Annotated in this window: 75 protein-coding genes and 1 pseudogene (2 of these 76 running past the window's edge); 11 read left to right on the top strand and 65 right to left on the bottom strand. The window is 55.4% G+C overall.

Features of this window, described 5'->3' with window-relative positions; all coding sequences use genetic code 11:
• From ppsA to ACP26L_RS10880, 17 genes are all read right to left on the bottom strand, one after another.
• Positions 1-1,569, bottom strand: the 5' portion of a protein-coding gene (gene ppsA / locus ACP26L_RS10960) for a phosphoenolpyruvate synthase (RefSeq protein WP_426452556.1). It extends 1,053 nt beyond the left edge of the window; only the first 1,569 of its 2,622 coding nucleotides appear in the window; the start codon lies at positions 1,567-1,569; its stop codon lies beyond the left edge, outside the window.
• Positions 1,570-1,806: 237 nt separating this feature from the next.
• On the bottom strand, positions 1,807-2,019 hold the full coding sequence (locus ACP26L_RS10955; protein ID WP_426452555.1) for a hypothetical protein: 213 nt from the start codon (positions 2,017-2,019) through the stop codon (positions 1,807-1,809).
• A 104-nt stretch (positions 2,020-2,123) separates the two neighbouring features.
• Entirely contained in the window at positions 2,124-2,552 is a 429-nt protein-coding gene (locus tag ACP26L_RS10950; protein ID WP_426452554.1) for an SRPBCC family protein, read from the bottom strand.
• A gap of 311 nt (positions 2,553-2,863) precedes the next feature.
• A complete protein-coding gene (locus tag ACP26L_RS10945) occupies positions 2,864-3,568 on the bottom strand; it encodes an ECF transporter S component (protein WP_426452553.1) in 705 nt (234 codons plus the stop codon).
• A gap of 1 nt (position 3,569) precedes the next feature.
• Positions 3,570-5,222, bottom strand: coding sequence for an ABC transporter ATP-binding protein (locus ACP26L_RS10940; protein ID WP_426452552.1), 1,653 nt, complete (start codon positions 5,220-5,222; stop codon positions 3,570-3,572).
• Positions 5,189-6,076 (bottom strand): energy-coupling factor transporter transmembrane component T, encoded by an 888-nt coding sequence (locus ACP26L_RS10935; RefSeq protein WP_426452551.1) that lies wholly within the window; start codon positions 6,074-6,076, stop codon positions 5,189-5,191. Before ACP26L_RS10935 ends, ACP26L_RS10940 begins: the two co-directional genes overlap by 34 nt.
• Positions 6,073-6,927 carry a DUF4430 domain-containing protein gene (locus tag ACP26L_RS10930; protein WP_426452550.1) on the bottom strand — a complete coding sequence of 285 codons (855 nt, stop codon included), beginning with the start codon at positions 6,925-6,927 and terminating at the stop codon, positions 6,073-6,075. Before ACP26L_RS10930 ends, ACP26L_RS10935 begins: the two co-directional genes overlap by 4 nt.
• An 80-nt stretch (positions 6,928-7,007) precedes the next feature.
• On the bottom strand, positions 7,008-11,570 hold the full coding sequence (locus ACP26L_RS10925) for an S-layer homology domain-containing protein (RefSeq protein WP_426452549.1): 4,563 nt from the start codon (positions 11,568-11,570) through the stop codon (positions 7,008-7,010).
• 217 nt (positions 11,571-11,787) lie between these two features.
• On the bottom strand, positions 11,788-12,270 hold the full coding sequence (locus ACP26L_RS10920) for a DUF6933 domain-containing protein (RefSeq protein WP_426452548.1): 483 nt from the start codon (positions 12,268-12,270) through the stop codon (positions 11,788-11,790).
• A gap of 271 nt (positions 12,271-12,541) precedes the next feature.
• Entirely contained in the window at positions 12,542-12,679 is a 138-nt protein-coding gene (locus tag ACP26L_RS10915; RefSeq protein WP_426455253.1) for a hypothetical protein, read from the bottom strand.
• Between the two features lie 9 nt (positions 12,680-12,688).
• Complete coding sequence (locus tag ACP26L_RS10910; protein WP_426452547.1) at positions 12,689-15,937, bottom strand: glycosyl hydrolase; 3,249 nt, start codon at positions 15,935-15,937, stop codon at positions 12,689-12,691.
• Positions 15,938-16,031: 94 nt separating this feature from the next.
• Positions 16,032-21,344 carry a glycosyl hydrolase 53 family protein gene (locus ACP26L_RS10905; protein WP_426452546.1) on the bottom strand — a complete coding sequence of 1,771 codons (5,313 nt, stop codon included), beginning with the start codon at positions 21,342-21,344 and terminating at the stop codon, positions 16,032-16,034.
• Positions 21,345-21,590: 246 nt separating this feature from the next.
• On the bottom strand, positions 21,591-23,684 hold the full coding sequence (locus ACP26L_RS10900) for a glycosyl hydrolase 115 family protein (RefSeq protein ID WP_426452545.1): 2,094 nt from the start codon (positions 23,682-23,684) through the stop codon (positions 21,591-21,593).
• A 26-nt stretch (positions 23,685-23,710) separates the two neighbouring features.
• On the bottom strand, positions 23,711-25,948 hold the full coding sequence (locus tag ACP26L_RS10895) for a helix-turn-helix domain-containing protein (RefSeq protein ID WP_426452544.1): 2,238 nt from the start codon (positions 25,946-25,948) through the stop codon (positions 23,711-23,713).
• A 67-nt stretch (positions 25,949-26,015) separates the two neighbouring features.
• Complete coding sequence (locus ACP26L_RS10890; RefSeq protein ID WP_426452543.1) at positions 26,016-27,593, bottom strand: extracellular solute-binding protein; 1,578 nt, start codon at positions 27,591-27,593, stop codon at positions 26,016-26,018.
• Positions 27,594-27,622: 29 nt separating this feature from the next.
• Complete coding sequence (locus ACP26L_RS10885) at positions 27,623-28,516, bottom strand: carbohydrate ABC transporter permease (RefSeq protein WP_426452542.1); 894 nt, start codon at positions 28,514-28,516, stop codon at positions 27,623-27,625.
• 11 nt (positions 28,517-28,527) lie between these two features.
• Positions 28,528-29,481 carry an ABC transporter permease gene (locus ACP26L_RS10880; protein ID WP_426452541.1) on the bottom strand — a complete coding sequence of 318 codons (954 nt, stop codon included), beginning with the start codon at positions 29,479-29,481 and terminating at the stop codon, positions 28,528-28,530.
• A 436-nt stretch (positions 29,482-29,917) separates the two neighbouring features.
• On the opposite strand from ACP26L_RS10880, the gene ACP26L_RS10875 reads away from it, so the two are divergent.
• Positions 29,918-30,778, top strand: coding sequence for a helix-turn-helix domain-containing protein (locus ACP26L_RS10875; protein WP_426452540.1), 861 nt, complete (start codon positions 29,918-29,920; stop codon positions 30,776-30,778).
• A gap of 76 nt (positions 30,779-30,854) precedes the next feature.
• On the opposite strand, the gene ACP26L_RS10870 is transcribed toward ACP26L_RS10875, so the two are convergent.
• The 13 genes from ACP26L_RS10870 to ACP26L_RS10810 all read right to left on the bottom strand — a co-directional run bounded on the left by ACP26L_RS10870 (position 30,855) and on the right by ACP26L_RS10810 (position 46,358).
• Positions 30,855-32,417, bottom strand: coding sequence for a glycosyl hydrolase family 28 protein (locus ACP26L_RS10870; protein ID WP_426452539.1), 1,563 nt, complete (start codon positions 32,415-32,417; stop codon positions 30,855-30,857).
• 172 nt (positions 32,418-32,589) lie between these two features.
• Positions 32,590-34,818 (bottom strand): helix-turn-helix domain-containing protein, encoded by a 2,229-nt coding sequence (locus ACP26L_RS10865; RefSeq protein ID WP_426452538.1) that lies wholly within the window; start codon positions 34,816-34,818, stop codon positions 32,590-32,592.
• 233 nt (positions 34,819-35,051) lie between these two features.
• Positions 35,052-36,563, bottom strand: coding sequence for an extracellular solute-binding protein (locus ACP26L_RS10860; protein WP_426452537.1), 1,512 nt, complete (start codon positions 36,561-36,563; stop codon positions 35,052-35,054).
• A 38-nt stretch (positions 36,564-36,601) separates the two neighbouring features.
• Positions 36,602-37,483: a carbohydrate ABC transporter permease gene (locus tag ACP26L_RS10855; protein WP_426452536.1), complete on the bottom strand. Its 882-nt coding sequence runs from the start codon at positions 37,481-37,483 to the stop codon at positions 36,602-36,604.
• 18 nt (positions 37,484-37,501) lie between these two features.
• Positions 37,502-38,437, bottom strand: a complete 936-nt coding sequence (locus tag ACP26L_RS10850) for an ABC transporter permease (protein WP_426454897.1) — start codon at positions 38,435-38,437, stop codon at positions 37,502-37,504.
• Positions 38,438-38,733: 296 nt separating this feature from the next.
• Positions 38,734-39,012: a hypothetical protein gene (locus ACP26L_RS10845; RefSeq protein ID WP_426452535.1), complete on the bottom strand. Its 279-nt coding sequence runs from the start codon at positions 39,010-39,012 to the stop codon at positions 38,734-38,736.
• Between the two features lie 96 nt (positions 39,013-39,108).
• A complete protein-coding gene (locus ACP26L_RS10840) occupies positions 39,109-43,185 on the bottom strand; it encodes a discoidin domain-containing protein (RefSeq protein WP_426452534.1) in 4,077 nt (1,358 codons plus the stop codon).
• Between the two features lie 390 nt (positions 43,186-43,575).
• Positions 43,576-43,914, bottom strand: a complete 339-nt coding sequence (locus tag ACP26L_RS10835) for an EamA family transporter (RefSeq protein ID WP_426452533.1) — start codon at positions 43,912-43,914, stop codon at positions 43,576-43,578.
• Positions 43,914-44,249, bottom strand: a complete 336-nt coding sequence (locus tag ACP26L_RS10830) for a DUF2304 domain-containing protein (RefSeq protein WP_426452532.1) — start codon at positions 44,247-44,249, stop codon at positions 43,914-43,916. The genes ACP26L_RS10835 and ACP26L_RS10830 overlap by 1 nt, the downstream gene beginning before the upstream one ends.
• Positions 44,246-44,476 carry a hypothetical protein gene (locus ACP26L_RS10825; protein WP_426452531.1) on the bottom strand — a complete coding sequence of 77 codons (231 nt, stop codon included), beginning with the start codon at positions 44,474-44,476 and terminating at the stop codon, positions 44,246-44,248. The genes ACP26L_RS10830 and ACP26L_RS10825 overlap by 4 nt, the downstream gene beginning before the upstream one ends.
• A gap of 93 nt (positions 44,477-44,569) precedes the next feature.
• Entirely contained in the window at positions 44,570-44,896 is a 327-nt protein-coding gene (locus tag ACP26L_RS10820) for a glycosyltransferase family 2 protein (protein ID WP_426452530.1), read from the bottom strand.
• Between the two features lie 49 nt (positions 44,897-44,945).
• Positions 44,946-45,971, bottom strand: coding sequence for a glycosyltransferase family 39 protein (locus ACP26L_RS10815; RefSeq protein WP_426454895.1), 1,026 nt, complete (start codon positions 45,969-45,971; stop codon positions 44,946-44,948).
• Positions 45,972-45,980: 9 nt separating this feature from the next.
• Complete coding sequence (locus tag ACP26L_RS10810) at positions 45,981-46,358, bottom strand: hypothetical protein (protein WP_426452529.1); 378 nt, start codon at positions 46,356-46,358, stop codon at positions 45,981-45,983.
• A gap of 204 nt (positions 46,359-46,562) precedes the next feature.
• Between ACP26L_RS10810 and ACP26L_RS10805 the strand changes: the two genes are divergently transcribed.
• Positions 46,563-47,339 carry a helix-turn-helix domain-containing protein gene (locus ACP26L_RS10805; protein ID WP_426452528.1) on the top strand — a complete coding sequence of 259 codons (777 nt, stop codon included), beginning with the start codon at positions 46,563-46,565 and terminating at the stop codon, positions 47,337-47,339.
• Positions 47,340-47,676: 337 nt separating this feature from the next.
• On the opposite strand, the gene ACP26L_RS10800 is transcribed toward ACP26L_RS10805, so the two are convergent.
• The 7 genes from ACP26L_RS10800 to ACP26L_RS10770 all read right to left on the bottom strand — a co-directional run bounded on the left by ACP26L_RS10800 (position 47,677) and on the right by ACP26L_RS10770 (position 62,904).
• The gene (locus tag ACP26L_RS10800) at positions 47,677-49,188 is read right to left on the bottom strand and encodes an extracellular solute-binding protein (RefSeq protein ID WP_426452527.1); all 1,512 of its coding nucleotides are present in this window, start codon (positions 49,186-49,188) and stop codon (positions 47,677-47,679) included.
• A 35-nt stretch (positions 49,189-49,223) separates the two neighbouring features.
• A complete protein-coding gene (locus ACP26L_RS10795; protein ID WP_426452526.1) occupies positions 49,224-50,096 on the bottom strand; it encodes a carbohydrate ABC transporter permease in 873 nt (290 codons plus the stop codon).
• A 3-nt stretch (positions 50,097-50,099) separates the two neighbouring features.
• Complete coding sequence (locus tag ACP26L_RS10790; RefSeq protein WP_426454893.1) at positions 50,100-50,993, bottom strand: ABC transporter permease; 894 nt, start codon at positions 50,991-50,993, stop codon at positions 50,100-50,102.
• 224 nt (positions 50,994-51,217) lie between these two features.
• Positions 51,218-53,554: a helix-turn-helix transcriptional regulator gene (locus ACP26L_RS10785; RefSeq protein ID WP_426452525.1), complete on the bottom strand. Its 2,337-nt coding sequence runs from the start codon at positions 53,552-53,554 to the stop codon at positions 51,218-51,220.
• Positions 53,555-53,741: 187 nt separating this feature from the next.
• The gene (locus ACP26L_RS10780; RefSeq protein ID WP_426454892.1) at positions 53,742-59,405 is read right to left on the bottom strand and encodes a pectinesterase family protein; all 5,664 of its coding nucleotides are present in this window, start codon (positions 59,403-59,405) and stop codon (positions 53,742-53,744) included.
• Between the two features lie 329 nt (positions 59,406-59,734).
• Entirely contained in the window at positions 59,735-61,129 is a 1,395-nt protein-coding gene (locus ACP26L_RS10775; RefSeq protein WP_426452524.1) for a family 43 glycosylhydrolase, read from the bottom strand.
• Positions 61,126-62,904: a histidine kinase gene (locus ACP26L_RS10770; RefSeq protein WP_426452523.1), complete on the bottom strand. Its 1,779-nt coding sequence runs from the start codon at positions 62,902-62,904 to the stop codon at positions 61,126-61,128. Before ACP26L_RS10770 ends, ACP26L_RS10775 begins: the two co-directional genes overlap by 4 nt.
• Before the next feature lie 201 nt (positions 62,905-63,105).
• On the opposite strand from ACP26L_RS10770, the gene ACP26L_RS10765 reads away from it, so the two are divergent.
• Complete coding sequence (locus ACP26L_RS10765; RefSeq protein WP_426452522.1) at positions 63,106-63,576, top strand: DinB family protein; 471 nt, start codon at positions 63,106-63,108, stop codon at positions 63,574-63,576.
• 129 nt (positions 63,577-63,705) lie between these two features.
• Here ACP26L_RS10765 and ACP26L_RS10760 read toward each other — a convergent pair whose 3' ends face one another.
• Positions 63,706-64,620 carry a DMT family transporter gene (locus tag ACP26L_RS10760; protein WP_426452521.1) on the bottom strand — a complete coding sequence of 305 codons (915 nt, stop codon included), beginning with the start codon at positions 64,618-64,620 and terminating at the stop codon, positions 63,706-63,708.
• 219 nt (positions 64,621-64,839) lie between these two features.
• Between ACP26L_RS10760 and ACP26L_RS10755 the strand changes: the two genes are divergently transcribed.
• Positions 64,840-65,592: a DeoR/GlpR family DNA-binding transcription regulator gene (locus tag ACP26L_RS10755; RefSeq protein WP_426452520.1), complete on the top strand. Its 753-nt coding sequence runs from the start codon at positions 64,840-64,842 to the stop codon at positions 65,590-65,592.
• A 140-nt stretch (positions 65,593-65,732) separates the two neighbouring features.
• Here the strand turns inward: ACP26L_RS10755 and iolB are convergent, their stop codons facing one another.
• From iolB to ACP26L_RS10715, 8 genes are all read right to left on the bottom strand, one after another.
• Positions 65,733-66,551, bottom strand: coding sequence for a 5-deoxy-glucuronate isomerase (gene iolB, locus ACP26L_RS10750; protein WP_426452519.1), 819 nt, complete (start codon positions 66,549-66,551; stop codon positions 65,733-65,735).
• A 203-nt stretch (positions 66,552-66,754) separates the two neighbouring features.
• On the bottom strand, positions 66,755-68,425 hold the full coding sequence (locus ACP26L_RS10745; protein ID WP_426452518.1) for an ABC transporter substrate-binding protein: 1,671 nt from the start codon (positions 68,423-68,425) through the stop codon (positions 66,755-66,757).
• 31 nt (positions 68,426-68,456) lie between these two features.
• Positions 68,457-69,356 carry a carbohydrate ABC transporter permease gene (locus ACP26L_RS10740; protein WP_426452517.1) on the bottom strand — a complete coding sequence of 300 codons (900 nt, stop codon included), beginning with the start codon at positions 69,354-69,356 and terminating at the stop codon, positions 68,457-68,459.
• A gap of 42 nt (positions 69,357-69,398) precedes the next feature.
• Complete coding sequence (locus ACP26L_RS10735; RefSeq protein ID WP_426452516.1) at positions 69,399-70,358, bottom strand: ABC transporter permease; 960 nt, start codon at positions 70,356-70,358, stop codon at positions 69,399-69,401.
• Positions 70,359-70,476: 118 nt separating this feature from the next.
• Positions 70,477-72,027 carry a response regulator transcription factor gene (locus ACP26L_RS10730; protein ID WP_426452515.1) on the bottom strand — a complete coding sequence of 517 codons (1,551 nt, stop codon included), beginning with the start codon at positions 72,025-72,027 and terminating at the stop codon, positions 70,477-70,479.
• Positions 72,020-73,798: a sensor histidine kinase gene (locus ACP26L_RS10725; protein ID WP_426452514.1), complete on the bottom strand. Its 1,779-nt coding sequence runs from the start codon at positions 73,796-73,798 to the stop codon at positions 72,020-72,022. Before ACP26L_RS10725 ends, ACP26L_RS10730 begins: the two co-directional genes overlap by 8 nt.
• Positions 73,799-74,706: 908 nt before the next feature.
• Entirely contained in the window at positions 74,707-75,654 is a 948-nt protein-coding gene (locus tag ACP26L_RS10720; RefSeq protein ID WP_426452513.1) for a glycoside hydrolase family 113, read from the bottom strand.
• A gap of 62 nt (positions 75,655-75,716) precedes the next feature.
• Positions 75,717-77,873, bottom strand: coding sequence for an alpha-galactosidase (locus ACP26L_RS10715; protein ID WP_426452512.1), 2,157 nt, complete (start codon positions 77,871-77,873; stop codon positions 75,717-75,719).
• A 127-nt stretch (positions 77,874-78,000) separates the two neighbouring features.
• Between ACP26L_RS10715 and ACP26L_RS10710 the strand changes: the two genes are divergently transcribed.
• Positions 78,001-78,846 carry an AraC family transcriptional regulator gene (locus ACP26L_RS10710; RefSeq protein WP_426452511.1) on the top strand — a complete coding sequence of 282 codons (846 nt, stop codon included), beginning with the start codon at positions 78,001-78,003 and terminating at the stop codon, positions 78,844-78,846.
• Here the strand turns inward: ACP26L_RS10710 and ACP26L_RS10705 are convergent.
• Positions 78,815-80,830 (bottom strand): glycosyl hydrolase, encoded by a 2,016-nt coding sequence (locus ACP26L_RS10705; RefSeq protein ID WP_426452510.1) that lies wholly within the window; start codon positions 80,828-80,830, stop codon positions 78,815-78,817. The two genes, ACP26L_RS10710 and ACP26L_RS10705, sit on opposite strands and share 32 nt — an antisense overlap.
• 641 nt (positions 80,831-81,471) lie before the next feature.
• Between ACP26L_RS10705 and ACP26L_RS10700 the strand changes: the two genes are divergently transcribed.
• From ACP26L_RS10700 to ACP26L_RS10680, 5 genes are all read left to right on the top strand, one after another.
• Positions 81,472-82,464, top strand: coding sequence for an ABC transporter substrate-binding protein (locus ACP26L_RS10700; RefSeq protein WP_426452509.1), 993 nt, complete (start codon positions 81,472-81,474; stop codon positions 82,462-82,464).
• A gap of 27 nt (positions 82,465-82,491) precedes the next feature.
• On the top strand, positions 82,492-83,493 hold the full coding sequence (locus ACP26L_RS10695; RefSeq protein WP_426452508.1) for a FecCD family ABC transporter permease: 1,002 nt from the start codon (positions 82,492-82,494) through the stop codon (positions 83,491-83,493).
• Entirely contained in the window at positions 83,490-84,533 is a 1,044-nt protein-coding gene (locus ACP26L_RS10690) for a FecCD family ABC transporter permease (RefSeq protein WP_426452507.1), read from the top strand. Before ACP26L_RS10695 ends, ACP26L_RS10690 begins: the two co-directional genes overlap by 4 nt.
• Positions 84,534-84,546: 13 nt before the next feature.
• Entirely contained in the window at positions 84,547-85,122 is a 576-nt protein-coding gene (locus tag ACP26L_RS10685) for a nitroreductase family protein (RefSeq protein WP_426452506.1), read from the top strand.
• A gap of 243 nt (positions 85,123-85,365) precedes the next feature.
• Positions 85,366-86,832, top strand: a complete 1,467-nt coding sequence (locus ACP26L_RS10680) for a helix-turn-helix domain-containing protein (RefSeq protein WP_426452505.1) — start codon at positions 85,366-85,368, stop codon at positions 86,830-86,832.
• Between the two features lie 141 nt (positions 86,833-86,973).
• On the opposite strand, the gene ACP26L_RS10675 is transcribed toward ACP26L_RS10680, so the two are convergent.
• From ACP26L_RS10675 to ACP26L_RS10600, 16 genes and pseudogenes are all read right to left on the bottom strand, one after another.
• Positions 86,974-89,229, bottom strand: a complete 2,256-nt coding sequence (locus ACP26L_RS10675; protein ID WP_426452504.1) for an ATP-binding cassette domain-containing protein — start codon at positions 89,227-89,229, stop codon at positions 86,974-86,976.
• Positions 89,230-89,424: 195 nt separating this feature from the next.
• A complete protein-coding gene (locus ACP26L_RS10670; protein WP_426452503.1) occupies positions 89,425-90,219 on the bottom strand; it encodes an SDR family NAD(P)-dependent oxidoreductase in 795 nt (264 codons plus the stop codon).
• Between the two features lie 58 nt (positions 90,220-90,277).
• Positions 90,278-91,309: an AraC family transcriptional regulator ligand-binding domain-containing protein gene (locus ACP26L_RS10665; protein ID WP_426452502.1), complete on the bottom strand. Its 1,032-nt coding sequence runs from the start codon at positions 91,307-91,309 to the stop codon at positions 90,278-90,280.
• 251 nt (positions 91,310-91,560) lie between these two features.
• Positions 91,561-91,659 (bottom strand): annotated as a pseudogene (locus ACP26L_RS10660) (SDR family oxidoreductase); the annotation flags it as partial.
• A 923-nt stretch (positions 91,660-92,582) separates the two neighbouring features.
• Positions 92,583-94,019 (bottom strand): aspartate ammonia-lyase, encoded by a 1,437-nt coding sequence (aspA, locus tag ACP26L_RS10655; protein ID WP_426452501.1) that lies wholly within the window; start codon positions 94,017-94,019, stop codon positions 92,583-92,585.
• Between the two features lie 32 nt (positions 94,020-94,051).
• Positions 94,052-95,317, bottom strand: a complete 1,266-nt coding sequence (locus ACP26L_RS10650; protein ID WP_426452500.1) for a cation:dicarboxylate symporter family transporter — start codon at positions 95,315-95,317, stop codon at positions 94,052-94,054.
• Positions 95,318-95,689: 372 nt separating this feature from the next.
• Entirely contained in the window at positions 95,690-96,847 is a 1,158-nt protein-coding gene (locus tag ACP26L_RS10645) for an asparaginase (protein ID WP_426452499.1), read from the bottom strand.
• A gap of 301 nt (positions 96,848-97,148) precedes the next feature.
• Positions 97,149-99,845, bottom strand: a complete 2,697-nt coding sequence (locus ACP26L_RS10640) for a GH32 C-terminal domain-containing protein (protein ID WP_426452498.1) — start codon at positions 99,843-99,845, stop codon at positions 97,149-97,151.
• Positions 99,846-100,013: 168 nt separating this feature from the next.
• Positions 100,014-101,549: a glycoside hydrolase family 32 protein gene (locus ACP26L_RS10635; protein ID WP_426452497.1), complete on the bottom strand. Its 1,536-nt coding sequence runs from the start codon at positions 101,547-101,549 to the stop codon at positions 100,014-100,016.
• 41 nt (positions 101,550-101,590) lie between these two features.
• A complete protein-coding gene (locus ACP26L_RS10630; RefSeq protein WP_426452496.1) occupies positions 101,591-102,430 on the bottom strand; it encodes a carbohydrate ABC transporter permease in 840 nt (279 codons plus the stop codon).
• Positions 102,431-102,444: 14 nt separating this feature from the next.
• Complete coding sequence (locus tag ACP26L_RS10625) at positions 102,445-103,362, bottom strand: carbohydrate ABC transporter permease (RefSeq protein ID WP_426452495.1); 918 nt, start codon at positions 103,360-103,362, stop codon at positions 102,445-102,447.
• 18 nt (positions 103,363-103,380) lie between these two features.
• Complete coding sequence (locus tag ACP26L_RS10620; RefSeq protein ID WP_426452494.1) at positions 103,381-105,288, bottom strand: GH32 C-terminal domain-containing protein; 1,908 nt, start codon at positions 105,286-105,288, stop codon at positions 103,381-103,383.
• A 190-nt stretch (positions 105,289-105,478) separates the two neighbouring features.
• On the bottom strand, positions 105,479-107,098 hold the full coding sequence (locus tag ACP26L_RS10615) for a response regulator transcription factor (protein ID WP_426452493.1): 1,620 nt from the start codon (positions 107,096-107,098) through the stop codon (positions 105,479-105,481).
• Positions 107,091-108,884 carry a sensor histidine kinase gene (locus ACP26L_RS10610; protein WP_426452492.1) on the bottom strand — a complete coding sequence of 598 codons (1,794 nt, stop codon included), beginning with the start codon at positions 108,882-108,884 and terminating at the stop codon, positions 107,091-107,093. The genes ACP26L_RS10615 and ACP26L_RS10610 overlap by 8 nt, the downstream gene beginning before the upstream one ends.
• Before the next feature lie 117 nt (positions 108,885-109,001).
• Complete coding sequence (locus ACP26L_RS10605; RefSeq protein WP_426452491.1) at positions 109,002-110,330, bottom strand: ABC transporter substrate-binding protein; 1,329 nt, start codon at positions 110,328-110,330, stop codon at positions 109,002-109,004.
• 794 nt (positions 110,331-111,124) lie between these two features.
• Complete coding sequence (locus ACP26L_RS10600) at positions 111,125-111,961, bottom strand: AraC family transcriptional regulator (RefSeq protein WP_426452490.1); 837 nt, start codon at positions 111,959-111,961, stop codon at positions 111,125-111,127.
• Positions 111,962-112,095: 134 nt separating this feature from the next.
• Between ACP26L_RS10600 and ACP26L_RS10595 the strand changes: the two genes are divergently transcribed.
• Complete coding sequence (locus ACP26L_RS10595; protein ID WP_426452489.1) at positions 112,096-113,205, top strand: glycoside hydrolase family 88/105 protein; 1,110 nt, start codon at positions 112,096-112,098, stop codon at positions 113,203-113,205.
• A gap of 133 nt (positions 113,206-113,338) precedes the next feature.
• On the opposite strand, the gene ACP26L_RS10590 is transcribed toward ACP26L_RS10595, so the two are convergent.
• Together ACP26L_RS10590 and ACP26L_RS10585 are read right to left on the bottom strand one after the other, a co-directional pair.
• The gene (locus tag ACP26L_RS10590) at positions 113,339-114,376 is read right to left on the bottom strand and encodes a glycoside hydrolase family 88/105 protein (RefSeq protein ID WP_426452488.1); all 1,038 of its coding nucleotides are present in this window, start codon (positions 114,374-114,376) and stop codon (positions 113,339-113,341) included.
• Between the two features lie 497 nt (positions 114,377-114,873).
• Positions 114,874-115,343, bottom strand: partial view of a DinB family protein gene (locus ACP26L_RS10585; RefSeq protein WP_426452487.1) — the 3' portion only. It continues 28 nt past the right edge of the window; only the last 470 of its 498 coding nucleotides appear in the window; the start codon falls outside the window, past its right edge — the gene reads right to left on this strand; it ends in the stop codon at positions 114,874-114,876.

Here is a 115,343-nt window from a genome sequence, read left to right as displayed (position 1 = left end):
CACCGATTGAGAAAGCGTATCTGCTGCGTTTTTTTCACCCAGCCACTCCATCATCTTTTCATTGATCCATGATGAAGCATCCATAGCAGCCATAAACACCGCCGTACTTTGCGGGTCAAATAAGATCTTCTTTAACTGCTGGATATCTTCCAGGATAAAATCAAACAAATCCGATCCTGATTTCGTTCGGATGGTTTGCTTCAACTCTTCGATCGAGGTTTGATTACGCTGAATCAAATCTGAAACGATAGACGGATCGTTTTCGAATGGCGGCTGGGCGCCCGCAGGCGGCATCCCTTTACTACCTTTACTTGGACCGGACTCTTTTTTGTCATTTGGCAACGATTTTATAAAATCTCCTCGTTCTATGATGGTCATCAGTGCGTCTTTCATGAGCGGATCGTGTTGTTCCATGGCATTTAATAAATTTCCTCTGCGGTCAGGTGAAGCCAGCATAGGGGTAACATCAACAAACAACCTTCCGCCCGCTTTACGCATGGGTGCCGGAGTGATTAACAGGTAAAAAGACAATCCCAATGGTTTGATGGGGTCGGTCATCATTTGTTGATGACCCACAGATATATAGACGTGATTTTCTCCATCCTTCGCTTCAGGGATCGGGTATAGCGTAGTGATCGGCCGACTCTGGACAATATAAAAGGTATCGTGAGCCAAACACCATTCGATATCCTGCGGGCAGCCAAAATGGGCTTCGATCTGTCTGCCGATGCGTGCCAGCTGTAAAATTTGTTGATCAGTAAGGGTCTGGGCCTTTTGCTGATCGGGATCGATCTGACGGGTCTCTGTTCCGCCTTCTTTTCGTCCATAGACAGCCAATGTTTTGGCGGCTATCCTCTTCTCGACGATTTCCTCCTCCCGTACTTTATAACAATCGGGAGTGACCAAGCCGGAGACCAGCGCTTCTCCAAGTCCATAACCGGCATCAATCGACAGCAGCTTCCGGTTAGAAGTGATCGGATCAGCAGTAAATAAAATCCCTGAAGCCTGGGGAAAAACCATTCTCTGCACGACAACGGATAATGAAACTTGACTGTGGTCAAATCCATTTTGCATACGGTAAATGACCGCGCGGTCCGTAAATAAGGAAGCCCAACATTGGCTGATATGCTGCAGGATGGCTTCTGTGCCGATGATATTTAAATAGGTGTCCTGCTGACCGGCAAAAGAAGCATGGGGTAAATCTTCAGCCGTCGCACTGGAACGCACGGCATAAGCATGGTCATTGCCATACCGGGAGAGATAGTGAGTAACGGCTTCTACAACATCGGAAGGAATTTCTGCTTCCGTAATGATTTGCCGTATCTTCCCGCTGATGTCACCAATTTGATCTCGATCTGCTGCATGGAGCCCAGAGAGTCGATCCAACAAAGCATGATACGTTTCGTTTTGTGCGATGGCTTGCTGATATCCCAAGGTGGTTACACAAAATCCTTCGGGTACTTGAATGCCTTCCAGTTTTGCCAATTCCCCTAATTTCAACCCTTTTCCGCCAACGAGTAAAAGCTGCGTTTTTTCCATTTCCTCAAAACCAAGAACCAAAGAACTCATTCCATATCTCCCCTAACCATGAAATTGAGAAAAAACATTTGACAAGAGTTCACCGGCGTGGTACATTTAAATTGTAAGATACGATAATTACATCCATGTGAGTTTTTCAAAGTCGTGATCTGATTATAACATCGCGTCTTTTTATATGCAATAAAAAAGAACCTGATATGCGCAGGTTCTTTTTTCATTTGCCCTTATCCTTTGCAAACACACGCAGCCCCCCGTCCAATAGCTCAATTAGAAACATGGACGATTGATATCTGGTACATACCCACAAAATTCAACAGCCCGATCTTGAAGCATTTGAGCTTGTTTGGATTTGCCTACAAAAATCCACTCCAACCAATCGGGGAATACAACAATCCTCCCATCAGCAAAAAAAACATAGCTAATGTGATAAAGATGTGCTTTAGGATACTCATCACCATCCCAACTGACTTCCCTTTTCATTGTGCCGTGCCCCTTCGGAATCTTTTCCAAGCTATCCTGCCGTTAACGTAAAAAAGCTGCCGATCGTGCAGGCAGCCTCCAGGGTTATTTGCGAAGCATACGATTTAATTAGACTCTTCCACATATGTTTTGAAATGATCTAGAATTGCCTGCCATCCGGCTTGCTGCATCTCGACGGCGTTGGTTGGTTCCGCCTCAAAGGATTCTATTATTTTCGTGTCGTTTCCTTGGGGAATAAAAGCGATTTTTACTTTTCTGCCATCAGCGATCGTATAAGAAATGCTCTCGTGAAGACTTACCTCGTCGTATACTCCGCTGAAATCAAATCCAAAGCTGCCGTCCTTGGCTTCCATTCTTGAGACAAACTTCCCCCCGGCCTTCAGATCATTCTCTGCGTATGGCGTGTGCCAGTCATCCGAAGCCTTATTCCACTGCATGATATGCTTCGGTTCCGTCCAATAGGCCCACACGGTTGCTACATCAGAATGAACGATCGTTTCTACTGTAATCGTTACCGGATTACTCGTTTCCATCACATAACCTCCCGGAATATTCACTATATTGGGTAAGAAACACTTGCTCGATCATCCCCGGCTGCTTTCGACCCGACCTGTCATGGTGAATTAAACTATCGATAACGCGGTAAGCTCCTGGTTCATCCTCTATGATAACAGAGAATGAGCGGCAATATTTCTTTTTATTTGCTTTTTAGCCCTTCTCCCAGAGATGCTCTATCGTTCTCCGAAAGCGTGCTACTTGATTAGAGTTCGCTAATAAAAATGAGCAGTCGTCGTCATGACGAACTGCTCATATGCCCGCGCGAGCCGGAAGCATAGAATCTTAATTAAAGCTGTTTGTCGGAAGAGAGCTCCAGCAGCCCGTACTTTCGCTTGTACCGCTCCAGAATCTTCATCCACCCGGGACCCAGCAGCGCGAGGAACAATACATTGCAAAGCGCATGGGCGAGGTCAAAATAAAAGCTGGCGGCATACGCTGCGAGGACCGACGGCCAGGTCAGATCCTGGCCCATGTTGGCGAGAAACCAGATGTTCATAATCCATCCGAACAGGAATCCCCATACAAATCCGAAGGCGAGCAGCAGCAGGCGGTTCTTCAGCCAGCCCCATTGATACAACGTTCCCGCCGTCCAGCCGATCAGGCCCCAGCTGAACATTTGCCAGGGGGTCCAGGGGCCCTGCCCGAGGAACATATTGGACACCAGGGCGGCCACCGCCCCGACCATAAATCCGGTCTCCGACCCGAACACAAGAGCGGAGACGACAATGATGAACGAGGTCGGCTGCACACTCGGCAGCGCGGCAAAGGGAACGCGGCCGACCGCGGCCAGAGCGGACAGAACGGCCAGCAGCACGAGTTCCCTCGCCTGGATCGACCGTCTTTCGAAGCGGAGAAAGAACGGCGCGATCGAGGCGCACACCAGGAATAGCGCCAGGGGCAGATACTGGTCGTCGGCCGCCCAGGTCGTAAAGGCCAGCCCCCCGAAGAACAGAAGAATGACAACGAAAAAAGCGATGCGGGACCGCCTCATCTCAATTCCACCTCAGCAGCTGGCTCATCGCCGTCGTATAGTACAAGTTATCGCTGAAGAACAACGGGGGCGGCCCGTCGCCCGCGAGCATCCCGTCGAACATGATCGCGCAGCGGGTGGCATAGTCCGCAGCAAATTCCACATCATGCGTGACCATCACAATGGTTTGGCCCGCCTGCTGCAGCTCCCCGAGCCGCTCCCCCCACCGGCGTCTGGCCGCAGGGTCGAGCCCCTTGGTCGGCTCGTCGAGCAGCAGAAGACCAGGGCCTGCGAGCAGCACGGCAGCCAACGCCGCAAGCTGGCGCTCCCCTCCGCTGAGATCATAGGGGTGCCGTGCTAGCACATCGCCGAGACCCAGGCGCTTGACCATGGCATCGGTGCGCACCGCCACCGCCTCCGTGTCCAAGCCCTGTCCTTGCGCCGCCCTTGCGGCAGCGGCATGAAGCTCCGCCTCCACCGTTTCTTCGATGAAAAAGGTCAGCGGATTTTGATCGAGATACCCTACCCTCGCCGCTCTTTCGCGGGCTTTCCACTTGCCCAGGTCCTTCCCCTGAAGCAGAACCCTGCCCTTCTGGGGCTTCAGGATACCGGCCATCGCCTTGAGCAGCGTCGTTTTGCCTGATCCGTTGGCGCCCAGGATGGCTAATACTTCCCCCTCCCGCACTTGGAGCGAGGCATTCTTCAATACAGGTGCGGGGTCCTTCGGGCCATACTGCCAATACAGCTCCCGGCACTCCAGCAGAAGGGAGCCCAGCTCCTTCTTCGCCGTCTCCGGCGTATTCATGACGGCCGGACGGCTCACACCCCCGCTGTTCCTCCCCCGCTGCAGCAGCACTCGTCCTTCCTTAACTGTAAGAGGCAGAGGATCGTCCAGCTGCCGGTTCCCCTGCAGAAACCATCCCGGAATCGGCGGAACAAAGTCGCGCCACACCTCCGCCGGATCGGACCAGAGGGCCTGAACGGCTTCCCGCGGTGTGCCGGTATGGCGGATCGAGCCGCTGTCCATGGCAATCACCCGGTCCACGACGGGCAGCAGCTCTTCATACCGGTGCTCCGCTACAAGGATGGTCAGCCCGAGGTCGTGATTAATCCGCTGCAGCAGCTGGATCAGCTCGCGGGCGGCAAGCGGGTCGAGCTGCGCCGTCGGCTCGTCGAGCAGCAGCAGCCGGGGCTGCAGAGCCAGCACGGACGCGAGCTGCAGGAGCTGCTTCTGCCCGCCGGACAGCTCATGCACATACTTGCCGAGCAGCCCGTCGAGGCCAAAATAGTGGGACAGCTCCGCCGCCCTCCGCCGCATGAGACCGGACTCAAAGCCCAGGTTTTCCATAGGGAATACGAGCTCGGACAGCACCCGGTCCGTTACCGTCTGGTTCTCCGGGCTCTGCTGAACCATCCCGATATGCCCGGAGAGCACCCTTTCGTCATAGGAGGACAGGGGGCGTCCTTCGAATAGAATGTCCCCGCTCCTGACGCCGACAGGCGCAAGCTCCCTCTTGATATGGCGGAGCAGCGAGGTTTTGCCGCAGCCCGTGGGCCCGCAGAGAAGCACGAATTCGCCGGCTTGTACGGTCAAGTTTACCCCGTCCAGCACCGCCTGCTCCCCGTCCGGATAACGAAAGCTTACATCCTGGATCTCCAGTATCGCCACAGCCACATCTCCCTCCCTTCTATGATGACCGGCACAGCTGCGAACAGCGCAAAGCACCCGTACGAAAGCAGTTCCCAGCCCTGCAGAGTAACGGCCCCCAGCCCCGGGAAGATCTGGTAGGTTCCATAGCCCAGCAGCCGGAATCCGATGCAGGCGGCAAACAGTCCGAGCAGCGCCGTCAGCAGCGCCCAATCCCGGGGCCGCATGAGGAATTCCTCATACCGGCCCCGCGGGCCCGAGCCGTATCCTTTGGCCTTCATGGCGTCCGCCGTCTCCAGCGCCTCCTCGAGACAGAGGGTCAGCAAAATTTGCAGAAGCTTCATTCCATCCGTCACCCGCTTGCGCAGGCTTCCCTCACCTACATCGATCCCCTTGGTTTGCTGGACCGCAGCGATCTCCCCCAGCCTGCGTTTCAGCAGCGGAACAAAGCGCATGGACATCACAATGAGCAGCCCGAGCTTCGGGAACACCGAGCCGAACAGATACAGGAACCGGGCAGGTGTGATCACCGCGTTAAAAGAGATGAACAAAACCAGGATCAACATCAGGTTCACCGTCGCAAAGAGACCATAGGCAAGCGACTCGAGCGTCACCGGCTGGTCCCAGAAATAAAACAAAATATGCCGCCCCCGATGAGAGAACAGCGGGTTGATCAGCGCATACAGCAGGGATACCGGAAGAAAGAACTTCAGCATGCCGCGCAAGGCCGGCATTTCTCCGTTCAAAGCCACAAGCAAGATAAGCAGGAACAGAAGCGTCAAGATATAGACCGGATGGGTTATGATAATGCCTAGACTCAGAGCCCCCATATAAAAGAAAAAGCAGGGAAACGGATGAAACGACCGGAGTCCGCTGCTCATTTCATCTTCGCCCCTACGTCTTCGCCAAGGTCCAGCGTATAGAACCATTCGATCCGATCGCCCGCCTGCAGCTTATAGGCGCCGGCTCCCTCACTCGGCGCTTGTCCATTGACCTTATATACCCATCCGCTCTTGGGCCCTTGGTCGAACTCGTATAAGTTATCGATGCCCTGCACATAGGCGTAAGCGCCCTTGCCCTGGAATTCCATCTGAAGCTTGTTCGCTTTGGCTGCCTGCTTGAGAACATCCAGTACGGTCGCCCCATCCTGGAAGGACACGGAGGTTTCTTGCAGAATCTCACGCGCCCCGTCCCCGGTAATGCGGATGGTCAGCTCCGCAGGCACGGGCGCCGGTGCCTCGGCCGAAGCAGGCTGCGCCGGCACAGCCGGTTCCGCCGCTGTCGGCTGTGCGGCAGCGGACGACGCGGCTCCAGCCGGAGCCGGTACAGCCGCCGCCTCGCCCGCGGGCAGGGCTGCCGGCGGAGCCGCTGCACCGCCCGCGGCCGGGCCATCCGCCGCGTCGCCGGGCTGAGCCGCCTGGGCAGGCGCAGCGCCAGGCAACGCCTGCCCGGCTGAGGCGGCCCCGGGCTGTGCGCCCGCACCTGGCACCGGCGGCTTGTCCGCCCCCTGCGCCGTCGGCTCCGCGCCCTCAGCGGATGCGGCTTCAGCCGGCTGGGCCGCATCTGCCGGAGGCGCTTCGGCCCCTGCATTCGTCTCGCTGGCAGCCGCAGCGGCCGGAGCTTTCTCCGGTGCAGGAGCCTGCACCGTTCCGGCGGCCGGCTGCCCCTCGCTGCCGCAGCCGGACAGCATAAGCGCTGCGGCGAGCCCCAGCAGGAATATGCATTGTTTCATCTATGGTCCTCCCGTATAGGTCAGTCTGGAAAAAGGAAAGGAAGAGCCCCTGCGAGCAGGACTCTTCTCATCGTTAACGATTATGGATGTTTTGTCAATTCATAGGCTCTGACCGCTACAATGGCGGCCATCTCCCGCGTTGCCGGGTCCTGAGGCCAGAACCAGCCGGACTCGTCCCCTTCCATCAGGCCGTTCTTCTGAACAGCCCCGATGAAGGAGGCCGCTCCCGGATAGGCTTCGCCCAGGTCGGTAAATGCGGCCGAACCGGCATCATGGGGCGGAAGCTTCAGCGCTCTGGCCAGCATGATCGCCATCTCCTGCCGCGAGATGGACGCATCCGGAGCAAACCGCTCCTCGCTTATGCCTTCCGCTATCCCTTTGGATACAGCTTGAGCCACATAGCCTGCATACCAGGAGTCGGACGCGACATCCGCAAAGCGGGCGGCGCCCTCCGTGGATGGAGCTTCTCCCAGCAGTCTCAGAAGCATCGCCACAAACTGCGCACGGGTCACCTGCTTTTTCGGCTCAAAGGCCGGGACCGTACCGCCTGTTCCCTCCATGATCCCATACTCCGCCGCTTTCTTCACATAGGACAGGGCCCATGGGGAGATCTCCTCCATGTCAGAATAGCCCGGTGCGACTTCAGGCGCTTGCTGGCCCACAGACTTCGAGAAGGCTGCCTGGTAAGCCCCCAGCGCCATGACTGCCTGCTCTGTGGCCATCCCTTCCGCTTCCCCGCCGCTTACATGCGGGAAGGCTCCGCCATCCAGCTGCAGTCCAAGCAGGTAGTTCACCATATGGCTGTCCCCTGACTGGAAAGAAGCGCTGTGTACCGGATCGATGCCGCTGACCGACAGGCCCCAGAGCACCTGTGCCGTGCTTTCGGCATTCACCACGCCATCCAGCGCGAAGCCGCCGTTCTCCGCCTGCTGGGTGCCGAGCCACTGTACCGCTTTGCTCACGGCCGCCTTCACTTCCGCCTGCGTCTCGTAATAGCTTAAAGCCGCCAGGGCCGAACCGGTTAGATCCGTGCTGCCCGTCTCGCCCTTGACCAGCGGCCAGCTTCCATCCGCATTCTGCGCATCCAGAATCCACTGCAGCAGCCGTTCCTTCGTCCAAGCCGCATCTGCGGGTATCTCAGTATCTCCGGCGTTCAGAGCCAGCAGCGCGTAGATCGGGCCGTTGGTTCCCTGTGTTTCCATCCGTTCATTATTGTAGATCCGCTCAATCAGGTCGAAGCCGCCGATAGACTGCGGATCGCCGCCTGCCGCCCGTACGCTCAGCGCCAGGCGCTCATAGTCGGTCACGTTCCGGAACGTCCCGTTCTTCTCCCTCAGCAGGGCTTCCGCCTCCGCCAGGTAACCGGACGGTACGCTCACACCTGCTCTGCTCAGCGCGTAGGCCGACCAGTCGCTCAGCTCCGCTCCGTTCTTCAGCCAAGCCGCCGCCCGGGTAATGGCGGGCCCGACCTCGACTGCCGCAGGAGCTTCGACAGCCCCGGCTGTCTCTACTGCAGACTTATCGATCACCGCGAATTTCGTAAAATGGTTCACGAGTCCCGTCATCTTCCCGGTCTCCGCATCGAGGACCGCAGGAATCGGAATCCACTCGCCCGTCTGCTCATTGAGCCAAGCCAAGGACAGGGCGTCCAGATTCACGGATGCGACCGGTGTCTTGACCGTGATCTGCACCGGCTGCTCGAAGGTCTGGCCGGCCGGGCCGAATTCATACATCGGGGATACGAGCCCGCTTCGTCCGCCCGCAGGGAGTTCCTTCACCGTAAGGGTCGCCGTCTCTTTCAGCGCGCCTGCGGGAATGTGCAGCTGAATTTCCGCCTTGTCGTCGGTCAAGATCGCTGCGCTATCCGGAGCCGCCGATTTCTGTACATTGACCGTATTCGCTACAAGAACCTCTTGCAGTACGGCAGCGGCGGTTGCCGTCATTTTCTTGTCTGCGTTGAGCACGATAGCCGGCTTCGCCACCTCATGAACAGGCTTCCGGTTATCGTAAGCGAGGCCCAGCTCCTCCGAAACGGTCTTCAGTGCGTTAGCCTGTGCGCCCGCCGCACCCGTAACTGCCGGACCGGCCGAGCTGCCCCCGGCATTGAGGTCCTTGCCGCCGTCCAGCGTATACCGCCAGGCCACCGTATCACCTGACTTCAGCGTTACGGAATCCGCTCCACTGCTCAGGTAGGTGCCGTTCACCGCATACATCCAGCCGCTGAGAGGACCCCGGTCAAACTCGTACAGACCGTCGATCCCCTGCACATAAGCCGTGGAACCCGATCCGGAGGATTTCACACGGTCCGCCCCCAGCTGGCGGATCAGAACCGAATAAGGCGTATCGCCGCTCTGAAGGGATACCTGAGTGGACGATACAATGGTTCCCTTGCCCTCATCCCCGGCAACGGATAAATACACGTAAGGACTGCCGGACGAACCCGTTCCTCCGCCGCCCCCTCCAGCTCCGGTCCTTGGGAGAACCGTTACCGTTTGCGTCGTGTGCACGATACGAGGCGCCGCTCCCGTGACATAGCCGGAGATATCGAGTGTATATGTCCCTGCCGCCAGCCCGGCGAACGTCGCCGTGCCTTCGCTGTTCGTCGTGGCTGTGAGGCTTCCGATCTTCAGCTGGATTCCTGCAGCCGGCGCAGGCGTGTCATAGCCGAGCGTTTTGTTCACCGTCACCGTGAAGGACTGGTTCGCTCTAGGCTGTGCTGGATTCAGCTTCACCGATTCCACCAGGTACGTCGTCGGATTCCAGCTTGCATCATATCCGCCGTAATAGATCACCGCACGGTCGCCCGGCTGGAGCGTATAATCAGCCATCCCCACCTGCGGAATATTCCATTTGCCCTGCCGGTAGACGGCATAGTTCCAGGCATCGGCATCCGAGCCGACCGACTTCACGTATCTGCCGAACGAAGAGCTTTCTATGCGGAACGGAACCCCTTTGTCCGTCAACAGCGCCTGAATGCTGTCCAGCAGATTCGGAGAAGCGGCCGTCCCTGCCGCATAGGTGCCCGTGGAGCCTTCGATCTGTACGTCCGCCGATCCGACCTCCAGCATCTTCGAATCCGTTACAATTCGGGGAGCCGTGCCTTCCCGGTACCCTGTGACTACAGCCTTGTACGTGCCGCCAGGCAGCCCGGACGCAAACCGGGCGATCCCCTGGCTGTCCGCCTGCACCTGGAGGCCACCAAGCTCCACGTATACGGCGGAAGCTACGCTGACATTTTCGGTGCCCGCATTCCAATCCCACGCCGTCTGCTCCACCTTCACCTGGAGCGCTTGTCCGGTCACCGGCAGCGCAGGCTCAACGGTTATCGACTTGACGAGCGTAGTGTCCATCCCGCCGTAATACAGGTAGACCTCATCGCCGTTGCGAAGGGAATAGTCAGCCAGGCCGAGGCTGGACGTGCCGGCAAAATCCCAGGCTCCCTGCCGCTTCACATTGTACAGCCAATACGTATAAGCGTTGTTATCATTTGCTGTGGATCCTACGGAAGTAATAAAATGTCCTGCGCCCTCCTGCCACGGAATGCCCGACGACTGCAGCAGCTGAGCAGCCGCCTCGTAGGCGGTAGCCGCAGATGCCGGACCCTCCGCCAGGATGCCGGCCGGACCAGCCACGTGCACCGTCACATCCGCCGCCTGAGGCGCTGTACTACCGGTGGTCAGCACCGCATCGTACGTGCCGCTGTTCCCTCCGGTAAAGGCATGATATGCGGCCAGAGCCATGATCGCCTGTCCGGTCGCTCCCGCGTTGGACGGGCCGCCGGCTACGTGAGCGAATCCGCCGTCGCTCTGCCGGTAGCCGAACAAATAGCTCAGCGGATTTCCTTCCGCCTTCGTAAAGCTTCCGCCGCGCGCATCCACGCCGGCTGCGGACAGCGCCAGGATGACCTGCGCCGTGCTTTCCGCATTCTCGCCGTACTCCGTAAATCCGCCGTTCGCCAGCTGCCTGCCGGACAGCCACTGCACTCCCTTGTCAATCGCCGGCTGTACGCCGGTAAGCGACTTATAAGGAGACAAGGCAAAGATCGCCGAAGCGGTTATATCGATGTTCCCGGCGCCCCCTGCCGCGAGCGGCCAGCCGCCATCGCCATTCTGCTGCGTCAGCAGCCATGCCGCGATCTTGTCGGGGTTCCACTGCGCGGTTAACGGAATATCGTAAGTCCCGCTGCTCAAAGCGAGCAGGGAATAGATCGCCCCGTTGGTTCCCTGCGCCGTCATCCGCTCGCTGTTATAAATGCTCTGGATGAGGTTATACGAAACGGAGCCGGCGGTGACCGCCTCGGGGCTGCCCCCGGCCGCCTTCACGCCCAGCGCTATGCGGGCATAGTCCGTTACATTGCTGTACACCCCGCCGCTCTTCTGAAGCTCCGCACTGACGGACTCTAGATAGGAGGCCGGTACCGGCTTCCCCGCCTTAGCGAGCGCATACGCATCCCAATCCGTCGGCGCGCCGCCGTTCAAGGCCATGATATAGCCCGCAGCCTCGTCAACTGCCGCTGGAAGCGCAACCTGCCCCCTTGCTGCAGCATCCGCATACACAGGCAGCAGTCCGCCCAGCATCGATACCATCAAGCACCAGCTGAGCAGCAGCATGCCTATTCTTTTCAACCCTCTTTGATCCTTCATTCTTACTCCCATACCCCTCTCCGCCGACATTAAAAAGCATCCCTACGAGAAGGGATGCCGATTGCACACTAGACCCGCAGGCGAAAGATGTTCCCTGACAAACAGCCGTTTCCCGTTCCCGGACAACCTATCATTCGACAGCTTTCGAGAATGTCTTTCAATGTTTTACATAGAATACCACTTTCCCGGCACTGCGTCCATTGATAGTTGCGGGATGCTAGCGAGAGGTAAGAGCCTTCTTGAAAACCTCTATAGGTTCACGATAATCAAGAGGTTTATGAATAAGTCTATTAAGCCATTGCAAACGGCTGAGATTGTCCTCAAAGTCATCCTCTGTGAAAAAGGTGGCCTCTTTCATGGTTCCTAACACGCTTCGGCTGTTCGTTTTGGCTATCGCGATTTCCGAACCTTCCCTCAAGTAAGCATCTATCCTAGCTTCGCCTATTCCTTCACTGACCATATAGGTTCTGAGGGTCGACAAGAATTTCTCCTTTAACGGAGTGACTTGACCGCTCCGGATCCCGTCTATGATGATACACAACCGTGATAGGTCATTGATGAAAACAATGTGCTTCCGACGGTTTAGATGGTAGATATTCACGTGCCAATGAAAGAGGGATAGCTCTCCGCTGTCATCGCATTCCTCGGGTATGGCCTTCATGTCTTTCAACAAGGCTTGGGTAAACTTTAGTACGATCAAATCTATCTTCCTTTCCAACTCGGCTGAAGCAGGTGTTAGTCTTCATGATCCAATTCTATCATTTCCATGATGTCTTTGTAATGTATACGTGCAGGTTGACGTCCTAAATCAATCACTTCTCTCCACGGCCAAAAAAACAAATAAGCTCATGCTTAGACTCCCGTCCAGCGGGAATAAACCTCTCCCCTTTGAACAGTGGCCCTTACATGAGCTGATCGCTCCTATCTTAGACTATATCCGAACCGTATCACGCTTCAGCACCCTGATGCCGTTAACCGGCAAACTTAACGTCTCTCCTGCCATCTTCCTCCAGCACCTTCGGATCATGCAGCCATTGGTCGGGGTTATAATCCGCCCCATGCATTAGAACGGGCAGCTTGCCGCTGACCGGGGAATGTTTCGCTGTCATGTTAATATCTCAGCCCTCCGCTTCATTTTGCGTCTCAATAGGGACAACCCGATGTTCCCCATAATCGAAATATTTGCCTTCCAACAGCCCGATCAAGGTCGTAGTCACCCGCACCGTCAGTTCGTTGTCACCGGCTCGCAGAAGGGCCGCAGGACCTTCCCAGACATAAGGCGACCAAGGCCGCACACCCAGCTTCTCCCCGTTCACCCATACCTCTGCCGTATCGTGCACATCCCAGTCAGGGAAACGGAGAGCAAACCGGCCGGAACCGGGCCCATCCGGAAGAGCCAGTGTCCTGCTGTATTCCAGCACCCCCGCGTAATAGGGGTATCCCTGCACATAATCCCGGACAGCGAGCGTCTGGGCCGAGGACGGGGGCACGGTCAGCACCGGAACCCCATCCTCCGCCGGACACACCCCGAAGCTGCCGAGCAAGTGGATGGCATCCGTCACTCCGTCCCAGTCATGGGCCACCTGCACCCGGATGTTCAGGACATTGTCCCCCTTCCGCAAATCGGCCGTTACATCACATACGATATTGGCGTTATCATAGACGTTCCGTGCCTGAAAATCGGATTGCGTGTACCGCCTGCCGTTCAGCGTCAGCTCCCAAGCCCCCGAGATGGACGATTGGTCCATGAGGATCGAGACGGACTCAGGTACTTGCTCCACCCGGAACGACGCCCTGTACCGGCAGTCCAGCGGGTAGGAAAGCCGCAGCTTCTTTGGGGTTCCGAACAGTTGATCGAAGACCACCGGGAGGCTCTGCCGCTTCGCAAGATCCGCACATTGATCGATGAAGGTTTTGGCGGAAACGAGGGCTTCCTCCTCTCCCGACACGGACAGAAGGAAGTTCTCCAGGCGCAGCGCGTTCGGCCGGAGTGCCTTCAACCGCCATAACCCTTCAGCCTCAACCTTCCACTCCCAGGCAGGCTGTTCGGCCGCGATTGCAGGGGCTGCCTCCTTCCCCCTCGTAAACCGGTACATTCGGGAGGCATAAGGTGCAAAGTCAGCCTCAACCGATACGCCGCCCCCCTCTGTCACCGCACGGATCGGTACGATCTCCCCGGTTTCCAAATCCAGCCGTTCCGCTAGGACATGCTGCGCATCCCCTTCCGCTTGAGCCGGCCAGATCCTCACAGGATCGATACGGATCGTGGTGTTCCACTGCCCCGCTTCCTGGTTGCTCACGAACACTACATATTCGTCCGGCGAGATATAACGCGATTGAAGCAGGAAGGAGCGAATCTCCTCCGCCGCTTCCACGGTTACAGGCTGCGGTTCCACCCGGTCCAGCAGGACCTGCAGCTTCTCCAGCATGGACTCCAGCCCCTCCGGCCCCTCCCCGGACGCTCTTGGGATGAAATAGGCGCCCGGATGGCCTTGGCAGACTCCCTGGTCTTCGTTTCGAGGACTCCAGCCGAACCACGCTGCCGCTTCCTTCGGGACCCTGCTGTCCGGCTCAATGCATTCGCTGGGCAGCTCTCCCAGGGCGATGACCCGGCCTCCATCCGACAGGAACCGCTTCATGGTCTCCCAGGCTTTCTGTTCCAGGTTCGTCATAGGAGGCAGCAGCAGCACGCCATACGATGCCTTGCCGATCACGAGCCTGCCGTTCTCCACGGCGGCTTCGGCCAGCAGCTCCGCATCGAGATGGTCATAGTCCCGCCGGGACTGCAGCAGGCGGACGCTTAGACTCCGCCACTCTTCCTTCAGAAGCTCCAGCCTCTCCCTTTCCTTGGCGTCCGTCCCCCCGTATTCGAAGTGGTGGAGCGGATTCGCCAGATGGGTCCAATAGGAGGTGGTCGGATCCAGAACGGCGATCCGGATATCCGCCGTCCCTTCGGTCATGATGCAGCTGATCCGGCCGGCGTAATCGCCGAGGTGCCGGAAGTGTTCCCAGTACGGATTCTGAACAAATTGGGAAGGCGGCGCATCGTGCTGGGTCATGCCATCGAGCGTGTAGAAGAACGCATGGAAGGTGTATAGATTGGTCCCCATAGCCGCCATCCGGTCGATCATCCACTTCGCATCCTGCAGGTTCATGGACCAGCCGACGCTGTGGAAGCACTCATCCAGATTCCGCTGCCTGCCGAGCTGTCTAGCGATGGAGCTCATCATCTTCGGGTTGTCGCGGAAGCTCGCTCCATAACGCCGGATAATCCATTCCAGCGGTCGGCCCAGCTTCTCATGGCAGCTGTCCCCGCCCGGAATATGGCTGTAGCGCTGGGTGGTCATACGGACAGAGGGGACTTCCGCCACATACTGCAAGCCGTGCTTCTCGCACCAGTCAAAGACCTGCTTATGGTAAGAGTCAGTCAGCAGCTCATGCAGAGTCTGATAGTAGTCATACCGGATCCGCGGGGCATCGGGATAAGCCGCATGGGACAGAGCGGGCAGATGCCCGGCGATGGAATACCCATTGCGCTCCTGGAAGTAGTCCGGCAGCCTGGGGGTCCAGGGCAGCCGGCCGAGCAGGCCGATCTCATCCGTGAACATACCCCGGACGGTTCTGCCGAATTCCTCTCCGATATAGCGGGCATAGCGTTCATGGGTAAGCCGAATGAAGCTGGCCATCGCCTCTTTATGGCAGGGATCGACGAAGGTTCCGTAATATTTGAAGTCCTCGATTTCCTGCTCTTGATAGACGAGCACATCCCACTCCGCGGCATGGACGGGCGCCTCCCATTCCAGCCGGTATACCGTGTGGTAGGTGAAGAACCGCTTCTGGTTATAGGCGGTCAAGCCCGTCTTCTGGAACACCGGGTCCGCCTGGATATTCCCGATATGCTCCCGGATGTCCACCGCGAATTCCCAGAGGCGCTCGCCCGACGCCGCCAGCGGCACAGCCTTGGCATAGACGATCTTCGCCCAGGGCAGCTCCAGCGCCGCCCTGCCGCCTCCCTGGATGCGGGACTCCGTCACTTCCAACGTCCGGTGCTTCGCATCGGGGTGAAGGAGGGTGACTTCCCCCCCGGCCATGCCGCTGGGATAAGGATACTCGTCATACAGCCAGACATGCATGCTTCTCACCTTGGCCGCCTGGACCGCCGCCTTCACCAGCCGGAACCACCCTTCGGACAGATAAGGTATTTTCAATCCCTGTCTCGGGCAGATGAAGAAGCCTCCGACACCCTTGTCGTACATCTCCTGGATCTGACGGATCATCTCCGCTTCGTCCATCTCGCCGTTCCAGAACCAGAACGGCTGGATCCGGTAATGCGCATCCGGATTTCTGAATTGGTCCCTATCCAGCATGGTCTCTCCTCCACTCTTCTCCATTCTTCTCCAAAGCGAAATTCCCTACGGGGAGGACCCACATAGGGAATTCACCGCTGCATATAAGAATGTCTTACGGGTTGCGCGGTACCGTGACGAAAGCTTTGCCGGTCGTCTGATTGCCTGCCTGATCTGCTGCCGCATACGTTATGGTGTAGGTTCGGCCAGGTCCGCGATCCGAGCATTCCGCCCGAAGGGCAAAAGAGGTGTCCAGGGTGCCCAGCTTGGCATCCTGAATATCACCGGGAAGATCCCCGTTCCCAAGTCCGCTGTCCGGCTCGCTGCTCGTTATCGATTGAAGCACGATAGAAGCAGCCTGCGAACCGGTATCTTTAGCTGTAAGTGTGACCTTGACGGGAACCAGCTTATGGTTGGCAGGCCACAAGGAGGTTTTATCCAGCGCAATCTTGAGGGTTGGCGCCGTCTTATCGATCTTAACGATCCCCGTATGCGCCGATTCGGTATTGCCGGCGGCATCCACGCTCCAGTACGTGAAGGAATGGGTGCCCTCGGCGGTAATCCCGAACCGGTTCCCGGATTGCGGAGCGCTCCCGTCAAGTGTGTAATAGGTTGCAGCAATGACGGATCCGCTGTCAGCCGCAGTTAAGCTGACGGTAACGTCTTGATTCGTCCACCCCTTCGGAGCATTGTCGGTCGTGACCGGCGGTGTTGTATCCAGCGGGGGAGCCTCATCCGTCTTAGCCGACGCCGCAGCGGACAGGGTGGACTCCCCTGCCGGGTTCACTGCCGTCACTTTGTAGAAGTACGTCGTGGAGGCGGCAAGTCCAGTATCCGTGAAGGCCGTTCCGGGCAGTATGACCTCATTGCGCTTGTCATACGATCCATCCGCAGCAGCCGAACGGTAGACATGGTAACCAACCGCTCCATTCACCGCGCTCCAAGTCAGTTCTATGGCGTTCGCGCTCTTCGCTGAAGCACTTAGATTCCCTGGTGCCGCCGGGACAGCGGTGACATGGACATCAATCGTTGACACAAATTCATTCCCGCCCGGAAGATCCTTGTATGAGTCCACCGTAAGCGTAATTTTGGCCGTGCCTTCCCCGAGTGCGCTGACTTCGCCGGTCACTGCATCTACTGCCGCCACCACCGGATCGCCCGAAGACCACACGATCGACTTGTAATCCGCATTGCCCTGGAAAATACTTGCCTGAAGCTGCGCCTTTTGGCCCGGGGTCAGATCCAACCGGTCACCAGGGGGCTGCGTCCCGTTAAAGAGGATGCTGATCCCTTCCACGATAATCGGAACCTTGACCCCGATGGTCTGGCCCGCCGTTACGCCGGACTTGGCCGCGACGGTAATGACCGAGCTGTCTACGGTCTCCCCTTGGGCGCCCGACAGCATGGCGGCTGTCGCCCTGCCCGTCTGGTCGACGGTGACTGCGTTCGGATTGGAGCTGGACCAGCTGAGCCGCGGATCCGCATTGGCCGGCGTGATAACGGCTGACAGGACAGCGGAATCGCCGATGATCAGCCTGGAGGGCGGATACTGAAGCGTAATGGATTGTACGGGTGCTGCGAAGGTGCCGTACACTTTAAAGTCATAAATACCGGTATACTGCTGAACGGTTCCTACTTTTTGAACGGTATTCACCGTTAATCTGACATAGCGCCCATAGACATGAGCCGGGAACAGATCCGTTGTAGAAACTTTATACGCCTTCGACGTATCGTAGGCGCTGACAATATCGTTGTGGGTAACGACAGGGGTATACGTGCTTCCATCCTCGGACACGCTGACTGCAAAATCACTAGCCGCCCAGGAATAGACCCGCGTCGAGTCGATGAGGGCCGTCTGCCCCAAATCCACCGTCAGCGTCGCACCCGGATGATACCCGCCTGTTGACCATGCTGTCGTATCGCTGCTATCCACCGCATTCGATGCGGAATAGGAGGAGCCGGTTCTGCTGGCCGTCACGCTCTTGCCGGCGGACAGCAGGTTGGTTGACGTAATCGTGGAAGACGATGTGTACCCCCCATCTTCGGTAACAGCGGTAATGACAGCCGTACCGGCTTTCAGGGTCTCCACCAGCCCCTCTGGATTCACGACCGCTACCGTGGGATCGCTTGAGCTCCAGGTGACTTTTGTGTTATCCGCCGTGTCCGGTTCAATCGCTGCCGTCAGCTGCGTCGACTTGCCGGCCTCCACCGTAACGGACGGGGGAGATACCGTCACGCCTGTCACGTTCACTACATCGGCTACGGTGACCGGTATGGCTGCCGATGCCCCGCCGTCCAGAGCGGAGACGGTCAGTGTCGTGACGCCGTTGGATACAGCGGTAATCGTTCCGCTGCTGCTGACGGTGGCGACGGAACGGTCGCCCGTCGTCCATTGCAGGCTCTGATCCTTGGCATCCACAGGCAGCACGGAAGCCGTAAGGGTCTCGGAATCTCCCACGCGAAGCCGCACGGATGTTTTATTCAGCGTAATGGATTCGGTCAGCACATCGGTAACCGTCACCGAAGCCTGAGCGGTCTTGGCTCCGTCTTCCGTGGTGACCGTGATGACGGCCATGCCGGGCGTAACAGCGGTAACCACGCCTGAGCTGCTTACAGCCGCCACTTGCTCATCGGAGGAGGACCACTTCACCCCTGGGTACGAGGCATCGGCCGGGGCGACGGTGGCCGTCAGCTGCTTGGTTCGGCCCGCGCCCAACGTCATGTTCGTTACGTCCAGCGTAACTGAATCTACAGGCACCTTCGTCACGGTGAGCACAAAGGACTGGGAAGCCGATCCGTCCATCGCCGAAGCGGTGATCGTTGCGGTGCCTTCCGTCTTGGCGATGAGAGTCACATCCGGGGTCACATTGCTTTGCTGATAGAGGGTACCCGGAACGGCGGTTTGAACCGGCTCGCCCAGGAACCTCGCCACATTCGGGTCGGACGACGTATACTTGACAACCTGATTGGCAGCCCCCGAAGGCAATCCGGCAGTGATGGCCGTTTGGTCTCCGATATGGAGCTCCATCGAACCGCCCGACAGCTTGCTGCCGGTTAGAGTGATGCTGCCCGCAGGTGCCGCAGGCGTGACCGTGACCGTACCGGTATCCGTGAACCCGCCATCCACCGTCCGTACGGTGATCACGGCGGTGCCTGCCGATACGGCCGTAACGATCCCCGCTTCGTTGACCTCGGCGATGGCCGGATCGGAAGAGGTCCAGTTCATCCGGGAATCGGTCACTTGATCGGCCGGAGCGACAGCAGCCACAAGCTGCCTGCTTGAACCTGCCGTGACCTGAATGCTCTCCTCCTTCAGCGCAACTCCTGTTACCCTTACTGGGGAGACGGCATAGGAGGACGAGTTATCCGAGAAGGGAAGCTTGCCGCCGAGCGGCTTGGCCATCGGCTTGCCTCTCCACAAATAAGCGTAAGTCCCGTCCAAGGCGTGCCCGTCATAGGTGAACAATGTGCGGTCTCCGGCATCGTTCCCCCACTGATGCGATTTGGGGCCGGGCAGCCAGGGGCTGTTCGGGCCCTCGTAGCCGTCCCCCTTCTCAATCCACTCGGCCGCCCAGTAGAAGAAGCCAACCTGTTGGTTCGTCGGGTTCGGCACGTCCCGGAGTGCCTGCATATAATCCATCAGCCAGTTGTATTGGCCCCGCTCCGATTTCTCGTAATAGCCGTTGGTAATATTGGAACCGTTCGGGAGTCCATAATCGGCCGACGTGTTGCTGAAACCCGTCTCGACGAAGATCACATCTTTATCCGGCCATTTCTCCAGATTATTGCGCAGCATGCTGTAAATGGACCCTGTCGGCCGGCCGCCGTACAAGGAATAGCCCTGGCTGTCCCATGTGATGCCGGCGGAGGCGTTGGCATCAAACCAGGCATTGGTCGAAGCCGGATCATATCCGTTGTTCACATGAAGCTGGCCCCTCATGGCCGGCGATACGTCCTTCATCGCCTGGTAAGCCGCATTGACCAGCTTGGCATACCCGGCGCGGGTTGTTGACCATATTCTCCCTTCATCCCATACGATGCCTGCATTCTCTTCGTTGCCGATCTTCACCATGGCAGGCTCGACTCCGGCCTCCTTCATGCTCTGGAGAAAATCGTAGTTGTAATTGTACATGGTCGTCTGGAGCTGCTGCAGGTTTTGATTCTGCCATGCCAGCGGCTTGGTTGCCTTGCCTGCGCTCATCCAGCCGTCGCTGTAATGGAAAGAGGCTATAAACTTCATATGATGCGCCTTGGCGCGTTTCGCCAATTCAATGGTATCGGTTTTGTCAAAGGACCCTGGAAGCATCGTGTAGGTTGATGAAGAGCCCTGCGTTGGGTTCCCCGCTTCCACGAACGTCATCGGAATGACCGCATTCACGCCGCGGTTCTGCATAATATCGAAGAAGTCCTGACGTACGCCGTTGGCATAGTAATGGCCGTTGTACTCTTCGATCAGCGGAACATAGGAAATGTCTGCACCCTTGATCACCGTAGTGTCCAGCTCGAACAGATCCACACTGTCCACGACCGCGCCGCCGGCCCCGGCATTCTCCAGATAGAGCGTGCCCAGCGTCTCGTTCGGGCCTGTTACGAAGCCCACCGTCAGTAAGGTATATCCCGTCGTTGCGGACGGGGCGCTGCGAGCATTGGCAATGCCGGATACGCCGACCTTCACCAGCCCGTCAGGCTGCTCGACCCTGGCCCTGACCGAAGCGATATAGCTGGCATTCGGCTTCAATGGCACATTCTGCGACACTTTGGCTCCGGCAGCAAGATTAAGCGCTTTATCTCCCGAGTCCGCTCCTTCGGTTCTGATCGCAGAACTGCCGATTGTACTCCACCCGCTCAAGTCATTTTCGAAGCCCCAGTTCTGAACCGGGTTCTGATCGCTGAGCTCCAGTGTGAAGGACGCGTCGTCCATAGAGACGGACATCCCGGCCGCCGCATTCTGAAGATACAAGCCGACCGTTGCCTGGCCGTTGTAAGAAATGACGTTGCGCATAACAATGTGCACCCAGCCATCTGCGTTCGGATACCCATTGACATAGGAGCGTAAGGCTGGTGCGCCCGTATCCTTGGCTTCCAGATAGGCCGAGGTATCGGGTCCGGAGCCGGCAGCCGGCTTGTAGGCGTTCGTCTTAATCCAAGCCTGGAAGGTATACGTGCCCTGCTCAAGTCCCGTAAAGGTTTGATATATACCGGCGGCAGGCGTGTTGAAGGAGCCTGTTTTGCCGGTGGAAGTCACGCTCGCGGAGTAAGCTCCCGTGTTGGCATACGTCTGCGTCGTCACCGTACCGGCCGTCGTAATCGTCTTCCAGCTCTTCGGCGCAGCTGTCACGCCCGGGTCTTCCTCGAACCCCGGATTGGCCAGCAGATTCGCTGCCTCAGCTGCCGCGAAGGCGATTGGCGTCCGATCCGGACCTGCCATTCCTGAAAAGCTTAGTGCCATCATTGCCACGATAAGCAGTGGGATCAAGCATGTTCTTACTCTCATTCGTGCCATTCGACATCCCCTTTTCCTAAAAAATTAATGCGCTTACATGAAGCCTTGCCGCCCCCCCAAACTACGGGGCGATCACCTCCTTCCGAAACCTCTTTATACGAGGATGGATGTTACGTGTTGTCCATCCATCCATCCATCCATCCATCCATCTAGCCGGCCAGCCAACCAGACCTACTCGATGATCCCTTGCTCTTGAAAATAGACCTTCAGCCTTGCCGCCAACTCATCATCGGAAAGCGGATTGCGGTGCGTGTTCTCCAAATATATGTACTTCTCCGTCTCCGGCATCAGATATTCCTTGTACCACAAGAAGAAGTCAGGGCTGTCACCGTGCATGCGCAAAAACCGCCGGAGCGTGTCCACGTTCTGCACCGTACTCTCGATATTCGTCAGCCAGTCCGCCCGGTAGAAGCGTTCCCACTTCCCATGCTCGGAGCCGCGAAGAATTTCAAGCCCCCGCTGATAGCACCACATCGACTCGGAGGCATAGACGAACGCCTGGGGATAGCGCTCTTCGCGATACTCCCGGTAGGAGCGGCACAGCCAGTAGAAGCCTTCGCATCCGGACAAGTGCAGCGCTCCATGGAACAGCAGCTGATCGGCGGCCCTGCGCTGATCCTCCACCCCCAGCTTCACCAGCAGCTCCCGGCACCGCTCAACCCAGGCTCTCCACTTCGGTATGCCGCTCTCCAGCCGCGCCTGGAATCCCATTACCTGCTCAGGGAAAGGCACGTCGCCCACAGCCCAGGACAATCTCGGGTCCGGCCCATCGCCCTTCCCCTGCAGCCAGTGACCGATGATCTGCCTCGCCGGGTGGTGGTAGCACTCGTCTCCGGCCAGGTCATCGGCATGCGGTCCGTACGGAAGGGCCGTCTCGGCATAGCTTTGATACAATGCCGCCAGCTCCTCATGTTGAGCCGAATAATAGCGGCCCACGAAGTCGCTCAAATGCCGGTGCACGTCGATTGTACCTTCGTTCCACAGCACGCGAAGCACATCCAGCGGATACACATGGGGCCGGATGTTGCCGCAGTTGAGCAGCAGGTACTCGTCCGCCCCGGCGGCGAATGCCTTCTCGATCTCCCCCTTCAGGAAGGCGGCAGACCCGGGGAACATCGTCAGATGATTCGAAGCCTGGAGGTCATGGAACGTCACATGATAATACAGCCCATGCCGGCCGCCTTCATCCCCTGCGGGAAGCGCCGGAACGCGCAGATTCAGATTGTTGTGTCTGCGGGAAACCATCTTGCCGTACCCGTTATCGGCCCAGATCTTGATCACGTCATCGGGCAGGGTTACGTAGCCGCCTTTGTACAATTCGGCGATCTCGCCATATAAAGCGGCACAGTATACCGGATTCTCCACGGCGCCGCCGATCATGTCATACTGCTTCCGGATCACCTTACTGATCATCGCGCCGCGCTTCTCCGGAGTGTCGAAGGAAGGATCTTCAATCCAGAACGGCTTATCCCCCTGTCCGCGGAACGACAGCACCCACAGCACCTTCATGTCCTTCTGCTCTTCGATCGCTTCCTGCCACAGGGCTTCGAACAGCTCCGGCTCCTCCTGATAGCTGGCCTTTCTGCCCGGATAGGCGCGCAGGAACATCTCTGCGCCCAGCGGCTCGGCATGGTGATGCGTCACCCACAGGCCCATCTCGGCGGCCAGCTTGTAATGAATCCCGTCCCTTGGCAGATCCGTCCCCGAGATAACCATGTTGCCTCCGCAGCGCAGCAGCGCTTCGAAGACGGGCTCCCACACCTCCCTCGAAGGCGGGTAAGGCTCCTTCCAGCCGATCAGGCACACTTCGTCGTTGACGAACCAGCCGCGGTACCGGACCTTCGGCGCGGGAGCGTCATAATCCTCGCATGGAATTTCAACTTCGGAGCGCCGGGCCATCGTCTGGTCCGCCCAGAACCAGAACGGCTGGACCCCCAGGAACCTCCTGCTGAACTCCAGGACGCCATACACGAGCCCCAGCTCATCATGGCCTGTGATCGTCATACCCGGTGCTCCTCCGCTGGAGGGGAAGCGAAAGCAGAACGCCTCCGGACGCTGCGGACACATGTCCCCCGCCACGGCAGGGCGGATGCAAAGCTCCGCCGCCTCGTCCCCCGTGACCAGCTCAGGCGCCGCGCCTAATACGGCTTCGAAGTCTCTAACCAGCATCCGGATGGCATGCCTGACCGGCAAAGCCGGCCTGTCTGGAATTTGTATGCGCACCTGTCCTTTGAACCGCAGCTGCTCTTCAGTACGTTGAACCACTTGTCATCCCCCTATTCGTCTTTCCTTCAGCCGCGTACTTCCTCTTTGTGGCGGGATTCACGATATTGTCCCGGAGAGAGGCCGGCGGTTTTCTTAAAGGCTCGGATAAACGAAGTCGTGTTGACATACCCCACCCTCTCCGAAATATCCTGCACCGAAACCTCCGACTCACACAGCAGTTTTTTGGCGTGTTCCATTCTTAAGCTCATCAAGAAATCAAGAAAGTTCTGGCCGATGCTTTCCTTAAACAGCTGGCTTAAATACTTGGCATTGATCTGGAACCGGTCACTCAGCATCGTAAGAGAGAGGTTCGGGTCCCAATAGTGTTCCTCTACGTAATCGCGGATCTCACTGAGCAGCGCATGGTGGCGCCGGTTCTGTGCCAGCTCCCTGACCCCATCGGCAAGCTGCTCCAGCGTCATGAGAAAGCAGGACTCCAGCTGCCGGAGGGTGTCCGATTGCTTGATGGCAAGGTGCAGCTCCGGCTTGGCATCCTGAAGCCAGGCTTTGGCGTCATCCGGCAGCGCTTCTTCCATCTCGTATTCGAGCTGGAACACGAGATAGTGAAGCAGCCGGTCGACGTCATCCTTCCGGAGGTGCCGGACCGTCATCTCCTGGAACAGCCGCTGCAGCTCTGCGGACCACCCGGACTCCGACATCCGAAGCTTGCGCACGATCGTGCGGATCCTCTCGAGGTAGTCGAACCATTCGCCTTCGGGCTTCCCTTTGATCTCGACCGCATCGATAATCTGGTTCACGCCCAGCGTCACCTTGCAGCTTACGGCTGCCGCCGCATCATCGAACGAACGGCCAATGGCCGATTCATGATGCGCCGCCGAACCGATGCCGATCGTCACGGTGAACTCCAGATGCTTCTCCACCCAGCTTCGGACCTGCTCCGAAAGCTGCAGCAGGTGATGCCCCAGCATCTCGCTCTCATGCGAAATGAGAAGAAGGACAAGCTGATTTTTGGATATCCACTCCGCCACGATTCGCTGGCCGCTCTGCTCCGCAATCTCTACGGCAACGCTGCTGATGATGAATTTGAACAGCGATTGATCATTCGGCGTGTAATTCAAGGCGAACTGCACATAATGGTCGAGTTCTATGAGAGCCACCATAAAGTGGCCTGTCTCCAGTCCAAAATGCTGCCATTCCTGCTCCCAGGTCGCTCTGTCGTCCTCAAATTCGCCCTTCAACAGCATCTGCAGAAACTGCTGCCTGCGGATAACCAGGTTCTCCTGCTGCTTCTCTTGAAACACCATATTGTTCGTAATCAACCGTTCGATGGCCCCGTCGATAAAGGCGAATTCATTCTTGTCCTCCTTCGGGCCCGCCGGCTTCACCACCGAAGCGAACCGGTCAATCCGGTGCAGTATCGCTTCGATGGGCTTGTAGTTTCTGCGGGTGACATAGAAGGTGGAGCCGATCGCAAAGGCAATGGCCGCGAGAGCCAGCGTGACCCAAACCGTACTTCCATGGAACAGAAGATCAAACAGCCTGCCGCCTTTTATGCTCATCCGGTAGGTCCAGCCCGTATAATCCGAAACGGTCTCCGCATTGAGACTATGATTGGACGATCCAGGGGCGTTTCCCTCAAAAAACGGCTGTCCCTGGGCGTCGAGCAGCTGCGCCTGCGTCACCTTCCGGTCGATCATCTGGCTGATCAGCAAATCGAGCGAGGACACCTTGATATTGATGACCAAGTAGCCCAGACTGCCGGAATCACGCGGAATCTTGAGCCCCAGGGAGGTGACGGGCACCGAAGCGGAGACGGTCTGCCCATCATTTTCCTTCAGGCGCGGCGAAGACCAAACGCCTGTCAGCACCCGCTCCTCCGAGCTGCGCAGATAGCCACGGTCCGGGAACTGCTCGATGGGGCGGATCGCACTTTGGTCAAGCACCCTGCCGTCCTTGGCCCGGTACAGATAGATGGAATCGATGAGCCCGTACCGGACCATGAGGCTGCTCATCAGATTGGACATATCGAATTCCCGCGCCCGATCCGTTGGACCATCGAGATACTGCTGCACTTCTCCGTTCGTCTCGATCATCTTCTGTGCGTCGAAGGAGATGCCCTTCAGCGTGCTGTCCACCATGTTCTTGACGAAGGCGGCCGTGAGCTGATTCGCCTGAATGGCATTGCGCACGTTGATTTCATTGATGATGGAGATGAATATAAAAATCAGCATGCTGACAGTAACAAAGAGAATGGGGAGGTAGGACAGCAGCATGCGCTTGATGTAATTGTTATTGATCTTCATCTTCCCCACCCTTTTGTCCTAGTCCATACAGGCCCTCCAGCAGAGGAGGGCCTGTACTAACGGTTTCTTACTTCTTCATTTCCTTGTAAGCGGCTCTCTTCTCGTCCATGACGGCTTGGCCGCCCAGCTTCAAATATTCCGCCGCTTTCGAATCAAAGACTCCATCGAACTCTTCCGGCTTGGCGAGTATACTCTTCACGACAGCCTCCTGTGATTTGTCCGCCAGCGTTTTGCTGTACTTTATCTCGGAGTCGATCGGACGGTCAAAGCGCGGATTCGTATACCCGTCCTTCAGCGCATTCTTGATGGTTTGCTTGGCCAGCTCCGTATAGCCCGGGTACGCAAGGGAAGCGGCTTCGATATTTTTATCCTCGGACCCGAAGTCTTTGCCGTTGCTGACGATCGCTATATCACTGTTATTGTAGAAGGTCTTCTTCGCTTCATCCGTCGTAATCGCCTTCGGGAAGCCGTTCTCCATCGTATAATGCTGGCCCTCGATGCCGTTCTGCAGCGTGAACAGAACGTCCGGCTTCGACATCCAGTCCAAATACTGGACGGCCGCCGCAGCATGCTTGCTCGATTTTGGAATCAGGATGTGCATGCCAACCGGGTCGTAAATGGCTTTCGGCGTTTGACCTTCTGCATTCGTGAACGGATCGACCGCGACATACTCTGCACCCGGAACGTTCTTCTTGAGCGTGTCGAATGCATTGCCGGGCCCCATCAAGGTTTGGTGAGCCGCCAGGGCCGTGAAGGCGCCGACATACCCGTTCGCGACATCCCGCTCGAAGGTTTTGCCGTCTTTATCCAGCGCGAAGTCGGGATTGATCAGCCCCTCCTGGTTCATCTTGTTCAAGTACCGGACGCCTTCCTTGTAACCCGGCTTCAGGAATTCAGGCGTGGCGTAGAAATCTTCCTCGGACAATTTCTTCACGAACGAGCTGATGAGCACGCCCGGAGTGGATATCGTCGTACCGTTCATGGCGCTGAAGGAGTAGGGGATCACTTTGCCGCCGGTCTGCCCCGGGTCCTTTTCCTTAAACGCTTTCATGGCGCTGTAAAATTGTTCGGTCGTCTTCGGAACCGCCAGCCCCAGCTTGTCTAACCAATCCTTACGGATATAGGTAGACTGGGTATACTGCAAAGGTCTCTTCGCCGGAATCGAATACTGCTGGCCGCTGAAGATCCCATAGGAGAGCACATCCGGACCCAGGAACTTCTTGAGATTCGGCCCATGGTCGTCGATGAGCTTGCCAAGTTCGGTCAGACCGCCGCTTTTTACATAATTATTAATCGTATTGAGGTCATAAGTAAATACCAGATCGGGTGCATCACCGGTAGCCATCAGCACGTTGAGCTTATCGACCTCTTGATTCCGCGGAACCGGCACAAACTGCAGCTTGATGTTGTTCGGATCCCCGAAGTTCTTCTGGATCCACTGCGTCCAGAAGTTATCGGTAACCGAACCCGCGCCCGCAGGCGCATTGCCCCGGTCGAACACCTCTACCTTCAGGGTGATGGGGTCTTTGCCGGCAGCGCCTCCGGATGAAGCGTCACCCGATGGGCTGGAACAAGCCGACAGCGTACCTGCCAGCATCAGTGCCGCTGTGGACATACCGAACCATTTGCTATGCATACCTTTCATGTTCGAACTCCCCTTCGTCTATAATCTGATTATCCTTTGACCGCACCGATCATGACCCCGGAGACAAAATACCGCTGAAGCCACGGATATACGATCAGGATCGGTGCGGTCGCGAACATGATGCTGGCCGCCTTGATGCCTTCCGGCACCACATCGACCTGGGCCGCCCCCTCCTGGGCCGTCACGTCCGTAACCATACTGTTCATGACGATCTGGTACAGCTTCAGCTGAATCGGGTACAAATCGGCATTGGTGATGTAGAACAGCGCGTCCGTGAACCCGTTCCACCGGGATACCGCATAAAAGAGGCTCAGGGTCGCGAGGACCGGCAGGGAAAGCGGAAGAACGATCCGGATCAATGTGCCGATGTGAGAGCTGCCGTCCAGATAGGCCGATTCTTCCAGGCTCGCCGGGATCGAGGTGAAGAACGTCCGCAGGATGATCAGGTTGAATGCACTGATCATTCCCGGCACGATGAGTGCCATGAGGTTGTCGAGCAGCCCGAGCTGTTTCACCAGCAAGTATTCGGGAATCAAGCCGCCGCTGAAGAACATCGTGAAGACGATGAGCATCATAAAGGCGGATCTCCCCTTCAGATTCTCCTTCGTTAACGGATACGCCGCACAGATGCTCATCACCATACTGATCAGCGTGTACGATACCGTCAGAGCGATGGTCAGCCCCATGGACCACAGCATTCTTGAATCCTGGAAGACGACCTCATACGCCCGAACATCAAGCTCCTTCGGGAAAATCGTCACCGTATTCGACAACACCGCATGCTTGGAGCTTAACGAGATCGCAATGATATGCAGAAAGGGCAGGAGACAAATGAGCATGACCGCTCCGACGATCAGCATAATCACGGCATCCACGAGCCGAAATCCCGGCTTTTTCTTTACATTTACTGTTCCAGTGTTCATTACGCTGCCTCCTACCATATCCCTTGCTCTCCGAAGCGCTTGGCGATTGTGTTGGCCAATACGACGAAGAAGAGTCCGACCAAGGCCTGGAACAGGCCCATTGCCGTCGCCAGCGAAAACTGCGCCGCCTGCAGACCTGACTTATACACGAAGGTGCTGATGACTTCCGCATAGTCCATAACGAGCGGATTGCCCATGACGAAGGGCCGCTCGAAGCCGATCGTCATAATATGACCGAGCTGCATGATGAGCATCACCACAATCGTCGACCGGATGCCCGGCAGGGTAATGTGCCACATTTTCTTCAGACGGCCGGCTCCGTCCACCTCGGCTGCTTCGTAGAGCTCCTTGTTGATGCCGGTTAACGCCGCCAAATAAATGATGGTTCCCCAGCCCGCGCTGTGCCATATCCCCGTTCCCAGGTACACCAGCAGCCAGGCGTTCTTGTCGGTCAGAAAAGGGACAGCCTCAAATCCCAGAGCGGTAACCAGGTTGTTGACGAGCCCCCCGTTCGTGGAGAACATCTGATACACGAGACCGCCGATAATGATCCACGAAATAAAGTGAGGCAGGTACAAGATCGTCTGCGCCAGCTTCTTATACCAGATCACCCTCAGCTCATGAAGCAGCAGGGCCAGAACGATCGGAGCGGGGAACGAGAAGAACAGATCCAGGAAGTTGAGCAGCAGCGTATTCCTCACCACTTGGTAGAACTGGCTCATGGCGAAGAGCTGCCGGAAGTGAGCGAACCCGACCCACTCGCTGCCGGACACCCCCTGGAAAATGCTGTAATCCTGGAATGCGATCGCCGCCCCGTACATCGGAACGTACTTAAATACAATAAAATACGCAATGGGCAGGATCATCAATAAATAAAGCTGGTAGTCTCTCCTGAACCCCATGGCCCGCCGGCGTTTCAAGACGGTCTGCGACAACAGCGGCTGCTGTGCCGAACTTCTGTTCATGTGTATCCCTTCTCCCTGTTCCGTTGTAAGCGGTGAATCTCCTGTCCCCGCCCCCTTGGAGCGGGCCGGTATTCACACTATACGAGGAACCGTAAGAGGGGCACAATAGACACGTTTCCGTCCATTAACAGAATTCCGAAACCGTTGATACGACTGGGTTTAGCGGCATTGGTCCTCCCTCCGGTCCGCTGGAGGGACGGTGCGGTTTTGGGCGGCGCCCGACCCACACGAGTATAATGAAAACCACCCGGACGGGAATCGGCCCGATTACCGGATGGCTGCAGCTTGCCGTATATGGGTTCGTGCCTAGACATCGCTTTTAGACTACCATAATAGTGAAGCTGTTTCCCCGCCAATAAGCGCAGCATTACACAAACCCCGCTTATTTTGCTACTATGGAGATACGACACCCCTGGATGGGGGAAAGGAGTCTTCCATGCCTGTCTCGTCCCTTCCCGGTATGCTTCGCTTCGGCGCAAAGAACGCCCCTCTCTGGATTGACTTCGACCGGAGAATCGGTCCCTATGAGATGGACACCAACCATTATCATATCCAGTATGAAATGTATTACCTGTTTCGCGGGGAACGGAATTTTTTTATCAAGGACTCCGTCTACCAAATCCACCCCGGCGATCTGGTGCTCATCGACTCCCATGCCGTGCACAAAACATCCGAGCGCAGCGAACCTGACCATGAACGGATCGTCCTCCACTTTGCTCCTTCCTTCTTCACCGGATACCCGCAGGAGGAGAAAGAGCTGCTCCTGTCCCCCTTCGTCCGCCCGCATCCCGTGGTCAGGCTGAACCTTCATGAACGCAGGCAGGCGGAAGCGCTGCTGGTATCCCTGCTGACCGAACTGGACGAACAGCCGCCGGGCTATACGCTGCATATCCGGCACATGGCTGCCGAGCTCCTGCTGTTCGCAGCGCGCCACACGCTGGTGCAGGAGTCCCCGCCTGCAGATGAGCTTTCACCGGTCCAGCGGAAGGTGAGGGATATCGTCCGCCACATGAACCTGCATTATGGGGAATCCCTGCAGCTGGACACGCTGGCCCGGCAGTATTTTATCAGCAAGAGCCACCTCAGCCGTGTGTTCAAGGAAGTCACCGGCTTCGGATTTACCGAGTACCTCAACCTTACCCGGATCAAGGAGGCCGAGCGCCTGCTCAGGGAAACGGACTGGAGCATTACCCGGGTATCGGAGCACTGCGGCTTCGAGAACTTCTCCCACTTCGGCAAGATGTTCAAGAAACTGTCAGGCCTGTCTCCCCGGGCTTACCGGAAGCTGAAGCCCTAAGCAAGCGAATTCCCCGGCACCGCCGTCCGGGGGACTTCAAACAACAAAAAAAGCGCCCGCAGGCAGGCGCTCCTGTTCATACTTCGGTATACTCCGCATTGTGGAACTGAACATCCTGGTCTTCCCGTGAAGTCACCGTGACGTTCTTCATCACCAGGCCCTTGATATTGTACGCCTTCAGTCCATACTTCCCAAGTGCGTTGACATTCTCCAGGGTGATGTTCTGCAGGGGGCTTTCCGGCAGACCCGCCATGAATACCGCACTCCCCGCATGCGTATCCAGTACGATATTCTTCAAATGAATATTCCGGATCACCGATGTTCCCTCGTCGACCTCTTCGATCTTGTCGGCATCGAAAGCAGCGTGGCTGTAGTATTGATCGATGTTGATGGCGCCCCTGAACCATCGGCAGTCCTCGTGTTCGAGGCTGTAGTTGGTTAGGGTGCAGTCCTCGACCGTTACATTCTCGATCACGGCGCCCCGGCCTCTCGGAGCTTTGATCGTGGCTATGCTGTACACGTCTTCAAACCGACAGTCGCTGATCCGGACATTGCGCACGCCGCCGGCCATTTCACTTCCGGTCGCAATCCCGAAGCCGCTTTTGAAGGTGCAGCCCGTGATCCGAATGTTCTGCGAAGGGATTCCCACCCTTCTGCCCTCTTCATTGTAGCCGGATTTGATGGCGATGCAATCGTCCTGACTGGCGATCATGGAGTTGAAAATATACACGTCGCTCGTAGAATCCGGGTTAAGCCCGTCCCCGTTAAAAATATGCTCGTATCTGCGGCCCTGCTCATCCTTCTTGGTATGGATCTCCACATGATTGACACTGACCCCGTTGCAGTAAATCAGATGGACACACCAGGCCGGAGATTGCCGGACCGTAATGTCCTTCAGATAGACCCCGTCCACGTTTCTGAGGCAGACGGCTCTGCCCCGGAACCCCTTCTTTTCGGCCATCTCTTTGTGGAACAGCGCCGTACCGTTGGCGTCGATTTTCCCTTCGCCTTCAATCGTAATCTCCTTAAGCCTGCCTTCGGCCGGATCTTGGGTGTTGATCAGGCTTGCATAGCAAAACTGCTCCCTGCCCTCCCACCGGTACTGCATGATCGGATAATCGTCCGGATGATCACTGCCAAGCAGGACACCGCCTTGTTCGATATGCAGCGTCATATGGCTTTTCAGGAAGATCGCCCCTGTCACGAACGTTCCCTTGGGAACAACCACTTTGCCGCCAAACGTGCAGGCATCAATAGCCGCCTGGATCGCTTCGGTGTTGATCATTTGCCCGTCAGCCACCGCGCCAAACCCGGTAATATCAAACCGGTCTGCCTGCGGTCTGGTCGAAACCTTTATCGTGTCGCTCGGCTGGGAGACTTCCCCGCTATGGAGTACAGCACATACATACGCTTCATAAGTCTGCGAAGCTTCCAGCCCGTTCATCGTGTAATCGGTCCGGCGGCTGAGGCCGTGGAGCTTCCCGTTCACATACACGCGGTAGCATGCGATTTCCGATGAATGCGGAGGCTTATCCCATAAGAGAGCGATGCTTGAATCGGTCTGCGAAGCCGGGGGAGAGATGAGATGAAGCGGAGTCAGATCCTCTATAACCTGTGTTTCCATCAATCGGGCTTCCATCTTTGCGCCCCTCTCTAACCTCAGTACCCCCTTAGATTAACATGATATTGGATCGAATTACTCCGCTAATCCATGCAAAAAGGATACAAACCCCGCATATATTGCTAAAACTGGAGCCCCGCATACAAACAAAAACCAGTCACCGACCGAAAATCGGCAGCTGGCCGGCTGTTTAGTTCCCCCTTCCCCCTTCCCGGTACTGCCCCGGCGTCATTCCGTTGATTTTGCGGAAAGATCGGATAAAATTGGCGGAGTTGTTATACTGCAGTCGGTCGGCGATTTCCACTATCTTCAGATCGGACTCCCTCAGCCATTTCTTGGCCATGTCCATCCGGTACTGCGCCAAATACTCGCCAAAGTTGATGCCGGTCTCCTGGCGGAATACCCTGCTGACATAGTGCGGGTGATAGCTGATGCGGGAAGCGCACTTCTCCAGCGTCAGCTCCGAATCGAACTCCCGGCGGATCATATCAATGACCGCTTCCGAGATCATCTTGAACTGGGATTCGCGGCGGCTGCCTAGCTCTTGAACATAAGGCTGTACGAACATCGACTCGAACCAGCGCTCGATTTCCTTCACGTTCCGAAGATGAAACAGAGACTGAATCAGAGAGGCTTCGTCCTCGGTCAACCGGTCCACGGGTATGGACAGTTCCTGCCCGAACTTGAGCAGGTCGACCAGAAGCCGCAGCAACGATAACTGATAGTCCTGACGCTGCGTAAGGGGCTGGAACAGTTCTGCGATAAACGCTTTCAAGGCGAGCTCCGACTGTTCCGCATTCCCTGCCCGGATCGCATCGAATATGGCCTGTTCCCTGTCATGCGGGAACTTGGACAGCGTGCTCTTCTGCGGCTGCACATCTTCGATGAACAGAATCGACTCCTGCCCGAGTCCCACACTGTACTTAAGCGAGGTCATCGCTTCATGGAGGGCCTGCCGGGTATCCGCGAAGGAGCCGAAGCAGCGGCTGATGCCGATGCTCACCCTGATCTCCAGGTATTGGGCTATGGCCTTCTGGATCTCATCGGCCAGGGCGAAGGTCATCTCCTTGAAGTCCGCGCCTTCCTTCGACGATGAACCGATCAAGGTCACCTGAACATCCGACAAGACGACCGGCACCAGCCTTTGCTCCGCGACCACGAGCTCACCGACGATATTGCTGACCGCAAACAGGAGCAGATCCCGGTTGGCTTCCTCGTACCGGGTCTCCTCGAGGGAATCGATCTGAATCGCGATCACGCACATCGATGGCCAGGGCTGCTCCACACCATACAAGCCCAATTTCTCCTCAAAATTGGCCGGATGGATGGTGCCGCCGAACAGCTTATGCACGAAAAATTCCCGGAGCTGGATCTGCTGGCCCTTGAGCTCATTCATAAGCACGGAATGATTGCGGATCAAATAATCGACGCGTTCCCCGATCACTTGAAGCTCACCGGTCTCCTTTCCCTCCTCCGACGAGGCCGGAACGCGGGTGAGCGCGGTATAGATGGACCGAATCGGACTGTACATCCTCTTCGACCCGAACCAGGCAAGCACTAGCGTGACCAGCAGGATGAACATACACACAGCAATGGTGATCCAGCCGATGATCCGGTTCTGTTCGTTGACCTGCGCGTTGGAGGCAACGGACACATAGCTCCAGCCGTTGTAGGAGGACTTCCGGTAAGTGACCGTGACGGCCTCACCGTCCAGCTCAGCGGCATACTGCCCGGAAGCATGCTCCGTCTCGAGCAGAGGCTGCAAGTAGGGCTGGTCGGATAACCGGACACCCAGCTGGCTGCGGTCCCGATGATCAATGACACGAAGCTCGCGGTCCAGAATCAGCGTGCTGCCGAACTCGCTGCTGCGGAACGCATCAAGCTCCTTGATCATATCGGACGACAGCACGACGCAGATGATCCCTCTCGGATTCGCAGCGTTGAAGGGATACTTCTTCACAAAATAGATGGACTGGAAGGCCCCTGGCAGATCATCCGGCCCGCTTGTCCAGAAGGAACCGGCTTCTTCCCGGGAGAACGCTTCCAGCTGCGGTCTGAATGCCGGGGAGCTGTATTCGTTCACCCCCGTGCTCGTAACCATCCACTGCTTGCTGAGGCTGTACAGGAACACATCCTTGATGCCCAGCTCGTAAGTTTGAATCAGCGATATGCCTTTGTACAGCTCATGGACCATCTCGAAATCCTGACTGCGGATATCGCGGTCGAAGGCCCCGGTAACGACGGGGGATTGCAGCAGCTGCGTCGCGGAGTTGTCGACGGTCCGGAGCGTCTGCTCCACCCGCATCTGCATTTGCTGCAGCAGCTGCTCATTGCCCTCGTTCACCTTCTCCTGAACGGTGCGGGACGAATTATAATAGGCGAAGGTGCCGAGCAGGATGACCGGGATCGTACCGATCAAGAGTGAGAATAACATCAGCTTCCCTAAAAAAGACGGGGATCGAAATCGCATAAGGCCTCCCAAGTCGGTTTTTCCTGATAGTGATTTAAGTTTACATGATAATGATCAGAAAATCCCCCCTCATGTAAACCGTTTTGGAATTACCAACGTTTACCTTAGGGGGGAGCCGCTCCGCCTGCAAAGCCCTAGACCCACTTCGATCCTAACAGTCCCCCCTAAGGGAAGGACGCCTGTTATTTCGCTGTCTTGGCGTATTCGGCATTCATTTCCTCGATCACCTTGCTTCCGCCGCTCTGCAGCCATTTGTCAACCGCCTGCTTCCAGCCGGCCTCATCCACCGCACCCATGATGAATTTCACAGTGGCGTCCGCGATGATCTTGGAGAGCTCCTTGCCCTTCTCGATCTCGGTATTGGAGATGAACGGTGCGGCCGGGTTGGCCAAAGCTATCGAAGCGTTGTCCTGGAACAGCTTCGTGCTGAGCTTCTCGAGCTCGGTGCCATAGCTCACCACTTCATTCTGCAGGATCATGAACTGGTTGCCGTCCGTGACTTCCGCCTTGGCCTTCGCATCCTGAGTCGGCTTGTAGGTGCCGTTCTCCAGCGTAAACTGCCTGCCTTCCATCCCGTATTTCATCAGATTCTGGTTCTCCTTCTCCGACACCTTATCTAAGTACGCCAGAATCTGCTTCAGCTCGGCCTCCGTCTTGACACTGGTCTTCGGGATCATGTACATCCCGAGATAGCCGGAGCCGGCACGCGTTCGCTCGCCCTTCGGACCGGATATGCGGTTAATCAAGTTGATATTGGCGTCCGGATGCACCTTCTTGATGTTCTCCTCGATATTTTTGCCGTCCAGCATATTGTCGATCCACAGCCCTGCTTGACCTTTATTCATGACAGCCCGGCCGTCCTGCACGATGGCGAAATCCTGATTGATGAGCTTCTCGTCATACAGCTTCTTGTAGAACTTCATGGCACTCAGGTAAGCATCCGTCATATGAGCCGGAACCAGCTTGCCGTCCTGCAGCTCCCACTCATTGGGACCGCCCATATAGACCAGAATGTCCTTGAAGCCGGCGATGTTATTGCCCTGCATGCCCACGGCGAGTCCGAGCGTATCCTGCTTGCCGTTCTTGTCCGGATCTCCTGTCGCGAAGGCTTTCAGAACGGAATAGAGCTCATCTACAGTCTTGGGCGGCTGGAGCCCCAGGTTCGTCAGCCAGTCCTGACGGATCATGAGCCCGAAGCGGGCGAGATCCCGCTCGCGGTACACCCCGTACACTTTGCCGTCGATCGAGATGTTCTTCAGGACGAGGTCCGACATTTTGGAGAGGTTCGGATAGCTCTTGAGATGGGGTCCGACCTCCCAGAACATGCCGCTCCGGGCCGCGTTGACGATGAAGGAAGCCTTGGGCTCCAGCGCGACGAACGTCTTCGGCAGTTCACCGGAGGCCACCGTGGCGCTTAATTTATCCGTATAGGACGAAGATGGCACCCAGGACACCGTCAGCTTCGTATTCGTCTTCTCCTCGAGCTGCTTCAGCACCGGGCTGTCCGCCGGCATCTGCTCCGGACTGTACGTTGGCAGCATCATCGTCAGGGGAAGCGGACCTTGATTCGCGCCTCCATCCCCGGTGCCCTGAACAGCGTCTCCCTCATTCCCTCCGCAGGCGGTCATCACGAGTGCCGCCGTGGTGAGCAGCGCTCCGGCTTTGCCGAGTGTCTTTCTGTGCCTTCTGTTCATTCGAAGATCCTCCCTTTATCTATGAGCCTATTATATCTTCAACCTTTGACCGAGCCCAGCAGGACGCCCTTGGCAAAATGTTTCTGCAAAAACGGGTAGACGAGCAGGATCGGCAGGGTAGATACCACGATGACCGCCATCTTCACCGACTGCTCCGGCGGAGCGACAAAATCTGATTCCATCGCGCTGGAGTCCCCTACCCCGCCCGAGGCCAGGATGACAATCTGCCTCAGAAGCACCTGAATCGGCCATTTGGTATGATCATTGATATACAGTACGGCATTGAAGAATGTATTCCAGTGGCCTACCGCGTAAAATAACGAGAACGTGGCGATCGCCGGCAGGGACAGCGGAAGCACGATCCGGAAAAAGATGCCGAGGTCGTTGCAGCCGTCGATCTTGGCGGATTCCTCCAGGCCGTCCGGCAGCTGCTGAAAAAAGTTCCGCATGATGATCAGGTTGAAGGCGCTGATGGCTCCCGGGATGAGCAGGGACCAGTAGCTATTAATCATCCCCAGCTGCTTCACCACCAAAAACGTCGGAATCATTCCTCCGCCGAACAGCATCGTGAACACGACCAGCATCAGGATGGGCTTGCGGAAATCCATGTCCTTGCGGGCCAGCGGATACGCCATCATGCACGTGAAGAAGATGTTGATCAGCGTCCCCGCCACCGTGATGCACACGGTGACCAGCAGGCTTCGGATCAGGGTCGGGGTGGAGAAAATGTACTTGTACGCATCCAGCGTATACTCCGTCGGAAATAAGATGAACCCGCGCTGCAGCAGTTCCTTCTGCGTAGCGAACGAACCGGCGATGACATAAACGAAGGGAATAACGGTAATCAAGGCAAAGGCAAGCAGCAGCGTCACGTTCAGGCTGTCGAATACTCGGCTTCCCCAGCTGGGCTTGATGGGCATAACGGTTCTCCTCCTTTTCTAGTAGATTCCTTCTTCTCCGAACTTCTTGGCCAGATGGTTCGAAACGACGACGAGAATCAGACCGATCACCGACTTGAACAGGCCGACGGCCGTGCTGAAGCTGTACTGCCCCTGGCTGATGCCGACCGAGTAGACGTACGTATCGAATACTTCACCGACTTCGCGGTTCATGGCGTTGAGCATCAGGAAGATCTGCTCGAAGCCCGTATCGAGAAAATGGCCCAGCCGCAGGATGAGCAGAATGATTATCGTGCTGCGGATGGCCGGCAGGGTGATATGCCACAGCTGGCGGAGCCGGTTCGCGCCGTCCATGCGTGCCGCTTCATAGAGCTGCGGGTCGACGCCGGCCAGTGCCGCGAGGAAGATGATCGTGCCCCAGCCCGTTTCCTTCCAGATGACCTCGGCTGTGACGATCGTCCGGAACCACTCGTTGCTCACCAGGAAGTTGATCTTCTCTCCTCCGTATCGCACCAGCAGCTCGTTCACAATGCCGCCTTCCGTCGTTAGGAAGATATAAGCGATCCCGACGACAACGACCCACGACATAAAGTGGGGAATATAGACCAGCGTCTGCACCGTCCGCTTAATGAATTCCTGTCTCAGCTCATTGAGCATGAGCGCGATCACGATCGGCAGCGGAAAGAAAAACAGAATATTGTAAGTGGCCAGAATCAGCGTATTCCGAAAGAGAACGAGAAAATTCGAATCGCCGAAAAACCGTTCGAAATGCTTGAGGCCGACAAACGGACTGTCCCAGAAGCCGAGAAACGGCTGATAGTCTTTGAATGCGATGAAGATGCCGTACATGGGCCAGTATTTAAACACGAGAAAATACAATAAACCCGGGAATACCATGAAATAGAGCCACCGGTTCCGCATGAATCTGCCGATCGGAGTTGACTGCTTCGCTGCCGGATAAGCCTGCGCTTTCATTCCTGTCTGCATGCGTGTCCTTCCTTTCCTTCTCCATGAACTGTGAAGCTGTAGCTGTATCATACGGAAGAGACCGGACTGCCGTCGATAGTCCCTGCTTGTTCAGATCGCCGCCTGAGGGCTTCCTGGGCCGCGATCAACCGGGGGATTGTCATTAGCTGCACTCGTTGTCATCCGTTGATCCTCCGGAAAACCGGCCTATCGGCTTCTGCCGCAGCGCACGTGAGGACAGGCAAAAGAAACCGCCGGCTTGGACAGCCTGGCGGTTTCGTTAATCATGATATGCTAGAATCCATTTATTTCAAGAGGTACTTGGCATCCCGGATAAGAATCGCTGCAGCTTCTTTGGTGATATGCTTCCCGGCTTGCGAGGACACTTCCTCGATGAATTTCATCAGCTCACCGTTCCTTACTTTCCGGAGAAGGCTGTTCGCTACTCCCTCATCCTTGATCATACCTTTGCTTTGGAAGAGCTGAACGAGCTTCTCCAGCGAAGCGATACTGGTCGTTGTTGTGAAGGTGACACTTCCCTTGGCTGTGTTTCCTGCCTGATCCGCTGCGGTCACCGTCAGCACATGCTGGCCGAGCGGCAGTCGATAGAGCTCAAGGGCGGCTCCCTTCGCAACAGGCTGCCCGTCCAGCGCTGCGGCCGCCGAAGAAGCCGCGACACCCTATACCGGGTCGGATACCGTATAGTTGACCGCTGCGGTTTGATCATCCAGCATCGTCCCTCCGGCTGGAGACGTGATCCCAATGACAGGGGCCGTGCGATCGATCCGAATGGGATTCAGCGATTGAACCGCCTCCTCCGTGCCTGCCTGATTCACGGAATAGTACTGCGCCGGGTACCGGCCATCCTTACTGAGGGTGATCGGTGCGGTATAGGTCTGCCATGACGCTCCTCCGTCCAGGCTGTACCGGGTCTGCGCCTCACCGGTTCCGGATGCTGCGGTAAGGGTGATCGTGACCGGATCCCGGTACCAGCCGTTCAGGCCGCTCGGGAGGTCCGGATGGACCGCTGCCGTGGTCACCGGAGGGATCGTGGAATCCGGCAGGGTAGTGAACGTGACCGACGGGCCATTCCCGCTTGTATTGCCGGCGGCATCCACCGCCTCTACTTTGAAGGTGTAGGAGGTTCCCGGCTTTAAGCCCGTCAGCTCATACACGCTGTCCGTTACCGAGACGTTTGGATGGCCATCGCCATATACATTGTAGCTGACGACGCCCTGATGATCCGCCGCTTGCGTCCAGCTCAGCCGGGCGCCCGTTTCCGTTACATCGGATGCGGTGATCTTGCTGCCTGCCGGCCATTCGGGCGCCTCGGTGTCCGTCTCCTGGACCAGGTGTCCGAGGACGGACAGCTCCCGGATGGAAGCCCAGGACCCGCCGGTTACGGTCACGCGGACGTAGCGCGCTTCCGTCGTAAAGCTGTCGCTTTGCTTTTGCTCCGGAGTCAGATTGTCGGTGCCATCCACGGCCGTCGTCCAATTCTGGCTGTCCGTGGACACTTCAATCTTGTACTGGTAAGCCCGGTCCGTCCGGTACCACAGCACTTCCGTTCCGATGATCGGGCGGTTCTCCCCGAGATCCACCTGAAGCCACTGCCCTGCCGTGCCGGTAAGGGCCGACCACCTGGAATTCGTTGAGCCGTCTACCGCGCGTGCCGCCGGGTTGGAGCTTTCCTCGCTGCTTGCTGTTACCGGCTTATCCAGGGCATAATTCGTGATATTCCAGTCCTGCCCGGCCGCTTCGTTCTTGAATATCCGCACATCATGGATGCCGGCCAGGCCCCCGCCGGTCGCCGTAATCCGGACATACCGGGCTACCGCGGTGAAGTAGTGGGTATGGGTCTGCGCCGTGCTGCCGTTGTTCGTTCTGTCGACGACCTGGGTCCAATTCGTGTTGTCCGTTGACACTTCAATCTTATACTGGTACGCCGAGTCATTCTTAGCCCACTGGATTTCGGCACCGCCGATAGGCTGCGCACTCTCCAAGTCCACCTGCCAATAATGTCCCGGGTTCCCGTCTGCGGCAGTCCATCCGGTCTCCGCACTCTCATCCGTTGCATAGGCAGGGCTGCTGCCCGGCTGCGTGCTGTCGGCGGCCGCCGGTTTCTCGAGCGCCACATTCACGCCCGGTGTCCCGTCCGGACCGTAATCCGGTACCGAGACTGGAAGCGCAGGCTGATCCCCAGCCGGCATCACGGTGGTCAGACCGTCTACGGCGTCGACGGCGCGGGATTCCACGGTCACCGTACCAGCCGCCAGACCGTCGCGCGTGGCGGTAAGGGTAATCGCGCCCGGGGTACGGGTGGAGCGGACGAACACCCGGTTGATCCCTGCTTCGGTATCTACATATGATTGATGCACGCTGTTTAGCTTGCCGCTGTTCCAGCCGCCTTCGAACTCAGCGGGACCTGTAACGGCGAAATCGATTCGCGCCTGGTCGGTTGGCACCCGCCGGCCCTCGGCATCCACGACCTCTACATCGATCATCGCCACATCGGTACCATCGGCTTCCAGCCCGCGGGGGCCTGTCTGGGCCGTCAGCTTGATCGCAGCCGGAGCGCCGGCGGTTTCGAGCTCGGTCTGGGTCACGACCCCGTTATTCGCATCGTACCCCACAGCCCGGATCGTACCGGCCTCCCAGGCGATATTCGGAAACTCATACAGGAAGTCGCTGGTTGGTGTCGTGCTGACCCCTTTGGATACGCCATTGACGAATAGCTCCACCTTCGCGACGTGGGCGGCCATCACATACATCGTTTTGACAGTGCCTGCCGGATAGCTCCAGTGCCCAATGAGATGGATATCCGGTGTGCTGCTCTGCATCACGCGGTAGGAATAGTAGGACTGCTTCGGAATCCGGACCGCGTCCACACGGCCGCTGACCCGGCTGTTCTCCGTAAGGTAATTGCGCCCGTGCTGATTGGAGTCGGACCAGATCAGTGCCGCCGCGCCGGAATAGCGGCTGTTGCCCGGCCCCTGGATCCGCTGGCCCCATAATTCATTGCGGGAATTCGCCGCAACCGTCGAAGCGAACTGCTCCGAAGTCCAGTCGTACGTCGCGGAAGGATCGCGCTTGTAATCGAAGTCCGGCGGCGAATCATCGTCCCATACTCTGCGCGGTGCTTCGTCCCGGGTATACTCGCTCTCAATCAGCGGTACCCGGTCTCGCGCATAATCGGAATAATGCCGGTTGAGCATCGTGCCGACATACTCCGCATGATCGACAGCCTCTTTTCCCCCATAGGAAGGATCGTCACTCAGGGCACGGCTGCCGACCGCACGCATGCCATTGGGATCGAGCTGCTGCTTCAGGTCATTCATTTCTTTCATGTGAGCGGCGGAGATATAGTTGTTGCCCGCTTCCCAGAACAGGATGCTCGGGTTGTTGCGGAAATAAATCATAGTTTTGCGCATGACTTCCACACGCTGCTCCCACTGGCGGCCCGAAGCGTCACCCTCCTTGTCCCCGGCAGGCTGAACGGCAACGATGCCATACTTGTCCGCTGTCCGGATGTCGGCCGGCTGGGCGGCAACGTGCATCCAGCGCACCATATTGGCGTTGCTCTCCTTCATGAGCCTGCCGTCATAATCGTGCATCCAGTCCGGGACGACACCGAGTGCCGCCCACTCATTGGAGGAACGCTGCGCGTATCCGTTCAGGAAGACAAGCTTGTTGTTGATGTACACACCGCCGGTAGCGGCTCCGCCGCGAAAATCGACCTTGCGGAAGCCGGTTTGAATCGGGTACACGTCGAGAACGGTCGAGCCTTCCTTCAGAATGCAGTAGACCGTGTAGAGATACGGATAATCCGGCTGCCACAGATGCAGCCCCGACAATGCCCCCGTGAGTTTGAACGTATGCTCTCCCCCCTGCGGGATCTCGACAGGCGCCGATGAGATCGTCCCCACAGCATGGCCGTCCCGGTCGACGACTACCGCATCGAGCGACAAGGTTTTGCTTCCCGCGTATTCGTTCTTGACCTGGGACTCCACGTTCAAATCAGCGGTCCGGTTGGCCGTCGAGATGTTGGAAGGATAAATGTAGGTGCCAGTGGTCTTCAGCCCCTCGTATAACGGGAGCGTCATATACGCCCTGTCCATCACATGAAGCCTCACATCCCGGGTGAGACCGCCGAAGTTCGGATTAAAGTCTTTGCTTCCCCACTGGAAGGTGGAGCCGCTGGATTTTTCGACATACCCGTTGCTGTTATCTGCTTTGACAGCGATTACATTATCCCCCGGGCCGAAGGTCACATAGTCGGTAATATCAAAGCCGAACGGCGTAACGCCATTCTCGTATAGGCCGACGGATGTACCGTTCACGAACACCTCCGCAGCCTGCCGCACCCCTTCGAATTCGATGAAGACCTTGCGGCCCGCCATCCCGGCATCGAGCTTGAGATGCTTCCGGTACCAGACGATCCCCCGGTACGCATTCGGTTCGCCCCCGGAGGTGATATACTCATCGAACGAATCTACGTCGTTGAACGTGTGCGGCAGCGATACGGTCTCCCATGCGGAATCATCCAACCCCGCAGCTTCCGCACCCGTCACGTCCTGCCGGATGAACTTCCAATCGAGATTGAAGTTATAATCGACCCGGTTGCCGGCCGGCGGCGTAAAGACGGCGGCTGCCGCCATAGCGGTACGCTCTGACAGCTGTATAGGCCCCGGAGAGTACACGCTGGTGCCGAGCACCACCGATCCCAGAATCGTTTTCCAGACTGCATTCATCTTCATATTCATCTCATCCTCCTGAGCATATTAAACCAAGATAAACGACTTCGCCGTCCTTTAAAGGACGATGCGCGTTTATAAGAAATACAAGATTACGGGATCGAGCTCTGGCGAGATATAAATTCTAGTATTTCAAGAACCCCTTCCTTCTTCCCGCAGCCACTCTGCCTTAACGATGACCTCCTTCCATTGAACACGTTTGCATTACTGATGTTATCACTTTTCTGTGCCCCCATTCTCCGCATTTTTCGTTCGAATCGCGCCAACCCCGCAAATTCTGAACTGAAATCTATAAATAAAAAAAGGCTATGACAAGATTCATCATAGCCTGTAACCCAATAGGGCGGAGTCATCCCGGAAAATGGCCACCTTATACCATTCGAATATACCGGTTCATCTAGATATCAAATAAACACCGAATAAAATCACTCCAACTCCTATGCCTTGGATCATCGACATCGACTCCTTGAAGATTGCCCAGGCTGCAATGATTCCAAGAACATAGGATAAGCTCTGTATCGGATAAGCTTTTCCTAGTGGGAGTTTGAGCAGCACGTAGAGCCATGAGAGGGTTGCCACTCCATAAAGAGCGACTCCTCCCATAATAAATGGGGATGTAACAATCAGCATCAGGTTCATGTCACCGATTTTTTGCATTCCATACTTAAATAAGATTTGGCCGGTTACAAGAAGAACTATATTAGCAAGCAGGGCTATGTAGCTTCCGGTCATTAGCTGCTCTCCTGTTTGCCTTTTAAGATGGTTAGCTCTTGCGTTACCCTTAGCAGTTGTTTGGACATGCGGGTGATGGTCACTGTAAGATGCAGGATCAGCGCAAAGCAGACCAATAGCCCAAAAAGAAACAAGAGTGCGGGAGCATATTTGACATTCAATAATGCTGAAAGCCATTCAATCACACTGACATTTACAGATGCAATAATCAGCAGCAGGCTGAAGAGTATCCATAAGAGAGCGTACTGCTCCTTTAATCGATGTCTGCGCATCAACTCCAACACTACAATAAGAAAAAGCAGTGAGACAGTTATGGAGAGGGTATTTATCGTCATGAAGAAGCCCTCCCTTTCTGAAAACGTATGGCGCTCATGAAGACAGAAAGCGTGACTTTGATCATGTAATACATCGATTTCACCGGCGTGATCGAAGATTGGCCGGTTTCTCGTTCGTTCATCTCTGTAGAAACCTCTGAGATCCGGCAGCCGTGTTTCTTGAGATACGCGATGGCTTCTACTTCTGGATAGTCGGTCGGGTAATATTCAGCATACAGGTTAATCACTCTCCGGTTAGCGACTCGGTATCCGCTGGTTGTATCCGTAAACCTCTGACCTGTGAGCAGGGTTACCAAGCCGGAGAAAAAGATCATCCCGATTCACCGCATAAGCGTTGACCTGTAGGATGTCGATTTGACATAGCGAGAGCCAATCACCAAGTCATAGTTGACAGCTTGGGCAAGCAGTTTGGCCGCTTCTCTGGGTCTGTGCTGGCCATCGGAGTCCATTTGTAACGCAAAGTCATAACCCATCTCTCTGGCATACAGGTAGCCTGTCTGCATCCCCCCTCCGATACCAACGTTGTAAGGCAGGGTTAATACTTGAGCGCCCGCTTCCTTAGCAACCTCCTCCGTCCTATCGGTAGATCCATCATTGACTACGATGACATCCACGCTTGGCAGATGGCGGTGAATATCACGGATCACATGGCCAATGGAGCCTTCCTCATTATAGGCCGGTAAATAACGAGTACTTTCACCTGCCTCTCCCTCCCCCTATGGCCGCAGCCTTTTGTCTGAGTAGGGTCCGGCCGACTTGAGTTCTCTTCGACTGAACCAACTCTACTGCTCTATTTATCGCATAGGCAGCGAAGAGGATGATGATGAAGAGATGAGGATACCCATAACGCGAAAAAGCGACAAATGGCAAGTATATGAAGGTGTAATATCCCAATGTTAAAGTGAGCACAGCGAAACTTGTTGTACGCAGCTTCCGGCTGACAAATGTAATAATCAAGCCTATAAGACCACAGATCACCAGCAGGTATTGAAATATTCGCATAGCTGTCTCGCTGACACCTAGAATCGGCTTCCAATAATACGGAGGAATATATAACTCAATCATCTTTCCTAGGGTGTACCAATATGCATACTCTAACGGGGCGGACTTCAAACCAAACTCCAAAATCCGAAATCCTGCAGTCATCAAATCGCTGTCATTACCGTGAAAAAGAGATTCTTTGTACTCCGGGTGATACTCAAAGAATGCCTCATCCGGCGGATTACCATGAATCATCGTCCCCAGCAAGAAGGGACTGCCTGCGGATTGAGTGAAAGGAATCCATTGGTTGAAAGTAATTGCATTGCGAATCCACCATGGCGACAAAAGCAGTACATACACGGCAGCGATCATCGCACAGTATCTTGCCATTTCTTTCCACGTGTATTTTTCTTTCCACCACAGAACAAGGAAGATGGCCGGATACAAAGAGGCATGCGGTTTAAAATAAGCGGTACAAGCTACCAACACACCGACAGCAGCATACCAGCTGAATTTACGTTCCTTCACAGCTATACACGTAACAAGGACCAGAAGGATCAGCAGGGTGCGAAACATCGTCTCAGATAATACAAGGCCGGATGATACATAGTCAGGTAAATACAGCAGGCAAATTGCTGCGGCAGCGATGGCTGTTCTCAGATTAAAAACGCGATAGGCGATCTGGCAGATGAGATAGAGAGACAGGGCTTGAAGTAAACACTGGAAGACACGAAAAGATATAATCCCACCCTACTCTTGCCCAAAGATCGCCATAAAACCTGCGAGAACTAGGGGCACTCCAGGCATGATGAACGTAGAGGGAGCATCCCCGCTGTTGTAAGCCAATGTTCCTTCGTTTAATAATATGCGGGCGCTATGTACGTACTTCACATCATCATTGTTCAAGCGGACAAAGTCACCAAGCCAAAAGTAATCATGATAAACAATTACAATAGCTGAAGCGACCAAAAAAACAAGAAGCGCACAAATCCCAAATAATCGATTGGCTGTTGTCTGACGTTCAAACAAGTAAAACAAACAAATCAACTCCACTCCTATATTCTCTATTTTTGTATTTCTTCCATTAGACGACACAATAAACCAAAATGTTCCATTTTTATTGCACAAAATTTTATACGCCTACCCGTCCCAAAATATTGTCAGCCTCTGCAGTTTTTGCTAAGTTACAGGTGAGAGGCAGCAAAGACACTCCTCCGTCGATCACAGCTACGGGAAGGATGAAGCGGCATGCATTTGCCCCATGCGTTACGGTACGGAAGGCCTGGAGATCCTTTTCACATGGAATATGACCGGCGGAAAGGGCCCTTTACTATGAACCGGTATCATATTCACCGGTGCTACGAGCTCTACTATTTATTCTCAGGGGAACGCGGTTTTTTTCTGAAAGACCGGACCTACTCCATCCGTGCCGGTGACCTCGTTCTCATCGATTCCAACGAACTGCATAAATCGCTGGATACCGGAGCACCGGGTCATGACCGGGTTGTGTTATATTACGAAATGCCCTTCTTCGACCGGTATGATCCTGCTGAAGCTTCTCTCCTGCTCGCCCCCTTCCGGGAGAGCCAGGTGCTTCGCCTCAACATGAAGGAACAATACCAGCTGGAAGCCCTGTTCCGCTCTTTTTTCAATGAGCTCCATGAAGCTTCTCCCGGGTACCAGGTTCAACTTCGTCATTTGGCGGCGGAGCTGCTTCTCCGGTCCTTCCGCATCGCCTCCAAACGGACGAGCGTTCTCGCTGAAGAAACGACGCCGATCAAACAAAAAATAAAAGAAATCGTTCATTTTATCAACAGCCATTACTCCGACCCCACGCTTAGAATGGAAGCGATTTCAAGAAAATTCTATATCAGTCCCAGCTATGTAAGCCGCAATTTCAAAGAAGCGACCGGGTACAGCATCACGGAATATATCAACCTTGTCCGGATTAAAGAGGCGCAGAGCCTGCTAAGCGAAACCGATTGGAGCATCACGGAGATCTCGGAGTGTGTCGGGTTCGATAATTTCTCGCATTTCGGCAAGATGTTCAAAAAAATAGCGAACGCCTCCCCGAGGATCTACAGGCGACAATGCCTGGAGAAAGCTTGAAGCTCTCACCGGGAATGATGGCGAACTCCTCCGAGTTGTGGTCGACGTGAACGACGGGTCGTGCTTATACCCAAAAACAGGCGGGGGAGTAATCGTCCCAGACTAGCGCCTCATCATGCCCACGAACTCGCCATGGTCCATGTATACTTAGCCTCGATCACTACGTCGACTGGCCGCTTATTTGCAATGATGTCTGTCCATTTCCTTTTTCTGTATGTCACAACATGAAAAAGAAGCTGCCTCAACAAGAGACAACTTCTTAATTGTTCTTCAGCGGGTAAAGAGCCGTCTTCCTCCCAAGAGCGTTCACTTTAGAATCCCCCGCCAACCCGCTTCCTTACTTTTTGCCGTTCAGATAAGCTTCTTTATACTCCTTCATGATCTGTTCGCCGCCTGCCTTCTTCCACTGGTCAACGGCTTTCTTCCAGCCTTCCTCATCGATCTGGCCCATGATGAATTTCGTTTGGGCATCCGTAATCTGCACCTCAAGCTCCTTGCCGCGCTCATAATACATCGTGGAATCCAGATTCAGCGCAGGATTCGTGACAATGTACTGCTCATTTTCCTTGCCGATTTGGCTTCCCTTCCGGAACAGCTCCGGCTGCTTGGACGGCTTGGCGATGTTATACTGCTCGCCGCGCTGCGGCAGCGTGTCCCGGTACGGCTTCACTTCCTTGGCTTCCGCATCCCGGTCGATCACTTCGGTGAAATCACCTGCATCCTTCCAGTGCTTGCCTTCTACTCCTTTGACCAGCAAGGTGGCCATCTCAGGATCCATCAGCTGATCGATGAATTTCAGGACACGCTTCATCTCCGCCTCGGTCTTGACCGTGGCCTTCGGAATAGCCAGGAACCCTGCATTCCCATTCTCCCCCGGCAGGCGCCGGCCGTCCGGTCCTTCCACCGGCGCCACATCAATAACGGCTCCCGGAATCACCTTGATGATTTTATCGTGCCAGGATTGTGCACTGCCGCCGGAATAGCGGAAGCCGGCCCGGCCGGAATCGTACAATTTATCCATCTCGGTTGAATCGACGACAGGGAAGTCCTGATTGATCAGCTTCTCCTCGTACAGCCGCTTGAACAGCTTCATCACATTGTAATAGGGCTCGGTCATGAAATCCGGCGTGAAATTCCCCTCCGCATCCACCTGCCATTTGTTCGGTCCCCCTTGGGAAACGGAAATGCGGGTGAAGGTCGAGAAGGCCTCCTGATTATATTTCTTGTCGAGCAGAATGCCGTACGTATCATCCTTGCCGTTCTTGTCCGGGTCATTCTTCACCAGAGCTTTGATGTTATTGTACCAGTCATCCAAGGTTTTCATCGGCTTGAGGCCAAGGGAGTCGAACCAGTCCTTGCGGTAATGCAGAGTGGAGCGGCCAAGCTCGCGGAATAACGGAATCCCATATATTTTCCCCTGTACATTGATGTTGTTATAGAACTGCGGATTCTGCGCGGAGAGGTTCTTGTAATCCTTCAAATAGGGCCCGATCTCCCAGAACAGGTCTGACTTGAGCGAAGCGATCGTGGTAGGGTTGTAGCCCAGCTTCATGAGCTTCGGCAGCTCTCCTGATGCGATCATGACATTAATCTTCTCGTCATAGGCAGACGTCGGAATCCACTGGATTTCCAGCTGGGTGTTGGTGTACTTCATGATGGCCTGCTCGATTTCATTGCCTTTGGCCGGAATCTCCCCCACTTGATTCACAACGAGTGTAAGCGGATACGGCTTGTCTTCCGAAAGCGCTTGACCGTCCGTCTCTTCGCTGCTCCCGCCGCCGCTGCATCCCGATAATACACTGACACTGAAGAGCGTAACTCCGATCAACACATTTATTTTCTTTTTCATATCCCGTAACCCCTCCAAGCTTATTTCAGTCATCCCTATCCTTTCACGGATCCTAACAGCACGCCCTTCGAGAAGTGCTTCTGAAGGAACGGATACACCAGCAGAATAGGCAAAGTAGCGAACACGATCACCGCCATACGAATCGTAAGCGGCTGAATATCCGCGTCATCAATCTCGGTATCTCCGATTCTTCCCGAGGCCAGGATAACAATCTCTCGAAGAAGCACCTGAATCGGCCATTTGGTATTGTCATTGATATACAGAATCGCGTTGAAGAACTGGTTCCAATGCCCCACGGCATAGAAGAGAGCAAAGGTGGCCATGGCCGGCATGGAGAGCGGCAGCACGATCCGGAACAGAATCCCCAGATCGTTGCACCCGTCGATCTTCGCGGAGTCTTCGAGTCCGTCGGGGATCTGCTGGAAGAAGTTCTTGAGCACAATCAGGTTAAATCCGCTGATGGCCGCAGGAATCATCAAGGACCACAGCGTATTGGTCAGATGCATCGCCTTGACAACAAAATAGGTCGGGATGAGGCCCCCGCTGAAGAGCATGGTGAATAATACGCCGAGCAGGATATACTGTCTGCCCCGCAGATGAGACTTCGCCAGCGGATAGGCCATCAGCGAGGTGAACACCAGGTTGATCAGCGTTCCCACTACGGTGATATAGATCGAAACGGTCATGCTCCGCCAGAGGGTATCTGTTGAAAAAATGTAGCGGTACGCAGCCAGCGACCATTCCTTGGGATACAGGATCATTCCGCCCTGCGCCACCTGGGCAGGACTGGTAAACGAGATGGCCAGCACGTATACGAATGGAATGACGCAGGCAATGGCGATCAGCAGCAGGATGGTACCGTTGATCCCGTCGAAGAGGCGATTGCCCAGCGTTCTGTCATGATTCACAGCTTAATACACCCCTTCCTGTCCGAAGCGCTTGGCCAGCCAATTGGAACCAAGCACCAGGACCAAGCCTACGACGGATTTGAATAGTCCGACCGCCGCACTGTAGCTGTACTGCGCTTGGGTCATGCCCTTCACGTAAACATAGGTGTCGAACACATCCCCGACATCGCGGTTCGTTGGCGTCAGCATCAGGAAGATATGCTCGAAACCCGAGTCGAGAAAGTTACCGAGGCGCAGAATGAGCAGAATAATGATCGTACTGCGGATCGCCGGCAGTGTGATATGCCACAGCTGCCGCCAGCGGCCGGCCCCGTCCATGCGGGCGGCTTCATATAACTGCAGGTCAACGCCGGCCAAGGCGGCAAGAAAAATAATCGTGCCCCAGCCCACTTCCTTCCAGATGGATTGGGAGATGATCATCGTACGAAACCAATCGGGATCCAGGAGGAAAGCGATTTTGTCCCCTGTAAGTCGGAAGATGATTTCATTGAGCACCCCGTTCTCGGTCGTCAGCAGCAGATAGAAAATACCGACGACAACCACCCACGATACGAAGTGGGGAATGTAAATGAGGGTTTGTACGAACCGCTTGTACCCGCCGGAGCGGACCTCGTTGAGCATCAAGGCCAGAATGATCGGCATCGGAAAGAAGAACACGAGATTATACACGGCCAGCAGCACGGTATTGCGGAACAGCATCCAGAACTGGGGCTCAGCGAAAAAACGTTCAAAGTGCTTCATCCCAACCCAGGGACTATTCAGCATCCCGAGGTGCGGCTTGTAATCCTGAAATGCCATGGTAACCCCGTACATGGGCACATATTTAAAAACAATAAAGTACGCAATGCCCGGCAGCAGCATCATATAGAGCCACCGGTCCCGCAGGATATCCCTCATCAGTGTGCGGATCGCACTTCGTTTGGTGGGGGCCGGTTTGGGCCTTGCCAAGGTTGAATCCAGCGCCATTCTCTTGCTCCTTTCACTTGGGTAATGTCCCCATTATGCAGCCCGATGTCATTGCCCGCTATACTCGCCGGTTAACTTCATGGGTGGAGCAAGCCTCGTATGCCGTTCGGATAACCTCGGATATGCACGGCATAACCTGCAGGCCTTGGACGTATTCAGCTTTCGGGCGGCCTGCGGTCGTTTTGCAGGTTTTCCCGATACTGCCCCGGCGTCACACCGAACAAACGGCGAAAGTTGCGAATGAACGAACTGTTGTTTTTGTACTGCAGCTTGTCGCTGATCTCCGATATTTTCATCGATGTCGTTTCGAGCATAAGCTTGGCCATCTTCATCCGGTATTCCGACAAGTAGTCGCTGAACGGCAGACCGACCTCCCTCTTGAACACGCGGCTGAGATAGACAGGGTGGAAATTCAGCGTGCCGGCACAGAGCTCAAGCGTCAGGTCCTGATCGTACTGCTCATGAATCATGGCCAGCATCCGGTCGGCGATATTGATGTATTGGGTCTCGGATTTGTCGGCCAGCAGCCCTATGACCGGAGCGAACAGTCTGGCTTCGAACCACAAGCTGATCTCCTCCCGGGTCTGCATCCGCAGCAGGCGCTCGACGACTGCTTCCCGTTCGACCACCTTCCTCACGGAAATTCCCTGCTCCTGGACGATCTGCAGAATGCGCGATACGAGTTGAACCAAGAGAATCCGATGCTCCTGAGCATAGAGCTCTTTGTTCAGGACGGCATCCAGGTACTGCTGGAACAATCCGTTCACCCTCTGCAGATGGACCTCCCGCAAGGACTGAATAATCTGCTCTTCGATCAGCTTCAGATGAGAATAGACGACCGTCTCGCCTGTTCCCTTGCTTACGCTGTCCTCGAAGTGCACGATGATATCGGGGCCGAGGCTGATCCGGCTCTTGAGTGCCTCGAGACATTCACCGTAGGCCAGGGGAGACTCGGATAATTGAGTGAACGGGCGGCTGATCCCTATACTGACCGTCAGCTGCAGATATTGTTCTACCGTAGATTTAATCTGCTCGGCCGTCCGATAAAAAAACGACCGCAGCTCCTGCACATCCTCTGTCTGGGACGCCAGCAGCGTAATCTGCGATTCATTCAGCAGGATGGGGCTGAACCGGGTCTGTGCAGGCAGCAGCTCATCGACGATGTTATTAATTGCAAAGAGCAGCAGTTCCCGGTCCTGCTCTTTATAACGGGTGTTCCTCAGACTGTCGATTTGAAGGGTGAGCACGCCAAGCCGATTCCACTCCGTTGGGAAGCCGTAGGAGGCCGTACGGAAGGCAAATTCGTTGTCCGACATTTGGCCGGTGAACAGCTTCAGTACACAAAATTCCTTCAAGCTTCCGGCTTGTCCCTGCATCAGCTGCTTTAGATTGGTTTTGGATACGGCCAGGGATTCGATCCTTTGTTTGATGAAAGCAAGTTCATCCTTGCGCCCTCTCTCCGGCTCCCCATCCTCACCGATTTCTTCCGTATAGATGAGAAGACTGCGGATCGGAGAATACATTTTCCTGCTGCCGAAGTAAGCCAGAACCAGTACAATGAGCAGAATCACCCCGCAAACCGCTGCGGTAAAGATCCCAATGGTCTTCGTTTCACGTGTGATCGCCTCATGGGATACTACCGAGACATAGGTCCACCCGTTGTAGCCGGATGTCCGGTACATGACACCGACTTTCCGATCGTTCACCTCCACATAGAAGAAGCCTTGCGCTTGGCCCAGCTCTTGAACCCGCCGTCCGATCGCGCTGTTGATATTCCTGTACGCTTCCGTATCGGAGCGGGAGGAGAGAAACGGGTTGCCCGCCGGATCCAGGATATAATGAACCCCGAGAGTCTCGCTGTGGGTCAGGACACTTCGGATATCATTCGAAGAGATCTGAACAACAAGAAGCGCCTTGGACGGACTGCCCGGAGGAATGAGCGGAATCTTATAAATCAGACTGATGGTTTCGACGGGAGCCCCTGGCAGATCTGCTCCGGCTTCTCCCGCGGCTGCCGTGTCTGTGGCCAGCCGTATGCGCGTGTTCCATGCAATTCCGTCGGATTGGCCCGCGTAGGTTCGGAATGTATCCGCTTCCTCTGAAGTGCTGAGAGGCTTTAGGGCGAGCAGGTTCAACACCCAATCATGGCTGAAGTTCACGAGATGCGCCTGCTTCACCACCGCTGTTGACTGCAAATGGGTCAGTTCCGCTTGCAACCCTCGGACTTGAATGAAATCCTGGGAGGTCAGTGCCCGGTCAAGCGTTGATTTCAATAAGGAGGAGTTGACGAATTGAGTCGTAGATTTCTCCAGCGACTGGAGCATCTGCTCCACACGAAGCTGGGTCTGAAGCAGCAGGTGCATGCTCCCTTCATTGACCTTCTCTTCCATTCCCCGTGTAGCGATGTAATAAGAAGCGGCACCGATAAACAAGGTTGGCAGTGCACCAAGAATAAGACTGAAAATGAGTAATCGCAGCAAGTATGTACGCACGAAAGGCTGCCTCCTCCAGATCTGATTGTTCACATGCTTCCCACGGATTTATTCATTCTTCACAGCCTGCCCCAATGCCTGCCACCTGAATGGTTCCGCTGTTCTAATCATGTTGATAGCCAATTAGTCTCCTGCAAAAAAGCCGCCCCGATGCGCAAAAAACGCGTATCGGGGAAGGCTGTGAAGCTTAATGCAGGATCGTTACGGTCGTTGAAGCCTCAGTCCGGTTGCCGGCAAAATCAACCGCTTCATAGGTGATGGTATATATACGGCCGCTGCCTGGTCCTGAGCGTTCGGCACGCAGTTCAAAATCGTAATCCGCCGTACCGTATTCCGCTCCCTGAATATCGCCCTTCGTATTCCCGTCGCCTTGACCATTATCCGGTTCACTGCTTGTGATTGATTGCAGCCGAATCGAAGCGACACCGGACCCTTCGTCGGATGCGTAGACAGAGGCATGAACGGATACCATCCGGTGGTGATTCGCTTGAATCACCGGTTTATCCACCTGCAGCTTGAGCGTGGGCGCCTGGTGATCGGCAGCCTCAAACCGGATCGTATACGTCTGCTCCCCGCCATCCCTGGCCCCAATGTGAACTTCTGCCGTGCCGGGCACCGACGCTGCCTGCTCCACCGTCACAAGGGAGGTGTCCGAGAGCGCTGCCGCCGAAACGACCGGTATGACCCGGGGGTCCTGCAGCTCGATGCGGTACTGCGTGGTAGCAGGCGAGAAATCCGCCACCGGCTTACCGTCTACGGCAAGGGACGCCAGCTCCCGGCTGCCATCTGCAAGAGGCACCGCCCCAAACGGATTCCAGCCGTCGCTTCCGCCGAGAATGTTCGAGGGTGTTAACTGCGCTGCCTCCTCCGTCGTTAACTGCTTCGACCAACGGAACCTCTCTTTCGGGTTCGCTCCCGGTCCGTAGCTGGCATATTCGCCATATTGGGCCGTCGATTCATTCTCCGTTCTTCCCCAGTTATCCCAGCCGGCCGGCTTAATATGATCGTCCATGTAGCTGTTCACATACTTCACGTTCGAATTGGCGCGCCATGGCCGGCCAAGAGCTACGGTGCCGGTCAGCCCGGGCTCCGCGGTAATCCGGCTGTTCAGGAAGACATATCCTGTCTGCCCCGCCGCCGTTGATGCCGCGGTGACATAGCCGCCGCCCAAGCTGTGGATGATGCTGTTCTCGAAGACGGCCGAGGCGTTGCCGAAGATGAAATCCACGTCGCCTTCGATGTAGCTGTCCGTGTAATACTGCCGCCCATTGTTGGAGTACAGCGTATCCTGGTAGCCCCGCAGGCTGATATCGCGGAAGGCCAACCGGTCCCCATTCGCATAGAGCGCGACTGCCTGGCCTGCGTTGTCTCCGGCGTCGTTCTGAATCGTCAGATGCTCCGCCGCGAAATCTCTCGCCTGCACCCTGAAGCTGTAGCTGTTCGAAGTGCCCAGCGGATTCCCGTTCGCATCCAGTGTACTGGCGGCATCGCCATACACCAGGACGGTTCCTTCCCGGCTTTCGCCAATCATCCGTACATGGATCTTGGAGGGTGGGAGATCGAGTTTCTCACGGTACGTGCCGTTCTTGATCTTGATGATGGTGGGGACCGCGCTGTTGTCCGGAACAGCCTGGATGGCATCCTGGACCTTGGTATATTGTGCGCTTCCGTCAGCGGCAACCGTCAGCACCTGAGCCGGTACCTCCCGAACCGGTACGCTGGTTCCCCCTTCTCCGGCTTCATTCACAGCGGAAACAAGATAATAATAATTCTTTCCGTTCACAAGGCCCGAATCGGTAAAAGAGGGATTCGATAGTCCCGAAGCTGCGGTGGTATACGGTCCTTCAGCCGTGTCGCTGCGTTTAACCGTATAGGAAGCCGCTCCCGGCACTTCCATCCAGTTCAAACGGATGCTGCTGTCGCCCGGCTCGGCCGTCAGGCCCGGTGGCGGTGCAGGGGTGCCGTCCTGAGCAGACGGGCGGACACCGGTGGAGGAAGAATCCAGACTGTGCGTAGTTCCGTCCACCGCTGTCACCTTGTAGTAATAAGGCTTTCCATTGATCAGACCGGAGTCCGTATAGGTTACGCCGGTTACCGATTCGGCAAGCACCTCATATGGCCCTCCGAATTGATCAGCACGCTTCACAAGATAGGATGAAGCGCCGTCGACAGGCCCCCACTGCACAAGGGCTCCACTAGGCAGGGACTGAACCGTCACTACCGGTGTGGAGAGCTGCCGCGAAGGGGTGACCGCGACCGGGGCCGAACCCGCCCCTTCACCCCCTACGCCGACTGCTGATACCACGTAGGAATACTCCGTACCGTTATCTAACCCGCCATCCCGGTAAGACGTGGAGCCTAAGCCGGAAGCGATTACGGTAAAGGGACCCTCCGGGTTGGTACTCCGCTTGACCGTATACGTGTTCGCCCGCTCTGCAGGCTGCCAGCTCAGATCCATCTGTGTACTGCGGGCTCCGGCCGTAAGCCCTGCAGGCGCTTCGGGCTTCACCGCATCCTCCGAAGGCGACACCGTCACCTGGTTGGACGGCCCGCTTTCCCCTGTCGTGCCCGATGCCGTCACGACATAGTAGTAAGTCGTGCCGTTCTGGACGGACTCATCGATATAAGTCGCAGCCGTCACATTGGAAGCCACGGCGGTGTACGGCCCCCCGTCTGTCGTGCTGCGTTTGACCGTGTAATAATCCGCGCCGTCCGCGGCTGTCCAGCTCAGCTGCACCTTCCCGTTGCCCGGCAGGGCATTCAGCCCTTTCGGGCTTTGTACTGGCTCTACATAGACCTTGACATTATCGTAATACAAAGTCCCTTTGCCGGTGCCCGGCGTCCGTGCCGTAATCCGCGCGATGCCCGTCGTCTTCACGTCCGCCTGGAACGGAACGTTGTCGGCAAGGAGCGTCTGGTCGATATAGATGTCGGCCGTTTGCGCCGCTGCGTTCGTCACCATCTTCACGTTATACCAACGTTTGCTCACCGGAGGGTCGATCAGCTTGTAGTCTGAACCGTTCAACTTGTACGTGAGGGTATAGTTCGGGTCCGCTGCAGGAAGCGCCGGCTTGCGGAGCTCGAGGGACAGCGGCGTCCGGCTTCCGGACTCATCCTGCAGCTGCAGCACGTAGGAAGTACCCGGCCATCCGGGTGCCGTGATATCGGCCTCGATCACCACGCTGCCAAGCTGCGTGGCAAACTTGCGGATAAACTGCGTACCGCCCGCACCGTTATCATAGACGATCATCGCTTTGCCTGAAGTATTGCCTGTCGTATCTGCGGGAACGTCGGTTACAACGACCTTGTGGTCTATGTCCTGCGGATCAGGCAGATACGAATACCCGGGAGGCGTCGTTTCATTGGCGAGGGCTTCAAAGTCATCGTTGACCAGATATACTGTCTCCGGCTCGCCTTCCGGCGTGGCACTGGCCTCTGAAGAGTTGAAGCTCACACCCTTTTCATTGACGGCCGCAACCACATAGAAGTAGGTCTTGCCCGGTGTCAAATTCAAGTCGGTGTAAGAGGGAGCGGTAATGCCGCCCGCAATCTGCGAGTAAGGTCCACCCGGAATATCACTCCGGAATACGTTATAGCTGTCCGAAGTAGTACCGGCAGTCCAATTCAATTGTACCGACTTATTGCCTGCACTCGCCGTTACGCCGGTTGGAGCGGCCGGAAAGTCAGCGTCCAGCGGATTCACCACAGCGTGGGAGAACACTGAGGCGTTATACTTGTTCACTTCATCATCGGGCTTGGACGCATCCGCCGCGAGACCGAAATAGACGGTCTCCGCCATCGGGATGGTAACCGATTCAAGTACAGACCAATCGGTTCCGTTCTCCGAGATCAGGGAAGTGAACTGATCGCCCAAGCGTACTATCTTCACCCAATACGGTGTATTGATGAATGCTTCCGGCTCGGTTTTGGCCACACTGCCGCCCTCGGTCATGCGGTTCATGGCCATGCTCTTCTTGCCAAGCTTGACGTATGGAATGAGCAGGGCCGCGAATTTGGAGGAAGCGTTCAGGTTGTCACGGATCATGACTCCCGCCTCTGCCCCGTCATCTGTAGCCGTTACGCTTTCCACGCGGGCGATCACTTCGCCATTCCCGGTGAGCTGCTGATAAGCGAAATGAAAGCTGTCCGACCTGCCGTCGATATCGCCTGCCGATTTCACGGTAACGTCTGCGGCTGTGGTCCCAAGCTGGGTATGGCCTGCGATTCCCGGCGTCCCGATATCGGCCGACTGCCAAGGCAGGATGCTTCCGGGCCGGTTCACATGAACGGCGACATTGCTGGACTGCGTGGAAGTGCCTGTATCGTCCACGGCTTTGACGGTCAGGAAATGCGTTCCATCCTGCACGTTCTCCCAGGTGAACGAGTAGGGCGCAGTGCTGTCTTCACCAAGTAAGACATCGTTACGGTAAAATTCCACCTTGGCTACGGAACCATCCGCGTCGGATGCGGAGGCCTGAATCTCGACCGACGCCCCTTCGGTCACGATGGTGTTATCCGCAGGCTGGGTTATGACTGCGGCCGGATTGGCGGAACCGCTGCCGGTGATTTCGTTCAAATATACTTCCAGATGAGTGTACCCCGAGGCATGAAGGCCGTTGCGGTCGGAAGGCTCATTCGGATTCAATCCGTTCGCCGTCTCCCACTCGTTAGGCATGCCGTCATGATCGTCGTCTGCGGAAGTCGAGACCGTCTGGGCGAACTCCAGGTAGCCGCCGACCTCCTTTTGGGAATTGATGTGCTTCCCCGTTCCATACACCACTTCGCTGACGACCCGGGCATCGACAGCATCTCTCCGTGGAAGAATGGCTCCGACGCCCTCAAGCACATGCTCGTACGCCAGCTCGGCCGGTTCGGGTACCGGTGGATTCTGCATAACGACAGGCGAGCTCAGCTTGGACTCCGGGTTCGCTACGTCGCCGACGCCCTTCCAATTGTCGGACGTCACATCAGGGTAGCCGTACATATAATTGCCCCCGATATAGATCCGCGTATCCTCGCTGACTCCGAGGAATACCTGGTTACGGGCGGACCGGTACGTATTAGGGCCATATTTGTAGTAATTGTCGCGCAGATTGTACATGCCCTGCTCTCCGCCATAGGCTGAGAAGAAGCCCCAGTTATAGATGACATTGTTATAACTGTCGATCGTATGGTTCTCGGAGGCGGCGAACCGGGGATTCCGGCTGACATTATGGGCGATCAGGTTGTGATGAAAGGAAGCGTTATTGCCTCCCCATATGCCGGCGTATCCGTGTCTCCCCTTATAGTGGGAGGTCATCAGCATGCTCTCCGACACAATGGACCACTGCACCGTCGTGTTCTCGTTGACATACACACTCAGGACCTCATCAACGGACCAGCTGAACGAGCAATGGTCAACGATGATATTCTTACGGTAGCGTCCGCCGAACGCATCGTCATCACTCGGATGCCGGTCCCCTAAGCGGAATCGCATATACCGTACAATCAGGTTGTCCGCTTCGAATGTTGTGGCATAGTCGGACACCGTGACGCCTTCCCCGGGAGCGGTTTGACCCGCAATCGTGAGGTTAGCCCCTGTGATTTTCAGCGGGGACTGCAGATGGATGGTTCCTCCCACCCGAAATACAACGGTGGTATTGCTTCGGCTCACAGCTTCCCGTAGCGAGCCCGGACCGGAATCGGCCAGGGTGGTGACCTCGTATACCTCCCCGCCTCTTCCCCCGGTTGTATACATACCCCCGCCCTCGGCTCCAGGGAATGCAGGCAGCTGGCTTGAGCCCGTATCAGCCGCTGCGGCTGCCGGCAGGGTGCCAGTCAGCATGGCGGCCACCAGTAAAGACGAAACCACTTTTTTCAATGATAATCCTCCTCTGTTCTTATAACCTCCGTGGTACCTGCGTTGGGCTGCAGCTTCTATGACAACCTCCTCTCCTCTAAAGAGCTGACCAAAGCCTGCGGTCTGGTCCTCATTATGGGGGAACGGGGCATACCACACCATACATTCTGGATAACTTGTTGTGCAGCGGCCTGTCCTGGTATAAACGTGATCTAAAAAGCTATCCCGTGCACACCTTTGATTATTTCGTGCATATCCGTTTATGGTTTGAAGCTTCCAAAGCGCCTTCCATAATACAAACGTCCCCACCCGTAAACCGAATGGAGACGTTTCTACCCTGGCTATAGCCTTCGATATTGAAAGTTCTTGAATGTGGCCTTCCCTTGTCCAAGGGCGTCCAAACCGATCCGCAGCGCAAGGAATCCCCCCAAGGCATTGTGATGGAAACTGGACGCTTCAAAGGAGTGGGGGAATTTGGTCCACTCGCTGCCGTCATGGCTATAGTAAAAAATCACTTCATGATTTACGCTGCGCAGCCGCAGATGTACGCTGCTGCCGATGTACGGAATACAAGGCGTATGCCACCCGCGCAGGATTCCATACAACCCCTCCGCCGATATCCCCATACCGCTGTAATACGTCCCATTATAAAAGAGCAGGAGCCTGCCCTGAGTGCCTTGTTGTACGGTGACTTCCACTTGAACCTCGTAGTGATGGTCCTCCGGCATATACACCAGCGGCGATACCCGCTCCGAGGCGTGAAGCTCGATGGTATCTCCCTTTACAGCATACCGGTCTTTATCGTGCTCCTTGAAAAAGCTCCACTGCAGTCCAAGCCCATTCGGAGTCTCGGACCGAGGCCTGCCATGAGCTGTGTCCACGCTTTCCTTCGGCTTACGAATCGGCATATCCGGGGATACGTCCGAAGGCACCCGAAACCAGCCGTCTTCCGTCCATTCGATCGGCTCCAATAACGTCTGCCGTCCCAGGGTGTAGTAGTTTTTTTCGTAAGCATGGTACACGATCCACCAGTCCCCGTCCGGCGTGTCCACCAGGGTGCCGTGCCCCCTCGAACACCAGCGTTCATCACGGCTCCCGGTTCGTATGATCGGATTGTACGGCGAGTTCTCGAATGGCCCCCACGGAGATCTGGAGCGTGCCGAGATGACCATATGACTCGTCGGGGGGCCGGAGGTTCCCCCTTGCGCAGAAGTCAAATAGTAATAGCCATTGCGATAGGTCAGCTTGGGGGATTCCAGAAACTTGCCTTCCACCACCCAGTCTTCCGGGAAATCCCAGCCGTCGTATACCTGACGTGTCTCGCCGGAGATCGATAGTCCATCCGGGGACAGCTTGGTGATGCAGCCCCCGCCGGTATGCAAATATCGGTTTCCCTCCGGATCGGCCACATGACCGGGGTCGATGGCCTTAAGGCCTAAATCCACAGGCTCACTCCAAGGACCTTCCGGCGCCGGCGCGGATAACGCCATGATCTTCCCATCTACAGGTACATAGATATAATAGCGCCCCTGATGCCGGGTGAAATCCGGCGCCCAGACATCCCCTATGTACGATTCAAGCACTTTGCCCACGGGTGTCCAATTGACCAAATCCCTGGAATGCCAGATGAGCAGCCCCGGAGCGAAGGTAAAGCTCGAGTGCGTCATGTAATAGTCGTCCCCGACGTGCAGGACAGCTGGATCCGCATAGTCCCCTGCCAACCAGCTTTTCATCATCCACCACCATAGCTCTGAGCATCATAAAAGTCCTCCTTCGAACGCGTTGGGATTACAATGGAGATGACGGTGCCAAGCCCTCTCCCGCTCTCAATGTGCAGATGGGCCTGACCTGCGAAGTACCGTCTAAGCAGCCGGTTGACATAAGAGAAACCGATGCCAAGACCGCGTCGATCCGGCTGCTCCTCCTCCTCCAGAAGCCGCTTGATCTGCTTCTCGTCCATTCCGGCGCCGCTGTCGGATACTTGAATCGTCATCCGGCGGCTGTCATTCGGATAAATATGAACCCGGATGGCTTCGTTCTGTTCTCCCCCTCCGTGATACAGGGCATTCTCAAGCAGCGGCTGAAGCAAGAATCGGGGAATCGCTGCTCCCAGTACCCGCGAGTCGATGTCCAAAATGATATCGAATTCATAATCATAGCGGATCCGCTGCAGCTCAATATAGTTTCGGAGAGCCTCAACTTCATCTGCCACAGTTACGATAATACTCTGCTTGCCCAGGTTATACTGCAGAACTTTGACCAATAACGTCACGAGACGGTGAATTTCCTTTTGACCGTTCATGCGTGCAAGCCATTGGACCGTATTTAACGTGTTATGCAGGAAGTGGGGATTGATTTGGCTTAGCAGCTTCTCAATCTCCAGTTCACTCTTCCTCTTCTCATTCAGCTCGGCCGTTGAAATCAGCTCGGCAATTTGCTGCTTCATCGATTTAAAGTTGTTGAGCACGACATCAAACTCTTCTACCCTTGTAGATTGCACGGGAGCATGAACGTTGTGGGAAATATTGATCATCTCCCGGTTCATCCTTCGAAGCAGGCCGTACACAGAGCGCCAAATGAGGTAAGCCAGAATCAGGGCAAACAGAACCGCAGCAATCAGAAGGAGAAAGATTTGATAGAACCACTTATGAATCTCGCTGTTGATCACAACCTCGCGTATGGCAGCGATGAGCTCCCAGCCCTGCTCGCTTTTGTAAGTGAACAGGCGAAAGCCGTCTGTCTTATCCGTACCGGCAATCCCCGTCTTCAAATGGGACAGCTCGGTATCCGTGAATCCCTCCGTATTTTTCATATACACGACCTGGCTGTCCCGGTCCATGAGCACATGGCTGACCTTCAGGCCATAGGTCTCGTCATTTAGGATGTTTTGAACCAGACTGAAGTTCGTCTCCAAATACACCATTAACTTTTGCCCGTTGTTCGTACTGACGTTTCTGGTGAGCGAGAAGACCAGGTTGTCGCTTCGGGAATAGAAGGTTTTGTGCGGACCGAAGAATGTGGCGCCTTGGAAATGGGTAAAGGGCTTGGCTCTTTCAATATCGAATCTCGGCGTGACCACCAAATTCTCAAATAGAACCGGGGTATCCGATCCCGGCAAATAATAATACATAAGACCCAGATTAGGGTTGGTGTAGTTGACAATATTCATTTTCTTGTTGATATCATCCTGCAGCTCCGACTTGTGAAAGGTATCCTGCGTTCGTAAATACTCAAACACCTCTTCCACCACCTGCCCGTCCACAGCAAACTGCTTGGAGGCAAACATCAGATTATTCAACGTATTCTCCAGCCCCGTCGCTTCCTGCTTCAGTGCCGCCCCAATCCCGGTTTCAATCTTGTTCACCATGATCGAATACGTTGTATAGTACGTAATGACTGCGAGCAGGACCAGAGGAAGCATACAGCCAAGCATCAGATAGATGACCAATTTGGTTTTAAACGTTTTAATCCGAAGGGTCATCCGGTTAGGCCAGCGAAGTTTCGGGCTCAAATCACAATCATCACCTTTTTCGACTCGGGATGATTCTAAGATACTTAGACCCATGAATAATAGCAAGCTAATTTCTTCAACCGGGAACGCTGGAGGCAGAAGCATCCTTCACGCAAATGAGCGTTGGTAGTTATGCAGAGGCATGATAGAATGAAAGGGAATATAAGGTAAGAGATCAGGGACGATGGAGGTCGAACGATATTGCAAACGATTCGTAAGATGTTCGCGCACGTGGATTGGGCGAACCGCGAGCTGCTTGAGGCACTGCGGGCCGCACCTGCGGAAAAAGCCGAAAAAGCATCGATTCTATTCCTGCACGTGCTTCAAGCGGAGCACATCTGGCTGACCCGTCTACGCGGGGAGAGCACCGAGGGTCTCCCGCTATGGGAGGACCATGCCGATCTCGCCGTTTGTGCTGCGCTGATCGAAGCGAACGGCAGCGGCTTCCCGGCTTGGCTCGACGCTTTGCCGGAAGACCGATTGGACAAGCCGATAGCGTACCGCAGCCAAGCCGGAGTCCCGTTCGAGTCGTCCCCCCGGGACATATTGATTCATGTAGCTCTGCACGGCCAGTACCACCGCGGGCAGATCAACGCCGCGCTCCGCGCTGGCGGGATAGAGCCGGCCGCCGTGGATTACATCCTGTACGCGCGGCTCGATGCCGACGCTTGATCTAAAGAGATCATGATCAATGAAATGTTCCATGATCCTGTTCTCTTCAGGTTCGCTTCAAACGGCAAAGAAGGCTGCAGACCATCTGCAGCCTTCTTGCCGTTAGTATCAAAGCCTATGTTACGGCCATCAAGCGCCCTTGACATCCAATCCAGCCTTCGGCTCACGCGGCAGCCGCCGCCTCATGTTCGTAATCGCGACGCCGGCCAAGATCAGCACGCCGCCGCCGAGCTGCGCGAGCAGGATCGGGTCGCCCAGCACGAAATGGCTGACGATAATCGCGATGAACGGCGGGATGTTCATGAACATGGCGCTCATGGACGCCCCGGCTGACGCGATGCCCTGGTTCCACCAGAAGCCCGCCAGCCCTTGGCCGATAACAGCTACGCAGACGAGCAGCACCCAGGTGAACACCTGATGGCTGATATGCAGGTCTCCGCTCAGCGCTTCTACCGCAACGGCCGGCGACATGAGGAGCGTACCGATCACTGTAGAGTAGATCGTCACCTCGTAAGAGCTCATCGCCGTCGTCAGCTTGCGGATGAACAGCAGGCTGACCGACATGCCCAGCATCGCGGCAAGCAAATACACGTCGCCGTGGGAGATGCCCAGCTGCTTGCCGCCGTACAGCACGATGCAGACGACGCCGATGAGCGCCACAACGGTTCCCGCCAGCTTCTGTCCGGTGATCGCCTCCTTGAGGAACACGCGCGACAGCAGCGTCGTCGCGATCGGGGACAGTGCGATGATCAGCGCGGCGTTGCCCGCTGTCGACTCCTGCAGGCCGGTAAAATAAAACAGCTGGTTGATCAGCGTTCCGGTTATGCCGGCCATGAGCAGCAAGCCCCACTCCCGTCTTGTAGGCCGCCGCATCGATTGATGGATGAGCGCCACCGAAATGAGGAAGCACGACATGACGACCAACCGCGCAAAAGAAAGAAAAATCGGCGAGAAATCACGCAGCATGTACGCGCTCGCCACATAGTTGCCTCCCCAGAGCAGGGAGACGCCCCACAATTTAAGCAGTACCGTACGATCTGGCATGAACTATGGTTCTCCTTGATTTCTGTATTGGATACGCCCTCCGGCCCGACCCTCTTCCATAAAATCATAGTCCATCTCTTCTTCATTGTCACGCAGAATCCCAAGAATACAATTAGCCGCTCCATCGACCGGGCCCGGCTTATCGATTTCTGGCACATGAGGAGAATTTGAGCATCTTTATGATATAATGGTCATACCATAATTCAGGAGAATCAAAAGATGATCAAAACACAACGAATCAATCAGTTAAAGGAATATGTATTTGAACAAGGGACAGTTTCACTTGACGAACTGGTCGAACATTTTGGCGTATCTAAAAATACGATCCGCAGAGACATTGAGCCCTTGATTGCGACGGGAGTTCTAAAAAAAGTATACGGCGGGGTATCCGTCAATCACTCTACCTTGGTCGTATTTAGTGAAAGAAAAGATCAAAACCTCACCAAGAAACAGGAAGTTGCCAGGCTTGCAGCTGAATTTATAGACGACGGTGACGTGATTTTCGTAGATTCCGGAACGACCACACTGGAATTGATTCATTTTATAAAGAAAAAGCAGCTGACGATCGTCACCAACAATTTTGATTTTATGCAAGAGGCCAAACCTTTTCCTGCGCTGACGATTTTTTCGACGGGAGGCATGTTGGAACGATCGACCAATTCGTTTGTCGGATTTCAAAGCATTGAATTTTTACAAAAGTACAATATCAATAAAGCATTCATCTCAACCTCCGGTATTTCCATAACGAACGGAGTCACCAATGCTTCCCCTTTGGAAACCGAGATCAAGAGTACGGTTGTGAAGAAAAGCCTGCAGGTTTATTTGATGCTGGATGACAGCAAGTTCGACAAACATGCTTTGACGACATACTGTTCCTTAGGCGATCTCGATTACATCGTCACCAACAGCAAACCCGGAGAAATCTATCAACAGTATGCGTTGGAACAGCACATCACCATTGTTACCCCATAGCCAAGCGTAAAGAGCGCCAACTCCTTTTGGCGCTCTTAGCTATGATTGAACCGCTCTGCTGTTCCAGTTCACTTCAGCCCATGTTCCTCCACATAACACATAATGGGTAAAATCCATGGTCTCTTCTATGGGCCGGTTATTCAATCACGATTCAAAATCCATTCGTGTGCAGGATCATTGTAAAACTTCCAGATGCGCTTGGGCCCTGCCATAACATTCAAGTAATACGATGTGTAGCCGTCCGGCACGCCGACCGGGTGATAGCCTGCAGGAACCAGAACGACATCCCCATGCTCAACGGCCATCGTTTCATCAATGCTCCGGTCATCCGTATACACCCGCTGGAAGACGAAGCCCTGCTGCGGATTCAGTTCGTGGTAATACGTTTCTTCCAGCAAAGACTCTTCCGGTAAATGATCCCGGTCATGTTTATGGGGCGGGTAGCTGGAAAAGTTCCCTCCTTCCGTAAACACTTCCACAACAAGCAAACTGTTCGCGGAAGGATTGTGATCCGGCAGAATGTTATGTACGGTACGTTGGTTCTGATACTTGCCGCGATGCTCCACGCCCACATCCTTGGCCGTGATGAGTTTGGTAGGAAGCTGTTCGTTAGAAGGGGCGTAGCATAATGCGACCCTCGCATCTTCGACTGCCACGGCCCGAAAGGTTCTGTCATTGGATACATATACGCTGTCGGTAGGCTTCTTTTCGAAGACGCTGTCTCTCGTACCGATCCCTTCAAACGTCTGCTCCCCGTCCGAAACGGTGATTTTCCCTCTCAGCGCAACGATGCAGCACTCTTCCCCCTTCAGCGCTTCCTCATAATACGCGCCTTCTTTCATGTCAATGACTTTAAAACCGACATAGCTCAGTATCGAATCCTTAGCCAAAATCTCATGCACGATCGTTACGCCGCCCAACTTGGTGTTATCCGCTTTACGAAGCAATTGGACTGACATGATCAAATCCCTCCTTTTTGTGCACCCTGCTGCTCTCCCGCAACAAAAACAACAAAGTTTTGATTATATTTTGGTTATGTTTTTATCATAAATAATTAAAATATAGCCGTCAAGCGAAAAGACCCTAATGGAATGGACAATCCTTCAATAACAAAAGAAGGCAGTGCCCAGTTGAACCTGGACCTGCCTCTTCCTTGCCTGTACTATTCGTTAAACAATGCAATCCGCTCCTGGAGAAGCCCCTCGAATTGACTCTCCAGCTTGTGAACCCCGGCGGCCTCCAGCTCCTTTTGGTAGGAAGCCCAGCGCTCTTCGAACAGATCCGTCTTGGACATAATGATCTCCGGAATCCGCTTGCGGGTCACTTGGGTCAGCTTCTGCAGAATGAGTCCTCCGTCGGAATCCTGCGGAATGTTAATCTGCCAAGCCGCTCCCCAAGGCTTGACCGGGAACTCCGAGACTTTGGGGTACAGGTCCATCCACATCTTGGCTCCGTACTTGCTGAGAACTTCTTTTTCCGTCGCTGTATAGGAATCAATAATCTGCTGCTGGCTCTTCATGGAATAGGTTTGGCCGGATGGGTCTTGAACTCCGTCGCCATATTGGGGGAACGGATAACCGTATACGCCAATCCCCGTTTTCTTGCCGTACTGCGGATCTTTGTTCCGTTTCTCCATCTCATCGGCCGGTATGACACGTTTGCCGTCGACGATCTGGTGATGAATCCCCTCGACACCCCAGCTGTTCAGGATCTGGGCTTCATCGGAGCAGAGCCAGTCCAGGAACTGAATGGCACGGACAGGGTCCTTCGCACTCTTGGAGATCCCTACACCCGTCCCTCCTGAATACCCGGGACTTTGAAAATTCCGGTTTTTGAACTTCTCATTCAGGACGACAGGGTACATGCCGTACATTTTGTCTTCTTTCCCCGCCTGGCGAAGCGCCTGCTCCGGCTCCGCGTACTGCCATTTGGAATCAATGATGCCGAGAACACGGCCGGAAGCGATTTTGGCTTTATACTGATCGTACTTTTGGACGAAGCTTTCCGGATCGATGAGCCCGGAGTTGTACATGTGGTTCAGCCATTTGAAATACTCTTTCTCTTCAGGACGGGTGAGATGATACACGGGCTTCTTGGTATTGTCGTCAATGTACCATTCTCCATCGTCCGAGCCCCCGGTGGCGAATAAGGCCGGATTGGTCACCGATTGGGCGATGCGCCAATCGTCCGCGAGCAGCGACAGCCCCAGTGTGGGCTGCCCGTCAATGGTCGGGTGCTTCTCCATGTAGGTCTTGATCGCGTTTTCGTAATCCTGCACCGTCTTGATCTGCGGGTAGCCCAGCTCTTTCACAACCTGATGCTGAAGCTGGAATCCGTCTCTCGGCTCCCACTGCTGCTCGTTGACGCCAAAGCTGCCCAGGAAATAGATCGACTGGTCATCCTTGCTCCACCGCAGCCGTTTGAGATTGTCACCATAGAGCTTTTTGATGTTCGGCCCGTATTGTTCGATCAGCGGAGCGAGGTCGATCAAGCCCCCCGCATCCACCAGGATGTTCACATTGTTGTTGGCGAAAATCAGGTCCGGATATTCATTACTTGCGGCCATCAGGGAGAGCTTCTGCTTGGGGTCTCCGACCGGGTAGTCGACCTTCAGAGTCACACCTGTTTTTTCCTTGATCTTTTGTCCAACCGGGCTCTGCATATCTTCCCATTGGGTATTGAGTGTTGCGCTGAAGAAGCTTAAGGTGACCGGCGCCTTGCCATCACCGGTTGTACCTGCGGATGGCGCCGTCGACGGACTTTCCGAACAGCCGGTCGTCACCGCAAGCATAACGGCCATGGATAATGCTGCGGCCTTGGTTGTCTTTCTCATATGTACCCTCCTGAATCAGATCGGTTAGTAGTCAGCTCTTCACAGCCCCGAGCGTCAAGCCTTTCACGAAATACTTTTGCAAGAACGGATAGACGATAAGAATCGGCAGGGTGGCCGTAATCGTGATCGCCGCCCGGATCGACTCCGGTGACACCTGTGCGGATACGGAGGGATCGCCCACACGGGACAAGTCGCCGCTCGTCCCTGCCTGAGTATTGGACAGGATTTTCATCAACTCATACTGCAGCGTGGTCAGTTCAGCGGTTCCACTGTTATACAGGAACGTATCGAACCAGGAATTCCACTGTCCTACCGCAATAAACAGGGCGATCGTGGCCAGCACGGGCTTACAGAGCGGAAGAATAATTTTGAAGAAAATCGTAAGATCATTAGCCCCGTCCAGCTTCGCGGACTCCTGCAGAGAGATCGGCAGCCCGTCCATATAGGAGCGAATGACAAATACATTCCAGGCATTGACGAGTCCGGGCAGAATGTAAACCCAGAACGTATTCATGAGATGCAGCTCGCGCATCAGCATGTAACCCGGAATCAAGCCGCCGGAAAAGTATAGGGTGAGTACAAAGATCAGGGAAATCGGCTTGCGGGCGATAAAGTCCTTGCGGCTGAGCACATAGGCTATCATCGAAGCACTGAGAATACCCAGGACCGTTCCGATGACCGTCCGGAGAACCGAGTTCTTGAAGGCCGTCAGCAGGTTGCTGTACTGGAAGATTTGCTTGTAATTCTCCCAGGTAAACTCCCGTGGCAGGAGATAGATCGATCCCCGCACGGAGTCGACGGCATCGTTTAAGGATATCGCCAGCATATTCAGAAAAGGATACAGGGTCACAATCCCCATCGTAATCATAAAGAGGTACAAAAAGATTTCAAACAGACCGTCCGCCAGCTTTGTTTTCCATGCCAGGTTCAAATGACCTGTCACCTCCTGTTGTTTTGCCCGGATGCCCGGGAACTAGATGACGCTTTCGTTCGTCCACCGCTTGAATATCCGGTTCGAGATGAGCAGCAGCGTGATGGCGACGAAGGAATTAAAAATCCCGATGGCGGTGCCGTACGAATACCGGCCCAGATTAATGCCGTAGTTCAGAACATAGAGGTCCAGCACCTGGGCATAATCCTGTACCAATGCGTTGCCAAGAAGGAACTGCTTCTCGAATCCGATGGAGGTCAGCCAACCGATGGACAGAATCAGCATGACCATAAGCGTCGAACGGATCCCGGGTATCGTGATATGCCACATGCGCCGGAAGCGGCCGGCGCCGTCGACCTTCGCCGCTTCGTACAGCTCCGGATCGATCCCGGCGATAGCGGCCAGGAAGATGATCGAGTTCCAGCCCATTTCCTTCCACAAGTCCGATAGGGTGACGATAGCCCAGAACCATTTGCCCTGCGACATAAACTGGATGGGCTGGTCGATAATACCCAATCCCACAAGAACCTCATTCACAATGCCCCCGTCCGAAGACAGCATCTTCGTAATGATGCCGGCGGCGACGACCCAGGATACGAAGTGCGGCAGATAGGATACGGTTTGCATCACCCGTTTGAACAGCATCCAGCGGAGCTCGTTCAGCAGAATGGCGAACAGGATCGGTACGGTGTATCCGGCGATCAAGCCCATGAAGCTCATCGCCAGTGTGTTGCGCAGCACGAGGTAGAACATGGGGTCTTGAAACAGCATGACGAAGTTATCCAATCCCACCCACTCTTGCTCGCTGAACGAACGGCCCGGCTTGAATTTTTGGAAGGCCATGGTCCAGCCCCATAGGGGAAGGTAATTAAATACCAGCAGCCAGGCGACAAAAGGCAGAGACATCAGAAACAGATAACGTTGTTCGAACAGGATTTGAAGCTTTGATTTCTTCTTCGAAAGGGCTGCTCTTGCAGGCTGTAATGAGTTTGCGGTTTCCATCCAAATGTGTTCCTCCCCGATTAATGAATCCCCTTACAGCCTTCACTATACGGGAAAAAGAACGGTTACAATACCCTCGTGATCCGACATCCTTCATGTAATAATGTGACCTTCCCGCTCAGTCGGATTTGTATCTCCACTTGTCGGCATAAGCGGAAGGCGTCTCGCCCGTATACTCTTTGAATTTGAGATGAAAATAGTCCACAGAAGCATAGCCTACGGCGTCTGCGGTTTCATAGACCTTCGCGCCGGCGGCCAGCTTCTGCTTTGCTTTCTCGATCCGTACGCGGTGAAGGTAGGTGTTGAAGGGTTCGCCGGTTTGGGATTTGAACAGTTTGCCCAGATAGCTGCGGTTATAATGAAACCGCTCAGCCAGCGTCTCCAGCTTCAGATCCGATGAATAGTGCTCGGAAATGTAATGAAGGATGTTCATAAAATTCGCAGGTTTGCGCTCCTTGCTCCAGCGTTCCACGAAATAGAGCAGCTGGTCCTCCATATATTCCCGAACCGCACCAAGCGTGGGCTGCCTCTCTATCCCTTCAATCACCTCATGAAGCAGCGGACATACCGCTTGGATGCCCTCATCAACTCTCATCAGGCCCTTAACCAATTCGTTATATATGGCAGCAAAGCTTGCCTTCACCCGCTGCTCGTTCCATTCTCCCCTCAGCATCGCCGATTCGGCCTCCTTGAGCCGATCCCTTATTGCTTCGGTATCCCCCGAGGCAATGGCCTTGGCCGTTTCATCCGCACAGTGTTCGATCCGGAACGAAGCCGGGTCCGGCGCGAAGCAGGAGGCATCGTCCCGCGGCACGATCCACCGGCCCGACCTTGCGCCAAAAAACTTGCGTCCGATCTCGTCATACGCCTTCTGAAAAGATTCGGCGATCTGCTCCAGCTTGGGAACCCGCGGTCCAACAGCGTAGACAAGCTCGAGCCCAAGCTCCTCATCCCCACCCAAGAAACCCGGATTCTGCAGCCATTCCCCTTCCAGAGATTGGGCAAGAATACCGACAACCCGCTGGTAGGAGAAGGCGATCGCTTCCCGCTTGGAGGAAAGGCTGTCCGGCAGGCGCGAGAGGATCCACTCCCTGTCGCTCATCTCCAATTCCCTTCGTTCGTCGTCGATCAGAAGCACCTGGTAGGAAGACCAGGGAAGCTTCAGCGCGGCGGCCAGCAGGCCGTAGTCCTCTTCCGACAGCTCAGACCCGGCCCCCGTCCGAAAGAGCCGGTGAAGCTGCCGCTCCATCAGCAGCCGGCTGCTCTCTTCCAAGCGCTCCCGCTCCTTCCTCCTCATCTCCCACTCCTTATGGAGCACTTCGACCCTCTTGACGAGATCCGCCTGCTCGATCGGCTTCAGCAGGTAGCTTCTGACCCCAAACTCCGTCGCCCTCTGTGCATAGCTGAACTCGGAATAGCCGCTGAGCACGATAAAATCGCACCTGAGTCCCATTCCCCGGGCGGCTTCTATGACCTCAAGCCCGTCCAAACCGGGCATCTTCACATCAATGATCACGATGTCGGGCGCAAGCTCCCGGCACAGCCGGAGTCCGTCTATCCCATTGTCGGCCTCTCCACACAATCGAATCTCATACCGCTCCCAATCTATGATGCTGCGCAGCCCCTGCCGGATGATCGGCTCGTCGTCAATAATGAGCAGCTTATACATGATCTTCCCCTCCACCGGGCAAACGGATGCTGATTACCGTTCCCTTGTTTTCCTCGCTTGCCACTTCCAGGCCGTAAGGAGCCCCGTAATGAAGCCTCAGCCGTTGATGAACATTCCTGAGTCCGATCCGCTGGCCGGTATCGTCGAACGGCTCCTCCAGCGTCCGGACGATGTCTTCCACGCGTTCGGCCCGCATGCCGATGCCATTATCCCTTACCTCGATGTTCAGGAGGGAACCCTCCCGAATGATCTTGATCTGTACGACGCCCCGGCCCATCTTTTTTTCGATTCCGTGTATAATCGCGTTCTCGACAATGGGCTGCAGTACCATCGGCAGGATAACCATCCCCTCTGCCTCCTCTTTGTCCGGCAGCAGAAACGCGAGTTTATCACCAAAGCGGAAATGCTGGATCTCCAAGTACATCCTTACAATGTCCATCTCGCTGGCGAGCGAAATTTCCTCCTGGCCGATCTCCAGATTATGGCGGAGCAGGCGGCCAAGCGATTTCACAATATCCGCAATCTCCTCTTCGCCCTGAACGTGGGCTTTCATACGGACCGTTTCCAACACATTAAACAAGAAGTGCGGGTTGACTTGATTGGCGAGCATCCTGAACTTCATTTCCTTCTCCCGGAGCTCCAGTTCATGCCGCTGCCGCACAGCCTCATTGACTTGAAGCACCAGGTTTTCGATGCTTTTGACCATATAATTAAAATGCCGGGACAGCTGCCCGATTTCGTCTTTGCCCCGGATCACGGACCGAAGAGTGAAATCGCCTGACGCCACTTCGCGTATATCCTTGATCAAGGTGCCGATCCGGCTGCTGAGCGCTCCCGAGAAATAAAGGATGAGAAGAACAGCGAGCACCAGACTGCATGCCATGATGGCATAGGCAATGGCGCTGACCTGATTGGCTTCGAGCAGGATCGTATCCAGAGGAACAATACTTACGACGCGCAGGGAGTTATCGCTGTTCTCCAAGGAGATCGGCTGAATGATCATTTTCGCCGGCTGTCCTTCGTAAAGCGTATCTTGTACAACCGTTCTGCCGTCTCCCGCCGCCGCCAGGGACCGCCCTTGGAAGACCTTGCCGAGCAGTGAAGCGTCCTTGGCCGCAACCACTTCATCCTCATCCGTCAGGATCAGCGTCTCATAGGGCTCTTGAGAGATGATGGAGTTTAGTTTTTGCGAATTCATCGCAATGACCAGAATTCCGCTGAACTTCATGTTATTCCGGAAAATTTGGCGTACGAGGGAGAACTGCTTCTCATTGGCCTTGGTCGGGTCCGGAACCGGCGTCCATACGACCCTTCCCCTGTTCTTCATTACCTGCCGGTACCATAAAGCGGACCGCACTTCTTCGTTCAGGATAAAGAACGACCAGTTCTCGAGCAGCGTCTGATTCTCCGTATAGAAGCGGATCCCGCTGATTTCCTTATAGAGCTCCATGTATTTGGTGAATTCATGATATTCACTGTAGGCCTGGTACACTTCCAACCCATGGGTATACCGCTTTTCCGTCATCGCAATCAACTGGTTGTCAAAGTAGAAGTTAAACGAGACATTCAATGCAAGCTTTAACGTCTCTTCCACCTGCTTCTTGATCTTCTCCGCGTTATTCAGGGATTGCTCGACGGCATGCTCAACCGATTGCTCTTTCAGGGAATGGGTAAGCAGCACGCCAACCGTCAGCACGGGGAGGAACACGACAAGCAGATAGCTCATGGCTAATTTCTTCCGGATTTCAATGTTGTTGATGATCTCCGTCATCCAGCGGTACACCGGCATCGCCTCTCTTTGTTCGCCTTTCTATAACAAGCGTGTGATTACAGCTTCTAGTGTCCACTAGTATACAGGAACGTTCGAAACAATTTAATGGAATAATGTAGCGGCTTTGGCGTTAAGCAAGCTAAACGCCTGTCGGAGTCCTTTAGGACGGATGCGTGCTAGTCCATACCTTGGTGCACGGGGTGGAATGGATATGGAGTTCCAACCGCTGTTGAAGTCGTGTCCCATTTGAATTTTTTAGTGGAAAGGACACGACTTCAAAGGCGGCCCGTAAACTTTCCACCCCATTCCCATTCCCTCTCTCATCTGCGCTCTGCTCCTTTGCAGCGGCTCTACCGGCCGCTGGGAGGCGGCGGGCCGGCTGTTCTTCGCCTGATCTGGCAGGAACCTATCTCACCGCCGTCCATATGAAGACTGAGGTGCGTGGGGCACGCCTGCCGGACGGATGGTTTCAGCTGCAGGCGGAGCTGAAAAGCTATTAGCTTCAAGTGCCGCGATCCGCGACCTGCCGTTCGAGCCGGAAGGTGTGGGGGGCAGCCTCCTCCGCCCGTAACCGATCGTTCGGCAGGGCGTCGAAACACCCCTTATAAAAATAACGGAAGTGAGGTATCTTATGGCGGTATTTCCCACCATTTCCTGGAATATAGCGGAACTCAGATGCCTTATGATGGGAAAACAGGCCTGGAAACCGCGCCTATCCCTACAATAGCGCATCTGAGTTCCTTTATTTCTGGCAGGAACCGTCGAAAAGCGGAAATGACGCACTGTACTTCCGTTATTTCGTAGACGGCTTGCTGTACCAGCGGAATCGAGCCTTGGCGAGGTATCAATTCTTAAAATGTAAATAAAGCCTAAGGCTCATGGCTTTAGGCTGTTGCTGCATCGCAATATTACTTGTTGTGATACCATTGCTTTAAGACAGACTCGGCACGCTTCCCGTAAATATCAAACCCCCGGTCCAGCTTCGCTTCCGAAAGAGGATACAACTTCACACTCCAATCCCACCAGAAATAACCGCCGAACCACGACTGGTCCCAAAATACTTTCATGACGGAGCTGTAAAAATTCGCCTGTTCTTCTTCACTGAAGGGAAGATCCGTATGTGAGAAATCCCAGGGCATGGTCGCGCAGCCCAGAGCACTGCGGCAGCCAATCTCCATAAACACGATCGGCTTGTTGAATTTCTTATGCAGTTTTTCCAGGTTGTCACGGACCCCAAGCCACTTCGTGATCATGTTTTCTTCCATATCCCCAGGTACACTTCCGACAGGGTAGTAGGCACTCGTTCCAATGAGATCCACCTGATCGAACCAGGCGACCCCCTCTTCCTTCCCATGGTTCGCATTATAGATTAAGGGTCCGGAATACACTTCCCGCACACGGGATATGACCTTGGTCCAACGTTCGGTCTGAGATTCCGTTTTGATCATTTCGCAGCCGACGCAGAACATCTCACATCCAAGCTCTTCCGCAAGCTCGGCATAGTGTACGAGAAAATGCGTGTAGGATTGGAACCAACGGTCCCAATATCGCTGGGACTGGCTCTCTTCCTCCGGAAATCCGATATGCGCCCGCCAGATCCCGTCCCGGGAATTGACGACCGGCTTGAGGCATACCTTCAGTCCCGCTGCCTTGGCCTCGGCTACCGCGAATTGGATATCCCGGTCCGTCATCGTATAGCCGTAATCAAACACGATCTCCGTGGAATGAACGGATTCCTGCCATGTCCAAAAGGACAGCGCCATCCACTCACTCCCCGTTTCTTTCAGCTTACGGATGGAGTCTACCGCCTCCGGTGTCCGATAGCTGCCCCGAGTGGCATTCCAGCCCCACGTCATCCCTTTACAAAAAAACCGTTCTGTAATGGTAACCCACTCCTTCGTTTGGAACGTTCATATCCTTACTGGTTGATGTATGCTTTTAGATAAAAAATCCTGCTCGTAAAGTCTCCCTGCAGCGGAGGAAGAGTCAACCCCCTGTGCATTAAGCGGTCTCCGCCGTAAGCCTCGCCGCTCTCTTCCAGAACATAATCATAACCGGCATTCAGCCCCTTGAGCCGCAGCAGCCTTTGCGGCCGATTCGGCTCCGCGAGCACCCGGAAGAAGCAGACCAGCGCTTCCGTTTGATCCTCGGACACGAACATCCACGCGGTTTCATTGCCGGCAAACGGACTCTTCAACCGGTAAAATTCCCCCTGCTGCACGAGAGGCCGGAAGCGTTTATATCGGGTGACCTGCGCGGTAACAAGTTCTTTCTCCTCTTCCGTAAACTTGGTAAGGTCGAGCTCGTATCCAAAGTTGCCTGACATGGCAACATCCCCGCGGGTCGTCAGAGGAGTCATACGGCCCACCTGATGATTCGGTACGGCGGAAACATGGGCGCCGATGGTGCTGATGGGATAAACCAAGCTCGTCCCATACTGGATCTTGAGCCGCTCGACCGCATCCGTATTATCGCTGGTCCAGGTTTGGGGCATGTAATACAGCATCCCCGGGTCAAACCGGCCGCCGCCGCTCGCACAGCTTTCGAACAGAATGTGCGGATAAGCGGAGGTCAGCCGTTCCAGCAGCTCATACAGGCCAAGGACATAGCGGTGGGCTGTTTCCATTTGGCGCTCCGGCGGCGCTGCCGCGGACCCGATCTCCGAAAGTCCCCGGTTCATATCCCATTTAATATAGGCAACCGGCACGGAGGAGAAGATCCGTGACAGCGCGTCGAAGAGATAGTCGCGAACCTCCAGGCGGGAGAGGTCCAGTACCAGCTGGGTACGGGCCAGCGTTCTTCGCCGCCCCTCCACATGCAGGCACCAGTCCGGATGTGTGCGATACAGGTCGCTGTCCGGCGAGACCATCTCGGGTTCCACCCAAAGTCCAAACTGCAGCCCCTGACAGTGGATTCGCTTAGCCAGCTCGTCTAAGCCATCGGGCAGCTTGCTGCGGTCCTCCACCCAGTCGCCCAGTGACGTCGTGTCGTCGTTCCGCTTGCCGAACCACCCGTCATCCAGCACAAACAGCTCGATCCCAAGCTCCGCCCCCGATTTGGCGATTGCCTCCAGCTTGTCCGCCGTAAAGTCAAAATAGGTCGCTTCCCAGTTGTTCACCAAAATAGGACGTTCCAGGTCCCGGTGGACGCCCCTGCACAGCCGGGTGCGGTACAGCTTGTGATACGTTCGGGACATGGCTCCAAGCCCATCGGCCGAATAGACCATAACGGCCTCCGGTGTCTGAAACGCTGAACCGGGTTCCAAGTGCCAAGCGAATTCAAAGGGATTAATGCCCATCGAGACGCGGACACTTCCCATGGAATCCACTTCGGCATCCGCCGTAAAGTTCCCGCTGTATACCAAACTGAACCCATACACCTCTCCTTGATCCTCGTCCGCGCCCGGAGACACCAGAGCAAGGAACGGATTGAGCTGATGGCTGCTCATGCCCCGTCTGCTCTCGAGCTTGAAGCTTCCCGGTCCAAGCGGCCGTCGTTCGACTTGTGTTTCCCGCGTCCAGGCTCCTGCGAGATAGAGCAGCTCATAATCGGACTTCTCCATATCGACGCTGGTACTCAGCGCCCGAAGAAGCCGTATGGCATCCCGTCCGCCGTTGATCAGCACAGCCGAACGCGTAATGGCATTAAATCCGGCAAACACCGTATAACGGAGCAGCACCCTCAGGCCGGAATAGACATCGCTTAGAATTAACTCGAGCGTCTGCGCCTCCTCATCCGATTCTACGTATACGGAGGGAAGACCCTTTAACTCCGGTTTGCCTGCATACACCCGGTAGTTCTGATAGACGAGTTCTGTGATTCTGCTGCCGTCGGGCAGCTGGACTTGATAGGCCGGGCTTCGAAAGTCTCCGCTCCCATACTGCGGATACTCCTGTGCGTACCGGTCCAGATTGGTATGCGTATATACGCTCAAGTTCGAGAGATTGCTGTCCTCACGCAGCGATTGGCCCCAATAGACATGCACAGGGTACCCGTTTACAATTTGCAGGATATAGCTGGTGTCTTTCGCCTTAAGGTGGAATGTCCGCGTTTGTTCGTCAACTAGGATTGGCACGTTTGTAACCTCCGTTTTTCTCAAATGCTCCATTTATCTTAGCGCCACAGAAGCAGCAAGGTAAATGGCAGCATACGTTGTGTATATGGTATAATGCTAGAAATTTAACGTTTCCTCGAGGGGTTCCATGATCGAATACCTGCCTAAACATACACAGATCAGAGATCTGCATCTGAATCAATACGGCATGGAGCAGTGCGTGCCCGGCCACTATTTCGGTCCCGCCGTGAGGGACCACTACTTGATCCACTTCGTATTGAGCGGAACCGGGATTTTTGAAACCGGACGCCAAACCTACCGGCTCTCGCAGGGGCAGGGCTTTCTAATCTGTCCCCACTCCATCACCTTTTATCAGGCCGATTCCCTCCATCCCTGGGAATACTGCTGGATCGGTTTTTCCGGGCTGCAGGCGGAGACTTTCTTGAAGCAGGCCGGCCTTCATTCGGATGCTCCCATCTTTACCTTCGATAGGAACGAAGAGTGGCATGCCTGTGTCTCGGCCATCATGGAATCGAAGCGAACCATCCTGGGGCGTGATCTCAAATTGACCGGGCTGCTCTATCTCATGCTGTCCCTTATCGTCCAAGATAACGCCACCACGGACACGGAGAACGCTGGAAACGACCGGAAGCAGTTCTATGTTACCAAGGTGCTTGATTTTATCGAAATGAATTATGCCAACCGGTTCTCCGTTGCCGATGTGGCCGATTTTGTTGGCTTAAACCGGAGTTATCTGTGCTCCTTGTTTAAGGAGCACATCCACTCCAGCATTCAGTCTTATCTTGTACAGTACCGGATTCAGAAAGCGTGTGAGCTTATGAACCAGAGGGAGCTTTCTATTGGTGATATTGCCCGCTCCGTTGGCTACGAGGATCCGCTGCTATTCTCCAAAATGTTCAGAAAAAACATGGGCGTATCTCCCAAGGAATATCGCACCCGCCTCAGAATGGGGGAGGTCCCTTGGGAACGGTAACGGTGGCAGACGCCCGGCCCGCATTGCCCGCATGATCGACCGCCTCATACGTGATGGTATAGACCCGGCCCTTTCCTTTACCGGACCTCTCCGCACGAAGCTGAATCGAGGTGTCATCGGTACCGATGTCGGCGCCTTGGATGTCCCCCGCCATGTCACCGTCGCCAAGCCCGTTATCCGGTTCATTACTCTTGACGGAGACCAGCTTTACGCTCTTTAGGCCGGAGCCGGAATCCTCCGCATCCCACTTAATATCAATGGTTTCGAGCTTGTGGTTCGGTACCCAGAGCACCGTCTGACTGGGCTGAAGCGTCAGGGTCGGGGCCGCCTTGTCGATATTCTCTACCACTGCGGTCACAGCTCCGGTCAAGCCATCCGCATCTACAAATTCGAAGGTGAAGCTGCCGTTCTCAACAAACGTATAGCTGGCAGCGCCTCCATTATTGGTAATCGTAACGGACTTGTCCGGCTTCATCGTCGCAACGACGTCCTGGTTCGTTGGCTCGGTCTCACTGTAGGCTACCGTCGCTGAGGGGGGGAGTTTGTATAAATCGGCCGGCAGTTCGTCCAGCGTAATCACGTAATCATGGTTGTAAACCTTGTTCAGATGAGCGGCCGTATTCACGATGCCGTCATTAATTATGCTCCCCGTCCATGTATTGAAGAAGCTCCAGTCCGCTCCGTAGGCTTGCAGCAGGTCCGGATCCGGAATCGGACCGTTCTCCGCGAGCGCGACGAGCTTCTTGTCCTTAACCAAGGAGACCAGGCTGTCATACTTGGCACTGATCGGATTATAATCTCCCGCAGGATTGTATATATCGATGCTGGCTATGTCCACGACATCATCGCCTGGATACCAATCCGCTTTCTCGGAGTTCCATACCCAGATGAGATTGTTCAAGCCGTGCTCGTTTGTCAGGCGGTCGTACATGAGACGCCATAGCTGCTGCGTGGGTTCGGGGCCTTTGGCGCCCCACCAGAACCAGCCTCCCTCCGCTTCATGTAGCGGCCTCCACAGAACCGGCACCCCCGCATCCTGTAAGCGCTTTAATTGGAATGCGATCGCGTCGATATCCCGGATCAGGAGCTGATAGTCCTCCGATTCCGGATGGTCCAGCGCGTACTTGACATCGAAGGTCGTGAACTCGGTGTAGAACCCCTTCCACCATTCTTTACCCGGCTCGTTGTAGAGTCCTTTCGGTGCGTTCCAGTGCCAGCACAGCGCCACGATGCCGCCGCGGTCCTGGTACCAGGAGATCATCTTCTCAATTTCATTCGAGGTGGCGCCGTATTCCACACGCGAAGGGGAATAATCCATGAGATCCGTCGAGAAGATAGCGGGATATTTCCCGGTTTGATCGTGAATCCATTCGATGCTCGAGAGCTCCTGCTGACCGGAAATGATTTTGTGGCCATACTGACTCACGAGGTAGCTCATTAATGCTTTCGTTTCAGCCGTCGCATTCGGGTTATTCAGCGAACCCGTGACATTGTGATCGTCTGGCGCAGCTGCTGCCGTTAACTTGATGTAATCGATGTAATAATATCCCCAGTTCGGTTCAATTACGATCGTATTAACCCCTGCTTGGAGCATCGTTTTCCCGCCTGAAACCTCAACGAAATTACTCGTTGCTGCGAATGAAACTTCGGAAGTCGCACCGTTGACGACCAAGTGCGTCTTCTTGTCTCCGAAGGGTGCGCTATAACCGATTGAAATATCGTACAATCCCGGAGCTCCTGCGTTGTAAGTTAGGGTCACTGATCCATCGCTCTTGAACGAAGCATAACCTTGGCCGGAGTAACCTGTTCCTTCTGTGCCGATCGAGACACTATCTTTCAACAAGCCGTTCTCGGCCTCAAGCTTAATGCTCTCCGCCGCCGGGATGGCGGAAGCGGCTTTCACGAAACGTTTCCCTTCATCCGCATCCGCGGCATGAACTCCGGCATTGGAACCTAACGATACCAAAAGCGAAGCTATCAACATAAGACGAATCATTCCGGAACCCTTTCTCAACCAATGAATCACTGTATTTATTCCTCCTTAAGACAATGGATGATGGTTACTAAGCTCTTTCTGCAATCGCTTTCTAAAAGGGATGAGCACCGCCCTTCTTTGTTATTTTGTTGTCAAAAACAGTACGACTGCCGGCAAATCAAGATTATCATCCTGTTAAACGAAAGGTAACCGGAGAAATCCGACATCAATCCTATAAAAATGAGCGTTATTCCGGTTCCCTTCCTCGTTAGGGTCGCGGCGGCCGGTTAGTGAAAGTCCGGGATTCGGCTTGGGCAGGCCCCTGCTGCAAAACCGGTGCGGCATACGTCTTATAAGAGAAAGGGAGGACGGCGCGGATATGGAGGAAGGCGTACAGGTACCCGAGCTGTTCTATCGTTTGTTCCGGGAGCATTACCCCGAGGTGGGAGGAAGCTCTATGCGTTGACCGCTGCATCCGCAACGATGACTCTCCCACCAGAACAGGAGTCATCTTTCAAACGAGGAGGACCATGACAAAATCGGTGTGTAAAACGGATATAATCCGACATGTACAACGGTAAAGGCGGCTCATATAATTGATAATAATTATCAATATCAACCAGATGCAGCCTTAAGGGGGAAGCCGTTCCATGAAAGCTTTACGAATGATGATGATTCTGCTGCTTGTGTGTGTGATCACCGCATGCGGCACATCTGCAAGTACAGGAATAAGCGGCAGCGATGCAACAGCGTCTGCCGGCACGACCGCAGCGGAGCAGCCTGCCGCAGAGGCGGAGAGAACGATTAAGCACGCGTTAGGCACCGTTACACTCAAGAAAAAGCCCGAGCGGGTAGTCGTGCTGTTTAGCGGCATGGTCGACAACGCGCTCGCCTTGGGTGTAAAGCCGGTCGGCGCCGTTGAGTCATGGGACCAAAAACCTTGGTATACCTTCCTGCGGGATAAAATGGACGGGGTTCAAAATCTGGGCAGCGAAGCACAGCCCAATCTGGAGGCGATCATTGCCCTGAAGCCGGACCTGATTATCGGAACGAAAACGCGTCATGAGAAAATCTATCCGCAGCTGAGCAGCATTGCCCCTACGCTCATCACGGAAGATCTTTTCAGTTGGAAGGAAAATCTGAAGATCAGCTCTGAGGCGCTGTACAAAGAAAAAGAGGCGGAGCAAATTCTAACCCAATGGGACAAGCGCGTTGCTGAATTCAAACAAAAGGTAGGCGACAAGCTGGGCCAAACCGAGATTTCGATTATGCGGTTCGAGGAAGACGGCAGCTCCCGGATCTATGTGACCGGGTTTGCGGGAACGATCTTTAAGGAACTGGGCCTCTCCCGTCCAAAATCGCAGCAGGTGGAAGGCAAGACGGTCATCAACCTGACCTCGAAGGAGCAGATGGCGCAGCTCGACGGCGACTATATCTTCGATATTACCCAACTGAACGCGGATGCTCCAGGCAAGACGCAAACGCAGAACGACTGGACTTCACATCCGCTATGGAAAAACTTGAAGGGCGTCAAGAACGGAAAGTATTTCAAAGTGGACGTCGTGACCTGGAATTTGAGCGCAGGCGCTTTAGCCGCTCAAGCCCTGTTGGAGGACCTGTACAAGTATTTCGAAATCAAGTAAGCAGACTGGACGAAGGACTGGATAGGAATGAATTCGAATGTATGGAAGTCTGCAGGACTTGTGGCGGGCTGTATCGCTTTGGTGTTGTGTATCGCGGCTAGTATGCTATTCGGGGCCACCCATTACAGCATACCGGCTGCATGGCAGGCAGCCTTCCAATACGATGAGACGGTGAACGAGCAGATCATTATCCGGACCACGCGCATCCCTAGAGCGCTGATAGCCGCCACCGTAGGAGCAAGTCTTGCCGTTGCGGGAGCGCTCATGCAAACCTTGACCCGCAATCCGCTCGCTTCGCCCGGAACGCTTGGGATCAATGCAGGCGCGAGCTTTCTTGTGGTGCTGGCGGCCATCGCCTTCTCCGTGTCTTCCATGCAGACGCTGATGTGGCTGGCCTTCGCCGGCGCCGCCTTCGGGGCGGTGATTGTCTACGTGCTCGGCTCCGTGGGACGCGACGGACTCACCCCGCTGAAGCTGGTGCTCGCAGGGGCTGCGATGACGGCCCTCTTCGCCTCCTTCACCCAGGCGATCCTTGTGTTGAACAGCCAGGGCCTGAGCACCGTGCTGTATTGGCTGACAGGAACGGTAGCAGGCCGTTCACCCGAGATGCTGCGCACCGTCATTCCATATATCGTGATGAGCTGGATAGCGGCCTGGATCATCGCCCGGGACTTGAACGTTCTGCTGATGGGCGAGGACACGGCCAAGGGGCTGGGGCAGCGGACCCTCCTGCTGAAGATCGTAACGGGTATCCTTATCGTGATCCTTGCCGGGGCCTCGGTATCCGTAGCCGGCCCGATCGGCTTTATCGGGATCGTCATCCCGCATTTTGCCCGGTTCATTGTCGGCATCGATCTCCGCTGGGTGATTCCGTATTGTGCGGTGCTCGGTGCAATTCTGCTCATCTTGGCCGATCTGGCCGCCCGCTTCATCATGATTCCCGAAGAGGTTCCTGTCGGCGTGATGACGGCTGTGATCGGCGCCCCGTTCTTCATGTACATCGCACGAAAGGGGATTGTCAAAGCATGAAATCGTACATCCCCTTACGCTCCCCGCAGGGCAGCTGGTCGATCCTGATTCACAAAAAAACCGTAGTCCTCTCGCTCATCCTGCTCCTGCTCGGTAGCGTTATCGCGATCGTCTGCACCGGTCTCGGGGATATGTACATCTCTCCGCCGGATGTCATCCGCGCGATCGGGGGCACGGGCGCTGAGCCGCATATCATGGTGGTCCAGCAGCTTCGGCTGCCGCGTATTCTAATGGCCGTCCTGGTTGGCGCATCGTTAGCCGCGTCTGGGGCGATTCTGCAGGGCATGGTCCGCAACCCGCTCGCTTCGCCGGACATGATCGGGGTAACCGGCGGCGCTTCCGCTGCAGCGGTCACCTTTCTGACCTATATGGCCGGCCATATCAGCATACGCTGGCTCCCGGCTGCGGCCATGCTTGGAGCGTTGGTCGTCTCCACGGCTCTGTACCTGATAGCCTGGAAAAAAGGCGTAACCCCGATCCGCCTTATCCTCGTCGGCATCGGTATGGCGGCGTTAACCACGGCAGCCACCTCCATGATGATCCTATTCAGCCCCAAAAACGATGCGGGTCAAGCATATTTATGGCTGACCGGCTCGGTATACGCCGCCAATTGGGAGAATGTATTGACCCTTCTGCCTTGGACTGTAACTCTTATTCCGCTGTCCCTCCTGCTTGCCCGGCATGTCAATATCGGGCAGCTCGGGGACGATATTGCGACGAGCGCCGGCAGCGCTGTGGAACGGAATCGGCTCCTGCTGCTCGTGATCAGCGTGGCTCTCGCCGGCTCTGCCGTTGCTGTCGCCGGCGGTATCGGATTCGTCGGACTCATCGCACCTCATATGGCCCGCAAGCTTGTTGGCTCCAGCTTCGACAGCGTGTTCTCCGTCTCGGTGCTTCTCGGGGCTATTATCGTGATGCTGGCGGACCTTGCCGGCAGGACGCTGTTCCTGCCCCTGGATATCCCGGTAGGCGTGTTCACTTCTGCGGTGGGAGCCCCGTTCTTTATCTATTTGCTGTATACCAAACGAAATTCCAATTAGGAGGCGACCTGTAATGAAATCTGTGGAAACCAAACTTGAGGGGCCGGTAGCCCGGCTGATCCAAGCGAGAAGAACGATCCGCTCGTTCAAAAGCGATCCGGTCTCAAGAAGCCTGCTGTTAGAGCTGTTAAACGTCGCGGTATGGGCACCGAATCATTTGAACAGACAGCCGTGGAGATTTATCTTGTTTCAAGATGAAGGACGGACGACCTTCGCGAACGCCATGGTCCAAACCTACTCCGCAGAGGATAAAGAAAAGTACGGCAAGAAGAAACTGGAGTATTACAAGGCCGTGCCGGCGCATCTCATCGTAGTTATGAAAGAGGATCCCCGCCAGAAGGTATGGGATGAGGATTATGCCGCCGTCTGCAGTCTGATCCAGAACTTCCAGCTGGCTGCATGGGAGCAGGGCCTCGGTGTGGTGTGGAAAACGAACCACTTCGGCTACGATCCCCGCTTCCGCAATGACGTCGGTGTACAGGCCGGGGAGAAAATCGTCGGCATTCTCCACATCGGCTATCCGGACATCGTCCCGCCTGTGCAGCTGCGTACGCCTGCCGAGGAACTGCTGACCGTTATTGAAGAATAAAATAAAAACGGGCTGCCGACCTGCCTTCCCAAACCTCGGATATAGGTTTATACTAATAACGAACGTTGATAATGATTCTCAGGCGTTCGTTATTCGCATTTGGTCAGGAAGGTGAAGCCGGCTATGCCCCCAGGTCGTACCTCCAATTATCCACTGATTCTCCTCTCTTCCATACATAAACGCAAATTTCTGCGCAGCAGCGTGCTGCAGTTCCCTAGGCTCCCGGTAGAGCTTTTATGTATCGTGATTCAGGGCAAAGGCCTGCTCCGCATCGACCATGAGGTGTTTCCCCTGGAGACGGGCGAAGCATTCTATATTAAACCGAAGATGAAGCTGGAAGCGATTCTGGAATCCGCCGATGTAGAATGCTATCTTCTTCTGCTCCATCGTGTTACGTTCTCCAGGCACAAAGAAAACTGGACCGCATTCCGGACGGATGAGGACGCGCCCCTGCTTCCCCCTGGCAGGCTGCAACTCGTGGCAGCCAAATCCATCGTCGAAGAAACCCGGCAGTTATATGACGATAGTCGATCGCCATCCGTGCATGAGAGTCAGCTGCAGCTTACATTCCAGAGCCTGATCCGCAGCTTCCTGCACCCTGCCCCCGAGGAGCCCCCCATCGAGGGAGCGAGCAGGGGAATTGACCAAAGCATCCAGTACATGTACAAGCATTTTCGGGACAAAGTGAAGCTGGATACGCTGTCCCATATCGCGGGATTGACGCAGACCTCCTATTCCAGAAGCTTCAAAAAAGAAAAAGGCGTGTCCCCGGTCGAATATCTGAATCGAATCCGGATCGATTACTCGAAGCAGCTGCTCAGACAAGACTGCTCTATTAAGGAGGTTGCCGGACTAGCCGGCTTCGGCAACGAATTTTACTTCAGCCGTATGTTCAAGCGGGAAACCGGTGTTACGCCAACCCTGTATGTGCGGCGAAAACAGCTGAGGGTAGCGGTAGCAACTTGTTTCCGTTACCAGGATAACCTGCTTGCCTTAGGTGCAGAAGCCGCCGCCGCAATGAACGGATACAAATATGCGGAGCAAAGCGAGTCTGAGCATCAACAGCTCCTTCAGACCCAGCTGAACGCCTTGCGGCAGGCTCGCCCGGACCTGATCCTCGCCGATTTCCGGCATATGCCCTTCTACGAGCAATTGAAGCAAATCGCGCCTACGGTCGTGCTCGAATTCACAATGGATTGGCGCAAAAATCACCGCAGAATCGCTGAATTGATCGGCCGGGAGAAGGAAGCACAGCAAAATTTCACCCAGCTCGAGCAAAAGGTAAGCTACGCCCGTCACCTGTTATCCGACAGCTTCGGCGATGAAACGATATCCCTCCTGCGTCTGTATCCCGACAAAATCAGAGTGCAGGGCTCATCGGGCCATCCTGTGAACGAGCTGCTCTACAAGGAGCTGGGACTGAAGCCGGGAAGCGGCGTGCCGATCAAAGAGCAGGTCAAGGATTTCCCTTTGGCCAACCTGTCCCCGTTCGAGACGGACCACTTATTTATATTTAAGCATTATCCATCGCAATACGATGAAGAAGTGTTCTCGCAATTGCAGGAGAGCCCTTCCTGGTGCGGCATGCAGGCGTTCCGCAGCGGCCGGATTCGAATCATAACGAATTGGGTCGCTTTAAGCTGGACCCCTATCGGTCAGAATCAGATCATCGATGAACTGCTGCTGCTTCCATCCGTTTCCGCGAGATAGAATAACCCGTCTCTGTCCATTACTTCAAAGAAACCAGGGAACAACTGCCGCGCGGTCATCTGCTCCCTGGTTGTTTATTTATACCGGATTATGGAGTGAGAGGCTTCGAATCTCCTATATAACGGAAGGGGGTGGGATGCGTTACACCAGGTATCTGCCTGTGATCGACTGCTCCGCATGGATGATCTGCGCGGGAGTACCTTCGAACACCACCTGGCCGCCCTTGCTTCCCCCATCCGGTCCCATATCGATGATCCAATCCGCCCGGCTGATCACTTCCAGGTTGTGTTCGATGACGATCACCGTGTTGCCGGCATCCACAAGGCGGTTCATGAGCTCCAGCAGGTGGCCGATATCCGACATATGCAGACCGGTCGTCGGCTCGTCCATCACGTAGATGCTGCCCTTCTTATGCAGCTCGCTTGCCAGCTTGATGCGCTGGCACTCCCCGCCCGAGAGCGTGCTGAGCGGCTGGCCGAGTGTAATATAGTTCAGCCCCACATCACTCATCGCCTGTAGCTTGCGCACAACCTCCTTCAGCTCGAAGAAATCCAGTGCCTGCTCCACCGTCATCTCCAGCACTTCTGCAATCGACCTGCCGTTCAGCTTGTATGCGAGCACCTCTTCCTTGAACCGTCTGCCTCCGCATACTTCGCATGGCAGCTTCACACTGTCGAGGAATGCAAGGTCTGTATACACGACACCCAGCCCTTGGCAGTTCTCGCAAGCTCCCTTCGAGTTGAAGCTGAACAAGCCCGGGCTCACCTTATTCGCGGAAGCAAACGCCTTGCGCACATCGTCCATAATCCCCGTGTAGGTCGCGGGATTCGAGCGTGTCGACACACCTACCGCCGATTGGTCGATGACGATCGCATCCGGATGCTGGCTGAGGAATACTTCGTTAATCAGCGTACTTTTGCCCGAGCCGGCGACCCCTGTCACTACGGTCAGCACTCCGGTTGGAATATCGACACTCACGTTACGCAGGTTGTGCAGCTGGGCATCCTTGATGGACAGCTTGCCGGATGGCTGCCTGCAATCCTGCTTCAGCTGAAGCGGCCGCTTCATATGGGTGCCTGTCTGCGTCCCCGCCTCCAGCAGGCCTTCGAAGCTTCCTTCATACACGATAGTACCGCCGCGGCTGCCGGCGTGAGGCCCGACGTCAACGATATGATCCGCCACCTTGATCACATCGGGATCATGCTCGACGACGATCACGGTATTGCCCTTGTCCCGCAGCTTCTGAAGCAACCCGTTTAACCGGTGTACATCACGGGGATGCAGTCCCACGCTGGGCTCATCGAAGATGTAAGTCACATCCACCAGGCTGCCGCTCAGATGCTTCACCATCTTGACTCGCTGCGATTCGCCGCCGGACAATGTATCCGTCTCCCGGTTCAGTGTCAAGTAATCCAGTCCGATATCCACCAGATGCTGCAGCCGTTCTGTCAACGCCTCCACAACCGGTGCGGCGACAGGATCGTCGATCTCCCGAACGACGCGGATGAGCTGTCCAACCTCCATGGAGGAGAGCTCCGCAATGTTATGGCCATTGATCCGGCAGCTGAGCGCGGCCTGACTGAGTCTTGCGCCGCGGCAGCTGGAGCAGAGACCTTCGGTGATGTAGGGTGCAACTGCTTTTTGGGTACGCTCGGACTTCGTCTTCACATCCTGCTTGATGTATTTGTTCGTGAACTTCTCGATCACGCCTTCCACGGTCATGTTCATCGTCTTCCCGCCGAACTGCGTGGCTACCTTCCTCGCCTTGCCGTACAGCAGCTGTTCCAGCTCTTCCACCGGATAATCGCTGAGCTTCTTGTCGGGATCGAAGGGTCCCGACTGCACGATCATCGTCCAATCCCAGCTGTCCACCGCGTAGCCCGGCAGCAGGATTGCCCCTTCATTGAGCGATTTGGACTTGTCCAGCGCTTTGCTCATGTCGACGCACAGGCTGCGTCCGATCCCGCTGCACTCGGGACACATGCCTTGCGGATCGTTAAACGAGAACATGTGCGCCTGCCCGATATAGGGCTGACCCGCTCGGGCGAAGAGAAGACGGAGTATGGGAGAAATATCGGTAATCGTGCCCATCGTGGAATGGGACCCGCCTCCCAGCCGTTTCTGGTCCACAATAACAGCCATGCTCAGGTTCTCGATCGCGTCGGCATCCGGCTGCGGATAGCGCGGCAGAAAGTTACGGACGAACATGCTGAAGTTTTCGTTGAGCAGGCGCTGGGATTCGGCGGCGATGGTGTCGAACACGATCGATGACTTGCCGGATCCGGATACCCCGGTGAAGATCGTGATCTTCCGCTTGGGAATGCGCAGGGATACGCTCTTGAGATTGTTTTCCCTCGCCCCTGAGATGACAATATACTCTTGATTGGATATGCTCATGCTAACCACCTTCCTGATCCTGTTAATTTTAACTCCTATTCACATTGTACCATTCATCGTGCACCAAAAGTCAGGCAGCCTGAACTCATGCCTGCTCTGGTTGTACGTAAACCGGTTGTCAGCACAACGAGAACAGGGAGCAGCTGCCACACCGGCGATCTGCACCCTGTTCTCGTTGTGATATTGTTTTTGTCTTTAATAAATGGTCGGGACCATTCCCCCATCCATACGGATAGGAGAACCTTTGAATGCGCCGGCATAAGGGCTGCACATAAATGCCGTTAGTCTGCCTATTTCAACAGGTTGGATCAATCGCTGCAGCTCAGATTGAGGCAGATTGGCAGCCGTAAACTTCTTCTCTTTTTCGGCAAAAGCCATCTCGTCACCAGGGTAAATCCCATCGATGATCCGGTGTACATTTTCAGTAAGGGTGGGTCCCGGCATGATGGCGTTCACTGTAACTTCTGTTCCTCTTGTTAATTTCGACAGGCTTTTGGACAACGACAGTACCATCGATTTGGTCACAGCATACTGAGGCATCAATCCGGAAGGCATCACGGCTTCTTCACTTGCAATAAATATAATACGGCCATAGTCATGCTTCAACATGCCGGGCAAATAAAATTTAGACAATCCATTGGCAGCCAGAACATTCGTACGAAAGTAGGTTTCCCATACTTCATCGTCAATGTCCCCATATGGCATGACTTCATAAATCCCCATATTGTTAACTAAAATATCAATATGGGGGTATTGTTCGAATAGGGCAGCCCTTTGCTGCGGATCCACGATATCGGCTGCAGCATTCTGGGGGGAGGTGGCCGGAAAATCCGATTTGATCTCCTTTACCGTCCGTTCTACGTCTTCATCATTTCGTCCATTGATGAGTACATTCACACCTTCTTTGGCAAGTTCAACAGCAATGGCTTTGCCTATCCCTTTGGTTGATCCGGTAACTAAAGCAACTTTATTTTTCAATCCCATCTCCATACAGCATGTCTCCAGTCGTCTGCAGTCTTGTTCCTCGGATAGGGATTATCATACCTTTTCAGTATGGTTCAGTAACTAGTATCCGGCGCCAACCTTCTTGCTTCTCACGCCAATGTGAAGGTGTATCGCCTTCCCAAAGCCGGAAGGCACGATAGAAGGAGTTCTGGTCTTCATATCCAAGCAAGAACGCCACCTCTTTGATATCCAGCGAGGGGTCTGCCAAATATACCCGTGCCTGCTCCTGTTTGGCTTGTGTCAGCAGGTGCTTGAAGCTCGTATTCTTGTCATGGAGTCGGCGCTGCAAGGTACGGTCGCTCATTCCCAGCTTCTTCGCGACAACCTGAATGTCGGGGCGCCCTTCTGGGAGACTGCGCTTTATAAGCCGTTTGACATTCTCGGTAAGGGAGCGGCCGTCCTGCAGGTCATCCAGCGTTCGGTCCAGAACGGGAGTCAGGATGTCCAGCAGTTCTTCATTGAACGAGACAAAAGGAAGGTCCAGATCACTTCGATGCAGGATCAGCCGGTTGCCTTCAGCTCCCGTCCGGACAGGACAGCCGAAGTAAGCCTCAAGTTCCTGCATATCACCCATGGCGTGCGAAAATTCGACCAACCGCGCAGTCAGAGGCAGCCCCGTACCCCGCCGCCCGAGCTCCAGAAGTAAGGCCAGGGTGATTCCTGCCAGCAGGGGCGGACCGGGTTGTTCCTTCAGCCATCCCAGTTCGATCGCTGCGAACTCGCCCTGCTCGGTAACACGCAGGTGCTCGGGGGGACACAGCTGCTTGTAGCGCGCCATTCGATTAAGAGCATCACGGTAGTCGCGTGCGTGGTAAGTCGCTAAGACGGTCGGAGGATACTTTGCCGTTTCAAAGACGGTCGCAAGCTTAATGATACCTTGAGCCGTGTCTCCGATAAGCTCCGAATACGCTTGCCAGATCGCGAAATATTGGTCGGTGGTAACGACAGGTGAAGTAATCATGGTGTGCGGCAGCCGTGCTTTGCGAGCTATGTCTTGAGCAGCAATCCCTAACTGGTCTAATGCTGCCCAGAATCCTGGCGGCAATTTAATACGGTCTGATGGATGAGAGCTCATACCCTATGGATCTCCTGTTTATTCGACTTACACCCATTATAGCAGACGGGAGCAGCAGCCGGGGCGATCATGAATGCTCTATGAAGCTATCGTTCCTCCGCGGACCGGAGCAACCTACGCTAACCATGTATAAACAAAACCTAAACGGAAGGTTACATTTTTGGAAAGTATGGCCTCAACAAAAAAAGCCGCTGTTACGCGACTTTGTCAGGAACTATAGGTCTGCTAGTCTATACTGTGGGTCTTCCTTTTTACCATGGAAGCTGACTATCCAGGTAGTAGAAGCCGCCCGTCGGACCATCTTCAGGCAAAGTAGCCAGACGCACTGCCGTCTTCGCCCCCTCCTCTAGTAAGGAGCAAAGGTATTGACCTCAAACGTATCGCGGAATGCATCCCCCTCGTAGCCGATTTTCCTTACCAACACCACATGGATTCCTAGTTCAACCAGCCAATTGGCCAGGTTATACCAGTAATGTCCTGTCGGCTCCATCCCAACGATGAAGCTCTTTAAGCGGTGTTTTTGCTGCAGTGACCCAATCTATCGCTGCAGCTTTTCAAATCCTTCCGCAGTGTTCTTGAAGGCGGAATGTCGATTGGAAAGGACGATCAACCGAAAGTTAGTGTCTTGTGCTACATGTGTTTCCTTTGCCATAAAACCCATCATCATACTGAGGCGCTCCTTTTTGACAAAGCCGATTTCTTAGGCTATACAGGAATGTTTAGTTCAATGTGCTCATTTCTTCTTTACCGGACAGAATATTCTTATTTCATAATTCATCATCTGATTCTATTATTGTCTTCTCGTCGTATCTTTCAATATAATAAGAAACATCATTATAAGTATAGTCATTTTCAATTATCCACTTAGTTATGTAATCGTAAGCAGTTACCTTCTCCGCGGATTTTATAAAGCTTTTCCGCCTCAATCCCACGGTTTCTTATTCAATTGATTAATAAAATGATTCATATCAGATCGTAATTCCTCAGGCGATAGTTCGCTCTGCTGCTCCGCGGTAACTCCGCTTTTCCGTTAGTAACGAAAAAACAGCTGGTCGTCTGACCAACTGCTGAGGCTCTTTATTCAACTTTATCGTCATCCCAGGCTGTCAGAATTATGCCGACTGCCATTTGTATTATAATATAAACAGCTTTTTAAAAAAATTGAAGTAAACGTATGATTCCATCATTTATTATCTCTTCGCTGGCCTATTTAAACCCAAAGGGTTCATACAACCCCCCAGCAATTAAGTTGTGAGGGCTGTGTCCGACCTTCCTACTTGTCCGGATCCCCGCGGTGGAGCAGCTGCGCTCCGGCGATGCCCGGGTTCGTCATCTCGTAAGGATCGAGGATCGTGTTCAGCTCCTCTTCCGTGAGGACATTATAGAGCAGGCACAGCTCGCGGACCGGCCGGCCGGTAACGATCGCCTCGCGGGCGATCCGGGCGACGACCTCGTAGCCGAGATGCGGGTTGAGCGCGGTGATGACGCCGACGCTCTTCTCCACATACTCCCGGCAGCGGTCCGCATCGGCCTGCAGGTCTTCCAGCAGATACTTGCGGAACACATCGAACACCTGGTTCATCATGCCTAGGGACTGCAGCAGGTTGAAGACGAGCACAGGCTCCATGACGTTGAGCTCGAGCTGTCCGGCCTCGGCGGCCAGGCAGATCGTATGGTCATTGCCGCATACCTGGAATGCGACCTGGTTCACGACTTCGGCCATGACCGGGTTCACCTTGCCGGGCATGATGGAGGAGCCGGGCTGGCGGGGCGGGAGCAGCAGCTCGCCGAAGCCGGCGCGCGGACCCGAGGCCAGAAGGCGGATGTCGTTGGCGATCTTCGACATGTTGATCATGCACACCTTGAGCGCCGCAGACACCTCGGTGTAGGCATCCGTATTCTGCGTCGCATCCACGAAGTGCTCGGCGCCTGTGATCGGCAGGCCGACCAGCTCGGCGAGATGCTCGACGACCCGCTTGATGTAGCGCGGGTCGGCGTTAAGCCCGGTACCGACCGCGGTGGCGCCCATGTTCACCTCGTAGAGGTGCTCACGCGTCGCCTTGATGCGCTTGATGTCCCGGGCGAGCACCCGGCTGTAGGCCTCGAACTCCTGCCCGAGCCGGATCGGCACGCCGTCCTGCAGGTGGGTGCGGCCCATTTTGATGATGGGATCGAACTCGAGCGCCTTGCGCTGGAACGTGGTGAGCAGTTCCTCCATCGTGACGGTAAGCTTCCCGATCAGGGTCAGCGTCGACAGATGAATGGCGGTCGGGAAAGCATCATTGGTGGATTGGGCCATATTGACATGCGTGTTGGGGCTGACGGTAAAATAGTCCCCCTTGGTCCCGCCAAGCAGCTCGATGGCCCGGTTGGCGATAACCTCGTTCGCATTCATGTTGATGGAAGTGCCGGCTCCGCCCTGGATCGGATCGACGATGAACTGGTCATGCCATTTGCCCTCAATGATCTCCTGCGCGGCCTGCGCGATCGCTTCGCCGATCCGCTTGTTCAGCTGCCCGGTCTCCATGTTGGCAAGCGCCGCCGCCTTCTTCACGTACGCCATGGCCCGGATCAATTCCTGATGAATCCGGTAGCCCGTGATCGGGAAATTCTCCACGGCCCGCAGCGTCTGTATACCGTAATAGGCTTCGACGGGGACCTCCCGGGAACCTAGAAAATCTTTTTCTACCCGCACCTGACCTGATGTCATCCCATTCTCCCCTTACCGGCGGACCTTCACGGTTATGCCGCCTGTTTGATGGAATCCAAGTATTGATTGCCCTTCTTCTGGTCGTAATGCCCTTCCCACTTCGCCATCACGACGGTGGCCAGCGAGTTGCCGAGCACGTTAACGACCGTCCGGGCCATATCGAGTAGCCGGTCAATGCCCGCGATGAAGGCAAGGCCTTCCAGCGGAATCCCTACGGAGCCCAGTGTTGCCAGAAGGACGACGAACGATACGCCCGGCACGCCGGCGATTCCCTTCGATGTTACCATAAGAACGAGCATCAGGGTAACCTGCTGGGAGATCGAGAGATCGATGCCGTACATCTGGGCGATGAACAAGGCGGCCAGCGCCTGGTACAGCGTCGAGCCGTCGAGATTGAACGAGTAACCGGTCGGTACGACGAAGGAGGTAATGGCCTTCGGCACGCCGAACTTCTCCATCTTCTCGATGACCTTCGGCAGCACGCTCTCGGAGCTTGCCGTAGAGTACGCGAGAATGAGCTCGTCTTTCAGAATCCGGATGAACATCATGATGCTCGTTCCACAGAGCTTGGCGATCGCCCCAAGAATGACGAAGACGAACAGGAACATGGCGGCGTATACGGAGATGACCAGCTTGCCGAGCGGGAGCAGGGAAGCCACGCCGAACTTCGAGACGGTGATCCCGATGAGTCCGAAGACGCCGATCGGCGCAAAACGCATAATGAGGTTCGTCACCCAGAACATCGCATCCGCCACGCCGTGGAAGAAGGCGAGCACCGGCTTGCCTCTCTCTCCGATTGCGGCTACGCCGAGACCGAAGATGACGGAGAAGAAGATGAGCGCGAGCATGTCACCGGCCACGAAGGACTCGAAGATGTTCTTCGGCACGATGTTGACGAAGGTATCCGTGAAGCTGTGGTTCGTCGCTTTCTCGGTCGTATCTACATACTTCGAGATATCGCTCTTCGTCAGCTGTTCCATGTTGAGGCCGGCCCCCGGCTTCACGACATTGGCGACGAGGAGGCCGAAGATGATGGCGATGGTCGTTACGATTTCGAAATACAGAATCGTTTTGCCGCCCAGCTTGCCGAGCTTCTTGATGTCGCCTACGCCGGCTACCCCTACGATGAGCGAGGAGATGACGATCGGCACGACGATCATTTTGATCAGACGCAGGAAGATATCGCCGAGCGGCTTCAGATAAGCCTCGACCGTTGGGTTGCTGTAGAAGATGGCGCCGACGATGATACCTAGAATCAGGCCCGCCAGAATTTGAAACGCCAGACCGAAATTTTTCAATAGGATCCCACCTTATCAATAATTTTTAAAACGCTTTTAAACCTATTTTACAAGGGAGGCTACGGGGAGACTGATTGGGGCCGCCTGCTGCAGATGCATTATCCCGCGCTGTTCTATTACCTGGCTTACGGCACTGCCTTCTTCATCGTGCAGGTCAGCCGTCTGGACCGGCCGCTGTTGCTCTGGGTGCTCGGCGTGCCGCTCGAGCTGACGGCAGCGGTTTCCGAGCTGCTGCTGCGCTATGCCGGAACACCCCGGACGATTACGCTCTCGACCCTGAACGTGATCGCCATTATCGCGCTCTTCCGCAGCTTCTTCGTGATCGGCATTGTCAACCTGATATTGTATGTGTGCATTAGAATCCTCCTATTCTTAGTATTGGTTAAAATCCTTTTGAATCTTTTGTATATCTTGGGTTTGGCTGAGTACCAACATCAGCAAGATGCGTGCTTTTTGAGGGCTCAGATTGTCGGAAACGACAAATTTATTGTCGTCATCGATTTTTTCTCTGGTAACTATACCTTCAGGTACACGGGTACCGCGAACAACGACAACACCTTTCTTTATAGCATCCTGTAGACCTGGAAGTGTTTTTTCATGAACGGAGCCATTGCCTGTACCGGCATGGATAATCCCTTTCGCTCCAGCCGAAACCGCCGCGTCAACCATTACACGGTCATCATTGGCATGTGAATAGACGATATCGACACGCTTCAAATGATCTTCAGTCATACTGCGAATATCAAATTCGGACTGGTTTGTATGTTTTCTAACCGGCAAGTTGTAAAAGTAAGGTTTACCTCCTTGCATATATCCAAGGTAGCCTAGTTCCGGATTTTTGAAGGTATCAACGCCGGTAGTGCTGGTTTTAAAAGTATCCCGCGCGTTTCCAATTTTATCGTTAAAGGAGATCAGTACCCCTTTACCCTCGGCTTCTTTAGAACCGGCTAGCGCTACAGCATTGTATAGGTTGAACGGGCCGTCAGCAGACAATGCCGTTGAGGGACGCATGGAGCCGACGAACACGATCGGTTTATCGGAATGAACAGTCAAATCGAGGAAGTAAGCAGTCTCCTCCAATGTATCCGTACCGTGGGTGATGACTACGCCGTCATACTTTGGATCATCCAATGTCTTTTGAACTTCCTTCGCCAGCTTAACCATGACAGCATCGGTGTTGGATGTCCCTGAATCCATTTTCGCCACTTGAGTCGTTGTCAGGTTAGCAATATCTTTTAATGATGGCACCGCTTCAATAAGTTGATCCGGAGTCAGAACCCCCACCTGATAACCGGTAGTTTGAGCAGCACTAGAGCCGGCCGCAGCGATCGTGCCGCCCATTGTTAAAATATGAATGTTGGGTAAATTGGGTTTGACAGCATTGTTCTTATTTTCTATGGAAGCGGATTCAATTGGGGTCGTATGTTTTGTTTGTACATTCGGCTGGTTTTTTGCCGCACATCCTGTGGATATAAGAGATAATGTTAGTACAGTGACAGCCGCGATTTTCTTTCCTGTTAATTTTTTCATTTGAAAATTCCTCCTAAATAGTTTAACTTTACAATAAACCGCTTTCATTTTCAGTATAAGTCTTAGCTATAAAAATCTATACGAATCTACAAAACGATATAAGTTGAACTTAGTATTTTTTTTGGAAGAATTCTCCTCTCGTCTCATCTATATAAGTTGAACGAAGATTTACCCATCCAAGAAAAGGAGTTTTTCTTATGGATACTTGTCCTTTCCGTACCTTCCCTAAATCCACCCCAAAAAGAAGAGCCCATGCATCTGCACAGGCTCTTCTTTTTGTTTACTTTACAACCTAACAGCCTTAATTAATATGCCCAAATGGGTAAGCCCCTGCATGCAGCTGGTTGGTATTATAGAGCGCCGCTGCCGGACTTGTCTTTGTATTGCTTTTGTCTTTCCCATTGCCTTTGATCTTATCTGGTGCCGCTGACAGCTTCCATGTGTTTGTCAGCGGATACACGTTCAGAGATACGACCTTCACGCTGCCGCCGATGGTATATAGTGACATGCCCAAGCTGGCCGGATCCGGAAAGATCAGGTTGGAGAAGGCGACTCGGCCGTCGCCGCCGAACACCTCGACCGAGGATTCATCCACGAGCAGACGTAGTTTCACCCGATTGCCCGCCGGTGACAGCACCGCTTCCTGGAGCGTGCCGTAGCTCGCGGGAGCAAAGCCGTCCTCCCCGGCATCTGCCCGGTTCACGAACAGCTTAGAGGCGGCTGGAGTATAGCCGACCACCGTCTGCTCGCTGCTTCCCTGGCGAAGCCTGAAGCCGAACTCGGATGCGGCGCCTGTGCCCGGCAGCTCAAATTCAGCCTCAATCTCATAGGCGCTGCCGGATAAGCCGGCGAGTAGATTCGAGGTACTTGGCGTAATCGTCTTGTTGGTCCAGCTGCTGGCGCTCCCGCGGAGGGACTGCAGCTCCCGGACAGGTGTCTGGACGAGCCTTACGCCTTCACCGGCGATGGTCCTAAGTTGAAGTTCCCGGGGTACGGACATGATGTGCTTCCAAGCGGTAGTCGGAAAGCCAAACGGATAATCCCAGTTGGACATCCAGCCGAGCCAGATGCGCCGTCCGTCGGCAGCCGGAATGCCGTCGAAGGACATCGAGGCGTAGAAGTCTTTGCCGGCTTCATTACGGAGTACGGCGCTTGCCGGGTTGTCACTCGTGAATGCCGTGCCGTCGAACGAACCGACGAAGTATTCCGCGCTGGAACCCCCGGTAACCGCCGCACCGCCCGTGCTGATCGACAGCACCCACTTGCGGTTCGACAGGCTGCCGTCTACCGGCAGCTGGAAGAGATCCGGGCATTCCCATACTCCGGCATGCAGATAAGCGCCATAGCCGAAGGAACTGGCATACGTCCAGGAAAGCAGATCTGTGGATGTGAAGAAACGGACATGATCCCCGCCGGAGACGACCATGACCCAGCGTGAACGCTCGCCGTCCCAGACCACCTTAGGGTCACGGAAACCCCAGTTCCCGTCGGGACCGCCCGGATTCAGCACGACAGGGTTGCCCCCATAATACGACCAGGTGCGTCCCTTGTCCTTACTGTAAGCGATTCCGACTTTTTGGTTGCCATTCGGTTTGTCGGGATGGAACATGGTGTAATAGGCAATCAGCCCGGAGCCCCCGCCAAAGAGTCCGGAGGCATCATTCGCATCCACGACGGCCGAGCCGGACCAGATATGTCCCTGATCGTTCCAGGGCAGCGCGATCGGCAGGCGTTTCCAGTGCAGGAGATCCGGACTGACGCTGTGCGTCCATTTACCTCCGTCCTGATTGAACAGATGATACTCGCCTTCATAGTACACGAGACCGTTCGGGTCGCTGATCCAATTTCTTGCCATCGAGTAGTGATACTGAGGGCGGTACTTCTCAGCATAGTAAGAGGCGGAGGACCAGGCATACACGTCCTGGAAGTAGACCGTCCCGTTATACGCGTTAGTGCCTATGCGTCCGCCCGTGTAACGGGTGTTCGTCACCGATATTGCCGGCGCGGCATATCCATCAATGTAGACCTTGATGCTGGAACCGACCGCATGGACCTCGACACGGTAGCTTCGACCTGCCTCGACCGCCATGCTCCTGGACGCGATGGTCGCCCCGCCGTCCGCATCGAAGAGACGGACCTGGTCCAGGTTCGGGTCGAGACTCACCACATACCCCTGTGTGCCCGCCGCACTGCCGCGGAAGAGCAAGCCCGCCGTTCCCAGCGGCGTTCCTCCATCCACCTTCAGATCGGCTTCCAGCACGAAATCGGTATAGGGGGTTTCCGCTATCCGGAAGGCATGGGCTGCCCCCGGGGTAACTGCCTTCATGCCGCCCAGGTGAGGTGTCCAGCGGCCCCCGGTCTCCGTCCAGTTCTGGAGATTCGAGAGCAGCGAACCGATCCTCACATTCTGAAACAGGACGCTGCCGTTATATACGCCGGCTCCCACCAGCCCAACCGTATAGGAGGCGTCCGTTACTGTCATCACCGGGTCGTAAGTCGTGCCCCAATACACCTTAAGTACCGTTCCTTCCGCCTTCACCCGCACTTTATAACTCTGTCCCGGTTCGATCTCCATCGTCTTTTCTCCGAGTGTAATGTCTCCTGCGGTCTTATACAGGCGCAACCGGTCCATATTCGGGTCCACCTGCAGGGCGTAGGCCTTGGTCCCATCCCCGTTTGAGCGGAGCAGCAGCGTACCGACCGCGTACGCATCCACCACGGTCACTTCCGCTTCATAGGTGAAATCATCCGAGCTTATACTGGAAAGCGCATACATATTCTGGCCGCCGGGGGCTGTCCCTCTCCAGCCTGATGCTGCCGAGGTCCATGTACCACCCGCCGCCGTCCAGCCCGTCACATTGTTGGCTTCGGCCCCATAACTGTGGGGGAGATTGGCCCATCCCATCAGCATCACCATCCATACGCCGAGAACCAGCGTGCGTATTCCCGCCTTCAATCCGTCTTTGTTTCCCATCTTGTTACTCATCTTGTTACTCATCCTTCTTCAGCCTCCTTCACCATTGAATTCCCGTCCTTCGCCTTCCCTCTTGCTGACCGGGCCTCGCCCCCTTTCCGGCCGCCATTCATGTAAGCGCTCTACTTTGTCCGGCAAAAGAAGCGCAGCCATCCCTGCGCTCTTTCGTTATCTCCTGGGGTTCGTCCCCGCTTATTCCATTGCACCGTCTCTCTCCCGAAGCCGAAGCTCCCATAGATCCAGACGTTCGAGTACAGCCTCCCCCTTCCTTGCGAACAGGTGAATGCCTAGCGAGCTGTTGTCCGGGTAGATCCGGTTCGTCATCGTCTTCCGTCCTTCATTGGCGAAGACCTCCAGAGACGAGCGGTCCAGGAACACATGCAGCTCCACCCGGCCATCCTCCATCGGAAGCAGCTGCGCTTCACACACGCCTCCCTCTCCACGGCCGGACCGGCTGCGGTCCACGGTCAGCTTCCCGCTGCCCGGTGAATAGCAGATTTCCGTAAATTCCTCCCCGTCCTCCGAGCAGCGGACCCGCAGACCGAATTCCACCGCCTGCCCGGATGCACCGGCATCGAACACGGCTTTCAGCTCCAGTGCATCGCCTCTCGTACCGGCCGGCACCGTTTCGTCCGGGCCAATTGTGAGCGGGCCTGTACCGAAATGTGTTCCGCGAAGAACCTTCAACTCCTCCACCGGCTTCATCCGCAGGGAGCCGTCTTCCGCCAGAAGCAGCTCGCGCGGCAGGGTGCACGCCCCCATCCAGCCTTCCTCCTGCTCCGGCATCGCCGCGCCCCAAATATTCATCCAGCCGATCAGAATGCGGCGTCCGCTCCCGTCCAGGAACGTCTGCGGTGCATAGAAGTCAAACCCGTAGTCCAGCCGCTCCCCATAGCGGCGGCTGAACCGGCCATTACCATAGTCCATCTGGCCGGTGAGATACATCGTCTTCGTCGCCCCCATGTTCATCGGGGAGAAGATCAGCACATGCTCCCCCTTGTCCCCCAGAGGAAACAGGTCCGGGCATTCCCACATATCGCCCAAGGTCCCGTCGCTCTCCGCCACTGTGCCGAGCGGGGACCATTCGCGCAGATCGGGGGAGGCGTACAGAAGGGCCTCTCCGCGTCCTTCCTTTCCGGATCCGAGAATCATGTACCACCGGCCGTCATGCTTCCATACCTTGGGGTCCCGGAATCCGGCCGCCCCTGTAGGCGCGCCCTCAAGGACAGGATTAGCCGGATCCTTCCCGAACCGGATCGCGTCTTCGCTTCGGGCCAGGCATTGAACTTCTTCGGGACGTCGGCCGTCCACATGACCCGTATAGATCAAGGTGAGCACGCCTTCATCGTCCACCGCGCTGCCCGACCAACAGCCATAGCCCCCCTGCTGGCCGAGGTCATACGTCTCGGACGGTGCCAGTGCGACCGGGAGATGCTGCCAGTGCACGAGATCGCGGCTCTTGGCGTGACCCCAGTACATGGGCCCGTGCATCGGCTTGTACGGGTAATGCTGGTAGAACACGTGGTACTCGCCGCGGTAATAGATCAGCCCGTTCGGGTCATTCATCCAGCCGGCCGGAGGCATCAGGTGATACCGGAGACGGTATCCGTCAACCGGAATGGCAGCCGCAAGCAGCTCCAGGGCCAGGTTCGCCTCATCAATCCGGATGGCATGAGGAATCCCTCCATCCTCAGCAGCGCTCACGGCATTCGGTTCCTTGACATTCATATATCATTCTCCCTTTACCAGTCGTAAGAAAAGAAATTGCTTTATCCTTTGATTCCGGACATCGTGATGCCCTGGATGTAATACCGCTGCAGGAACAGGAACAGCAGCAGAATCGGGACCGTCGATATCGTATTTGCCGCCAGAATTCGGGACCAATCCGTTCCTTCCGTGGAAGAGAATGCGGCGATCGCCACCTGAATCATCTGCATCTTATGATCGTTGATGACGATCAGCGGCCAGAGATACGAGTCCCAGTTCCCGAGGAAGGTCATCAGCCCCAGCGTAATGAGGGCGGGAACCGCGGCGGGGAGCACGACACTGAGGAAGGTCCTCGGCAGCGAAGCCCCGTCCATGCGGGCCGCCTCCAGCAGTTCATCGGGAATTTCGGCGAAGAACTGCCGGAGCATGAAGATGCCGAAGACCGACAGCATCGAGGGAATGATCAGCGCTTTGTACGAGTTGAGCCAGCCAAGATCGTGCATCAGCAGATAGTTCGGGACGAGTGTTACTTCACCCGGAATGATCATCGCCGACATGAAGAGGGCGAACAGCGCCGGCTTCCAGCGGAAGCGGAGCTTCGCGAAGGCGAAGGCGGCCAAGCTGTTGATGAGCAGGACGGCGGCCGTGACCGCGCCGGCGACCCACAGCGTATTGCCGATGAACCTCAGGAACGGATTGCGGGTGCTGAAGATCACATTCTGATAATTCTTCCACGTGAACTCGACCGGGATCAGGATATGCGGGCTGAGGCTCGACGAGTATTTGAACAGCTCCTGGTAAGGCCGGAAGGACCCGAAGACCATCCATACGATGGGCAGTAGGGAAACCGCCGCGAGCAGCAGCATCAGGATATATTTCAGCGTTCGAAGAGTTAGCTTCATGACGTACAGACTCCTTACTGCTCTTCCTTGAAGAGCTTCATCTGAATGAGGGAGATGAGCAGCACGATCGCGAAGAGCGCGAAGGCCGCAGCGGTCGCATACCCCATCTGCATCTGCTGGAATGCCAGCTTGTAAATATAGAACACCACGGTCTCCGTAGATCCGTTCGGTCCACCATTGGTGAGCACGAAGACAAGTCCCGACAGCTTGATCGCATCGATCGTCGTCATGATGACCACGAAGGCCATCGTCCGCTTCAGCAGGGGCAGCGTGATGCTCCAGAACTGCTGGAGCCGGGAGGCTCCGTCGACGTATGCCGCCTCGTACAAATCCCGGGGAATGTTGTTCAGTCCCGCAAGGAAGATGATCATGAAGAAGCCGGCGGCCTTCCAGATCCCGAGCCCGATGACTCCGTTCATGGCGGTCTCAGGGTCGGACAGAAAGCTCGTCACCGGCAGTCCCAGCGCTTTGAGGAACGTGTTGAGCAGGCCGAACTCCTTGTTATAGATAAGCTTAAAGACCGTAGCCGCCACACCGGTAGAGATGATGACGGGGATAAAATAAATCGTACGCAGCCCCCCGCTTAGACGGCCCGGCTTCTGGATCAGAAGCGCAAGGCCCAGAGAGAGCGCGGTTTGCAGCGGAATCACCACGAGCGCAAAATAAAACGAATGCTTCAGCGAGCTGTAGAAGTTCCGGTCCGAGAGCAGGGCCGCATAATTATCCAGGCCCACGAACGAGGGCTTCGAGCCCACCAGCGAATAATTCTGAAACGAAATCACGATGGCCTGCGCCATCGGGTAGAAGACGAATACCAGAAGAAGCATCAGGGCAGGCAGCAGGAACCCTGCCGCCGTTCTGCGTTCATGCCGGTGAAAGCGGCTCACTGTCTTCTTCGGCTGTGCCGCCGGTACTGCGGTTCTCAGCTCCATGGCCGGCTCCCCTCTCCATTATTTCTTCTCTTCATAGACAAACACGCTGACTGTAGCGGATACCTTGCCGTCCGGGGTTACCGCCTTGATCTCTGCTTCGCCCGGCTTCCCTCCTGATACGACGGCTTCCGATTCCCCGTCCGCCTGGACTGCGGCCACGGAAGAATCGCTGGACTCCCATCGAAGCTTCTGGGGAGCACCCGTGGGCATCACCGCAGCCCGCAGCCTGGCGCTGCCTCCGGCCTGCAGGTCCAGGCTGCCGCGGCTGAGCACGATCCGACGCGGCACGCGGCTGTCCGGGTCCTCATCCCGCCAGACGGTGCGCATCGGGTAGAAGCGTGCCTCCTCCAGCGTGACGTGGCCCTGCGAGACGAACAGCTCCAGCCCGCTGCTCAGGGCATCCGGGAATAGGATGGCGGATACCACCGCCTCACCGTCCCCGCCGAAGACCTCAAGGCTTGACTCGTCGACGAACAGGTGCAGCTTCAGCTTCCCATCCTTGAGTGTCAGCGGGGCCTCCATCGTCTCGGCGAAGTCAGCCTCGAAGGCGCTCACCCCCGATCTCGATCGGTCCACCGTCAGCTTTCCTGCATCAGCATCATAGCTTATCAAGGTTTCTTGGCTGCTGCCCTTGCGTACCTTCAGGCCGAATCGGGCGCCTGTGCTCACCGTGAACTCCGCTTGGAGTTCATAGCTGCTTCCCTTCATCCCTTCCAGCGTGTGGAGGCCCGGTCCCAGCTCCCTGCCGGCGGCGTGCACCGGCTTACCACGTAGCTGCTCCAGCTCCTTGACGGGCAGCTGCACCAGCCGCAGCCCGCTGCCCGGGATCTCCCGCAGCCGCAGCTCCCTCGGGATGGAGAGATTGCCCTTCCATGGCGTCGTCGGCATCCCGAACGGATACCGCCAGTTCGACATCCACCCGGTCCAGATGCGCCTGCCGTCCTCGGCCGGGATATCCGAGTAGGAGACGGCCGCGTAGAAGTCTCTGCCATAGTCCGTCCACAGCACCTGCTGCGGCGGATTCTCATTCCGGAACAGAGTTCCGTCAAAGGAACCGATGAAATACTGCGCGGTGGATCCCTTGGTGGCCGCATTGCTGCCGATCGAGACATGCAGCACCCACTTCTTCTCTCCGGTGCCTTCCACCGGCAGCTCGAACAGATCCGGACATTCCCACACCGCCGCGTGGGAGCCCTGCCCCGTTCCGAACTCGCTGGCCAGCTTCCAATCCCTGAGATTCTTTGAAGTGTAGAATAGGATCTTCTGATCCGCCGAGACGACCATCACCCATGAATTGGAAGGCTCATGCCAGATCACCTTCGGGTCTCTGAAGTCCTTCAATCCCGGGTTCGGGATTACCGGGTTCCCTTCGTACTTGGTCCATGTCCGGCCGCGGTCCGCACTGTAGGCGATGCTCTGCGACTGCGTACCGCCCTTGAAATGGGTAAAGACCGCGACCAGCCCGGGCTTCCCCCCGAAGAAGCCGCTCGTATCCTTCCAGTCCACCACGGCGCTTCCGGACCATATCTCTCCGAGCGGGTCCCGGGCAAGCGCGACCGGCAGATGCTCCCAGTGCAGCAGATCCCGGCTCACCGCATGGCCCCACTGGCCGCTGTTCTGGTAGAACTGGTGGTACTCGCCCTCGAAATACACCATCCCGTTCGGATCGCTCAGGTTCCCTGTTGGCGGAGACAGGTGATACTGCGGACGGTGCAGTTCCGTATAATAGTCAGGGTCCGGATGATACCGGTATGCTGCGCTCTGCGATGCGTCCTGCTTCTGTTCCTTCACTTCCCTCTCGCCTCCCTTCCCGGGCTCTTCAACTGTGCACCCCGCCGTAAGACCAAGACAGGAAGCGGCGAGTATGCCGGCCAGCAGCCGGCTTGCGGTCCCTGCAGGCCTCTTCTTCCCAATTACGTTTTCCATGTCTTATCCCCCGCATCTCTTATCCTCCACTGCGCCCTGCTCCCGTTTTGGCTGACCTTATTGTAGCGAAATTAAGCCATGAATCATTTCACTATCCTCTGGTCTTTTGTTGTGATTTGTTTAGCGGACGGACATCCGGTGAACGGCATAAAGGCCCCATCCGAAGATGAGGCCCTGCTTTCCTGCAGCGCTATGGCTGGCGGGACGGCAGCGCATCCCTGTATTCCTTGGGGCTGAGGCCGTAATATTTTTTGAATACCGTGCTGAAATAACTGGAGCTGGAATAGCCGACCAGGGTGGCGATATCCGTGAGCTTCAGCCCGCTTTCCTCCATCAGGGAAGCGGCCTTTTCCATCCGCAGCTTCGTGACGTAATCGCTGAAGGTGAGGCCGGCATTCTGTTTGAACAAACCGGACAAGTAGGTTTCGTTGATATGGAAACGCTCGGCCAGCGAAGCCAGCGAGAGTTCGTAGGCGTAATTCTCTTCCACGTACCGGCGGACGGCCTCCGCCAGCTGCTGTCCGCCGGAGGAGCGCGTCTTCCGCACCTCCTTCATCACGAGCTCCGCGAGGCTTTTCAGCTGATCGACCACCTGGTCCCTGGAATGAAACTGGCGGAGGGTCATCTGGCAGTTCCACAGGTGCTGCTGGAGCGAGGGGTCGCCGAGCTCGAATTTCTTGGCGATCGAGCCAAGCAGCAGAATAACCCGGAAGCTGAGGAACGTAAAGGCGAACATCGACAGATCCCCGTCCTTATGGAAGATCTCCCGGAGCACTCTTCCTGTGCCTTCCGCATCGAGATTCTCGAGAGACAGCACGAGCTTCCGCTCCAACTCTGCAGGCAGTGTATGCACCGTCTCCTTATCCGGCTGCCCGCCCTCCCCGCGCCGCTGAACCGTACCCTGACTCCAGTCGAGCATGCAGGAAGCATAGGCATCCCTCAGCCCCTGAAGCCCCGCAGCCCAGTCTCCCAGACCCGTTACGGTCTCCACCCTCAGATACCGCTTGATATTCCGCTGGAGCTCGCGGAGCATGTCTTCCGCCGGCAGCTCATCCGGCCTGCCGCAGCCGCTGCGCGTCAACAGGCAGTACATCATGGAGGGATAACTGTAATCGTAGAGGGGGTAGACATTCGGCCACGGCTCCGCGCTTTCCCTGCATACCATCTGAAACGCGACGGCAAGCAGCTCCTTGCGCTCGCTCCAGTCATCGAGCCGTCCGGGAGGTACACGCATCTCGACCGCCGCGAACCGGACCTGCAGCCCCTCACCGGCAAGTCCGGTCAGCTGCAGCTGCCGCAGCCTCTCCCTCACCGCCGCAAGGCTGAAGTCCTCGTCCTTCACCAGCTGCCAGATCAGCTGCTCCTGCAGTGTTCTCAGATGCCGGCTTGTCTGCAGCTGCTCTCTCTCTTGCTCGCGGCTGCGGTTCTTCTCCTCCTTCAGCTCGGCAGAGAGCTTGGCGAGCAGGTCCGTTAATTCGCTGCGGACCACAGGCTTCAGCAGATAATCCTTCACCCCCAGCTGGATGGCCGCCTTCATATACTCGAAGTCGGAATACCCGGAGAGCACGATAATCCGCAGGCCGGGGTACTTATCCCGGCAGGCCTTCATGAAGGCGATGCCGTCCATGCGGGGCATCCGCACATCCGAGATGACCACATCGGGGAGCCCGCGCCCCTCCAGCAGCTCGAGCGCTTCGAGCCCGTTCGCCGCTTCCGACTCGATATGGAAGCCGGCCGCTTCCCAGTTTATCTTGGCCTTGATACTGGAGCGGACCCCGATTTCATCATCAACCAGCATAATCTTATACATGCGGCTCACCCCTTAGGATAGGCAAATTCAAGATGATCTCTGTCCCCTTCCCGGGGGCAGATTGAAGAGTGAGCCGAAACGCCTGACCGTACTGCAGGCGGCAGCGGGATAGCACATTGCGCAGCCCGATGCTATGCCCCTCGCTGTCCAGGATCGGCACCGCATCTCCGGATTCGCCTTCCGCCTGCAGCTCGCGCACCAGCTCCGGCTTCATGCCGATGCCGTTATCCCGCACGCTCAGCACAAGGCGTTCTCCGGAGATCCCGGCGCTGATCTCAACCTCTGCGGTCCCTTCCTTCTCGAGACTGTATTTGACAGCATTCTCCACAAGGGGCTGGAGAATGAACTTGGCGATGTAAGGCTGTCTGGACGGCCCGTCATCCCTGACGGCCAGCTTCAAACGGTCCCCATGCCGCAGCTGCTGGATCAGCAGATAGTCACGGATATAATCGAGCTCCTGCCCCGCCCGGACCAGATCGGAGTTAAGATTCAGCGAATACCGCATCATTTTACCCAGTGCCTCTGCCGCATCCATGACCAGGTCCTCCCGCTTCATCGCCGCAAGTCCAGTGATGATCTCCAGCGTATTATTGTAGAAATGCGGATTGATCTGCAGGAGCAGCGCCTTGTACTCGGCACTTTTGCGGCGCAGGTTCGTCTCGTATTCTGTCTCGATCAAATACTGCAGGCGTTGCGTCATCCGTTCAAACTCCCCGGCCACATAGCCCACTTCACTGCCGGATGTCTTCTGCCCTTGCATCTGCCCGAGAGCGGCGGCGAACTCTCCGAGCTTCACGTGCTTCATCGCCCTGGCCATGGCGCTGAGCGGTTGGGTCACGCCAGCGGAGAGCCGGTAAGCCGCGGATCCGGCCACCACAAGCAGCAGAAGGGTGACGAGAAGGATCGTGCGGCGCGTCCGCTTGATTTGGGCATACAGCTCTTCTTCCGGCACCTCGCCGACAATCGTCCAATCCGCCGCTGGCAGCTTGCGGAAGAAAATCGAATAATCCACCCCCTCATGCTCGATGGAGAAGACGCCGCCCAGCTGTCCCGCTGGCGTCCCCTTCAGCTTGGACAGCGCCTCCCGGAGGAGCTCCGTATGTCCGGACAGATCCTGATTCAGCACGCTTCCTCCATCCCCGGTCAGCAGGAATACCTTCCCCGTCTCTCCGAATTGAATCTTGCCGATCGCGCTTCGCAGCAGGGCCGTGGGATAATTGACCTTCACAATGCCGGCGGCACGCAGGGACTGCAGGTGGACCAGCGGGAGCACGAAGCTGTTCACCTCTCGGTTCCGCAGAGTGAGATCTCCCTGGTCGTTATCCTGGTGCGCCGCCGTCCATTGAAGGTTCTCCGTCTGATAGCGCCGATACCATTCGCTGTTCCGGTATGTCCGGTCCTGCGTCCACATCCCGCCGGCACTCTCCGTATACGTGGTGATCGAGATCCCGTTCGAATTATTGAGCGCATACGAGGACATATACTCACGAAGTGCCTGCTTGGCCAGTACCGCCTCGGCTGTGGACCGGTCCCGGTCCAGCTCCAGGGCGGCCCACGCTTGAGCCGTACGGCTGCTCATCACCTGGCTGCCGATATCCTCGATCTGGGTCATGAGGGTAACGGCATGGGATGCAAACTGGTCTATTGTCTGTGCTGCGGACGATTCGACGGAAGCTTGGATGATCTCCTCCGCCTGCTCGCTGAGTGTGAAGGCAAGCAGGGCGAAAGGCACGATCATCAGGATGGAGAAGGCCGTCATGAGACGGCTGCGCAGTGAGAAAAACACATGGGACCCCCCGCCCTCTTATCTATGGATTGTAAACAGCCGAATGGAACTGCGGAATGAAACAGCGAAAGAGGCGTCCATGAACAGGAACCGCCTCCGCGCTGCGAGTGAATGAAACTATTTGGTTTGGGCACCGAGATCCGCGTAAGCCTTATCGATCTTCTTGATGGCCTCGGCCACGGACGCATCCACATTCCGCTTCCCGATGACCACCTCTTCAAAGAGCTTGTTGACTGCCTCCGACATCTGCGGGAAGACCGGTGTGATCGGCCGCGGTCGGCCGAATTTTTGGTTCTGCACAACGAATACGTTCTTCGGATACTGGTTCAGCTCCGGGAACTCCTTGGCGGCTGAGTACCGGGATGGAATATCCTTGGTCATTGTGCTGTACGTGACCTGTCCTTCCTTGCTCGTCACCCAATTCACGAACTTCCAGGCGGCATCCGCATGCTGGCTCTTCGAGGAAATGCCGAGCGACCAGCTTCCATTCGCCACGGCCTGCCGGGTACCCTTCGGCAGCGGAGCGATGTCATAATCTTCCCCGAGCTTGAACTGCGGGAACTTCTCGGTGAGATACGCCAGCGACCAAGAACCGTCCACCGTCATGCCAAGCTTGCCGTTCGGGAACGGATCCGGCGGATATTCCAATGCGGAGACCTTGTGTGTGTTGTAAAGCTCCGAGAAGAACTGCAGCGCCTTCTTCGTTTCCGGCGAATCCAAATACCCTTTGGAGGTCTTCCCTTCCCCATCCATGATCTCGCCGCCGAACTGCCAGATGATCGGATACTTGAAGTAAGCCGTCGCCCCCGCGTTATTGAAGCCCTGGGCCGGATCAATACCGAAGATCCCGTTCGCCGGATCGCTCAGCTTCTTGGCTGCCTCCAGCACCTGCTCCCAGGTCCAGGGCTCCTCCGGATTCTTGGAAGGCAGCGGAATGCCCTTGGCTTCGAACAGCTTCTTGTTATAGAACAGGGCTATTGAGGATTCCGTCAGCGGGGCCATATAGATCTCGTTCTGGTACGTATAGGTAGCGAGCGTAGAGGGGGGGATATCCTCCAGGTTGCCGTCCGCTTTGAAATACGCGGTCAGCGGCTTCAACGCCCCCGCGTGCGCATAAGAGCCGAGTGTCGGGGCATCCAGCGCCATGATATCCGGAGGACTGCCCGAAGCAATGGACACCCGCAGCTTCGTATCGTAGTCCGCATAGGGGATCGGTGTCATCTCCACGGCAATATCCGGATGCTTCTCCATGAAGGAAGCGACCAGCTTGTCATAGGCCGCGTTCTCCGCGTCATTCCCCGAGTTTCTCCAGAAGGTGAGCGTGATCTTCTCCTCTTGGCCCTTTCCTCCTGAAGCCGAACCCGCTTTCCCGGCTTCTTCCGAACAGCCCGTCAGCAGGCTGGATGCGAGCAGCGCCGCACATACGATGGTGGTTGTCTTGTTCAAACTTACCGCCCCACTTTCTTGTTATGTTCCTTGTCTACACGTATCTTACCAGAGCGAAGGGGCAAAAAAATTCACTATTCTCTGATCATCACTTGTAATATAATTCGAAACCGCCATCCATTACAAGAATGCGAAGTTGGCACCGGTGCTGGAATGGATGTAGATGCTCAGGTTTTCATCTTACGATATTTTAGGGTATGGTGTTCAGCGGGATGCTTGGCCCTTATATATATTTGTTGTGCTATAGTTCAAGAGTTGCTGAGAAAATCGCAACTCTTTTATTAGCAACGGACTTGTGCAGGAATAAAAATTGAACAAGCTCCCGATCTTTTTTTCGATATGGAAAACAAAAGAAGAGGTCGCCCCGTAATAGCGACGGCCTCTTCGTGTAATCTTACTTATCTTTATTATGATGTTTGGAATTGGCGTAAGCCGTCATAAAAAGCCGCGGCTTTTTAAGGCAATCTTTTTGGGGCTGTGTTACGCCGGATATATAATCCAGGTCTTCGCCTTCTTGTTTTCGGGGTGCTCTTAGGTCGTAGTTCCGCAGGGAGGACTCCACCAAGAAACTTCAGATGCTCGGGATCATTCCTTAGAGATTCCGCATGCATAGCTTAAATCCGTTCCGCACTAGCAGCCGCGCGCAGCTGGACAATGTGCGGCCGCCTATCATGATGATGTCTCCGAGCGATAGCTCATCGATTGGAAAATAAGGCCTGCGCCCATCATCGTTTGCCCCTATTTATCAGTACAGAATTACATGATCGACCGGGGCGAAAGCGGAACCGACCCCGTTATTTCCCTCCCCTATAAAATAACGGTGCATTCCCCGTGACCGACTTGAACACCCGGCCGAAATGCGTAATACTGCCAAAGCCTACTTTCGCGGCGATCAGGTTCACCTTCAGGGAGGAATGCTCCAGCAGTTTCTTCGCTTCCTTGATCCGGACGCTGTTCACATATTCCACGAACGTAAATCCGGTCGCTTCTTTGAAAAACCGGCTCAAGTAATAGGGACTGACGTAGAACCTCTCCGCCACAAGGTTCAGCGTCAGCTCCTCCATATAATGGCAGTTGATATACTGAACAATCTCCGAGATTCGCTCATGCATGGGGCTCGGCGATTCAAGCGGTTCCATCGTATTCTGCTGAAGCAGCCGGCAGCAGTGGATGAGCAGCTGCAGAACCATCGTCCGGGCATACATCTCAAAGCCGGGCTTCCTGTCCTGTACCTCCCGGATCATACTGTGCACCAGCCCCTCGATAGGGAGCCGGTCATGCAGGGAGCACCGGACGATCAGAACATCGTTGTTGAACAGCGGCTGCAGAATGTCCGGAAGAGAACCATCCGCCGACATCATATCCTGCGGATGTAGATTCACGATGAACCGCTCATGCTTCGGCTTCTCCGTATTGGTCGTCCGGTGCAGGATATTCGGAGCGATGATCACCGCATCGCCTTCGCTAATCACCATCGTCCGGTCCTGAATGAAGAATTCCCGCTGCCCGGACATCAGATAGTAGACTTCATAGGTACTGTGAAAATGGCTCGCCGGCATATGATGGCTGTCTGCCCTGCGGTGGGATACGATGAACGTTCCCGCTGCGTTGTGGTAATGTAGAACCTCCAACTTGGCTCCCCCCCTCCTTCCCTTAGTCCTTTGATTATAGCGCAAAATATAAGAAGAAATCGTGCATATCCGCAATTAATGTACATATTCCAGTGCTATGATAAGGATAAGAACAAGAAGGAGGAACGAATCCAATGCAACCATCGGTATCCGTACTAACCCCCATCCAATGGGCGGAAAAAGCCTGCGAAGCGCTCATGACCAAATTCGAACCGGAGCTGCTGCCCCCGGACCGGTTCCATTATCACCAGGGCGTCTTCCTCTCCGGTATGGAGAAATGCTGGCGGCAGACTGGAAATAACAAGTACTACGATTATCTTAAAGGCTGGGTGGACAGCCAGATTCTCCCGGACGGCAGCATCAAGAAGTATAAGCCCGATGAACTCGACGATATCCAGCCGGGTGTGCTTCTCTACAACCTGCTGGAGCAGACGGGGGACGAGCGCTATAAGACCGCCCTTCATACCCTGGTTCCCCTGCTGAAATCCTGGAGAACCAATCCGTCGGGCGGGTTCTGGCACAAGGGACATTATCCGAATCAGATGTGGCTGGACGGGCTGTATATGGCCGGACCGATTGCCGTTCAGTTCGGCAAGACCTTCGGTGAGCCCGAATACTTCGACATGATGACGTTCCAGGCTCTCCTGATGGCGAAGCATACCAAGGATCCCGTCACCGGCCTGCTGTACCACGGCTGGGATGAAACCAAGGCGGCGGCTTGGGCCGACCCGGTTACGGGCCTGGCTCCGGAGTTCTGGGGACGCGCCATCGGCTGGTATCCTGTCGCCCTCCTCGAGATGTTCGAATACCTGCCGGAAGATCATAAAGATAAAGCGGCACTGGTCCAAATCCTTCAGGATCTGCTGGTCGCCTTGACCCGATATCAGGATCCCTCCACCGGGTTATGGTATCAGGTCATCGACAAAGGAGACCGCCCGGATAACTGGCTGGAGAATTCCTGCACCTCTTTATTCGTTCATGCCATTGCCAAAGCCGTACGCCTCGGCTATCTGGACGCCGAATATCTGCAGTATGCCTGGAAGGGTTATCAGGGAGTCATCGATACGCTGAAGTTCGACGAGAATGGGAACGTCGTCATCGGCCAAATCTGCATCGGCACCGGGATCGGAGATTACGCCCATTACATCGCCCGTCCGACCAGCGAGAATGACCTGCACGGCGCGGGCGCCTTCACACTCATGTGCGTAGAGATGAGTCAGGCGGCGAAAGCGGCCGGTCAATAACCAAAAAAGCTGAGGCCTTCTATACAGGCCTCAGCTTTTTTGGTTCATAGATAAGAATTTAAATCTCCCAAGGGCTCGATTCTGCCGTTGATCTTGTCCCTCAAGTCAGCTCACCGATCCGGAACACCCCGGCTTAGATGCTGCTGACAATCTCTTTATTCTGAAGCAGCGCTACAAGATAGGCCAGCGTTAAGCCTTGTCCCCATCCCTGGACTCTCTTCTTGGAAATCACCTTGTAGTCTTCCGCAGAGTACATGACCGCCGTGCCCGCCGATACATTCCGGACGGAGCCGTCTTCATCAATGTTGGCCAGGATGCCCTTATAAGCCTTGGCCATATAATTCTGGTGCAGCGGATGCGCGTTAATGACCATGGCGGCGGCAATGCCTGCCGAAGCGGAGGTCTCTTCATACGAGGTCTCATCATTCAGAACCGTGCGCCACAGCCCATCCGGAGACTGCAGTCTTACCAATGCGCTGAGCTGGTCCCCAAGCGCCCCGCCGAGCTGCATCCACATAGGCATGAACGGATTCAGCATTTTGTGGGCCTGTGCCATCGTGTATGCGGCCCATGCATTGGCCCGGCCCCAGTAAATCCCGGAGAGATGGTCCTGCCTGACGTTATCCCAGGCATGGTAGAACAGGTTCGTCTTCGTGTCCTGCAGGTATTCCTCATGCCAATAGAACTGGTTCAGCGCATCGTCAATATATTCCTTGTTGTCCAGCTTGAAGCCGAGGCGAAGCAGGAAATACGCGGCCATGAACAGCGTATCCGCCCATGCCTGCTCCGGAAAGTCATTCTTGGACGATACCGTATGCTGGAACACCCCTTCTCCGAACCGGATGGCGTCCTTACGCAGGTACTCGGCTTTCATGAGGGCCAGGTCGAGATACTTGGCGTCGCCCGTGGCTTCATGCAGGGTCAGCATCGTATGCCCCATGGCACATGAATTCACCATCAGGGTCGGCAGTCCCAGCTCCAGATATTCGTCCACCCACTTCACCAGAAAATCAATATACTCCTGGTTGCGGGTTACTTCCCAGGCTTTGGAGATCCCGTAATAGGCTACTCCGCAGGACCAGTTCCAGGTAAAATCCATATTCATCGTTCTGCGGACCACCCGGTCGATAAGCTCTTTTACTTCATTCTCGTCACATTCGAATTTGCGCATGCCATCCATCTCCTGATCGTTAGGGATATCCCGGATCTGTCTGCCCGATCCGTTTCAGCTCTACTACCTCTTCGATATTATACACCAAAAACCTTTTTTCTTCTGTATTTATTTTTGAATTTTTTTGTTTATCTCAAAAATTAGCCGTTCCGATTATTGAAATCCCCCACATTGCCGCCCGACTTGCTCCGTCCAACGCATACCCCCGATCCCTTTCCCTATTCCGTAGCAATGCTGTCCTACACTGTCGGCCTTTGAGTCAGGGCACGAGAACGTTGCCATGCCTATGCAAAACAAAAAAAGAGCCGGAGGGGCCCGATAGGCCTTCCCGCTCTTATCCTAGTACGGCAGCTTGCCGAACTGCCTTTTACCGCCAAGCTTTCGCCCTATAAAAATACTGAAAAGCACCTCGAGATCATGTCGGGGTGCTTCCTTAGCTTATTAACAGCCGCAGGGTACCGGCAGTATGCCGAAGCCCTGCGACTGTTCGACGCGTCTTAGTTCGCTTCCTCGTCGGCCGAGGGACCATAGAGGCCCGGCACCGGAATATCGAGCAGCCGCAGATAAACCCCGAGCTGCGCCCGGTGGTGGATCATGTGGCTTAATCCGAAGGTGCGAAGCGCAATCGCCCGCGGTTGACGCAGGATGATATGGTCGCCGCTGCGCAGGGTCCATTCCTCGGCGAGCGTTTTCTCGTCACATTCGGCTAACAGCTTTTCAAGCTTGGCGGCGTTAGCGTCGAATTCCTCCAGTACGTCTGCCCGTCTCTCCAAGGGCTCCCGCCGAAGCGGTACAGTCGAAAGATCAAATTCCGGATAAAGAAAAATCGCGACCTGCCAGTTCAGCAGGTTGGTCAGGTGCGTGGCCAGCCCGCCCAATGTCATCGACTTCTCATGCGGCTTCCACGTCATATGCTCCTCAGGCAAGCGCTCCAGGGTGCGGCGCGTCATGGCCAGCTCATGCGCGG

Origin of the sequence: Paenibacillus sp. S-38 (assembly GCF_049942825.1) — a bacterium.
In the GTDB taxonomy this organism is placed as follows: Bacteria; Bacillota; Bacilli; order Paenibacillales; family NBRC-103111; genus Paenibacillus_G.
Note: the sequence above shows the minus strand (reverse complement) of the source record. Positions and strands in the feature narration are given on the sequence as shown.

Bases quoted from the DNA above. Each gene is read 5' to 3' on its own strand.
- ACP26L_RS10955 (WP_426452555.1), bottom strand. From the start codon at position 2,019: ATGAAAAGGGAAGTCAGTTGGGATGGTGATGAGTATCCTAAAGCACAT.
- ACP26L_RS10950 (WP_426452554.1), bottom strand. From the start codon at position 2,552: ATGGAAACGAGTAATCCGGTAACGATTACAGTAGAAACGATCGTTCAT.
- ACP26L_RS10945 (WP_426452553.1), bottom strand. From the start codon at position 3,568: ATGAGGCGGTCCCGCATCGCTTTTTTCGTTGTCATTCTTCTGTTCTTC.
- ACP26L_RS10935 (WP_426452551.1), bottom strand. From the start codon at position 6,076: ATGAGCAGCGGACTCCGGTCGTTTCATCCGTTTCCCTGCTTTTTCTTT.
- ACP26L_RS10930 (WP_426452550.1), bottom strand. From the start codon at position 6,927: ATGAAACAATGCATATTCCTGCTGGGGCTCGCCGCAGCGCTTATGCTG.
- ACP26L_RS10925 (WP_426452549.1), bottom strand. From the start codon at position 11,570: ATGAAGGATCAAAGAGGGTTGAAAAGAATAGGCATGCTGCTGCTCAGC.
- ACP26L_RS10915 (WP_426455253.1), bottom strand. From the start codon at position 12,679: ATGACAGCGAAACATTCCCCGGTCAGCGGCAAGCTGCCCGTTCTAATG.
- ACP26L_RS10910 (WP_426452547.1), bottom strand. From the start codon at position 15,937: ATGCTGGATAGGGACCAATTCAGAAATCCGGATGCGCATTACCGGATC.
- ACP26L_RS10905 (WP_426452546.1), bottom strand. From the start codon at position 21,344: ATGGCAGGTCCGGATCGGACGCCAATCGCCTTCGCGGCAGCTGAGGCA.
- ACP26L_RS10895 (WP_426452544.1), bottom strand. From the start codon at position 25,948: ATGAAGATCAATAACAATTACATCAAGCGCATGCTGCTGTCCTACCTC.
- ACP26L_RS10890 (WP_426452543.1), bottom strand. From the start codon at position 27,593: ATGAAAGGTATGCATAGCAAATGGTTCGGTATGTCCACAGCGGCACTG.
- ACP26L_RS10885 (WP_426452542.1), bottom strand. From the start codon at position 28,516: ATGAACACTGGAACAGTAAATGTAAAGAAAAAGCCGGGATTTCGGCTC.
- ACP26L_RS10880 (WP_426452541.1), bottom strand. From the start codon at position 29,481: ATGAACAGAAGTTCGGCACAGCAGCCGCTGTTGTCGCAGACCGTCTTG.
- ACP26L_RS10875 (WP_426452540.1), top strand. From the start codon at position 29,918: ATGCCTGTCTCGTCCCTTCCCGGTATGCTTCGCTTCGGCGCAAAGAAC.
- ACP26L_RS10870 (WP_426452539.1), bottom strand. From the start codon at position 32,417: ATGGAAGCCCGATTGATGGAAACACAGGTTATAGAGGATCTGACTCCG.
- ACP26L_RS10860 (WP_426452537.1), bottom strand. From the start codon at position 36,563: ATGAACAGAAGGCACAGAAAGACACTCGGCAAAGCCGGAGCGCTGCTC.
- ACP26L_RS10855 (WP_426452536.1), bottom strand. From the start codon at position 37,483: ATGCCCATCAAGCCCAGCTGGGGAAGCCGAGTATTCGACAGCCTGAAC.
- ACP26L_RS10850 (WP_426454897.1), bottom strand. From the start codon at position 38,437: ATGAAAGCGCAGGCTTATCCGGCAGCGAAGCAGTCAACTCCGATCGGC.
- ACP26L_RS10840 (WP_426452534.1), bottom strand. From the start codon at position 43,185: ATGAAGATGAATGCAGTCTGGAAAACGATTCTGGGATCGGTGGTGCTC.
- ACP26L_RS10835 (WP_426452533.1), bottom strand. From the start codon at position 43,914: ATGACCGGAAGCTACATAGCCCTGCTTGCTAATATAGTTCTTCTTGTA.
- ACP26L_RS10830 (WP_426452532.1), bottom strand. From the start codon at position 44,249: ATGACGATAAATACCCTCTCCATAACTGTCTCACTGCTTTTTCTTATT.
- ACP26L_RS10805 (WP_426452528.1), top strand. From the start codon at position 46,563: ATGAACCGGTATCATATTCACCGGTGCTACGAGCTCTACTATTTATTC.
- ACP26L_RS10800 (WP_426452527.1), bottom strand. From the start codon at position 49,188: ATGAAAAAGAAAATAAATGTGTTGATCGGAGTTACGCTCTTCAGTGTC.
- ACP26L_RS10790 (WP_426454893.1), bottom strand. From the start codon at position 50,993: ATGAGGGATATCCTGCGGGACCGGTGGCTCTATATGATGCTGCTGCCG.
- ACP26L_RS10775 (WP_426452524.1), bottom strand. From the start codon at position 61,129: ATGATGAAAAGCTGGTTGGCAGGGGACTATGCGGATCCAGCTGTCCTG.
- ACP26L_RS10760 (WP_426452521.1), bottom strand. From the start codon at position 64,620: ATGCCAGATCGTACGGTACTGCTTAAATTGTGGGGCGTCTCCCTGCTC.
- ACP26L_RS10755 (WP_426452520.1), top strand. From the start codon at position 64,840: ATGATCAAAACACAACGAATCAATCAGTTAAAGGAATATGTATTTGAA.
- iolB (WP_426452519.1), bottom strand. From the start codon at position 66,551: ATGTCAGTCCAATTGCTTCGTAAAGCGGATAACACCAAGTTGGGCGGC.
- ACP26L_RS10745 (WP_426452518.1), bottom strand. From the start codon at position 68,425: ATGAGAAAGACAACCAAGGCCGCAGCATTATCCATGGCCGTTATGCTT.
- ACP26L_RS10735 (WP_426452516.1), bottom strand. From the start codon at position 70,358: ATGGAAACCGCAAACTCATTACAGCCTGCAAGAGCAGCCCTTTCGAAG.
- ACP26L_RS10730 (WP_426452515.1), bottom strand. From the start codon at position 72,027: ATGTATAAGCTGCTCATTATTGACGACGAGCCGATCATCCGGCAGGGG.
- ACP26L_RS10725 (WP_426452514.1), bottom strand. From the start codon at position 73,798: ATGACGGAGATCATCAACAACATTGAAATCCGGAAGAAATTAGCCATG.
- ACP26L_RS10720 (WP_426452513.1), bottom strand. From the start codon at position 75,654: ATGACGTGGGGCTGGAATGCCACTCGGGGCAGCTATCGGACACCGGAG.
- ACP26L_RS10710 (WP_426452511.1), top strand. From the start codon at position 78,001: ATGATCGAATACCTGCCTAAACATACACAGATCAGAGATCTGCATCTG.
- ACP26L_RS10705 (WP_426452510.1), bottom strand. From the start codon at position 80,830: ATGTTGATAGCTTCGCTTTTGGTATCGTTAGGTTCCAATGCCGGAGTT.
- ACP26L_RS10700 (WP_426452509.1), top strand. From the start codon at position 81,472: ATGAAAGCTTTACGAATGATGATGATTCTGCTGCTTGTGTGTGTGATC.
- ACP26L_RS10695 (WP_426452508.1), top strand. From the start codon at position 82,492: ATGAATTCGAATGTATGGAAGTCTGCAGGACTTGTGGCGGGCTGTATC.
- ACP26L_RS10690 (WP_426452507.1), top strand. From the start codon at position 83,490: ATGAAATCGTACATCCCCTTACGCTCCCCGCAGGGCAGCTGGTCGATC.
- ACP26L_RS10685 (WP_426452506.1), top strand. From the start codon at position 84,547: ATGAAATCTGTGGAAACCAAACTTGAGGGGCCGGTAGCCCGGCTGATC.
- ACP26L_RS10675 (WP_426452504.1), bottom strand. From the start codon at position 89,229: ATGAGCATATCCAATCAAGAGTATATTGTCATCTCAGGGGCGAGGGAA.
- ACP26L_RS10670 (WP_426452503.1), bottom strand. From the start codon at position 90,219: ATGGAGATGGGATTGAAAAATAAAGTTGCTTTAGTTACCGGATCAACC.
- ACP26L_RS10665 (WP_426452502.1), bottom strand. From the start codon at position 91,309: ATGAGCTCTCATCCATCAGACCGTATTAAATTGCCGCCAGGATTCTGG.
- aspA (WP_426452501.1), bottom strand. From the start codon at position 94,019: ATGACATCAGGTCAGGTGCGGGTAGAAAAAGATTTTCTAGGTTCCCGG.
- ACP26L_RS10645 (WP_426452499.1), bottom strand. From the start codon at position 96,847: ATGAAAAAATTAACAGGAAAGAAAATCGCGGCTGTCACTGTACTAACA.
- ACP26L_RS10640 (WP_426452498.1), bottom strand. From the start codon at position 99,845: ATGAGTAACAAGATGAGTAACAAGATGGGAAACAAAGACGGATTGAAG.
- ACP26L_RS10635 (WP_426452497.1), bottom strand. From the start codon at position 101,549: ATGAATGTCAAGGAACCGAATGCCGTGAGCGCTGCTGAGGATGGAGGG.
- ACP26L_RS10630 (WP_426452496.1), bottom strand. From the start codon at position 102,430: ATGAAGCTAACTCTTCGAACGCTGAAATATATCCTGATGCTGCTGCTC.
- ACP26L_RS10625 (WP_426452495.1), bottom strand. From the start codon at position 103,362: ATGGAGCTGAGAACCGCAGTACCGGCGGCACAGCCGAAGAAGACAGTG.
- ACP26L_RS10620 (WP_426452494.1), bottom strand. From the start codon at position 105,288: ATGGAAAACGTAATTGGGAAGAAGAGGCCTGCAGGGACCGCAAGCCGG.
- ACP26L_RS10615 (WP_426452493.1), bottom strand. From the start codon at position 107,098: ATGTATAAGATTATGCTGGTTGATGATGAAATCGGGGTCCGCTCCAGT.
- ACP26L_RS10595 (WP_426452489.1), top strand. From the start codon at position 112,096: ATGCAACCATCGGTATCCGTACTAACCCCCATCCAATGGGCGGAAAAA.
- ACP26L_RS10590 (WP_426452488.1), bottom strand. From the start codon at position 114,376: ATGCGCAAATTCGAATGTGACGAGAATGAAGTAAAAGAGCTTATCGAC.